Annotated in this window: 105 protein-coding genes, 1 pseudogene and 1 riboswitch (1 of these 107 only partly in view); of the genes and pseudogenes, 57 read left to right on the forward strand and 49 right to left on the reverse strand. The window is 39.5% G+C overall.

Translation table 11 applies throughout. From position 1 onward, the window contains the following. The first annotated feature begins 39 nt into the window (after positions 1 to 39). The 6 genes from F777_RS0104280 (at position 40) to F777_RS0104305 (ending at position 6,271) form a co-directional block, all read left to right on the forward strand. Positions 40 to 765, forward strand: coding sequence for a superoxide dismutase (locus F777_RS0104280; RefSeq protein WP_026750962.1), 726 nt, complete (start codon positions 40 to 42; stop codon positions 763 to 765). A gap of 228 nt (positions 766 to 993) precedes the next feature. Beyond that, on the forward strand, positions 994 to 1,335 hold the full coding sequence (locus F777_RS0104285; protein WP_026750963.1) for a type II toxin-antitoxin system RelE/ParE family toxin: 342 nt from the start codon (positions 994 to 996) through the stop codon (positions 1,333 to 1,335). A gap of 3 nt (positions 1,336 to 1,338) precedes the next feature. Beyond that, positions 1,339 to 1,665: a helix-turn-helix domain-containing protein gene (locus F777_RS0104290; RefSeq protein WP_026750964.1), complete on the forward strand. Its 327-nt coding sequence runs from the start codon at positions 1,339 to 1,341 to the stop codon at positions 1,663 to 1,665. 611 nt (positions 1,666 to 2,276) lie between these two features. Continuing rightward, the gene (gene ltrA / locus F777_RS0104295) at positions 2,277 to 3,617 is read left to right on the forward strand and encodes a group II intron reverse transcriptase/maturase (RefSeq protein WP_071790307.1); all 1,341 of its coding nucleotides are present in this window, start codon (positions 2,277 to 2,279) and stop codon (positions 3,615 to 3,617) included. 714 nt (positions 3,618 to 4,331) lie between these two features. Then, positions 4,332 to 5,630, forward strand: a complete 1,299-nt coding sequence (locus F777_RS0104300; RefSeq protein WP_026750966.1) for an AAA family ATPase — start codon at positions 4,332 to 4,334, stop codon at positions 5,628 to 5,630. Next, on the forward strand, positions 5,627 to 6,271 hold the full coding sequence (locus F777_RS0104305) for an RloB family protein (protein ID WP_026750967.1): 645 nt from the start codon (positions 5,627 to 5,629) through the stop codon (positions 6,269 to 6,271). Before F777_RS0104300 ends, F777_RS0104305 begins: the two co-directional genes overlap by 4 nt. 56 nt (positions 6,272 to 6,327) lie before the next feature. Here the strand turns inward: F777_RS0104305 and F777_RS0104310 are convergent, their stop codons facing one another. After that, positions 6,328 to 7,305: an IS110 family RNA-guided transposase gene (locus tag F777_RS0104310; RefSeq protein WP_026750968.1), complete on the reverse strand. Its 978-nt coding sequence runs from the start codon at positions 7,303 to 7,305 to the stop codon at positions 6,328 to 6,330. Positions 7,306 to 8,216: 911 nt separating this feature from the next. Between F777_RS0104310 and F777_RS0104320 the strand changes: the two genes are divergently transcribed. Beyond that, on the forward strand, positions 8,217 to 8,999 hold the full coding sequence (locus F777_RS0104320; protein WP_081720457.1) for a CPBP family intramembrane glutamic endopeptidase: 783 nt from the start codon (positions 8,217 to 8,219) through the stop codon (positions 8,997 to 8,999). Between the two features lie 280 nt (positions 9,000 to 9,279). Then, positions 9,280 to 9,648 (forward strand): hypothetical protein, encoded by a 369-nt coding sequence (locus F777_RS0104325; protein ID WP_026750971.1) that lies wholly within the window; start codon positions 9,280 to 9,282, stop codon positions 9,646 to 9,648. Positions 9,649 to 10,016: 368 nt separating this feature from the next. Here F777_RS0104325 and F777_RS0104330 read toward each other — a convergent pair whose 3' ends face one another. Next, entirely contained in the window at positions 10,017 to 10,406 is a 390-nt protein-coding gene (locus F777_RS0104330) for a winged helix-turn-helix transcriptional regulator (RefSeq protein ID WP_026750972.1), read from the reverse strand. A 128-nt stretch (positions 10,407 to 10,534) separates the two neighbouring features. On the opposite strand from F777_RS0104330, the gene F777_RS0104335 reads away from it, so the two are divergent. The 17 genes from F777_RS0104335 to F777_RS0104420 all read left to right on the forward strand — a co-directional run bounded on the left by F777_RS0104335 (position 10,535) and on the right by F777_RS0104420 (position 28,033). Then, positions 10,535 to 11,416 carry an SDR family oxidoreductase gene (locus F777_RS0104335; protein ID WP_026750973.1) on the forward strand — a complete coding sequence of 294 codons (882 nt, stop codon included), beginning with the start codon at positions 10,535 to 10,537 and terminating at the stop codon, positions 11,414 to 11,416. 46 nt (positions 11,417 to 11,462) lie between these two features. After that, on the forward strand, positions 11,463 to 11,828 hold the full coding sequence (locus tag F777_RS0104340; RefSeq protein WP_201767567.1) for a DoxX family protein: 366 nt from the start codon (positions 11,463 to 11,465) through the stop codon (positions 11,826 to 11,828). A 6-nt stretch (positions 11,829 to 11,834) separates the two neighbouring features. Next, positions 11,835 to 12,719: a dioxygenase family protein gene (locus F777_RS0104345; RefSeq protein ID WP_026750975.1), complete on the forward strand. Its 885-nt coding sequence runs from the start codon at positions 11,835 to 11,837 to the stop codon at positions 12,717 to 12,719. A 59-nt stretch (positions 12,720 to 12,778) separates the two neighbouring features. Continuing rightward, on the forward strand, positions 12,779 to 13,297 hold the full coding sequence (locus F777_RS0104350) for a luciferase domain-containing protein (RefSeq protein ID WP_201767568.1): 519 nt from the start codon (positions 12,779 to 12,781) through the stop codon (positions 13,295 to 13,297). Between the two features lie 338 nt (positions 13,298 to 13,635). After that, positions 13,636 to 14,343, forward strand: coding sequence for a DsbA family oxidoreductase (locus tag F777_RS0104355; RefSeq protein WP_026750977.1), 708 nt, complete (start codon positions 13,636 to 13,638; stop codon positions 14,341 to 14,343). Between the two features lie 787 nt (positions 14,344 to 15,130). Beyond that, positions 15,131 to 16,471, forward strand: coding sequence for a group II intron reverse transcriptase/maturase (gene ltrA / locus F777_RS0104360; RefSeq protein WP_071790308.1), 1,341 nt, complete (start codon positions 15,131 to 15,133; stop codon positions 16,469 to 16,471). 505 nt (positions 16,472 to 16,976) lie between these two features. After that, positions 16,977 to 17,384 carry a hypothetical protein gene (locus tag F777_RS0104365; RefSeq protein ID WP_026750979.1) on the forward strand — a complete coding sequence of 136 codons (408 nt, stop codon included), beginning with the start codon at positions 16,977 to 16,979 and terminating at the stop codon, positions 17,382 to 17,384. A gap of 9 nt (positions 17,385 to 17,393) precedes the next feature. Further along, the gene (locus F777_RS0104370) at positions 17,394 to 17,876 is read left to right on the forward strand and encodes a Dps family protein (protein WP_026750980.1); all 483 of its coding nucleotides are present in this window, start codon (positions 17,394 to 17,396) and stop codon (positions 17,874 to 17,876) included. Positions 17,877 to 18,024: 148 nt separating this feature from the next. After that, positions 18,025 to 18,615 (forward strand): hypothetical protein, encoded by a 591-nt coding sequence (locus tag F777_RS0104380; RefSeq protein ID WP_026750981.1) that lies wholly within the window; start codon positions 18,025 to 18,027, stop codon positions 18,613 to 18,615. Between the two features lie 11 nt (positions 18,616 to 18,626). Beyond that, positions 18,627 to 19,220: a TetR/AcrR family transcriptional regulator gene (locus F777_RS0104385; RefSeq protein WP_026750982.1), complete on the forward strand. Its 594-nt coding sequence runs from the start codon at positions 18,627 to 18,629 to the stop codon at positions 19,218 to 19,220. Further along, on the forward strand, positions 19,217 to 19,618 hold the full coding sequence (locus F777_RS0104390; RefSeq protein WP_037369124.1) for a hypothetical protein: 402 nt from the start codon (positions 19,217 to 19,219) through the stop codon (positions 19,616 to 19,618). The genes F777_RS0104385 and F777_RS0104390 overlap by 4 nt, the downstream gene beginning before the upstream one ends. Continuing rightward, positions 19,615 to 20,076 (forward strand): hypothetical protein, encoded by a 462-nt coding sequence (locus tag F777_RS0104395; protein WP_026750984.1) that lies wholly within the window; start codon positions 19,615 to 19,617, stop codon positions 20,074 to 20,076. Before F777_RS0104390 ends, F777_RS0104395 begins: the two co-directional genes overlap by 4 nt. Then, positions 20,073 to 20,360 carry a cupin domain-containing protein gene (locus tag F777_RS0104400; protein WP_026750985.1) on the forward strand — a complete coding sequence of 96 codons (288 nt, stop codon included), beginning with the start codon at positions 20,073 to 20,075 and terminating at the stop codon, positions 20,358 to 20,360. The genes F777_RS0104395 and F777_RS0104400 overlap by 4 nt, the downstream gene beginning before the upstream one ends. Positions 20,361 to 20,373: 13 nt before the next feature. Beyond that, complete coding sequence (locus F777_RS0104405) at positions 20,374 to 21,708, forward strand: TolC family protein (RefSeq protein ID WP_026750986.1); 1,335 nt, start codon at positions 20,374 to 20,376, stop codon at positions 21,706 to 21,708. 8 nt (positions 21,709 to 21,716) lie between these two features. After that, positions 21,717 to 22,787 (forward strand): efflux RND transporter periplasmic adaptor subunit, encoded by a 1,071-nt coding sequence (locus tag F777_RS0104410; RefSeq protein WP_026750987.1) that lies wholly within the window; start codon positions 21,717 to 21,719, stop codon positions 22,785 to 22,787. 12 nt (positions 22,788 to 22,799) lie between these two features. After that, the gene (locus F777_RS0104415; RefSeq protein WP_026750988.1) at positions 22,800 to 25,892 is read left to right on the forward strand and encodes an efflux RND transporter permease subunit; all 3,093 of its coding nucleotides are present in this window, start codon (positions 22,800 to 22,802) and stop codon (positions 25,890 to 25,892) included. A gap of 470 nt (positions 25,893 to 26,362) precedes the next feature. Then, complete coding sequence (locus F777_RS0104420) at positions 26,363 to 28,033, forward strand: sodium/sugar symporter (protein ID WP_026750989.1); 1,671 nt, start codon at positions 26,363 to 26,365, stop codon at positions 28,031 to 28,033. Between the two features lie 2 nt (positions 28,034 to 28,035). On the opposite strand, the gene F777_RS0104425 is transcribed toward F777_RS0104420, so the two are convergent. From F777_RS0104425 to F777_RS0104445, 5 genes are all read right to left on the reverse strand, one after another. Next, complete coding sequence (locus F777_RS0104425; protein WP_026750990.1) at positions 28,036 to 28,614, reverse strand: MarC family protein; 579 nt, start codon at positions 28,612 to 28,614, stop codon at positions 28,036 to 28,038. A 25-nt stretch (positions 28,615 to 28,639) separates the two neighbouring features. Next, positions 28,640 to 29,245 (reverse strand): alpha-ribazole phosphatase, encoded by a 606-nt coding sequence (gene cobC, locus F777_RS15685; protein WP_051408424.1) that lies wholly within the window; start codon positions 29,243 to 29,245, stop codon positions 28,640 to 28,642. Continuing rightward, positions 29,230 to 30,072 carry an adenosylcobinamide-GDP ribazoletransferase gene (locus F777_RS0104435; protein ID WP_026750991.1) on the reverse strand — a complete coding sequence of 281 codons (843 nt, stop codon included), beginning with the start codon at positions 30,070 to 30,072 and terminating at the stop codon, positions 29,230 to 29,232. The genes cobC and F777_RS0104435 overlap by 16 nt, the downstream gene beginning before the upstream one ends. A gap of 23 nt (positions 30,073 to 30,095) precedes the next feature. Continuing rightward, a complete protein-coding gene (gene cobT, locus F777_RS0104440) occupies positions 30,096 to 31,121 on the reverse strand; it encodes a nicotinate-nucleotide--dimethylbenzimidazole phosphoribosyltransferase (protein WP_037369125.1) in 1,026 nt (341 codons plus the stop codon). Between the two features lie 82 nt (positions 31,122 to 31,203). Then, positions 31,204 to 33,135: a TonB-dependent receptor plug domain-containing protein gene (locus F777_RS0104445; RefSeq protein ID WP_026750993.1), complete on the reverse strand. Its 1,932-nt coding sequence runs from the start codon at positions 33,133 to 33,135 to the stop codon at positions 31,204 to 31,206. A 113-nt stretch (positions 33,136 to 33,248) separates the two neighbouring features. Next, positions 33,249 to 33,454: riboswitch (cobalamin riboswitch) on the reverse strand. A gap of 13 nt (positions 33,455 to 33,467) precedes the next feature. Between F777_RS0104445 and F777_RS0104455 the strand changes: the two genes are divergently transcribed. From F777_RS0104455 to F777_RS17570, 5 genes are all read left to right on the forward strand, one after another. Next, positions 33,468 to 34,808, forward strand: a complete 1,341-nt coding sequence (locus F777_RS0104455; protein ID WP_026750995.1) for an APC family permease — start codon at positions 33,468 to 33,470, stop codon at positions 34,806 to 34,808. Positions 34,809 to 34,915: 107 nt separating this feature from the next. Continuing rightward, positions 34,916 to 36,376 carry a TolC family protein gene (locus F777_RS0104460; RefSeq protein ID WP_051408425.1) on the forward strand — a complete coding sequence of 487 codons (1,461 nt, stop codon included), beginning with the start codon at positions 34,916 to 34,918 and terminating at the stop codon, positions 36,374 to 36,376. Positions 36,377 to 36,386: 10 nt separating this feature from the next. Continuing rightward, positions 36,387 to 37,766, forward strand: a complete 1,380-nt coding sequence (locus F777_RS0104465; RefSeq protein ID WP_026750997.1) for an efflux RND transporter periplasmic adaptor subunit — start codon at positions 36,387 to 36,389, stop codon at positions 37,764 to 37,766. A 91-nt stretch (positions 37,767 to 37,857) separates the two neighbouring features. Beyond that, entirely contained in the window at positions 37,858 to 38,853 is a 996-nt protein-coding gene (locus F777_RS0104470) for an NAD(P)H-dependent glycerol-3-phosphate dehydrogenase (RefSeq protein ID WP_026750998.1), read from the forward strand. A 53-nt stretch (positions 38,854 to 38,906) separates the two neighbouring features. Continuing rightward, a complete protein-coding gene (locus F777_RS17570) occupies positions 38,907 to 39,278 on the forward strand; it encodes a helix-turn-helix domain-containing protein (RefSeq protein WP_071790309.1) in 372 nt (123 codons plus the stop codon). Here the strand turns inward: F777_RS17570 and hemW are convergent. Further along, the gene (gene hemW, locus F777_RS0104480; protein ID WP_026750999.1) at positions 39,275 to 40,399 is read right to left on the reverse strand and encodes a radical SAM family heme chaperone HemW; all 1,125 of its coding nucleotides are present in this window, start codon (positions 40,397 to 40,399) and stop codon (positions 39,275 to 39,277) included. The two genes, F777_RS17570 and hemW, sit on opposite strands and share 4 nt — an antisense overlap. Positions 40,400 to 40,824: 425 nt before the next feature. Between hemW and F777_RS18560 the strand changes: the two are divergent. The 6 genes and pseudogenes from F777_RS18560 (at position 40,825) to gldN (ending at position 47,431) form a co-directional block, all read left to right on the forward strand. Next, positions 40,825 to 41,423 (forward strand): annotated as a pseudogene (locus F777_RS18560) (DUF4271 domain-containing protein). A gap of 30 nt (positions 41,424 to 41,453) precedes the next feature. Next, on the forward strand, positions 41,454 to 42,395 hold the full coding sequence (locus tag F777_RS15695) for a uroporphyrinogen-III synthase (RefSeq protein ID WP_081720460.1): 942 nt from the start codon (positions 41,454 to 41,456) through the stop codon (positions 42,393 to 42,395). A gap of 271 nt (positions 42,396 to 42,666) precedes the next feature. After that, positions 42,667 to 43,950 carry a T9SS ring complex lipoprotein PorK/GldK gene (locus tag F777_RS0104495; protein WP_026751001.1) on the forward strand — a complete coding sequence of 428 codons (1,284 nt, stop codon included), beginning with the start codon at positions 42,667 to 42,669 and terminating at the stop codon, positions 43,948 to 43,950. A 23-nt stretch (positions 43,951 to 43,973) separates the two neighbouring features. Beyond that, positions 43,974 to 44,717 (forward strand): type IX secretion system motor protein PorL/GldL, encoded by a 744-nt coding sequence (gene gldL, locus F777_RS0104500; RefSeq protein WP_026751002.1) that lies wholly within the window; start codon positions 43,974 to 43,976, stop codon positions 44,715 to 44,717. Between the two features lie 48 nt (positions 44,718 to 44,765). Continuing rightward, positions 44,766 to 46,307 carry a type IX secretion system motor protein PorM/GldM gene (gldM, locus tag F777_RS0104505; RefSeq protein ID WP_026751003.1) on the forward strand — a complete coding sequence of 514 codons (1,542 nt, stop codon included), beginning with the start codon at positions 44,766 to 44,768 and terminating at the stop codon, positions 46,305 to 46,307. Positions 46,308 to 46,315: 8 nt separating this feature from the next. Further along, positions 46,316 to 47,431, forward strand: coding sequence for a type IX secretion system ring subunit PorN/GldN (gene gldN, locus F777_RS17170; RefSeq protein ID WP_051408426.1), 1,116 nt, complete (start codon positions 46,316 to 46,318; stop codon positions 47,429 to 47,431). A 212-nt stretch (positions 47,432 to 47,643) separates the two neighbouring features. Here the strand turns inward: gldN and uvrC are convergent, their stop codons facing one another. The 4 genes from uvrC to F777_RS0104530 are packed head-to-tail and all read right to left on the reverse strand — an operon-like array spanning position 47,644 to position 52,110. Continuing rightward, the gene (gene uvrC / locus F777_RS0104515; protein ID WP_026751004.1) at positions 47,644 to 49,452 is read right to left on the reverse strand and encodes an excinuclease ABC subunit UvrC; all 1,809 of its coding nucleotides are present in this window, start codon (positions 49,450 to 49,452) and stop codon (positions 47,644 to 47,646) included. Between the two features lies 1 nt (position 49,453). Continuing rightward, entirely contained in the window at positions 49,454 to 50,068 is a 615-nt protein-coding gene (locus F777_RS0104520) for a hypothetical protein (RefSeq protein ID WP_026751005.1), read from the reverse strand. 28 nt (positions 50,069 to 50,096) lie between these two features. Then, entirely contained in the window at positions 50,097 to 51,521 is a 1,425-nt protein-coding gene (locus F777_RS0104525) for an outer membrane beta-barrel protein (protein ID WP_037369128.1), read from the reverse strand. Between the two features lie 10 nt (positions 51,522 to 51,531). Next, positions 51,532 to 52,110: an RNA polymerase sigma factor gene (locus F777_RS0104530; RefSeq protein ID WP_026751007.1), complete on the reverse strand. Its 579-nt coding sequence runs from the start codon at positions 52,108 to 52,110 to the stop codon at positions 51,532 to 51,534. Positions 52,111 to 52,203: 93 nt separating this feature from the next. Between F777_RS0104530 and F777_RS15705 the strand changes: the two genes are divergently transcribed. The 3 genes from F777_RS15705 (at position 52,204) to F777_RS0104545 (ending at position 57,898) form a co-directional block, all read left to right on the forward strand. Next, on the forward strand, positions 52,204 to 53,823 hold the full coding sequence (locus F777_RS15705) for a DUF1800 domain-containing protein (protein WP_051408427.1): 1,620 nt from the start codon (positions 52,204 to 52,206) through the stop codon (positions 53,821 to 53,823). Positions 53,824 to 53,833: 10 nt separating this feature from the next. After that, entirely contained in the window at positions 53,834 to 55,408 is a 1,575-nt protein-coding gene (locus F777_RS0104540) for a DUF1501 domain-containing protein (RefSeq protein ID WP_026751008.1), read from the forward strand. Positions 55,409 to 55,504: 96 nt separating this feature from the next. Next, on the forward strand, positions 55,505 to 57,898 hold the full coding sequence (locus tag F777_RS0104545; protein WP_026751009.1) for a TonB-dependent receptor: 2,394 nt from the start codon (positions 55,505 to 55,507) through the stop codon (positions 57,896 to 57,898). 56 nt (positions 57,899 to 57,954) lie between these two features. On the opposite strand, the gene F777_RS0104550 is transcribed toward F777_RS0104545, so the two are convergent. Both F777_RS0104550 and F777_RS0104555 read right to left on the reverse strand, forming a co-directional pair. Continuing rightward, on the reverse strand, positions 57,955 to 61,713 hold the full coding sequence (locus F777_RS0104550; protein WP_026751010.1) for a beta strand repeat-containing protein: 3,759 nt from the start codon (positions 61,711 to 61,713) through the stop codon (positions 57,955 to 57,957). 14 nt (positions 61,714 to 61,727) lie between these two features. Beyond that, positions 61,728 to 62,267 carry a T9SS type A sorting domain-containing protein gene (locus F777_RS0104555; RefSeq protein ID WP_026751011.1) on the reverse strand — a complete coding sequence of 180 codons (540 nt, stop codon included), beginning with the start codon at positions 62,265 to 62,267 and terminating at the stop codon, positions 61,728 to 61,730. A 217-nt stretch (positions 62,268 to 62,484) separates the two neighbouring features. On the opposite strand from F777_RS0104555, the gene F777_RS0104560 reads away from it, so the two are divergent. After that, a complete protein-coding gene (locus F777_RS0104560) occupies positions 62,485 to 62,928 on the forward strand; it encodes a DUF2721 domain-containing protein (protein WP_026751012.1) in 444 nt (147 codons plus the stop codon). Here F777_RS0104560 and F777_RS0104565 read toward each other — a convergent pair. The 4 genes from F777_RS0104565 to F777_RS0104580 all read right to left on the reverse strand — a co-directional run bounded on the left by F777_RS0104565 (position 62,925) and on the right by F777_RS0104580 (position 66,342). Continuing rightward, a complete protein-coding gene (locus F777_RS0104565) occupies positions 62,925 to 63,200 on the reverse strand; it encodes a hypothetical protein (RefSeq protein WP_026751013.1) in 276 nt (91 codons plus the stop codon). The two genes, F777_RS0104560 and F777_RS0104565, sit on opposite strands and share 4 nt — an antisense overlap. A gap of 179 nt (positions 63,201 to 63,379) precedes the next feature. Then, complete coding sequence (locus F777_RS0104570) at positions 63,380 to 63,820, reverse strand: hypothetical protein (RefSeq protein WP_026751014.1); 441 nt, start codon at positions 63,818 to 63,820, stop codon at positions 63,380 to 63,382. Then, positions 63,792 to 64,361 carry a hypothetical protein gene (locus F777_RS0104575; protein ID WP_026751015.1) on the reverse strand — a complete coding sequence of 190 codons (570 nt, stop codon included), beginning with the start codon at positions 64,359 to 64,361 and terminating at the stop codon, positions 63,792 to 63,794. Before F777_RS0104575 ends, F777_RS0104570 begins: the two co-directional genes overlap by 29 nt. A 193-nt stretch (positions 64,362 to 64,554) precedes the next feature. Continuing rightward, complete coding sequence (locus tag F777_RS0104580) at positions 64,555 to 66,342, reverse strand: ABC transporter ATP-binding protein (RefSeq protein WP_026751016.1); 1,788 nt, start codon at positions 66,340 to 66,342, stop codon at positions 64,555 to 64,557. A gap of 110 nt (positions 66,343 to 66,452) precedes the next feature. Here F777_RS0104580 and F777_RS0104590 point away from each other — a divergent pair, with 110 nt between their 5' ends. Continuing rightward, positions 66,453 to 66,926, forward strand: a complete 474-nt coding sequence (locus tag F777_RS0104590) for a ribonuclease H-like YkuK family protein (protein WP_026751017.1) — start codon at positions 66,453 to 66,455, stop codon at positions 66,924 to 66,926. Positions 66,927 to 66,964: 38 nt separating this feature from the next. Here the strand turns inward: F777_RS0104590 and F777_RS15710 are convergent, their stop codons facing one another. The 9 genes from F777_RS15710 to F777_RS18140 form a co-directional block, all read right to left on the reverse strand. Next, positions 66,965 to 67,939 (reverse strand): lytic transglycosylase domain-containing protein, encoded by a 975-nt coding sequence (locus tag F777_RS15710; RefSeq protein WP_051408428.1) that lies wholly within the window; start codon positions 67,937 to 67,939, stop codon positions 66,965 to 66,967. Next, positions 67,936 to 69,435, reverse strand: coding sequence for an Asp-tRNA(Asn)/Glu-tRNA(Gln) amidotransferase subunit GatA (gatA, locus tag F777_RS0104600; RefSeq protein ID WP_026751018.1), 1,500 nt, complete (start codon positions 69,433 to 69,435; stop codon positions 67,936 to 67,938). Before gatA ends, F777_RS15710 begins: the two co-directional genes overlap by 4 nt. Then, entirely contained in the window at positions 69,435 to 69,623 is a 189-nt protein-coding gene (locus F777_RS0104605; RefSeq protein ID WP_026751019.1) for a Sec-independent protein translocase subunit TatA/TatB, read from the reverse strand. Before F777_RS0104605 ends, gatA begins: the two co-directional genes overlap by 1 nt. A gap of 106 nt (positions 69,624 to 69,729) precedes the next feature. Then, positions 69,730 to 70,080: a 50S ribosomal protein L19 gene (gene rplS, locus F777_RS0104610; protein WP_026751020.1), complete on the reverse strand. Its 351-nt coding sequence runs from the start codon at positions 70,078 to 70,080 to the stop codon at positions 69,730 to 69,732. 69 nt (positions 70,081 to 70,149) lie between these two features. After that, positions 70,150 to 71,715 (reverse strand): ribonuclease Y, encoded by a 1,566-nt coding sequence (rny, locus tag F777_RS0104615; protein ID WP_026751021.1) that lies wholly within the window; start codon positions 71,713 to 71,715, stop codon positions 70,150 to 70,152. Positions 71,716 to 71,842: 127 nt separating this feature from the next. Continuing rightward, positions 71,843 to 72,139 carry a cell division protein ZapA gene (locus tag F777_RS0104620; RefSeq protein WP_026751022.1) on the reverse strand — a complete coding sequence of 99 codons (297 nt, stop codon included), beginning with the start codon at positions 72,137 to 72,139 and terminating at the stop codon, positions 71,843 to 71,845. 4 nt (positions 72,140 to 72,143) lie between these two features. Further along, complete coding sequence (locus F777_RS0104625; RefSeq protein WP_026751023.1) at positions 72,144 to 72,431, reverse strand: hypothetical protein; 288 nt, start codon at positions 72,429 to 72,431, stop codon at positions 72,144 to 72,146. A 16-nt stretch (positions 72,432 to 72,447) separates the two neighbouring features. Continuing rightward, the gene (pheT, locus tag F777_RS0104630; protein ID WP_026751024.1) at positions 72,448 to 74,856 is read right to left on the reverse strand and encodes a phenylalanine--tRNA ligase subunit beta; all 2,409 of its coding nucleotides are present in this window, start codon (positions 74,854 to 74,856) and stop codon (positions 72,448 to 72,450) included. A gap of 49 nt (positions 74,857 to 74,905) precedes the next feature. Continuing rightward, positions 74,906 to 75,709 (reverse strand): hemerythrin domain-containing protein, encoded by an 804-nt coding sequence (locus F777_RS18140; RefSeq protein WP_201767569.1) that lies wholly within the window; start codon positions 75,707 to 75,709, stop codon positions 74,906 to 74,908. Between the two features lie 336 nt (positions 75,710 to 76,045). Between F777_RS18140 and dnaB the strand changes: the two genes are divergently transcribed. Genes dnaB through F777_RS18315 form a run of 6 tightly spaced genes read left to right on the forward strand, consistent with a single transcriptional unit; the run spans position 76,046 to position 83,004 of the window. Next, a complete protein-coding gene (dnaB, locus tag F777_RS0104640) occupies positions 76,046 to 77,602 on the forward strand; it encodes a replicative DNA helicase (protein WP_026751026.1) in 1,557 nt (518 codons plus the stop codon). 21 nt (positions 77,603 to 77,623) lie between these two features. Further along, positions 77,624 to 78,325, forward strand: coding sequence for an RsmE family RNA methyltransferase (locus F777_RS0104645; RefSeq protein ID WP_026751027.1), 702 nt, complete (start codon positions 77,624 to 77,626; stop codon positions 78,323 to 78,325). 27 nt (positions 78,326 to 78,352) lie between these two features. After that, on the forward strand, positions 78,353 to 79,954 hold the full coding sequence (locus F777_RS0104650; protein WP_051408429.1) for a L,D-transpeptidase family protein: 1,602 nt from the start codon (positions 78,353 to 78,355) through the stop codon (positions 79,952 to 79,954). Between the two features lie 10 nt (positions 79,955 to 79,964). Next, positions 79,965 to 81,137: a hypothetical protein gene (locus F777_RS0104655; protein WP_026751029.1), complete on the forward strand. Its 1,173-nt coding sequence runs from the start codon at positions 79,965 to 79,967 to the stop codon at positions 81,135 to 81,137. A gap of 20 nt (positions 81,138 to 81,157) precedes the next feature. Next, positions 81,158 to 82,312: a DNA polymerase III subunit gamma/tau gene (gene dnaX / locus F777_RS18310; protein ID WP_051408430.1), complete on the forward strand. Its 1,155-nt coding sequence runs from the start codon at positions 81,158 to 81,160 to the stop codon at positions 82,310 to 82,312. 29 nt (positions 82,313 to 82,341) lie between these two features. Next, positions 82,342 to 83,004: a hypothetical protein gene (locus F777_RS18315; protein ID WP_173399624.1), complete on the forward strand. Its 663-nt coding sequence runs from the start codon at positions 82,342 to 82,344 to the stop codon at positions 83,002 to 83,004. Here F777_RS18315 and F777_RS15720 read toward each other — a convergent pair. Further along, positions 83,001 to 83,441, reverse strand: coding sequence for a metal-dependent transcriptional regulator (locus F777_RS15720; protein WP_081720462.1), 441 nt, complete (start codon positions 83,439 to 83,441; stop codon positions 83,001 to 83,003). The two genes, F777_RS18315 and F777_RS15720, sit on opposite strands and share 4 nt — an antisense overlap. 175 nt (positions 83,442 to 83,616) lie before the next feature. On the opposite strand from F777_RS15720, the gene F777_RS15725 reads away from it, so the two are divergent. From F777_RS15725 to F777_RS0104685, 3 genes are all read left to right on the forward strand, one after another. Continuing rightward, on the forward strand, positions 83,617 to 85,662 hold the full coding sequence (locus tag F777_RS15725; RefSeq protein ID WP_051408431.1) for a TonB-dependent receptor plug domain-containing protein: 2,046 nt from the start codon (positions 83,617 to 83,619) through the stop codon (positions 85,660 to 85,662). Between the two features lie 73 nt (positions 85,663 to 85,735). Further along, complete coding sequence (locus F777_RS15730; RefSeq protein WP_051408432.1) at positions 85,736 to 85,945, forward strand: CDGSH iron-sulfur domain-containing protein; 210 nt, start codon at positions 85,736 to 85,738, stop codon at positions 85,943 to 85,945. Between the two features lie 27 nt (positions 85,946 to 85,972). Next, positions 85,973 to 86,332: a CoA-binding protein gene (locus tag F777_RS0104685; RefSeq protein WP_026751031.1), complete on the forward strand. Its 360-nt coding sequence runs from the start codon at positions 85,973 to 85,975 to the stop codon at positions 86,330 to 86,332. A gap of 40 nt (positions 86,333 to 86,372) precedes the next feature. Here F777_RS0104685 and F777_RS0104690 read toward each other — a convergent pair whose 3' ends face one another. Beyond that, positions 86,373 to 88,220: an outer membrane protein assembly factor BamB family protein gene (locus tag F777_RS0104690; protein WP_026751032.1), complete on the reverse strand. Its 1,848-nt coding sequence runs from the start codon at positions 88,218 to 88,220 to the stop codon at positions 86,373 to 86,375. Between the two features lie 73 nt (positions 88,221 to 88,293). Here F777_RS0104690 and F777_RS0104695 point away from each other — a divergent pair, with 73 nt between their 5' ends. Next, entirely contained in the window at positions 88,294 to 89,844 is a 1,551-nt protein-coding gene (locus tag F777_RS0104695; RefSeq protein ID WP_026751033.1) for a YifB family Mg chelatase-like AAA ATPase, read from the forward strand. A gap of 106 nt (positions 89,845 to 89,950) precedes the next feature. Here F777_RS0104695 and F777_RS0104700 read toward each other — a convergent pair whose 3' ends face one another. The 10 genes from F777_RS0104700 to ubiE form a co-directional block, all read right to left on the reverse strand. Further along, a complete protein-coding gene (locus F777_RS0104700; protein WP_152530856.1) occupies positions 89,951 to 90,529 on the reverse strand; it encodes a hypothetical protein in 579 nt (192 codons plus the stop codon). Positions 90,530 to 90,543: 14 nt separating this feature from the next. Further along, positions 90,544 to 90,783 (reverse strand): hypothetical protein, encoded by a 240-nt coding sequence (locus F777_RS0104705; RefSeq protein WP_026751035.1) that lies wholly within the window; start codon positions 90,781 to 90,783, stop codon positions 90,544 to 90,546. 84 nt (positions 90,784 to 90,867) lie between these two features. Beyond that, the gene (locus F777_RS0104710) at positions 90,868 to 91,047 is read right to left on the reverse strand and encodes a hypothetical protein (protein ID WP_026751036.1); all 180 of its coding nucleotides are present in this window, start codon (positions 91,045 to 91,047) and stop codon (positions 90,868 to 90,870) included. Between the two features lie 337 nt (positions 91,048 to 91,384). Next, positions 91,385 to 92,743 (reverse strand): flavin monoamine oxidase family protein, encoded by a 1,359-nt coding sequence (locus F777_RS0104720; protein ID WP_026751037.1) that lies wholly within the window; start codon positions 92,741 to 92,743, stop codon positions 91,385 to 91,387. A 4-nt stretch (positions 92,744 to 92,747) separates the two neighbouring features. Further along, positions 92,748 to 93,899 carry a carbon-nitrogen hydrolase family protein gene (locus tag F777_RS0104725; RefSeq protein ID WP_026751038.1) on the reverse strand — a complete coding sequence of 384 codons (1,152 nt, stop codon included), beginning with the start codon at positions 93,897 to 93,899 and terminating at the stop codon, positions 92,748 to 92,750. A 24-nt stretch (positions 93,900 to 93,923) separates the two neighbouring features. Then, positions 93,924 to 94,364, reverse strand: a complete 441-nt coding sequence (locus F777_RS18320; protein ID WP_051408433.1) for a MutS-related protein — start codon at positions 94,362 to 94,364, stop codon at positions 93,924 to 93,926. Beyond that, a complete protein-coding gene (locus tag F777_RS15735) occupies positions 94,330 to 95,238 on the reverse strand; it encodes a MutS-related protein (RefSeq protein WP_051408434.1) in 909 nt (302 codons plus the stop codon). The genes F777_RS18320 and F777_RS15735 overlap by 35 nt, the downstream gene beginning before the upstream one ends. Before the next feature lie 25 nt (positions 95,239 to 95,263). Next, a complete protein-coding gene (locus F777_RS0104735; protein WP_026751039.1) occupies positions 95,264 to 96,607 on the reverse strand; it encodes a dihydroorotase in 1,344 nt (447 codons plus the stop codon). A gap of 33 nt (positions 96,608 to 96,640) precedes the next feature. Continuing rightward, positions 96,641 to 97,363 (reverse strand): type IX secretion/gliding motility protein PorT/SprT, encoded by a 723-nt coding sequence (locus F777_RS0104740; RefSeq protein ID WP_037369132.1) that lies wholly within the window; start codon positions 97,361 to 97,363, stop codon positions 96,641 to 96,643. Beyond that, positions 97,336 to 98,079: a bifunctional demethylmenaquinone methyltransferase/2-methoxy-6-polyprenyl-1,4-benzoquinol methylase UbiE gene (ubiE, locus tag F777_RS0104745; protein WP_026751041.1), complete on the reverse strand. Its 744-nt coding sequence runs from the start codon at positions 98,077 to 98,079 to the stop codon at positions 97,336 to 97,338. The genes F777_RS0104740 and ubiE overlap by 28 nt, the downstream gene beginning before the upstream one ends. 112 nt (positions 98,080 to 98,191) lie before the next feature. On the opposite strand from ubiE, the gene rsgA reads away from it, so the two are divergent. Next, a complete protein-coding gene (gene rsgA / locus F777_RS0104750; RefSeq protein WP_026751042.1) occupies positions 98,192 to 99,118 on the forward strand; it encodes a ribosome small subunit-dependent GTPase A in 927 nt (308 codons plus the stop codon). 3 nt (positions 99,119 to 99,121) lie between these two features. On the opposite strand, the gene F777_RS0104755 is transcribed toward rsgA, so the two are convergent. Next, a complete protein-coding gene (locus F777_RS0104755) occupies positions 99,122 to 99,664 on the reverse strand; it encodes a gamma carbonic anhydrase family protein (protein ID WP_026751043.1) in 543 nt (180 codons plus the stop codon). A 59-nt stretch (positions 99,665 to 99,723) separates the two neighbouring features. Here F777_RS0104755 and F777_RS0104760 point away from each other — a divergent pair, with 59 nt between their 5' ends. After that, complete coding sequence (locus F777_RS0104760) at positions 99,724 to 100,908, forward strand: aspartate aminotransferase family protein (protein ID WP_026751044.1); 1,185 nt, start codon at positions 99,724 to 99,726, stop codon at positions 100,906 to 100,908. Positions 100,909 to 100,937: 29 nt separating this feature from the next. Here the strand turns inward: F777_RS0104760 and bshA are convergent, their stop codons facing one another. After that, positions 100,938 to 102,071, reverse strand: coding sequence for an N-acetyl-alpha-D-glucosaminyl L-malate synthase BshA (gene bshA / locus F777_RS0104765; protein ID WP_026751045.1), 1,134 nt, complete (start codon positions 102,069 to 102,071; stop codon positions 100,938 to 100,940). Between the two features lie 50 nt (positions 102,072 to 102,121). Between bshA and F777_RS0104770 the strand changes: the two genes are divergently transcribed. After that, positions 102,122 to 103,492, forward strand: coding sequence for a M20/M25/M40 family metallo-hydrolase (locus F777_RS0104770; protein WP_026751046.1), 1,371 nt, complete (start codon positions 102,122 to 102,124; stop codon positions 103,490 to 103,492). A 1-nt stretch (position 103,493) separates the two neighbouring features. Beyond that, positions 103,494 to 103,892 (forward strand): hypothetical protein, encoded by a 399-nt coding sequence (locus tag F777_RS15740; RefSeq protein ID WP_235785887.1) that lies wholly within the window; start codon positions 103,494 to 103,496, stop codon positions 103,890 to 103,892. Here the strand turns inward: F777_RS15740 and F777_RS0104780 are convergent. The 7 genes from F777_RS0104780 to F777_RS0104810 form a co-directional block, all read right to left on the reverse strand. After that, positions 103,889 to 104,584, reverse strand: a complete 696-nt coding sequence (locus tag F777_RS0104780) for an SAM-dependent methyltransferase (RefSeq protein WP_026751047.1) — start codon at positions 104,582 to 104,584, stop codon at positions 103,889 to 103,891. The two genes, F777_RS15740 and F777_RS0104780, sit on opposite strands and share 4 nt — an antisense overlap. Then, complete coding sequence (locus F777_RS15745; RefSeq protein WP_051408435.1) at positions 104,577 to 105,365, reverse strand: EI24 domain-containing protein; 789 nt, start codon at positions 105,363 to 105,365, stop codon at positions 104,577 to 104,579. The genes F777_RS0104780 and F777_RS15745 overlap by 8 nt, the downstream gene beginning before the upstream one ends. Before the next feature lie 34 nt (positions 105,366 to 105,399). Then, positions 105,400 to 106,404 (reverse strand): PorP/SprF family type IX secretion system membrane protein, encoded by a 1,005-nt coding sequence (locus F777_RS0104790; protein WP_026751048.1) that lies wholly within the window; start codon positions 106,402 to 106,404, stop codon positions 105,400 to 105,402. Positions 106,405 to 106,481: 77 nt separating this feature from the next. Then, positions 106,482 to 107,135 (reverse strand): uracil phosphoribosyltransferase, encoded by a 654-nt coding sequence (upp, locus tag F777_RS0104795; protein WP_026751049.1) that lies wholly within the window; start codon positions 107,133 to 107,135, stop codon positions 106,482 to 106,484. A 46-nt stretch (positions 107,136 to 107,181) separates the two neighbouring features. After that, on the reverse strand, positions 107,182 to 108,927 hold the full coding sequence (locus F777_RS0104800; RefSeq protein WP_026751050.1) for an adenine deaminase: 1,746 nt from the start codon (positions 108,925 to 108,927) through the stop codon (positions 107,182 to 107,184). A 5-nt stretch (positions 108,928 to 108,932) separates the two neighbouring features. Then, entirely contained in the window at positions 108,933 to 109,691 is a 759-nt protein-coding gene (locus tag F777_RS17775) for a PAS domain-containing protein (protein WP_081720463.1), read from the reverse strand. Next, positions 109,619 to 110,272 carry a PAS domain-containing protein gene (locus F777_RS0104810; protein ID WP_026751052.1) on the reverse strand — a complete coding sequence of 218 codons (654 nt, stop codon included), beginning with the start codon at positions 110,270 to 110,272 and terminating at the stop codon, positions 109,619 to 109,621. Before F777_RS0104810 ends, F777_RS17775 begins: the two co-directional genes overlap by 73 nt. Before the next feature lie 59 nt (positions 110,273 to 110,331). Between F777_RS0104810 and F777_RS18150 the strand changes: the two genes are divergently transcribed. Further along, complete coding sequence (locus tag F777_RS18150; protein ID WP_201767571.1) at positions 110,332 to 111,138, forward strand: WD40/YVTN/BNR-like repeat-containing protein; 807 nt, start codon at positions 110,332 to 110,334, stop codon at positions 111,136 to 111,138. Further along, positions 111,111 to 113,471 (forward strand): hypothetical protein, encoded by a 2,361-nt coding sequence (locus F777_RS15750; protein ID WP_201767572.1) that lies wholly within the window; start codon positions 111,111 to 111,113, stop codon positions 113,469 to 113,471. Before F777_RS18150 ends, F777_RS15750 begins: the two co-directional genes overlap by 28 nt. A gap of 48 nt (positions 113,472 to 113,519) precedes the next feature. Here the strand turns inward: F777_RS15750 and F777_RS0104820 are convergent, their stop codons facing one another. Further along, positions 113,520 to 115,343, reverse strand: the 3' portion of a protein-coding gene (locus F777_RS0104820; RefSeq protein WP_026751053.1) for a DUF5916 domain-containing protein. It continues 393 nt past the right edge of the window; the window shows 1,824 of its 2,217 coding nt (coding positions 394–2,217); the start codon falls outside the window, past its right edge; it ends in the stop codon at positions 113,520 to 113,522.

The raw sequence follows: 115,343 nt of genomic DNA on the forward strand, positions 1-115,343 counted from the left end.
AACAGAATTTTGAGTAATTCATAATGACAAACAAATAAGATGGACAGAAAAGAATTTTTAACAAAAGGAGCTTTGGTTGGTGTAGCTTCAATCATTGGGACAAATAATGCTTTTGCCCAAAACTTGACGAGCAACAATATTGACAAATTGGTTGATGCCAACGGAAATTTCATTCATCAACCATTGCCGTATTCGGAGAGTTTTTTAGAGCCGTTTATGGACACGGAAACTTTGCATTTGCACTACACTTTTCATCACGGTGGAGCAGTAAAAGGAGCAAACAAAGACCTTGCAATGATTAAAAAAGCCTTGGACGACAACAATCTTGAAACGGTGGACTTTTGGACAAAGAAATTATCGTTTCATTCGTCATCACATATTTTACACTCTATTTTTTGGACAAACCTAACCAACAAACAGAACCTACCAACAGGCGAACTTCTGAAACGAATTGACAAAAACTTTGGCTCATTTGACAGACTAAAAGCACTTATCGGAGCAACAGCCAAAAATGTGGACGGTAACGGTTGGGGAATTTTAGCATACCAACCTTACAGCGACAGTTTGACAATTTTGCAATGCGAAAACCACGAAAAACTAACACAATGGGGTTGTATTCCACTTTTGGTTATTGACGTTTGGGAACATTCATACTACTTGAAGTATAAAAACAAACGAGCTGACTTTGTAGACGCAATATTTAACATCATCAATTGGGATAACGTGGCACAACGACTAAACGATGCAACAAAATTGACGAAATGAAGAAAGCACAGCAGATAACAAGGTATTGGCAAAAAAGGGGCAGAAGTGTAAGCCTCAACATTTGTAATTCTATTGGTCTTTGGTGCATTAACCAAGCTGACGTTTTTCAAATGCCCCTTCTTCGCCAATACCCAACCCGTTGGGCGTCACTTTTGTGAGTATCTTTTATTTGAAAAATTAGGTTTCTAAATTTGGAAACTATCCTTATCTTTGCTTAAAATATTTCATTTGCAATATTTCCAAACTCGATTTTTAGAAGAAGCTGAAAAATTCATTGCAGGTCTTGATTCCAAGACATCCAGAAAAGTCATTTACAATATCGACCTTGCTGAACAAACCAATGATCCAAAGCTTTTCAAAAAGTTACAAAACGACATTTGGGAGTTTCGCACAAGATATAATGGATTACAAATTAGGCTGCTAGCTTTTTGGGATAAAACCGATGGGGTAGAAACACTAGTTATAGCAACTCATGGATTTATTAAAAAGGTTGACAAAGTACCATCAAATGAAATTGATAGGGCAGTAAAAATTAGGACTAAATATTTTGAAAGTAAACTAAAAAAGTAGGTTATGGCAAAGACAACAATGAAAACATATTCACTCGCCGAAATGAAAGAAAAATATATCGGCAAAGTTGGCACTAAGGAAAGAGATAATTATGAATATGAATTGAATATGGATGTATTAAGCCATATGATCAAAAAAGCAAGACAAGAACGCAATTTGACACAAGAGCAACTCGGGAAACTTATCGGGGTTCAGAAAGCTCAGATTTCAAAATTAGAGAGTAGTGCAAATAGTGCGACAATTGATACTGTTCTTAAAGTATTCAAAGCATTAAAAGCTGACATTCATTTTAACGTAACCATTGAAAAGAAACAACTCCAACTTTCATAGTTACTAATTGCGAACGCCCAACAATAGGCTTTACGCAAGTTGGGCTTTCAGCAATGGCCCATCAGCTTTGTTAGTGCTAATGAACTTCAGTAATTTGGCTTTAGCTAATCGTGGTTTTTAGTGGCCAAGCCAGCTGCAGGAACAACTAATCCCAACCTGCGTAAAGCCTCGAACGTGTGTGACTTGAATTAAACATTATTGAGATTAATGTTTAAATGCTGTAAAACAGATGGAAGAATTTCTCTGATAATAGTGAGAAATGATGGTCTTCCGAAGACGACTTTCTGGAGTAGTTTTCAAACCACTTTATGCTGCAATAATTGGAAACGATTTTGTGGTGAGCGATAAAGAAAAACAGAAACGATGATTTCTGTAGGTGCGTAGTACAAGAGCTGAACGCAAGTGAACCAATGATGAAGCCTCGTAAGGGCAATAGCGATGTCGAAAGTAAGCAGTTACGTTTGTGTTTACGAATAGAGTGTAATGAATACCAGATAATCGGTTACACGGCATCCGGGGTTAAGTTGGCAGGACTGTATTATAGGCTGTTTTATGGAACAAGTGAAGTCATTGTTGTTTTGTAAAATCGAAAGAGGAACAAACGCTTTTGGATGAGGCGAAGCAATGGCGGCAGACTTAATCATAGTAGTGAGGAAGCTTATGAAAATAAGTGGAGCGAAGGATTAAGCTTGTTTAGTTATCAAAACCAATTTACAACCAGTAATGGGATGACAGATTATTTTGAGACAAAATCACAACCAATTACCAAGTTAATGGTGTGGCAGGCTTACAAGAAAGTAAGAGCCAATCAAGGGAGTGCTGGCATAGATGGTATGACATGGGAATATGTAGACAAAAATGCATATAGATTATTGTACAAGCTATGGAACAGACTTTCTTCAGGATCATATTTTCCAGCACCTGTTCGCCAAGTTGCTATTGCAAAGAAAGATGGTGGAATAAGAAGTTTAGGCATTCCGACTATCATGGACCGCATAGCACAACAAGTTGTCAAGCAACATTTAGAAATGCAGGTGGAACCCGTTTTTCATGAGGGGTCATTCGGATATCGACCCAATCGAAGCTGTCACGATGCTGTTGCAAAAGCCAACAGTAATTGTTTTAATCACGATTTTGTGATAGACATCGACATACAAGGCTTCTTCGATACCATTAATCATGAACTATTAATGACTGCGGTTGCACATTACTGCAAAGACAAATGGGTACAATTGTATGTAGAGCGATGGTTAAAAGCGGGGATAATAGAGCAGGATGGCAAAGCCACAAGAACTGTGTTGGGTACACCACAAGGTGGAGTAATTAGTCCGTTATTAGCAAATATTTTTCTACATGTAGTATTTGATGGGTGGATGACAAAGGAACATCCAGAAAAGCCATTTGAACGATATGCAGACGATATAGTAGTTCATTGCAAGACGGAGAAACAAGCAATATATGTGCTTAACAAAATCAAGCAGAGAATGGAGAAGTGTAAACTAACCTTACACCCTACCAAAACAAGAATAGTCAATCTGAGAGGGTATTCAGAAAAGAAATACCCCAAAAGCTTTGACTTTTTAGGATTCACTATACGCCCCAATTGTGTAAAGTTTAAAGAAAAGGTTTTGATTGTTCCAAGCATCTTCATAAGTACTAAATCCAGGACTAGTTTACTGGAAAAGTTTAAAGATTGGAATATACACAAGCGGCGAAAACCACTTGTAACTTTAGCCCAATATTTAACACCACAAATACGGGGAATCATGAATTACTTTCATAAGTTCTCAAGTGGTCATATGAACTATGTCTGGAAACAATTAAATGCGAGACTATTAAAATGGGTTAAATGGGAAAAGGGTTTGGGGGTAAGAGCAGCAATTAAATGGTTGCAAATACAATACAAACTCAACCCTTATTTATTCCCACACTGGCAAGTGGCACATCCGTAAGTTATAATTAACTTGTGATTTATAAACAAGAAGAGCCGTGTGATGGGAGACTATCAAGCACGGTTCCGTGAGAACGTAAGGGTGAAAATCCCTTGCGTGACTCGATTGCGGCGAAATTCGTCAGCTGATTTAAATTTTGTCGATAGGTATTTAAATTTTTGTGTTGAAAAGAGTAGAGTTAAAAGCCTTAATACTGCAAGCCTTAAGACGAAGGCGCCGCAAGCTTGCTAGTGAAGCGCCGTAGGCAAAAGGCTTGCATGAAGCTACACTAATTCAATTCAACTATCTGAATTTTTAGAATGGGTTTATACTTAACATGAGTGTTTTATCACCCAATAATATTCAAAGTAACATCTCTACTAAAGCAACAACATAAATTTCTTTTATGTCATTGCTTTAGTAGTACTATCAAATACAGAATAGTAATTCAGCTGACGAACTCCGGTCGTCAGTTAAGACAACTGAAAGGATATGACCCATACGACCTTCGCCCAACATTGGTATTGACACTATCGGCGAAGCCTAAAGTAATTAATTAACTAATTTTAGCCGACAGCATCAATACCTTAACGTTAGCAGTAAGCCTACCAAAACCCGTACTTTATAGTTTTATGCCTAAATTTGAATCCTATTTACATTATTATGTCTAAAAACTAGTATTTGATTGTTTTTTATTCTTATTTTTGCAGGACAATTACAAATTGACAAGAAAAAATGATAATCAACTTTAGTATACGGAACTTTGGCTCGGTTAAAGACAAACAAACATTAACCTTTGAAGCTGACAAATCTGACCACTTAGAAAACAGTTATGTCATTCACACAAATGGACTAAGATTACTGAAAATTGCTTTAATCTATGGAGCTAATGCCTCAGGAAAGACAACCATTCTTAAAGCTCTTGAATTTCTTAGGGATATAGTTTTAGAGCCTGTAACTAAAAAGACAGATGAGTTAGACTTTCAGCCATTTTTGTTTGATTCTGAAACCCCTAATCAAAACTCTGTAATTAGTATTGAGTTCATAGCAAATGATACAAAATACTTTTATGAAGTAGAGTTTTTTAGAAAAGCGGTGGTTAATGAGACCCTTAACTTTTATAATCCAAATAAAGCTAACGTATATAGGCGAACAACAGATATTAACAATCAATTCACCGAAATTAAATTTGGTAGCAAAATTAAAATCGACAAAACCATTGAAAAAAATCTTGAAGCAAATACGCTTTGGAACAACACGGTTTTAGGCGGATTTCTAAAAACAAACGTTGATGTAAATGAATTAAAAGAAGCTGTAGAATGGTTTAAAAACTACTTGCGACCTTTAATTTTCACAAAAACACAATTGGAAGGATTTGTTACATCAAAAATTGATAAGGGAGAATTATCAAAACTTGACGTAATAAATATCCTTAAAAAAGCTGATTTTCATATTTCTGACATTGTAATTCAGGAAGAAGAAAAGGAAATACCAGATGGCTTCATTGAATTTGTAAAAAAACAACTAAAAGCACCAGACAATGAAGTTAAAAAATTGGAGGAAAAAGGGAAAATAACATCCGTAAATATTGAGTTTGAGCATACAGTAAATCAAACAAAATATACACTCCCTATTGAAATGGAATCACAAGGAACAAGAAGATTCTATGGTTTCGCAGGATTGCTAGCATTATTAATTAAAAATTCAACAGCATTTCCAATTGACGAATTAGAATCATCCCTTCATCCTGACTTGTATACGCATTTCATTCTTTCTTTTTTACTTAATACCGATAAATCTCAAATAATAGCAACAACACACAATAGAGAAATTCTCGACAATAAAGACGTTTTTAGAAACGATGCTATTTGGTTCACAGATAAAAATGAAAAATGCTCTACTGAGTTGTTTTCGTTAGCTGATTTTGATAGTTCAATAGTAAGAAACACAACAAATATTTACAACGCCTATAAAAGCGGGAAGTTAAAAGCGACACCAAATTTGGGCGACAACTTCATTGATTTGAGTATATGAGACAGTCAAGGAAGATAAGAAATCAGGTTGTTCCAACATATTCATTTGTTGTGGACGGGGAAACTGAAATTTGGTATTTGCAAATGTTGAAACGTAATGAACGACAATTGAAAATAAATATTGAGCCAAAACTTCCTCAAAGAAAAAGCATTGACGAGCAGTTTAAACTAGTAACAGATCTTTCAGAACGTGAGTATTCAAAAGTTTTTTGGATAGTTGACTTAGACACAATAATTAAAGAATCAAGAGAAACTCCGAAAGGCAAGAAAACACCTTTGCAGACCTTAATTGAACTAAGAAGTAAACTTCAAAAAGATTATAAAAATGTTACTGTAATCATTAATAATCCTTGTTTAGAATTTTGGTTATTACTTCATTTTGAGAAGACCTCAAAACTTTTTGATACCTGTGCCAAAGCTGAAACTGAATTGAAAAAAAATCTAAAAGATTACGAGAAAACTCAGAAATATTTCACTAAACAAGACAATGATATTTACTTAAAACTTAGACCACTTTTGAAAATAGCTATATCAAACTCATCCAATCTAGGAGAATTCGATTTAGACGAGCAGACAAAAGCAATTTGTGAAATGTTCCTGCTATTTGAAGACGATGAATTAAAAAAATACTATGAAAAGTGACAGAAAGCCTACTGCTAACATGAACTGTGCATAAAAACAAATAAAAAATTACCTTTTTAATGTAAAGTTGAACAGTAGTTAGGTTGGTAAAGTGAATTGTTTTTAACTACAGCAAATACTTGTTTTAATAGTTTGTTCATAACGGCGATTAGTGCTTGTTTCCCAGTTTTTCCCTTAGCTTTAAGTCTGTCAAAAAGTTGTTTACAAGCCTCATTTGTTTGTTTGGCATTCATGGCACACATATATAAAACATCTCGAATTGGTTTGCCACCTTTTTTATAAATTCGGTTACTTCCTTTTATACTGGTTCCACTAGAATATTCTGTTGGACTTAAACCGGCAAAGCTGATTAATTGACGATGATTGGTTGTGTGCTTAAAACCCTGAGTGAAGATGATTAATAAAGCAGTGGCACGTTTACCTAGACCTTTGATGCTATTGATGCTTTTATATTGCTCAGGCTGCCATTTCTTAAGAAGTACTTGAAGCTTAACTTCTAAATGATCTATCTCTTTTTCCAAGTAAGACTTCATTTTTTCAATAGATTTTACGGTTTCTTTACTTGGGAATGGAAGCAATTTTAAACTGTGCAACTGGTTGTTAAATCGCTTTACTTGTTCAGCATATTCTCTGATAGTATTATAAATCTGTTTACACTCAAAATAAGCGCTATCGGGCATTTGCCAGAATGGAGGGCGCTGATCAATAGCATAGTGACAGATCCATCGGCTATCTTTTTTATCAGTTTTATTTCGTTCTAAATGCATTTGAATATACCGTTTAATACTCATTGCATTTACAACACTCAACTTACAACCCAAACTGTCCAAGAAAAAGGCAAGCCTGATATAATAAACACCAGTGGCTTCCATAACGAAGTGACAGTTTTGACCAGTATGTTCAAGCAGTTTTTTAAACCCGGCATTGTTATTTCCAACCTGGAGATAAAAAAGCTCACCGAGGTTATTTTGGTAGGTAACATCTAATGTTAAGTGAGACACATCAATGCCACAACAAGATAATTTGTCTGTCATAATTTGTTTTTTAACCATTTAAAAATTAGATTAGAAGTAAGGAAAAAACAAAGGGAAGAACAATCTTACACTGTGCTATCTATCCTAATTCAAGCATTTTAAATTGCTTAATGAACTGTTCAGCATCTGGTAAGAGAAAGGGCGGTGACTGTCATGTTAGAATGGCTCAAGGCCAACGCGGTTTTACGGTCTTATTCCGCCCCTTGTTCTTTCTGAATTTGTATAAATCCTTTAGTATAAATTTATTGAATTGTAAACATAGGATGGGTTTGGCGTCATGCGGGATGCAGTACATAAATTCAAGTGCAGTTTTTCAAATCAACTTTAGTGCTGGGTTGACAATTTTGTACCCTGAAATCCCGCACGAACGCCAAGCCCCGGCCGTTGCGGCGAAATTCGTCAGCTGATTTAAATTTTGTCGATAGGTATTTAAATTTTTGTGTTGAAAAGAGTAGAGTTAAAAGCCTTAATACTGCAAGCCTTAAGACGAAGGCGCCGCAAGCTTGCTAGTGAAGCGCCGTAGGCAAAAGGCTTGCATGAAGCTAAAGAATAAATTTTCTCAAATCGCTGATGTTGGGTGTCGGAAACTACGTAACATAAATGTTTTATCACCCAATGCTATTCAATGTAACCTATCTACTAAAGCAACAACATAAATTTCTTTTATGTCATTGCTTTAGTAGTACTAGCAGATATAGAACAGTAATTCAGCTGACGAACTCCGGTCGTCAGTTTAGATGGATTAAATTCAAAGACCTGTTAGACCTTCGCCCAACATTGCATTGATACTATCGGCGAAGCCTACAGTAAACAATTAACTAACTTTAGCCGACAGGATCAATGCTTCAACGTTGGTGGCAAGCGTAAATCAGCGTAAGTAAAAGTAATAAAACCAATAATTTAAGACGACGATGACATCACAACATACAACCCAAATTGACAGCCAATATAGCTTGACAAAGATTTTGATTATTTGGGCTTTATCGGCAATACCAATGGGCATCTTAGCATTTGTTATTACTCCCATTATCGTGACTTCTACAAACTGGTCTCCGTTAATTGTATATTGGATAGCAGTTATCATTGGATTGGTGTGGCAATTTATCCTTTCCTTGATTGTTTTAAAAAGAGACGGGCACCAATTGAATTGGCAGACGGTGACAATAAGAATGAAATATCAAAAACCCATACATCCTAAAACTGGCAAGTCAAATTATTGGTTACTCTTGTGGACTATCCCTTTCATTTTAATAAGCACCTTGCTACAGTCAGGTGTAATCAGATTGCCAAATGTGGATGACTGGATGACACCTCTAATTCAGAATTTACCGAAATATGATTTATCCAGTTTGGCTACAAGCGAGCACAAAGGGGCTTGGTGGATTTTAGTACTATTTATACTGACAAGCATATTCAATTACTTTCTTGGCGAGGAGTTTATTTATCGTGGCATACTGCTACCGAGAATGAAGGGAGTTTTTGGGAAATGGGACTGGTTTTTTAACGGTATATTATTTGGGTTTTATCATCTCCATAAACCTCAAGTAATACTGTCGACTGCTCTTTATTTCGGGTTGGTATTTGCTTTGCCGTCAAAGATATTTCAATCAAGTTGGATGGCAGTCATAATTCATGGACTAGAAGGGGTGTTGGGCATTATTGTGATACTGGGAATAATTCTGGGCTTATCATAGATAATCGCAAAGAAAAATTTGGACATTTTGAGCGTGAAAACGCCAGCCACCAACATCGTATTGGCAATAGTGGGGCTGAAAGTGGTAAACTCAACATTTGTAATTCTATTGGACATTTGTGCAAATATTGGACTGACGTTTTTCAAGTACCCCACCATCGCCAATACTTAAAACGTTGTGCACCATAAATATTTAATGAAACTAGAATCTGCACTATTAACAAAGCTGTTGAAAGTTTAGAGAATAAATTGATTAAATTTAAATAATTAAAATTTTAGTTATGCGACTAATACTTTTAGCTATATTTCTATTCCTCGCCTCTAGCAATAGCTTTTCTCAATTATCTGTTTCAAAAGTTCCTAATGATTTTCAGAAGTTTAATAAGGGAACATTTTCTGATACTTTAATTAGAATTAAGCCTAATAATAATTCACTGAAGAAGCCATTTGGTGCTAAACATAAGATGCCTACTTTGATTATAGATAATAGTGGGTTATATGATCGAAATCTTGGCAATGGTTTAGATCTATATTCTATGAATTTGGATAAAATGCCCTGTGTTTCACCAGACTCTACTTTTCAATCAAAAATGGCGATAACTGAATTTTTAAAAAGTAAAGCGAAAAGTTATCAGCCTCCGAAAAATTGATTGTAAGAGATAATTGCAATTAGTCTTTGTAGATCAAGTAATTATACCCTCTCGTTTAGTGAAAATATTATAATTGATATAAGCGAAGAAATAGACGGTGCACAACAAAAGGCTTTACGCGAGTTGGACTTTCAACAATGGCCCACCAGCTTTGGTATTTCAAATGAGCTTCAGTAATTTGGCTTTAACTAATCGCGTCAGTAGTGGCCAAGCCAGCAGTAGGAACACGGATTATCCAACCAGCGTAAAGCCACGTACGTTAGCGGCAATGGTAGGACGAAACCGCAATACCCAACCGACCGACCTCTGACAGACAAATACACGACCTGCCGACACAGTAAAAAATTTAAAAAAAGTCCACCACTTTGTTAAACTCTGACAGTTTCAGCAACCTTCTCCTTTTTTCCGATTACCATTTTGCGGTGTTGCAAGCCCCATCCTATCATAGCATCCAAAACCGTATTGAGCGAATTTCCCGATTTCGTCAATTCATACTCTATAGTAACAGGAGTGGTATTATAAACAGTGCGGGTTACTATGCTATTAACTTCCAGGTCTTTCAGCTCTTTGGAAAGCATACGGGGCGTGATTTTAGGAATTTCCCTTTCCAATTCCTTGAAGCGTTTTTTACCATAGAGCAAAGAACCTATAATGGGCAGTTTCCATTTGCCATTTAAAACGTTCATCGTGTCGTTTACGGCTAAAACAAACTCTCCCGAACATTTCTTTACCTTAACTAATTCTGATATTCTGCTCATTTTATTTTTATTTACTTATGCTATACCAAAGTATAGCGATATATTATGGTATAGTAGTTACTAAAGTATAGCAAAAGTAGTATCTTTGTCCGGTTAAAAAAATGTTTCACTAAAAAAATAAAAAAATTATGAGCAAAGTATTCATCACAGGAGCAACAGGACAATTAGGAAAATCAACTATTAACTTTTTGCTTCAAAAAGGAATTGCAGCAAAACAAATTTCAGCATTGGCAAGAGATGAAGCGAAGGCAGCAGAATTAAAATCTAAAGGTATAGATGTCAAAATAGGCAACTATGATGATTTTGATTCCTTACGCACTGCAATGCAAGGCGTAGAAACTATGCTTCTGATTTCTTCCAGCGAAATGACCAAAAGCAGAGCGTTGCAGCACATCAATGCAATCAAAGCTGCTAAAGAAAATGGTGTGAAGCATATCATCTACACAGGTTTTATGAGAACCCATGAAGACCCAACATCTCCGCTGTGGTTTATAGCCGAAGATCATGTGAAAACAGAAAAATACCTTAAAGAATCCGAAATTACCTATACCATTTTTGCAAACGGTTTTTATATGGATATGTTGATGGATTATGTGGGGGAACAGATATTGGAAACCAAAACCATTTTTGTTCCGGCAGGTGAGGGAAAAATAAATTTTGTATTGCGAAACGAAATTGCAGAAGCGCTTGCTAATGTTTTAACTACAGGCGGACACGAAAATAAAACTTACAACATCGGTATCGAACAACCTGTATCGTTTGGGGAAATTGCGAAGCACATTTCTGAAGTTACCGGAGTTGCGATCAACTATGTTTCTCCCGAACCAGAAGTTTATCAGCAAACCTTAATGCAACATGGGGTTCCGGAGGATTACGCACGTATGTTTACAGCATTTGCAGTTGCTTTTGCAGCCGATACTATGAATATTTCTACCACTGATTTAACACAATTGCTTAGTCGTAAACCAACCACTGTCCAAGAATATCTTTTATCTAAATTCAAAAAGTAAATAAATAGAAAAGAAGAACAATAAAACCCTGAATATTGCCTTGTGGGTGGCACAGGTATTACTGGCAGCCATGTTTTTAATGGCAGGAATCATGAAAGCAACACAACCCATTGAAGAGCTTAGTCAATCAATGACTTGGGTAAATGACTTTTCTGCAGGCATGGTCAGGTTCATTGGTATTTCTGAATTGCTTGGCGGTATCGGGCTTTTACTGCCTGCCTTGTTGCGCATTAAACCAATTTTTACGCCATTGGCAGCTTTGGGTCTTTTTATTATTATGGTATTGGCTTTTATATATCATATATCCAATGCCGAATATCAAGCATTAGGTATTAATTTGATTTTAGGAGCAATCGCAGTTTTCATAGCATGGGGTAGATATAAAAAAGCGCCTATTCAACCCAAAGCATAAATCACTATGGAACGCAAAGAATTTCTTCAATCAATTTTAGCTTTAACCGCAATGGGAACATTAAGCAGTTTTAAAAATTTTACTGACGCACTTCCTTCACAAGGTAAAAAAATGCCTGTGCTGTTTACCTCTCATGGAAACCCAATGGATATTCCAGTTTCAAGAAGTGAACGAGCATTTTGGCAAAAGCTTTATGATTTAGGAATTACCCTGCAAAAGAGTCATGAAGTAAAAGCTGCGTTGGTTGTATCAGCCCATTGGTGCACAAAAGGCACGTTCGTAAACATATCGCCCGAACAAAAACAGATTTACGATTATTATGGTTTTCCCGAAGAATACTACAAGGTATATTACAAAGCCAAAGGCTCGCCTGATATTGCCCGCGAAGTAAAGAAAATCGTTCCTTCCGTTTCGGAAACAACCGATTGGGGATTAGACCACGGTGCATGGCCAATGCTTAAACACATGTTCCCAAAAGCCGATGTGCCTGTGTTTGAAATGAGCATTGATTACTACCAATCTGCACAATACCATTTTGATTTAGCAAAACAACTCAAGCCACTTAGGGATAAAGGAGTTTTAGTAATCGGAAGCGGAGCAGTAGTGCATAATATAAAAGAAGCAGGTAAGCGTTTTTTTAATGGTAATATGACACCCTATGGATGGGATATAGAATTTGACAAATGGATAAAACAACAGTTGGACAAACGGGACGTTCAAAGCATAGTGAATTACGAAAAGCAAAAATTAGGATTAATGGCAGCACCCACCCCCGACCATTATGTGCCTTTGATATACAGTTTAGCCCTGATGGATGAAAACGAAAACATTGAACACACATTTGAAGAACTATTACCCGCATTTAGCAACAGGGGATTTCGTATAGGATAAATATTTTCTTACAACTTATGAAAGTCTTTTGTGTGCTTTTAATAACACTAATTATAACAATGAGTCAAACCTCTAAACAATCTGATAAAATGCCTTTAAACTTAGAATTTGAGCTTCCTTTAAGAATCGGAATCAAACCAATTACGACACCGAGCAACCCACATATGCAATTAGACCAACAACCGACTGATAGAAAACTTGTGAACGAGCTTATGAATTGGGCATTTTCTCTACCGGACATAGCACAAGCAAATAGCAAGATATCGGTACCTGGTGCACAGGCGATGTGTCTGTCAGAAGATAAAATGTGTAACCATTGTAATGCTTTTATGATTGAAAATGAATTTGCTCATTTTCATCCAGTGCCTGATGGCAGTATACATCTTGGTTTACCGTTAAATGATGCAAAATATGTGATTGAAAAAGGTTGGGGAGAGTTGCATCCAATTGCTAAAAGGGGTTATTTGCCATTAAATTTTATCATGGTTTATGCACCAAGAAATGAAGAAGAGGTATTAGTAATAAAAAAAATAATTTTCCGATCATATCAATTTGCTAGAGGTCACTTTAAGGATTAAGAATCTTCCCCCACTCGCTCGGCTGTACCGAGTGAGTAATATGACTAAAGTTTCGGACTTGATAAATATCCACCTCCTTTGCAAGCAGGAAATGAGATAGGGGTTCATTAGCTTCTGGAGACAACCTACTGCACACCCGACAGACCCTGCTATTAATGCCAACCCAGTTGCACTCACATTTGCTTTTGCTCATTTTTATTTTTTGATGGAAGAGCAAAAGCAAAAGAGAGTGCAAGCCACCGCACACACGACAGACCAATCCTTAATGACACGACACAGAAAAAAGAAGGGCAGCCACTAACAGCAAAACAAAAATACTAACAATAACAAGTGCTAAAATGAAAGTAGAAATATGGAGTGATGTAATGTGTCCGTTTTGTTACATCGGCAAACGAAAATTTGAAACGGCATTGGCTCAATTTTCGCATAAGGACAAAGTAGAATTGGTTTGGAAAAGTTTCCAGCTTGCACCTGAAATGAAAACACAACCCGATAAAAACACACATCAGTTTTTGGCAGACCATAAAGGAATGAGCTTAGAGCAAGCCAAAGGAATGAATGACCAAGTAACACAGCTTGCAAAACAAGTGGGGCTGACTTATAATTTTGACAAATCTATTGTTGCTAATTCGTTTAATGCACATCGTTTCACGCATTTTGCAAAACAATACGACAAACAAAATGAAGCGGAAGAAATACTTTTCCGTTCTTATTTTACTGATGGAAAGAACATAGATGATTATCCAACGCTTATTCAGTTAGGTGCAGAAATTGGCTTAGACACAACTGCCCTGAAAACCGCATTGGAAAAAGGAAGTTATGCAGACGAAGTTCGTGCCGATATTTACGAAGCCCAACAAGTTGGCGTTCGTGGTGTTCCGTTTTTTGTGTTTAACAGAAAATACGCTGTATCAGGAGCACAGGAAAGCAAGACATTTCTGGAAACGCTTGAAAAGGCTTTCGATGAATGGAGAAAAAGTAATCCCGAAAATGCGATTGAAGTTATTGAAGGAAAAATATGCACACCCGAAGGAGAGTGTAAATAGTAAAAACACATAAACAAAGACAGCTACTACACAGGGACAAGCACTTATGCAAGTCCCGCAAAAGCCAACCCACAGACCAAAACTTGCAAAAGAGCTTGCCCCTTTTAAACCCGATTAAAAAATTTCCCTTCCCTTCTTTTTTAATTTTTTTCCCCGACCCGCAAGCCGACACAGACAACCATAACCTGACAACGGCTGACCACGAACTACAAAGAACCACATGCCGCTAACAAGGACTTGCCGCAATGCGGGGTGAAGTGCTAAATTGAACAGTAGTGCTTTTTATTTACATTTGTGCTAAGGCGAAAGTTTGTGCTTCTAATCCCCGCACTGACGCCAAGCCCCGAAACGTGTGTGACTTGAATTAAACATTATTGAGATTAATGTTTAAATGCTGTAAAACAGATGGAAGAATTTCTCTGATAATAGTGAGAAATGATGGTCTTCCGAAGACGACTTTCTGGAGTAGTTTTCAAACCACTTTATGCTGCAATAATTGGAAACGATTTTGTGGTGAGCGATAAAGAAAAACAGAAACGATGATTTCTGTAGGTGCGTAGTACAAGAGCTGAACGCAAGTGAACCAATGATGAAGCCTCGTAAGGGCAATAGCGATGTCGAAAGTAAGCAGTTACGTTTGTGTTTACGAATAGAGTGTAATGAATACCAGATAATCGGTTACACGGCATCCGGGGTTAAGTTGGCAGGACTGTATTATAGGCTGTTTTATGGAACAAGTGAAGTCATTGTTGTTTTGTAAAATCGAAAGAGGAACAAACGCTTTTGGATGAGGCGAAGCAATGGCGGCAGACTTAATCATAGTAGTGAGGAAGCTTATGAAAATAAGTGGAGCGAAGGATTAAGCTTGTTTAGTTATCAAAACCAATTTACAACCAGTAATGGGATGACAGATTATTTTGAGACAAAATCACAACCAATTACCAAGTTAATGGTGTGGCAGGCTTACAAGAAAGTAAGAGCCAATCAAGGGAGTGCTGGCATAGATGGTATGACATGGGAATATGTAGACAAAAATGCATATAGATTATTGTACAAGCTATGGAACAGACTTTCTTCAGGATCATATTTTCCAGCACCTGTTCGCCAAGTTGCTATTGCAAAGAAAGATGGTGGAATAAGAAGTTTAGGCATTCCGACTGTCATGGACCGCATAGCACAACAAGTTGTTAAGCAACATTTAGAAATGCAGGTGGAACCCGTTTTTCATGAGGGGTCATACGGATATCGACCAAATCGAAGCTGTCACGATGCTGTTGCAAAAGCCAACAGTAATTGTTTTAATCACGATTTTGTGATAGACATTGACATACAAGGCTTCTTCGATACCATTAACCATGAACTATTAATGAATGCGGTTGCGCATTACTGCAAAGACAAATGGGTACAATTGTATGTAGAGAGATGGTTAAAAGCGGGGATAATAGAGCAGGATGGCAAAGCCACAAGAACTGTGTTAGGTACACCACAAGGTGGAGTAATTAGTCCGTTGTTAGCAAATATTTTTCTACATGTAGTATTTGATGGGTGGATGGCAAAGGAACATCCAGAGAAGCCATTTGAACGATATGCAGACGATATAGTAGTTCATTGCAAGACGGAGAAACAAGCAATATATGTGCTTAACAAAATCAAGCAGAGAATGCAGGAGTGTAAACTAAGATTGCACCCCACAAAAACTAAAATTGTGAATCTGAGAGGGTATTCAGAAAAGAAATACCCCAAAAGCTTTGACTTTTTAGGATTCACTATACGCCCCAATTGTGTAAAGTTTAAAGAAAAGGTTTTGATTGTTCCAAGCATCTTCATAAGTACTAAATCCAGGACTAGTTTACTGGAAAAGTTTAAAGATTGGAATATACACAAGCGGCGAAAACCACTTGCAGTAATAGCCCAATATTTAACACCACAAATACGGGGAATCATGAATTACTTTCATAAGTTCTCAAGTGGTCATATGAACTATGTCTGGAAACAATTAAATGCGAGACTATTAAAATGGGTTAAATGGGAAAAGGGTTTGGGGGTAAGAGCAGCAATTAAATGGTTGCAAATACAATACAAACTCAATCCTCATTTATTCCCACACTGGCAAGTGGCACATCCGTAAGTTATAATTAACTTGTGATTAATGAACAAGAAGAGCCGTGTGATGGGAGACTATCAAGCACGGTTCTGTGAGAACGTAAGGGTGAAAATCCCTTGCGTGACTCGATTATAAGCAAGCATAAAAGACGACCATGCAACAATCAAACGGACACCAAAACGACCAGACTTTTGACTACCAAATAAATTCTCTGGCGACAAAAACTCGTTGACAATTTCGCTGTAACTCGACACCGACCAGGCCATTTTGCCGACACTCACCCCACGCAAGGTTTTAAAAAATTTTCCCACCGCACATTTTAAAAAATAATTTTAGCCAGCCCGCATTGGCACATTTGGGGTTTGCCCCCTCACACAACCCGACACAAGCAAACCCCAAAAGAGCCAATTACCCACCGCACCAATATGATTTTTGTCACATTTTAAAGTTTTCTCAAAAAACTTGCAGGTATAAATAAAATAGAATTATCTTTGTGAGTGAATATTCACTTACTTAAAACATAAACAAGATGAACGGCAAAAACAATATCGCAATTGGGTTCCTGACAATGGGGCTTTTTATGGCTTACGGCTTTCTATTAATTTATCTGCGTGACTTCGCTCCGGGTAAAGAAGAATGGGTAAACTCATACAGTATCGGCAAGCATTTTGAAAGTAGACTGGCTCACGTTCACGGGAACTTGTTCGCCTTTCTAAACATCCTAATTGGTTATTTGCTTCTACATTTCAGAGACAAATTACAAAACGTGAAGGCTATTTCTTGGTTGGCACTTACAGGTTTATTAATGCCAATAGGAATATTAACAGAAGTGTATTTTGGCTTACCTCCTGCTTTAGTATTGATTGGTGCAATTGCAATGACCGCATCTGTAATTTGGTTAGGAGTTGCTTTTTGGCAATTAAAAATAAAAAAATAAAAAATAAATATGAAAACAATTAATGCAATTGGTTTAGACCACGACAAAGCCGAAGAATTGGCAATTAAATTAAACGAGTTACTCGCAAACTATTCAATTTTTTATCAAAACACAAGAGGCTTTCACTGGAACATTAAAGGTGAAAAGTTTTTTGAACTGCATTTGAAATTTGAAGAACTCTACAATGATTTGTTGCTAAAAATTGATGAAGTAGCAGAACGCATATTAACATTGGGGCATACACCCGAGCATAGCTATTCTCAATACACTAAAACATCAACCATAAAAGAAAGCCAGAAAATTTCTGATGGTTTGATTGCAGTTGAACAAATTCTTGAAGCATTTGAAACAGTAATCGTTATGCAAAGAGAAATTCTGGCATTAGCTTCTGATGCAAATGATGAAGGAACAAATGCTTTAATGAGCGATTACATTCGCTTTCAGGAAAAACAAGTATGGATGTATTCATCTTTTTTAACACATAGTAAATAATAAGGCAATGGAAACAAATAACAAAAACTTAGAAACCTTAATTAAGTTGAGACATTTATCAGAAGGTTTAAATTCCAATTGGGAAGCGTTGAACACGGCAAAAGTTAAAGTAGCTCATTTGCTTGATTAGGCAAACAACATTGTAAAAATGTTTGGAAGTGATTTAGGTAAAAGCAAATTTCAGGAAAATGTAAATTTAATTGCTTCTTTGAAAGATAAAATTGAATCTCAATTAGCCTATTTTAAAAATAAGATTGAAAGCCAATCTAGTAATGATAGTTCGGAGATTTATAAAGATTTTCTGTCGAATACGGAATCCGTTTCTTCTATATTTACAAAAATTGGGAAATATCCTGATGACTACTTTTCAGGGATGAACAGTGCGGATTGGTTTGGAGTTTGGGCTGTTATTCAGTCTAATATCTATACTGTTCAGGGCATCGGTCATTCTGCATTTGTTCAACTACAGATGTTTGAAAATTTTAGTAAACAAGAGATTGACGACCTTACAAAAGAGATTATAAAATACATTCCAAAATCTTACCATATTGAAGATGCTATTCAATACAAACAAGAGTATATGACAACTTTAGCTCAAATGGAAGAAGAAGCGAATAAAAAAGATAATCTTTGGGATCGTTTTTTAAATTTATTAGCGGGAAATATCCCATTCAAGCAGACTCCGCAGGAACGTGTAATGATGATGCGATGGGTAAATGGTGAGAAAGGCGAACTTTAAAAAGAGAAAAAATGACAACAGAAACAATTTCTGACAGACAACTTGAAATTATAGAAGCAGCAGGAAAAATATTGACTGCTTCGGGAATAAGCGGTTTAACAATAAAGAACCTTGCTAAGGAAATGAAATTTTCTGAGAGTGCCATTTACAGGCATTTTACAAGCAAGGAAGAAATCATTATTGCCTTACTTGAATATCTTGCTCAAAGTATGGATGAACGCTATACCAATGCAATTTCAAGCGAACATTCACCCGAAGAAAAATTTACAACGCTATTTCAAGATCAATTTTCATTTTTTAATAAGCATCCGCATTTTGTAGTGGCAGTTTTTTCTGACGGATTAATGGAAGAAAGCCAACGCATCAACGAAACCATACTGAAAATAATGGCTGTAAAAATGAAACATTTGATGCCAATTATTTTGGAAGGACAACAAAAGAAGGTATTCACAAATTCAATAACATCCGATGAATTGATACATTTCGTGATGGGAACTTTTCGATTGCAAATGTTTAAATGGCGGGTTGCCAATTTTCAATTTGACATAAACAGAAACGGAGATAATATGATTCAAGCATTATTAACACTTATAAAATCCAAATGAAAAAGTATGTCCTCTCTACATCAGCAGTAATTCTGACTGCCTTTGGCTTGATTACTCTTTTCCTAAGCACATCAGTGATATTTGATTTGTTTGGCATCAGAGCCAAAGAAGGCAATTATGTTCTGTTTGTGGTTTGGTCAAATTTCATAAGTAGCATTCTTTATCTGCTTGCTGCTTATGGGTTTACTAAAAGCAAAAAATGGACGAGTACACTCTTAGGAATTTCAACAATTATACTAATCGCTGCATTTATCGGACTCAAAATACACGCTAATTCGGGTGGTATTTATGAAACGAAAACAATCGGTGCAATGATTTTCAGAATTCCGGTAACGCTTGTATTTGCAATCATTGCATTTTTCACTATCAATAAACAATTAAATAAAACAAGGGAATGAATAAATTAATCCTATCACTGGCTGCTTTTAGCATTATGTTATCTAGCTGTAGCAATTCCACAAACGAGAAATCAAATAATCAAACAGAAATTGCCGAACAAAATAATCATCATCTCGATGATGAAAGCGAAGCGATTGAACTCAACAATGGAGAAAAATGGAAAGTTGATGCCAATATGATAACACATATTCGCAATATGGAAAATGATATTAATCACTTCGCTAATGTTGAGCAAAAAGACTTCAAATCATTAGCTGAAAAACTACAAACCAATATTGATTTACTTACATCTAATTGCACAATGAAAGGCAAAGCACACGATGAACTTCATAAGTGGCTTTTGCCATACATTGATATGGTAAAGGAACTTTCAGAAGCTAAAAACGAAACCGAAGCATCAGAGCAGTTTAAAAACATACAAACTTCATTTTCAACATTTAACCAATATTTCCAATGAAAATAAAAGAATTACATACACAAGAAAAACCAGTTTCAGCAACTTCTCTTTTCAAAAGTGACCTGGGCAATGCAACAGCTATCCAAATTTTGAAAGGCGAGAAATTAAAAGAGCATATCACCAAAACACCAGCACTTTTGATTTGCGTGGAAGGAGAAGTGATTTTTGAAAATGAAAAAGGGATAATGGAAACACTATTGTCAGGTGACTTTATAAATATTGAACCAATGGTAAAACATTGGGTTGTAGGAACAATTGAAAGTCAATTAATACTCATTAAGTAAAAAAATTTGACCAATGAAGTTAGCGAATATTCACAAACATTATTATGTTCTATTATTGATAATAGGAGGCTTTCAATCCGCACAAGCACAAACTTGGACTTTGCAACAATGTATTGATACAGCACAGGTTCACAATAAAAACCTGCAAATGAGCAGAAACAATATGGCCATTGGTGAACAAAGAGAGAAAGAAGCCAAAGCCAATTTAATTCCTAAAGTTACAGCAAATGCAGACTACAGATATTACTATAATTTACCCTATCAACTGCTTCCAATAAATGCTTTTAATCCAGCAGTTCCAGAAGGTCAATATAGAGCAATTCAGTTTGGAGTTCCGCATAACATCAACGCCAATTTGCAACTATCAATGCCTTTGTATAATCCACAAGTTTATGGAGCCATACAAACTACTAAAATTGCTTCGGAATTGACAGACTTGCAGTATCAAAAAACGGAGGAGCAAATCTATTTTGAAATCTCCAATTTGTATTACAATGCCCAAATCTTGCACCACCAATTGGCATTTATTGACAGTAATTTGATTAACGCAGAAAGGCTTCTGAAAAATATGCAATTGCTCAATGAACAATTGCTTGTCAAAGGAACAGATGTAAGCAAGGTAAAATTACAAGTATCACAATTAACCACCCAAAAGGAAACCATCAAAAGCAAATACGAGCAGGTTCTAAATGCCTTGAAATTTGCTATGGGTATTTCTATTGAACAAAATCTGCAAATTGAAGCAAACATTCAATATCAAAACACAAATGAATACACATCTTCATCAACCTTAGATATTCGAATAATAAAAACTCAAAACCGCTTATTGTCGAGTGAACTCAACACACTCAATAAATCAAGGTATTTGCCTTCACTAAATCTTGTTAGTATGTATGGAACAACGGGCTTTGGTTATAACGGACAACCTGCTTCTTTCCTTGATTTTTATCCAATTGGTTTTGCAGGTGTTCAATTATCTTATCCATTATTTAATGGAACAGTTACACTGCGAAAAATAAATCAGAAAACGCTTGAACTTCGAAACAATGAACTTCAATTTGGAATGCTTACTGAGCAAAACAATATGCAGGTTGAAAATGCCAAACTTCAAAGAGAAGTCGCTAAAAGAACGGTAGAAACCACAACAGAACAAATCCAATTGGCACAAACAATCTACGAGCAAACCGTTCTTCAACAGAAACAAGGAACGGCAAGTTTAACAGATGTTTTGCTTGCAGATAATGCTTTGCGTGAAGCACAACAAACTTATTTATCTGCTGTAATTGATTACCTAAAAGCAGATTTGGAACTAAAAAAACTCACAGGAAATATTTCAATAATCAAATAATTATCACAATGAATACAAAATCATCAGTCCTAAAAAAAGCACTCTACGTCATCATACCATTGGCGATAATTGCAATTGTGGTAATTAAGTTGAAAACAAACAAGGAAATTACGCAGAGTAAAGTTTTTCAATACGATAAAGAACAAGCTATAAATGTTCAAGTAGATACATTGCAACTTGAAAATGTGAATGCAGATTTTTCTTATTCAGGCACATTTGAGCCCAACAAGGAAACCAAAATAAGTGCCGAATTACAAGGGAAAATCAACACCATTTTAGTTGATGCTGGAAGCGTTGTAAGTAAAGGTCAAACTTTAATTCAGCTGGACAATTCATTGCTGAAATTGCAACTGCAAACTATTGAAGTGCAAATAGAAGGATTGGAAGCAGATGTAAACCGCTATACCATTTTAGCTAAAGCAGATGCCATTCAAGGAGTTCAATTAGAAAAGGCGGAGTTAGGTTTGAAATCTGCAAAAGTTCAGAAAACAACTTTGTTGGAGCAGATAAACAAAACCACAATCAAAGCACCATTTAACGGAGTTGTTACTGCAAAATTAAGTGAAGAAGGAGCTTTTGCTGCACCGGGCGTTCCATTGCTCCAAATAACGGACATTACAACTTTAAAATTCACCGTAAATGTTCCCGAAAAAGATTTAAGCCAGTTCAAATTAAATCAAAGCTATTCTCTTTCGGCAGATGCTTATTCTGAAATTCTATTGACTGGAAAAACTACTATGATTGGTAGTAAAGCCAATATGGGCAGTAGTTTTCCTGTTCAGTTTACGGTAAATAACACATCGGACTTGAAAATAAAATCAGGAATGTTTGGTAAAGTGTTACTCAAAAGCAAATTGCCTGAAAAGGGAATTATCATACCATCATCAGCTATACAAGGAACTGAAAACCAACCGCAAGTTTACGTAGTGAAAAATGGCAAAGCCCTTTTGCAAAACATCACTATTTCAAATAAGCTACAAAACAAAGCGATTGTTGCAAGTGGATTAAATGAAGGTGATGTGATTGTAACGAATGGCTTCATCAATCTTTTTGATGGGGCAAATGTAACTGTTAAATAAAATCAGCGAAAAATGAACATTACAGAAATTTCAATCAAACGACCTTCGCTGATAATAGTGCTGTTCAGCGTATTTACTTTATTAGGTTTTATAGGGTATAAAAATTTGAGTTATGAATTAATGCCCGACTTTAATCAGCCAGTAGTTGTAATTAAAACTGTTTACCCTGGTGCCGAACCAAACGAAGTAGAAACTTCCGTTTCACGAAAAATCGAAGATGCTTTATCGAATTTAGAAGGTGTAGATTACTTGGTTACAAAGTCATTACCCAATGCTTCTATCATCATCGCCAATCTGAACTATGGAACAGATTTGGACAAATCAATGCAAGACGCACAACGCTATCTTGATAATATTCGACAAGATTTACCGGACGAGATCTTGAGTCCTGTAATGAGCAAAGTTTCGCCCAATGATTTACCGATAATGTCTATTAGTGCAACAAGCGATTTGTCAGCCACCGAGTTTTATCAAAAAATGAAGGATGATTATTTGCCACAAATTCAACAAATAAAAGGTGTTGCAGAGATTACTGTTTTAGGTGGAGAGGTAAGAGAAATACATGTAAAAATAAATCAAGACAAACTGAAATTGTATAAAATTTCAATGGTTCAGGTTGTTGAAGCAATTAATCGTTCTGGCTTAGACTTACCTGCCGGAAAGGTGCAAACCGATAAGGAAAGTAATTCAGTTCGTTTAACGGGAAAATTTGCATCTATTGAGGATATTAAAAATGTCCAAGTTGCTATGCCTGTTTTAGGAAGTCCAGTTTATGTAAAAGACATAGCAGATGTTATAGATGGCGTAAAGGAAACAACTTCTATCAGTCGCTACAATGGTAAAAACGGCATTGGTTTAATGCTGAAAAAACAAGGAGATGCAAATGCAGTAGATGTTTCAAAAGCCGTTCGAGAAAAATTTCAATCCATCGAACAACAAAATGCCAGTTCGGGTGTAAAAATTATAATTGCAGACGATAGCACCGATAACACGATTGCAGCCGTAAACTCCGTTGTTTTCGATTTAATCTTAGCGGTGTTATTGGTTTCGTTGGTAATGCTTTTATTTCTAAGAGGTTTTAGAAATTCCTTAATCGTATTGGTAGCTATTCCAACTTCTTTAGTTACTGCCTTTGCTGTAATGTGGCTTTTGGGTTACACCTTAAACTTAATGACCTTGCTTGCAATGTCTTTAATCATAGGTATTTTGGTAGATGACGCTACCGTAGTTTTAGAAAACATTCAAAAGCATTTAGACAGAGGAAAAGACAAACAAACGGCTGCAATGGATGGCAGAATGGAAATTGGCTTTGCTGCTTTATCCATCACCTTAGTTGACGTTGTAGTTTTCTTGCCCATTCTTTTTCTTCAAGTGTTTGTTGCTGATATGCTCAAGCAATTTTCGGTTGTTGTAGTAACTTCTACTCTCACCAGTTTATTGGTTGGTTTTACTTTAACGCCATGGATGGCTTCTCGTATTGGCAAAAAAGAAGACTTACAACCTACCAATTTTTTCAATCGCTTTTTACTATGGTTCGAAATTCAATTAGAAAACTTTAATGAATGGTATGGTCGCAGATTAGAATGGGTATTGAGCCATAAATTAGCTTTTACAGGTATCGTTATTGTGCTTTTTGTAATGACTTTAGGCATTATGAAACAAGGTATTATTGGTAAAGAATTAATTTCAACAGGCGACCAAGGAAAATTTAGAATGGCATTAGAATTTGATAAATCTACCTCCATTCAACAAAACAACTTAATTGCTCAAAAAATTGAAAAATACATTATTCAACAACCCGAAGTTGCAACGGTATTCAGTAACATTGGCGGACCAAGCACAGGCATTGGAAGTTTGGGTGTTGGTTCTGCAAACAAAACAGAATTTACCATTCAATTAAAATCTAAAAAGGAACTTAAAAATGTGCCGACCGAAACATTTATGAAAAAACTTAGAGAAGACCTAAAGTTAAAATTTCCAAGTATAAATTATTCAATGGCAGCTTTAGGTTTAATACCTCGTTCGGCTCCTATTGAAATTACATTGAGCGGAAGCAATTTAGATTTGGTGATGAAAACGGGTGATGAATTGAAATCGGTAATTGAAAAAATTCCCGGAGCAGATAATGTTCGCTTGTCCGTTGAAGCAGGTAGTCCCGAATACAAAATAATTCCAGACAAAGATAAAATGCAACGATTAGGTTTAACAACCGCTTATGTTGGATTGAACCTAAGAACTGCATTTACAGGTAATGAAGATGCAACGCTTACTGAGAACGGAACAGAATATCCTGTAAGAATTTGGTTAGACGAATTTAACCGACAAAACTTTGAAGATGTTCAACAACTTTCGATCATTAACCCAATGGGAATACCAGTTGAAGTTTCACAGTTTGCAAGCGTAGAGCAAGACAATTCTCCGTCATTGTTAGAACGAAAAGACCGACAACCAGCAGTTACTTTAACAGCAGACGCATTAGGCAGACCATCAGGAACTGTAGCAGACGATGTTGTTGCTTATCTAAAAGAAAATCCATTGCCAAACGGCATACAAATGACTTGGGGTAGCGACATCAAAAGACAGAATGATAGTTTTGGAGCATTGGGTTCCGTTTTACTCATTTCATTTTTGCTGATTTACTTGATTATGGTAGCACTGTATGACAGCTTTGTTTATCCATTTGTGGTATTGTTTTCTATACCAGTTGCAGCAATTGGTGCGTTTTTCGCTTTGAATTTGTCATTAAGTAATTTGAGTTTATTTGCCTTATTGGGTTTAATTATGCTAATGGGTTTAGTGGTAAAAAACGCTATTCTAATTGTGGATTTTACTAATCAATTAAAAGCAGAAGGTAAACATTTCAAAGAAGCCTTAATCATAGCAGGAAAAGGACGTATGCGACCAATCCTAATGACAACTCTTTCAATGGTAGTTGGTATGCTTCCTATTGCAATGGCAACAGGAACAGCAGCAGAATGGAAAAACGGACTTGCTTGGGTTATAATTGGCGGACTTCTTTCATCTTTAATTTTGACTGTGTTTTTAGTGCCTATGGTCTATTATTTAGTTGACACAGCGAAAGAAAAAATAAACAGAAGAAAATAGCCATCGCACAGGTGTAAGCACATTTGCAATTCGCACAAGCCAACGCACAGTCCAAAAATTGCAAAAGAGCTTACACCTTTACCACCCAAAGAAAAATTATTTTTTAAAATTTCCTTCCCTTCTAAAATTTTTAAAACCGCTACCCACAGCCGACACAAACAGACCCATTCGCAACTCGACAATGACAGCGAAACTCACAGCGGACAAGGACTTTACAACCTCGACAGACAGAAGGCCAGCTTATAACATGAACTGTGCAGTACATAAAAATGCACCTATTTTTTGTAACTTGAACATGATTTAACCTACAATCCTGTATATACAGTCCGACAATCCTGGCTTGCTAAGCGAGTCCGACAATCCCGACCCACCCACCCCCCACAATTGAGAAAAAAATCTCTCCCCATCCACACAAACACATTTGATTATTGTATAGCTTAGGTACACCTAAACGATAATAACCAAGCTGTATGAATGCATTGCAAACAACCGATTACCTGGTATTCTTATTTTATTTTATCCTAGTAGCAGGATATGGTATCTGGGTATACCGCAGAAAGAAGGCAAAAGAAGCCAGTTCCAAAGATTATTTTTTAGCAGAAGGGTCTTTAACCTGGTGGGCAATCGGGGCCTCATTAATTGCATCCAATATATCAACAGAGCAATTTATAGGAATGAGTGGTAGCGGTTTTAAAATGGGATTGGCCATTGCTAGTTACGAATGGATGGCGGCAGTAACCTTAATTGTTGTAGCTATTTTCTTTATGCCGGTATATCTGAAAAACAAAATTTTCACGATGCCGCAATTTTTGCAGGTACGATACAACGATACCGTAGCCATGATCATGGCAGTATTCTGGTTATTGCTTTATGTATTTGTAAACCTCACTTCTATTTTATTTTTAGGTGCATTGGCTATCAGCAGTATCTCGGGTATTTCTTTTACAGTATGTATGATTGCACTGGGTTTTTTTGCAGTCCTAATCACGCTGGGAGGGATGAAAGTAATTGGATACACAGATGTCATTCAAGTATTCTTTTTAATCCTTGGTGGATTAGCAGCAACTTATATAGCCTTAAACTTAGTAGCAGAACAAAATGGAACTACTGGATTAATCAACGGTTTTAAAGTATTAACAGATAAGGCAGACGATCATTTTCACATGATTTTAAAACCTGATAACCCAAGCTTCTCAGATCTACCAGGGTTAACGGTTTTAATTGGGGGATTATGGATTGCCAATTTAAATTATTGGGGTTGTAACCAGTACATTACTCAACGGGCACTGGGAGCGGATTTGCCAACTGCCAGAAATGGGTTGCTATTTGCTGGTTTCTTAAAATTAATCATGCCAGTTATTGTAGTGTTGCCAGGTATTGCAGCTTATGTAATGCATCAACAGGGGTATTTTCAAACTGAATTATTGCAAGATGGCGAAGTGAATCCAGACCGTGCTTATCCCGTATTGTTGAATTTATTACCGGTGGGATTAAAAGGGCTCTCTTTTGCAGCCCTCACTGCAGCGGTAGTAGCTTCTCTTGCAGGGAAGGCCAATAGTATTGCAACTATTTTTACTTTAGATATCTACAAAAAGAAAATAAACACTGCTGCAGGTGAGCAACAAATGGTGAACATTGGCAGAATTTCAATTGTTCTTGCCATGCTATTAGCCATGGCGGTTGCACCGTTTATGGGCATTGACAAAAAAGGAGGCTTCCAATACATTCAGGAATATACAGGCTTTGTTTCGCCCGGTGTATTTGCCATGTTCTTCCTTGGCTTCTTCTGGAAAAAAACAACTTCCAATGCAGCACTGTTTGCAACCATCGGTGGATTTGTTTTGTCTATTTTATTCAAGTTCATGCCCGCATATATAGATCTTTCCTGGCTGGCTTCATCTGGTTATGCAGTAGCCAATGCAGAAGGGGTTTTTGAAATTCCTTTCTTAGACAGAATGGGCATTGTATTCCTAATCTGTATTGTTTGTATGTATTTTATTAGCATGTGGGATGCCAAACGGGGTATTCAAACCAATGGCCTGGAGGTAGATCGCAGCATGTTTAAACTGCATCCTTCCTTTGTGGTAGGAGTATTGGTTTTATTCGGAATTATTACCGCTTTGTATACAGTGCTTTGGTAAGCTTACTTACCAAAAGCGGCAATGTTGGTACTAAAGATTTTAACGGCAATAGCAATCAGGATTACACCAAAGAATTTTCTAACGGCTAGTAATCCTGATTCGCCTAAGGCCCTTTCAATTACTTTGAGTAATCGTAAAGTGATATAGACTACCAGAAGGTTTATTAAAATACCAAGTAAAATATAGAGTTCTTCAAAATTCGCTTTCAAAGACATGATGGTGGTAAGGGTTCCGGAGCCTGCAATGATAGGAAAAGCAATGGGTACAACGCTACTACTTTTGGCATTGTTGTCTCCTTTAAAAATTTCATGGCCCAATACCATTTCAAGACCGAGTAAAAAAATCACGATAGAGCCACCCACTGCAAAGGATCGAATATCCAGTCCCAGTATTTTTAAGAAGGGCTTCCCGGCAAATAAAAACAAAATCATCAATGCTCCTGAAATCAGGGTCACCTGAATGGAGCGAATGCCCCCCATTTTTTCTTTTAATGAAATTAATAAAGGGATCGAACCTACAATATCAATTACCGCAAACAATGTAAAAGTTACAGTTAGCAGTTGATCAACCTGAAATTCCATAGACTTGTTTTTTTAAAGATACAATTTATGAAACAGTTGGACGATGCCATTCTTTACCTTGACGTGAATGATTGTATAAAAGCTCATGTTTCAGCCCGTTATCCGTTAAACTGATTTTTACTACACAACCATAATGGAGTGTGAATACATCAAAGGATTCCTTTAAAGGTGTATTCGTGATATGCGAGAGAATACTTCTTAAAACTCCCCCGTGCGCAACAATTACCGCAGGTTCTTTGCGCAATGCTATTTCATTAAAACGATTCACTACTCTTTCATGTAAATCAACATAGCTCTCACCATTGGGTACCCGAATATTTACAAAGTCGTCCATCCAGGGTTGAATCTCTTCTTTTGGAATATCGTCCCAGCGTTGCAATTCCCAGTTTCCACAATTGAGTTCCATCAGGTCTTCGTGCACATCTATTTCCATTCCATCAAAAAGGGCATCAGCCAGTTTTTTACAGCGTTGTAAAGGACTACTATACACTTTTAAGTCCTTCTGCGGCAAGTGGGGTTTAATGGCTTCTACTTCTTCTAAAAATGTTTCCGTTATATCCAGGTCTGCCTGGCCATAGCAAATCCCCTTCTCAATATTGGGAGTAGTATGTCTAATCAAATAAATTTCCATAAGCATAAACATCCTAAATAAAATGCAATTTCACAAACTTGTTGGGTTGCTCCTAAGCAATCTCCTGTATACCCCCCAATCCATTTTTTAAAATACCGAACAGCAAAAAGCTGAACAATAAAGGGGGGCACTTGTACCCAGAATAAAAAAGATAAAAACCAGGAAATAAATGTTATATCAAGGTGAAAATGATTCAACTCGCTAACAGGCGTGTAAAGAATAGTAAAGAATAGGGCAAGGGGAGCAAAACTGCCTAAAGCCAGAACGGCTGTTTCTTTGCTGGTCAGTTTTCTGTCGGCAAGCGGTTTTGATTTACTGGCATCAATATCTTGCACGTATATTAACTTCTGCATCAGGGTAGTTGCCCAGAACCGGCTATTGGCATGCGCTGCAATTATTCCGAATAATATAATGCCAGCAGGAAAATTTTCTGTTAACTCCAGTAACAATAAATACTTGGCAAACAATATTCCAATCAGACCAATTACTCCATAAGTTCCCAGTCTGCTGTCTTTCATGATGGTCAGGATTTTTTCTACTGTCCATCCGCCGCCAAAAGCATCACAACAATCGGCAAAACCATCTTCATGAAAAGCCCCGGTTAATAAGATAGTTGTCAGCATTGAAAACAAAACAGATAAAGCGGGAGAAAATACAAAACTGCTTGCCCATAATACCAATCCACCTGTTAATCCAACGATGATACCTACCCAGCTGAAATATCGTGCAGAGCCCTGTAAATTTTCCTTGCTATAGGGAAGATTACCCACATTAATGCGGGTAAAAAACATAATGGCTGTTTTGAATAAAATCCACTGCTGGCCCATTCCTGAAATTTTGTGGAAGATAATTATTCTGTAGCAGTACTTACACCTGCTTGTTCAAAGGATGCCATCTGGTTGATGAATGCCACTGCGGATTGAATAATGGGGATGGCCAGGGAAGCCCCGGTTCCTTCACCCAATCTTAATCCTAATTGCAGTAATGGTTTTGCCTTCAGGTACTCCAGCATTTTTGTATGCCCCTGTTCCAGGCTATTATGTGCAAAGAGGCAATTCGATAGAATCTCCGGCGATATTTTCGCTGCAATCAATAAAGCAGCTGTTGCAATAAAGCCATCCACCACAATAACCATCTTATTTTCGGCCGCAGATAAATAGGCGCCCACCATCATGGCAATTTCAAAACCACCCACGGCAGCTAATAACTTCAATGGGTCATTGCCTATTTGTGTAACCTGATGCAATGCAGCTACTTTTTCTAAAGTGGCTAATTTAGTTTTGTATTGGTCCTCATTGGTTCCCGTTCCAATACCTACACAGGCACTGAGGGGTAAGTGGGTAATGCCATGCATAATTAAAGCTGCGGCAGAACTATTGCCAATGCCCATTTCTCCAAAGCCAATGCAATTGCACCCTTCAGTAGCAATCTTTACCACCAGTTGTTTGCCAACTGAAATACTTTGCTCAACCTCATTTTGAGTTAGGGCTTCGCCATCTAAATAACTCCGGCTCCCCATACCCTGTTTGGCATGAATAAAATTGTCTTGTTGCAAGTGTCCCAGGTCTGCATTTACGCCAGCATCCACTACAATCAAATCCTGATGATGCAATTGGGTAAAAACATTTATAGCTGCACCACCCTTTAAAAAATTCAAAACCATTTGTGCAGTAACTGCTTGCGGATAAGGGTTTACTAGCCCTGTAGCAGCTATGCCATGATCCCCTGCAAAAACAAGAATCGTTGGTTTTTTTATTGCAGGAGAAGTAGTGGATTGAATTAATCCTACCTGTAATGCAATCTCTTCCAATGTCCCCAAAGCTCCGATAGGTTTGGTTTTACCATTGATTTTATTTTGCAGTTGATCATTTAGCATAGCGTAGTATTTAGATATTTAGTGGGTAATATGCAAGTTGGTATAATGACACGACCTTTAACAAAAACAACCAATTGATTGTCTAAAGTTGAAGTGAAATGCCGCTGTTCACTATAAACGGAATTCCGTTAAAGCCTCTCAAATCGGTAAATCGGTTGTTCGTTATATTTTGTGTATCAATAAAAATTTTCAACTTTTCATTGTGCCTATATTCCGCGTATGCACCCAGCAAAAAATAGGCAGGCAATAATACATCTGCTCTTCTGAAGCCACCAATATCAGATCTGCTTCCTACGTATTTACCGCTGATTGAAACAGACCATTTGGGTTGATTGTATTGTAGCACTACATTGCTCTGGAATCCAGGCCTTCTAAGACCGTATACATAGCCTGTATCTTTAAAGTTAACACGGCTCTGTGTAGAATCGGTCATGCTTAGATAGGTGAAATTCATTTTCAATTGCATGGATTTGCTAAGCTGTACATTGGTTTCATATTCTACCCCCAATGCAACCTGCTTTATAAAGTTGTAGTATTTGTTGCGTACATAATCGTAATCAATGCCATTATTGGTATTTCTGTAAAACCCTACCAAACGACTGCTGAATCCGTTATACTGATGAGACATTCCAATTTCTATACCCGTACTGGTCTCAGCTTTTAGGTCTCTTCTGCCACTGAAAGTATCAAATAGTTGAAACAAAGAGGGAGTTTTAAAAGCGGTTGCCACACTTCCAAAAATGCGCAATTGCTCATTTATTGCATAGGAGGGATTAAAAGTAAATGTGGTGCTGTTGCCGTAAATAGAATGTTTGTTCAATCTAAATCCTGCATCTGCAAAAAATCCCTTTAAGCTACTATACTGAAGAGAACTGTATACTGAAGTTTGATGAGTACTGGTGTCTGCAAAACCGGAATTGAAAGGGCCAAAACTGCTCACCGATCTGAATTGATTATTCATGCTTGCGTAACGGTATTCAACTCCTTGCAGCAAAGACAATTGCTGGTTAATTTTAATATTGGCATAGATTTCTGCAAACTGTGTTTTACCGAAGTATTGATTTCGTTGAAAATAACTGAAGACACGCTTATCTAAACTATCCCTTTCGTATCCTCTGTTGGTTTCGCTGTACTGGTAATTGGCAGTTAACTGTAAGCCCTTCGTTTTATAAACAGCTCCCCATCCGGTATTTAGCAGATTGTTTTTTAACTGATAATGTTTGTCGTCACTGAATACGCCGGCATCAATACCTGCTCGATACTGGCTGTACATGCCATATCCTTTTAGCAATAGTTTTTCTGAAACTGCATACTGAATGGCTGCGGTTGTTGTATTCCCATGGTACCCATCACCATCATAATCACGGTTGCCCGAGGTATCCGTAGCTGTGCTGAATCCATTGGTATTTATGGATGCATTGCGCAAAGTATAGCTGAGTTTTTTCCATTTCCCGTATACCTGCAGATTGCTTTTAAAACTATTCAAATTGCCTCCGGTCAGTGTAGCTTTTACATTGACTGGTTTGTTTACATTCTGCTTGACCGTAATAATATTGATGACGCCGGCAACTGCATCACTTCCGTAAACAGTGCTCTGTGCGCCACGGCACACTTCTATTCTTTCCACATCGTTGATGGAAAATAAATTCAGATCAAATTCATTGCCAATTTGTGACGGGTCGTAAACAGGGATGCCATCCATTAGTATCAGGGTTCGGCCACTATTGGCACCCCGCATGAATACGGTCTGGTTGGTACCTGCATTGTTCAATGCCCCATTGATGGTTAAGCCTACCGTTTCATTTAATACCTGTCCCAATGATTTACCGGCACTTCTAGAGAGCTCAGCAGGTCCAATTACAGTAATTACTTTACCGGTAGTGCTTTGTTTTTGTTCCTGCTTATTGGCAGTTACTACCACTTCGTCCAGCACATTGGTGCGCAGACTGTCTTTTTGTGCATACAGGTTAGCACCTGACAGCAAGGTTAGGAAGAGCGTTAATTTTTTGCTCATTGTCCATTTCATTTAAGGTTAACAATGAACTTCCAGGAAAATAAAAAAACGGCGAAAAATAAACTACTGCTGCAGCAGCACTTTAGATTCCATGCTTTTCACCCGAAAGCCGTGAATACTTGTTTGCTATTGGCAGGTCTTCTGGCTCCCCACCTTTTGAATATCCTTCCCATCCCTATTTTTTGGGACAGTGGTTGCAGTGATTCAAAAGTTAGCCCTGAGGCATGGGTTACAGCTACGGGGATAGCGCCGGATTCGCACCGGACTTCCCTTTTAATCATCTGACTGAGGCAGATGAACCAGTAACGCAGCAAATGTATATATTTATCCTTATGAAAGGGAATCAACAACTAAATGTTTTTAGTTTCACCATGATTGTAGTGGGTCTGGTGATTGGTATGGGAATTTTCAGATCGGCTGCAACCAGTGCACAGCATGCCATTGAGCCTTCCGTTTATTTTGCGGCCTGGCTAATGGGCGGATTTGTGGCTTTATGCGGTGCACTTACTTATGCTGAGATTGGTAGCAGGTTTCCGGCAACTGGAGGCTACTACAAAGTATTTTCTTATGCTTATCATCCCAGCATTGCCTTTGCCATCAACTGTATTATTTTAATCAGCAATGCAGCAAGTTTAAGTGTGGTAGCGATTATTGGAAGCGGATACATCGCCAAACTTTTTCCGGGTACACCATGGACCGATGTAGACAAAGCATTGTTAAGTGCAGGCGCCATCATTTTATTTTATCTGATTAATCTGCGTGGACTAAAAATGAGTTCTCGTGCCCAGAATATTCTGATGATTATTAAAATTGGAATGATTCTGGTTTTGATTGCGGCCTTGTTGTTCCCTTACGATGCTAGTTCGGCCGCAGCCATTGCTGAGTCTGCTACAGTTTCAATCCCCCCAACCCCTGAGATGAGCTGGATACAAAGTCTGGGGTATAGTTTAATTGCTGTGTCTTTTACTTATGGCGGCTATCAGCAAACCATCAATTTTGGTTCTGAAGTTAAAAACCCTGCACGTAATATACCCAGAGGTATTTTCTTTGGAATCACCATTATTATTGTGCTGTATCTGTTGGTGAATTTCAGCTATTACCAGATTGTAGGTTTTGAGCAAATGAAAGGAGAAAGGGAAATTGCCTATGCAGTAATCAATAAAGTTTTCGGACCCAAGGGTGCTGCTGTTTTTTCCTTCTTTTTATTCTTTGGGGTACTGGCTTATGTAAATGCCTTACTAATGAGCAACCCAAGGGTGATGTTTGCCATGAGTGATGAAGGCTCAATCCCTAAAATATTTTCAAAACAAAATGAAAAGAACGGGGTGCTGGTGGTTTCTTTAACCGTTTTTGCAGCCACCTGTCTGATCATTTTATTTTTTGCGCAAACATTTGATGCGATTCTGAATTTTACCATTTTCCTGGACTGCTTTGGAATGGTAGCTTCCAGTGCTACTATTTTCAAATTAAGGAAGCAAACCAAACACCTGGATGGCACGGGGATTTATAAAATGAAATTATTCCCCTTATTGCCGCTGATTTTTATGGCCACTTATTGTTTTGTTGGAGTAAGCATTGCCATTCAGACACCCCAGACAGCACTGGTGGGTACGGGGGTACTAGCTGTTTTTATGGCCATCTACTTCATCAGTCAGCGATTAAAAAAGGGATAAAAAGGGTTTAAACTGCCTTTCATACGAGTTTAAACACAAAACCATCCCTTTCCTTTCCGTCTGTCTAAATTCTGTAAAAGCCTCGCTGAATAACTTATTTTTGTTCTATGAGGAATTTACTTTTAACCGTGTTCGGTTGTTTTACGTTGGGAGGGCAATTAATGGCCCAGCCTTCAACAGACAAATGGAACCTGCAGCGCTGTGTTGAATACGCTGCCAAAAACAATATTTCTGTTAAGCAGGCGGATGTTCAGGCACGTTTGGCAGCATTGGAGGTAGAGCGTACTAAACTGGCCCAATATCCTTCGGCCAGTGCCAATACGAATGTGGGTACTCAATTTGGTAGATCCATTGACCCTACTACCAACTTATTTACCACTACGCAACTATTATTCCAGCAGCTGAACCTGAATGTAAACGCCACCGTTTTTAACTGGGGCGCTTTAAAAGCAGACAAGCAAATTGCCGGATTCAACGCACAGGCGGCTTTAACAGATATCGAGAGAATTACTAACGATGTTTCTTTAAGTATAGCAACGTTTTACTTGCAGGTAGTAGCTGCTAAACAGCAGATTGCGATTGCGGAAGTGCAGGTTGGACAAACAGCTTCTCAGCTGGGCTTTACCCGTAAGCGGGTAGCAGCGGGAACCCTTCCGGAATTAAGTGCAGCAGAAATTGAGGCACAATTAGCGCGCGACAGCAGTACATTGGTGAGTGCAAAAGCTACTTATCAACAGGCGGTGATTCAGCTGAAAGCTGCGATTAATCTGGATATGGCAGTTCCCTTTGACGTGGAAATTCCTGCCGTTAATGCCATACCCCTGCAGCCAATTGGAGAATTGGATCCTGCTATTTTGTATCAGCTGGCATTGAATAATCAGCCCGCACAAAAAGTAAGTGACCTTAGAATTAAGTCGGCCGAAGCTTCTATTAAAAGAGCTAAGTCTGCTTTTTATCCTACTATTTCTGCCTTTGGTGGTATGGGTTCCAACTTTGCCAATGCGGCAACTACCGTAACAGGCGCCAATATCATCGGCGTAAAACCAACTACCAATTTTGTAACCGTGAACAACCAGAACTATCAGGTATTTCAACCGGATATTCAGTTAACATCGAGCAAGCGAAATTTCTTTCAGATGTGGAATGGTTGGGGTGGTCAGATTGAGCAGAACTTCAGACAAAACTTTGGATTTAATATTCAGGTTCCCATTTTTAATGCGGGTTCTGCACGCTTAGGCTATGAACGTTCTAAACTGAATTTACGAACTGCTCAGATCAGCAGACAACAGGCAGATCTTACTTTGCAGCAAAATATTTATCAGGCGCATACCAATGCCACTGCAGCCATGCAACGTTTTCTGGCCAGTGAAAAATCGGTAGAAGCTTCTCAGAAAGCATATGACTATGCAAGTAAACGTTTTGAAGAAGGTTTGTCTACAACGCTTGACTTAATTACCAGTCAAAACAATTTATTGAGAGCAAAGCTTGATCGTTTGAACAACCAGTTCGATTATATTTTTAGAATCAAACTTTTAGAATTTTACAAAGGCCAAGGAATCAAATTATAAAAAGCAATTTATGAGTAAGAAGTTAATCTGGATTATTGTAGGACTGGTGGTAACGATTGGCGTTATCATTGGGCTGAAAAAAGCAGGCGTGATAGGAAAGGAAGAAGGCATCAAAGTAACTGCAGAAGCGGTTCAGCGCAGAACCATTATAGAAACCGTGAATGCCAGCGGAAAAGTATATCCTGAAATTGAAGTAAAAATAAGTCCCGACGTGAGTGGGGAAATTGTGGAATTAGCTGTTGCGGAAGGAGATACGGTAAAACGCGGTCAGGTATTGGCCAGAATTTATGCAGATATCCTGAATTCACAAAGAGACCAGGTAGCTGCGGGTGTAAGTCAGCAAATGGCACAAGTGTCTAATACAACCGCACAGTCTGCCGCTATTAAAGCCACATTGGATCAGGCAGAAATTCAGTACAATCGCCAAAAGAAATTATTGGAAGAAAAAGTAATCAGCCGTCTGGAATTTGAACAGGCTGAGCAGGCTGTAAAATCGGCACGTGCCAATTACAATGCTGCTATGGAAGGCATTAAAAGTGCTAAGGCAGGGGTTCAGAGTGTTCAGGCACAATTGAACAGAGCCAATAAAGATATCGGCAGAACTTTAATTACTTCTCCTATGGATGGAGTCATCAGTTTGCTGGCCATCAAAAAAGGAGAACGCGTTGCAGGTAATAGTTTTAATGTAGGTACTGAAATGATGCGTGTAGCCGATATGCGCAGCTTTGAAGTAAGAGTAGATGTTGGTGAGAACGATATTCCAAAAGTGAAAATCGGGGACACTGCCATTGTTGAAGTAGATGCGTATACATCCAGAAAATTCAAAGGTATTGTTTACAAAATTGCCAATCCAAGTACCGGTAATACTTTAGCAGCGAATGCAACAGCAGAAGTGACCAACTATAAAGTGCATATTCGTTTATTACCAGAAAGCTACAATGACCTGGTAGTTCCGGGTAAATCTTTTCCTTTCCGTCCGGGTATGACAGCCAGTGCAGATATTCAGACCAGAAGCAAATATAATGTATTGTCTGTTCCTTTGAATGCGGTAACAACCAGAGACAGCAAGGAAGATCAGAAAGAAAAGAAAGACGAGAAGAAAACCGACAACAAAGTGGCACAGGTAGAAAAAACAGAACAAAAGTCTGTTTCTTCAGATGATACCATTGAAGAAGTGGTTTTTGTTTTGCAGACGGATAATAAAGTGAAAAAAGTGAAAGTGAAAACAGCTATTCAGGATCTGAATAATATTGAAGTAACAGAGGGATTGAAAGAGGGGGATAAAGTAATTACAGGTCCTTACTCCATTGTGAGTAAAATGCTGAAAGATGGTAATTTGGTAACAATTGTGGAGAAGGATAAACTATTTGAGGAAAAGAAAAAAGACTAACTTCTTTTAATATAGGTATGCAAATGGACGGCTCCTGCCGTCCATTTGTTTTTCTGTATGTTTGCTGAATTAATAGCGATAAATCAGCCATATGCAGTTTGGAATCATAGGAGGGGGTAGCTGGGCAACCGCATTAGCCAAAATCCTCACAGATAACGGTAACACCATTCACTGGTATATCAGAAACGAAGAGAGTATTCAGTCTTTCAAGAAACGAAGACACAATCCTCATTATTTAAGTTCAGCCTATTTTAATCCGGCACAATTACACCTGGATGCAGATATTAACGCTGTGATTGAAGCATCTGAAGTAGTTGTAGTTGCTGTTCCTTCTGCTTATGTAGAAGAAGCTTTGTTGCAGGTATCACCCGAAAAATGGACAGGTAAAAAAATTGTTTCGGCTGTTAAAGGAATAACACCAACAAATAATCAGCTCCTGCATGAGTTTCTAGCAGCGCATTTTCAAATACCCTTAGAGCAGTATTTTACTTTATTAGGTCCCTGTCATGCCGAAGAAGTAGCTGCTGAAAAGCTTTCGTATCTTACTTTTTCCGGGGTTGACGCAGGTCAGACAGAATCAATTGCCAAATACTTTACTACGGATTACATTAATACAGTGGTTAATACTGATGTTGTTGGGGTACAGTATGCTGCCGTAATGAAAAATATTTACGCGTTGGGTGCTGGAATTGCCCATGGCTTGGAATACGGGGATAATTTTCTGAGTGTTTATATAGCCAACTGTGCCAGCGAAATGAGTGGATTTTTAGAAAAAATTGCCCCGGGATCCTGCCAGGAGAAAAACTATACAGCATCCGTGTACTTAGGCGATTTACTGGTAACCTGTTACTCACTTTATAGCAGAAACCGCACTTTCGGGAATATGTTGGGGAAAGGCTATTCGGTTAAGTCTGCTCAGCTGGAACTTAATATGTTACCTGAGGGATATTTTGCCAGTAAATGTATAAATAAGACCAACCAAACGGTTCAAGCAGCCCTTCCAATTGCAGCTGCCATCCATGATATTTTGTGGGAAAATCTGCCTGCCGAAGAGGGTTTTAAACAAATTGAGGGTTTTTTGCAATAATTTTTAAACAAATTGCGGCTTAAATATGTATTAAAAGCCTAAACTGTTTAAAAGTGCCAGAAACCATTATTCGCAAAGTAAGAGAACAAAGAAACTACACACAGGAATTTGTTGCCAAGCAAATGGGAATTTCTCAAAATGCCTATAGCAAAATTGAGAATGGATATACCCAGTTAACCGTAAGGCATATAAAAGATCTTTCCAAAATTCTGGAAGTTTCCATTATGGAGTTATTAAGGGATGATTTTGAAATACACCGCCCGAATCATATTCAGAAAGAAAGCGTGTGTAAAGAAAATCTGTTAATGTCATTAGATAAGATTGCTGGAAAGATCAATACCAAGCACCCTCAGAAACACGATTTTTATCCGATTGTGATGAGTTTGTTGCAGACTATTGATAACACGGTAGACAATATTCACTAATCACGAAATAGTTCAGCGGCAATGCCATCAGCCATGAATTTTCCTGCCGGGGTAATCCGGAGGTGTTCATTGCTGCATTCCATTAAGCCTTGTTGAATAAATTTCTGAGCTTCAGCAACCAGCGGAACGAAAATTTCTTTCTGACCAATAATATTCAACCTCTCAGCAGAAATACCTTCAACTGTTCTTAAAGCAGTCATGATATATTCATTGATTTGCTGAGCAGTGGATAATTCTTCAATTTCAAATGGAATTTCCCCTTTTTTGATGGATTGAATATACAGTGAATTGTTGCTGATATTCCATTGTCTGCTCTTTCCATTGTAGGAATGTGCAGAAGGGCCGAGACCCAGGTAATGGGCGCCGGACCAATAACTTGAATTATGTTTGCTTCTTTTTCCGGGCAAGGCAAAATTAGAAATTTCATATTGTTCATACCCAGCTTCCCCCGTGATAGATTGCAGCATTTCAAACTGTTCTGCCTGATGTTGCGTATCTATTTCAGGCAATTCCCGGCGATTAATTTTCAGCGCCAGAGCTGTCTTCGGCTCAACAGTAAGGGCATAGCAGGACAAATGAGGTACACCCAAATCAATAGCTGTTTTTAGATTCAATTTCCAATTTTCATGAGGTAATGTAGGACCCCCATAAATCAAATCAATGGACAGGTTAGTGATGCCAGCTTCCTGGGCCTGCTGTATGCAATCCCTTGCCTGCAGGGCATTGTGGGCTCTTCCCATCCATTGTAAATCGCTTTCCTGAAAAGACTGAATTCCGACACTGAGCCGGTTAATTCCCAGGTTTTTCCACTCTCTTACTATGTGCGGGTCTATATCATCCGGATTGGCTTCTAGTGTTATTTCAGCATCATTGCTAACTTTAAAATATTGGTGAATAGTGTTGAGCAATAAGCTTATATCGGCAGACTTAAGCAAGGAGGGAGTACCACCGCCAAAGTAAATGGTTTCAACCGTATCGGAAAGGTAATGCTGCTGCAGCTTTATTTCCATTGTCAATGCATACACCAGGTCTTCCATTTTCTGTTGGTTGGTAGAAAAATGAAAGTTGCAGTAATTGCATGCTTTTTTGCAAAAAGGGATATGTAGATATATGCCGGACATGATAAATTAAAAATTAAAATTAGCATTGTTCTGTTAACCTGAACGTTTAATAAACTGCAATCAATATTTTTGTGTGGATGCGCAATCGTTTATTTCTAGTAATGGTCTGTTTTTTAAGCATGCAGTGGAATGCTGCACAGCAGGATTCAAACCGCCGGATTCAGCAGCCCGCTGAAATAATGCAGGACACATTCCGGATTCCCGCGGATAGCGCATCTGTAGCAGATAGTCTGGCGGCCGACAGTATTAACCGGGAGCAGATGGCATTTGAGAAACCAGTTCAATGGATTGATACCAGCACTTACAAAAGAATTGCATATCATCCGTATCTGCCTTTGAATCAAGCTCCGGTTTTTATGATTGTGGATTATAAGGAGAAGCAGTCTAAGGATGCATTGTTCTACACGGTACTTTTTTTAGTATTCATGTTGGGTTTTATAAAAAACGTTTTTCCAAAATATTTTCAGAATCTTTTCCGTTTGTTTTTTCAGACATCTTTAAGACAGAAACAAACCAAGGATCAATTGGAACAGGATGGACAGGCTTCTCTTTTGATTAACCTGTTTTTTCTTTTGTCTGCGGGTTTGTTTATTACTTTAATGATTCAGCACTACCGATGGCTGGATATGCCCTATTGGATACTGTATGCTTATTCAACGGCAGTACTGGCAATTATTTATTTTGGAAAATACCTGTTTGTTTCCTTTGCTGGCTGGGTCTTTAATAATAGTCAGTCGGCATCTTCCTACTTATTTCTTGTGGCTGTGGTCAACCGTATCATGGGGGTGGTCTTGCTCCCCCTTATTGTGGTAATGGCTTTTGCAGAAGCACCCATTGCCGTTATTGCCCTCACCATTTCTTTCGGTGTTGTAACATTGTTATTTTTTACCGTTATATTGTCTCATTTGGTTTGCTTAGGTCTGAGTTACAGGTGAATCCTTTTCATTTTTTCCTTTACCTTTGCGCTGTAGAAATTTTACCAATGGCCTTGATTTATAAGCTGTTGGTTGAAAATTTAGGCTGATATTTTACAATTGCAAAACACAGAGCAAGCATGAGCAAAAACGGGGCTAAGCAAGGCGTAAATGCAAGACCAGCCAGGAAGATTCTGATTTCACAGCCCAAACCTGAGAGTGAGCGTTCGCCTTACTTCGATTTGGAGCGGAAATACAATGTTGAACTGGTATTCCACCCTTTTATTGTACTGGAAGGCATTCCTGCCAGAGAATTCAGGAAACAGAAAATAGACGTGCAGCAATACACGGCCATCATTTTTACCAGTCGAAATGCGATTGACCATTTTTTCAGGATGTCAGAAGAATTAAAGCTAAGTATTGCTCAGGATACCAAATATTTCTGCATTACTGAAGCGGTTGCCTTGTATTTGCAAAAATTCATTTTGTATAGAAAACGCAAGGTTTTCTACGGAGCAGATGGGACTAATAAAAGTATGCTTGATGTAATCAATAAGCATAAGGAAGCTGAAAAATTCCTTTATGTATGCAGTGAGAACCAACAGGATAATGAAATCTGCGGCTGGTTAAAAAACAATCACTGTGATTTTCAGCTGGCTTATATGTACAGAAGCATCAGTAACGATATCAAGCCCGTATTGCAGAAGAACGACTACGATATGATTTGCCTTTTTACACCAAGCGGAGTAAAAAGCCTTTTGGATAATTTCCCTGATTTTAAACAGAATGGAACTGTATTTACAGCATTTGGTAACAACACTTCCAAAGCGGTAGTGGATGCTGGTTTTGAACTTCAGATTCAGGTTCCTAGTCCTCAAAGGCCCAGTATGGTTGCTGCCCTGGACTTATTTTTAGCGAATCCACCTGCAGAAAAAACAGCCCAGAAAGTGCCTGGAATATCATCCGTTAAGTCTTCTTCCAGACCAGCAGGCAAGGCTATAGATAAGCCAGCTGTTAAATCAGCCAAACCCGCTGCCAAAAAGAGTGCAGTGAAAACGCCCCTTAAATCTGTTAAAAAATAAATATATAAAACCCCTCAAATGAGGGGTTTTTTGTTGGTTGTTCAGGCAACATTTCGTCTTTTTTTTCGTTCTAATTTATCTTTAGCAATTATGTAACAACTTTATAAGTAATTTGCCTTTGACAGGCCCTATGAACAAAACCTATTTAGTTGAACTTAATTAGTTATTATTGATTGTAAAATTTACTTAAAAACCATTTGATACAGTACATTTTAATCGTGCTCAGTCATTTGAAACAATATATTTGCTCCTGTCAAAATCAATTGTGGTCATGAATAGACATTTTTATTGGGTTGTAACGGCAATTTGTGCGTTAACGGTCACTTCCTGTAACTTGTTTAAAAGCAAGGGAGGAAAGGGTTTGCCAGACGATGGCCAGCTTCATGGTGTGGCTCCTGCTGCCAAACAAAACATGAATGCACCAAGAAATATGGTGTATATCCAGCCGGGTACTTTTCATATGGGACCCAGCGATGAGGATATCAGCTACCAATATACTACCCGTAACAGACAGGTTTCTATACCTGGATTCTGGATGGATGCCACAGAAATCACGAATGACCAATACCGTCAGTTTGTGAACTGGGTCAGAGATTCACTTTCTTTCAAAATATTATTTGGACAAGGAATCAATAAGGAAGATGATACCATGGCGGTTGATTGGGCAAAAGTTAAAACCATCAAGTGGGACAGAAAAACAGTTGAACAGCTAAATGAACTGAATCTGGCACCAGACAACAGATTATATGGTAAGCCTGAAATTGATCCTGATAAATTGGTTTACCGTGTTGAATATTTTGATTTGGCTGAAGCTGCTAAAAGAGAGAACGCCGGGCAGCCCAGAAAGAACTTTATTGTAAAGAGAAACCAGAAAGTATATCCTGATACCCTGGTTTGGATGAGAGATTTCTCTTATTCATACAATGAACCAATGACCAAGCGTTATTTTTCTCACCCTTCATTTGGGAATTATCCAGTGGTTGGGGTAACCTGGAAACAGGCAATGGCTTTTTGTAGCTGGAGAACGCATTATCAGAATGCTTACCTCGCCAAAAGGAATTTGGCATACGATGGAGACTACCGTTTGCCTTCAGAAGCAGAATGGGAATACGCTGCAAGAGGTGGACGAACCAACTCAATGTTTCCATGGGGTAACTATTATACACGTAATAAGAAAGGCTGTTTGTTAGCCAACTTTAAGCCCGGAAGAGGAAATTATGCAGAAGACGGCGGATTCTACACAGTTAAAGCAGATGCTTACTGGCCCAATGATTATGGCTTATATAATATGAGCGGAAATGTTGCGGAATGGACGGGCTCTTATTTTTATGAAGGGTCTTATAATTTCTTGTCTGATATGAGTCCGGATGTTCGTTATGATGCTAAAGACTCTGATCGCCCCCGTGAAAAGCGTAAGGTTATCAGAGGTGGTTCCTGGAAAGATACACAGTATCAGATTCAGGTTAGCACACGTAACTACGAGTATCAGGATACAGCAAAATCTTATATCGGTTTCCGTTGCGTAATCGATTTGGCTCCTAAAATGAAAAAATAAAATAAACTACAAAAAATACAATTATGGCTTCAGGTGTTTCTCCTACAGTTAATCGCGCGGTAAACGTTGTTGTATCTCTTGGTGCTGCCGTGGTGATTTTTGGTGCAATGGCAAAAATCCTTCACCTTTCTTGGGCCGACTGGGCACTAAAAATTGGTTTAACAACTGAGGCATTGATTTTCATTATCTATGCCATTTTACCTCCTCCGGATATGGGTGCACCAGTAGTAGTTTCAGATTCTGGTAACCCTGCATTAAAAAGCATGGAGAAAATGCTGGCAGAAGCGGATATCACTCCTGCAAATCTTGGAAAATTAAGTGAAGGCTTTAAGAAGCTGGGAACTACCGTAGAGAAAATGGGCGAAATCAGTGATGTAGTAAAGTCTACCGGCGATTTCAGTGCCAATTCAAAAGCAGCCGCAACTGCATTGGGTTCTGTAGCTACCGCTGTAAACGGTGCAGTACATTCCTTGTCTAGTTTTGAAGCTGCTGCAGAAAGCAATAAGCAGTTCCATTTACAGGTTCAGGGATTAACCAAAAATCTTTCTTCCTTAAATACCATTTACGAGTTGGAATTACAGGAAAGCAATAATCATTTAAAGGCGTTGAATCAGTTCTATGGTAAATTATCAGCTGCTTCTGAAGCGATGAACAGCACAGCGGAAGATGCACAGAGAGCCAAGGAACAAATTGCAGCATTGGCTACCAATCTTAGCAAATTAAATCAGGTGTATGGCAATATGCTTACTGCAATGCAAGGCAGATAATTGTTTTGGAATAAAATTGAACAACGCATTTAGATAAATAAAAATAGTATGGCATTACCTAAGGAACCGCGGCAGAAGATGATTAACATGATGTATCTCGTGTTAACAGCTTTGCTTGCACTAAACGTTTCTTCAGAAATATTGAATGCTTTTAAAACCGTAGACAAGAGTCTGATGACGGCGACCGGAGTAGCGGAAAAAAAGAATTCTGAAATTTTTAAATCATTCCAGAAAAAAGTTGAAGATCCTACTACAAGAGAGAAAGCTGAAATCTGGTTACCCAAGGCACAGAAAGCAAAAGCACTATCTGATGAAGTATACAATTACATCGAGGCATTGAAAGCTGAGTTAAAAAAAGAAGCCGGTCTTAAAATGGTAGATGGTAAGGAAGATTTTAAGGAAGATGATCTGGATGCAGCAACCCGTTTGTTTATTTCCGCACCTCCAACCGGAAAGGCAAAAGGAAAAGAATTGTACGACAAGTTGAAGAATTTTAAAGACCAGTTATTGGCTATTGACCCGGAAATGAAAGCAGATATTGCCGCCAATCTTCCCTTGGATTTGCCAGAGGTAAAATCTGAAAAAGATAAGGAAGAATGGGCTTATACCTTCTTTCATATGACACCAACTGTTGCAGCCATTACTATACTAAGTAAGTTTCAGAACGATATTAAAAACAGTGAATCAGAAGCGGTTGAATATTGTCACAAAGAAATCGGAGAAGTTGAATTGGTGTATGACCAGTTTCAGGCGATTGCCAATGCAAATGCCAGTTACATCATGCCGGGAGAAGAAATTATCATTAACGCTGGTGTGGGTGCTTTCAATAGCGCTTCTCAACCCAAGGTTTCTGTAGACGGTGCATCTGCTACTCCTACAGCAGACGGTTCTTTTGAATATAAGTTCAGACCCAATGCTAGTGGCTCAAAGAATGTAACAATTTCCTTTGTGAAGCCAGACGGTACAACCGCATCAGTTACCAAGGAAATTAAATACACCGTAGGTGTTCCTTCGGGATTAGTTGTATCTACTGACAAAACCAGGGTATTCTATCAGGGCTTAGAAAATCCATTGAGTGTTACAGGTGGAAGCGGTGACGAGAAAGTGAGTGTAAATGTGGAAGGAGCCGGCATTAGCTATCGTAAAGCCGGTCCTGGTCAATATATTGTTACTGCCTCAAATTTAGGTTCTGCTACAGTTATTGCTACCGATGGCAAAAACAGCCAGCGCATTGTGATACCTGTTAAGCGTGTTCCGAATCCAATGGCATCCGTTGGTGGTAAATCTGGTGGTCCCATTGCAGCCAATGCATTTAGAGTACAACGTGGGGTAGTTGCTGAATTAAAAGACTTTGTATTTGAAGGAGTAAAATATGAAGTTGTTTCTTTTACCCTTATTTGTACTGGAAGAGGATTTGAAGAAAGCGGATTTGGTATTGCGGAGGTTTCAGGTGCTTATTTTAATGCAGAAGCCAAAGCCTTACTAAACAGATGTCAAGCTGGTTCAACAGTAGTGATTGACGAAATTAAAGTAAGCGGACCCGGTGGTACCCGCTTATTGGATCAAAATATTTCATTTACCTTACAATAAGTGTGTGTATGAAAAAGATGGTATATGCAGGATGGTTAATGGGTTTGGCATTGGTTGTTTCAACTGGTTTAATGGCTCAGTCTAAGTACAAGAAACCTGCCCCTAAAAAACCAGCAACAACAAATAAAACGGCAGCAGCTAAAAATGCGGTTAACCAGGTTAATCCGGCTGCTGATACCACAATAACACCCAATAATAATATTAGTGGTACATCCCGATACAGAAACAGCAACAATACAGCTCTTGGCACAAACAATACAACCGTAACAACCAATAATCCATCTGCACCTGTTACATACAGTTATGACACTACTGTACAGGGTGGGTTTGGTGCTAAACCGGAAGTTTCTTTAAGAAACAACTATGCTATGCTGAGAACACAGGTTAGAGATCGTAAACCATTGGAATACGAAGATCTTCGTGAAGACGATGCTGTATTTAGTCATTTTATCTGGAGAGAGATTGACGCAAGAGAAAAAATGAACCAGTCATTTATGTATCCTGCACAGGATGACAATGGCGACCAGCGATTCTTTTCTTTGTTATTGAGCGCAATTAAGAATGACAGCGTGGTTGCTTTCTCTTCCGATAACGATCGTTTTACCAAGCCATTGACTACCGCACAGGTATTGGCCATGGTGGAAGGAGGGTTGGATACAGTTGATGTAACAGATCCTGCTACCGGTGCAGTTGAAAAAGTAATTACCAAGAAACCCAAATTTAGTCCTGATAGTGTGTACACTTTCAGAATTAAGGAGCAGGTAATCTTCGATAAGGAAGCGAGTCGTATGTTTACTAGAATTCTGGGTATTGCACCAATTGCAAAACAAGTGGTAGCTGGCAAGTCAATGCCAAGGGTTTTATTCTGGGTTTATTATCCGGATATCAGAGCCTCTTTAACCAAATTTGATGTATACAATCCTAAAAATATTGCAGCCAGAATGACTTGGGAGGAACTGTTCGAAAGCCGCTTTTTTAGTAGCTATATCATAAAAAGCACTATTAATAATCCTGGCGACAAGTCTTTAAGTGCATTTATAAAAGATCCATTGTTCAGATTACTGGAGGGTGAGAATATCAAATCAAAAATCATGAATTATGAACAGGACCTTTGGGCTTATTAAGAAAGCAAAAGGCTGATAGTAAAGTAACCGATCTTATATATTGGGGGCCTCAAGCCCCCATTTTTATGCCCTTAACTTTGTGATTTTCTTTATTCACATCTGTAGGATAAAGTTTTTTTTATATTTTCTGAGGGATACTGTAATTTCACTCTGGTTTTTCATAGGATATTGGATTTTAAAAACGGGGCTGGATTTCTATCCTGGCCCTTTTTTTATGCCTTACCTTGAAAATACTTTATCAGTAAAGCTGCCCTGCTTGCACCAATAATAGCTGTTAAAGACTGCTCCGATTGCAACTTAATGTTTTTTACTGATTTAAATGTTCTTAGCAATTCTTCAATCGTTGCCTTGCCTATACCAGGAATTTGCTCCAGTTCATTTTTAAATGTTCCTTTAGATCGCTGATTTCTATGAAAGGTAATTCCAAAACGATGCACTTCGTCCCGAATTCTGCGAACCAGTTTCAATGAATCACTATCCCAGGGAAGTTTAATAGAAGCTTTGTCGCCAGGAAAAAAGATTTCTTCTTCATTTTTAGCCAATCCAACAACTGTTGTAGAACCTATTAAATCCAAAGAACGAAATGCGTCCAATGCAGCACCCAGCTGCCCTTTACCGCCATCAATAATTACCAGCTGAGGAAAGGGATCTTCCGCTTCTTTCAGTCTTTTATATCTTCTGTAAACCACTTCCTTCATGGTGGCAAAATCGTTGATGCCTTCCACTGTTTTTACATTGAAACGACGATAATCATTTTTAGACGGTACTCCGTTCTTAAAACATACCATGGCGCTTACCGGGTAAGCTCCCTGAAAGTTTGAGTTATCAAAACATTCAATATGTAAGGGGGCTTCACTTAATTGTAAATACTGCTGTAATTCGTATAATACTTTTTTCTGTTCCTGCTCTGTCTTTCCCTCTAGGTGTAATAATTTCTTTTTTCTTAGTTCGGCCTGATAATAAGCAATGTTTTTTAAAGAGAGGTCCAAGAGCTTTCTTTTATCACCAGCTTTAGGTACAGTGATAATAAGGGAAGAATCCGGATACTCAATAGGGAAAGGCACAATCACTTCCTTGGCCATGCTGTTGAATGTATTCCTTAACTCACCAATCACCCATACCAGCACTTCTTCTTCCGTTTCCTCCAGTTTTGTTTCAATTGGTACAGAGTGGGTTTGTACAATGGTTCCGTTCTGCACCATCAGATAATTCACATAAGCTTTATTGTCTTCCTTGGCAATACTGAATACATCCAGGTTGGTCAGGTGTTTGCTCACTACAACAGATGAAGCCTGGTAATTTTCAAGATGTTCAATCTTTTTCCGGATCATTTCAGCTTTCTCAAATTCCAGATTCAATGCATGCTGCTGCATTTCCTCTTTGAATTGAGTAATTACTGATCCTAAATTGCCTTTTAAGATATTTCTCATCTGCAAAATTCCATTCTGATAATCTTCCAGACTTTGTAAGCCTTCGCAAGGTCCTTTGCAGTTGCCAAGATGGTATTCCAGACAAACTTTAAATTTTCCAGTAGCAATATTTTCTTTGCTCAGATTAAGCTTGCAGGATCTTAATGGAATATATTGTTTTACAAACTCAATGAGTTCTCTCACTTTTCCTGCAGAAGTAAAAGGGCCAATGTATTCGGAGCCATCATTGATTTTTCTTCTGGTTAAAAAAATCCGGGGGAAGGGTTCCTTTTTTACAATAATATATGGATAGGTTTTGTCATCCTTCAGTTCAATATTGTACTTGGGTTTGTACTCTTTTATCAATGCATTTTCCAATAAAAATGCGTCTTGCTCCGAACCGACAATGGTGAATTCAATATTATGGATTCTTTTTACCAATTCATGTGTTTTATATCCAACAAAGGACTTGCTGAAATAAGAGCTGACTCTTTTTCTCAGGCTTTTTGCTTTACCCACATAAATTAATTCGTGATCCTTGTCAAAATATTTATATACACCAGGGTCCTGCGGTATGGTATGAGCTATTTTCTGAAACGCTTCCTGGGTCATTTTATGGCCTTTTTTTCCATTGAATAGTATGACTGCTTTGCCAAATTAATGTCTTTCCTTTATTGATAGACTTGGCTATGGTTAACTGCTTTCCCGCTGTCCAACTATATTGAACTGTTATGATATTTTCTTCTTCTTTGGATATAACCCTTATGAACAATCTTTTGGGTAGATTGGTTTGTTCATGCAAAAGCAAATTAATGTTTTTAATGTCTGCTTTTTCAGAATGATAGTTGATGGTATAACTTTCTGTACCCAAATCCTGGAAAACAGTCTCTTTGTATAAGTGCTTGTTTTTTGAAAACCAAACAGCTGAATTGTTTATTTCAGTGGCAGCCGATATAAACTCATCTTTTGTTAGCTGTTTAGTACTATTGATATTTTTTGCAAGTACAGTATCTCCGCTTTCTTGCAATTTCGTCTCTGTAATAATAAAATCTCTGAGGTCTACATATTGAATTTCATCTTGAATAAACTTTTCAATTGGATAGAACTTTGCTGTATCTGACAATGCAGTTTTCTTCTCTCTTAAACTGTTGGTCTTGCTTTTACAGGACACTAAACCGATAAACGTAAGTATCACAACCCATCCATAAAATGAAGACAGCAATTTCATGCTGCAAAGCTATCCAAAATCAACTATACTAACGTTGTTTCGTATAAGCCAGGCGAATGCCATAATCCATTAAATATTCTTTAATAGGATAGCGGTTGGTATAGGTAGGTAAGTGCTGATACCTGATTTGTGGACCCAGTTGCCATTGATTAGAGCCCGATTTAAAGTTGATATGAATACCGGCACTGGTATTTACATTCCACCTTCTTACGAAGTCATTTCCGTCTGCGTAGTTTTTATAGTCTGTGGAAAGTAAAAATACGCTGGAGTTAAATGAATAAGTTGGCTGAACAGTTGCTTCTGCGCTGATGCCAAATTGTTTTCCTTTTAGAATATCCCATTGAATACCCAATGGAACTGCTACCTGGTAACTCTTATTATTCAATTGTTCCTGCCTGTAACCGGAGGTATTGTTATAGCTGGAGAACATATTTCTGTTTTCAATGCTACCATTATTCAGCAAGGAAATAGTTGCTATGCCATTGGGACTTCTGAAAGTTTCAATATGGTATTGACGAATATTTAATTGTAATCCTGCTTTGAATTTAAGACGGGAGTTGATATTGTACAAGGCTGCCAGTCCAACTTCAAGCCCCATGGCAGGTCTGTGTCTAACTACTTCATTTACGCCTGCTGTATAACTCAAAGCCAATGGTACATTCTGAGCCGGAGCAATGGCATTGTTATTGGGCTGAACTATTTCTTTTACTTCTGCATCAGATAAAGAACGATAGCTGGTAGACGGTGTGATGTAAAATTGGAACCCAATTCTCCTGTTAGCAATAGGAAACTGTATAGAACGATTAACGGCGGGAGTTAACTTTTCATCTGAAAGGTTTATGTTCAGAGGTGTTTTTTCGGGTACTGATGCCAGCGCAATCTTGGTAATATTACCCGACCATGCTTTTTCTGTCACAGATTCCGGCTCAGATTTCTCAGCAACAATTACTGGTTCCGCTTCTTCCCTGATTGCGGGTTTTAATTGCGATGCTATAATAGTATTTTTCATCGTTACCCCTGCCATCTGCCACTCGTTTTTAATTCCTGTTTCAACCGTAGGAATTGTAGCAGTATTCACAGAAAGACTGGCTTCAGCAACCATGGGCTGTTTAATGGCACGCTGGGTTAAATGCTGTGGCTCAATAGCATGGTAATAAGCTTCCCTTGGACTGGGTGCATGCATCCTTTGCTCTACCATTGATTTCTCAGCTTTTTGGATATTGCTGGTATCAAAATTAAATTGATGAGCAGATGGTGCAATCAGTAAAGTGGAAACCGTTAAACCAACAATGATAAGTAAAGAGATAACCGTTAATGCAGGCCAGGCAGGATTCCCGTGAATTTGGGTACGGATTTTCTTCCATACACTGTCCGCAGGATACATGCGATGGTCCTTCAGCTCCTCCCGCAGGAATTGCTCAAATGAGTTGTCTTGGTTATACTTACGATCCATATCCTATTTGCTACTGCTTAAAAGCAGCTGCCCATGAGAATTTTTCTCTGGGTTGCTCAATAATTCTTTTCTTAACCAAAATAGCTTCCAGCATAGACTTTGCTCTTGTGTACTGACTTCTGCTTGTACTTTCTTCAATGTCTAGCATATCAGCTATTTCTTTGTGACTATACCCTTCCATGGCATATAAATTCAGAACCGTTCTGTAGCCAAGGGGTAAAAGCCTGATGCATTCAATAATTTGTCTGGCCTGCATTACGGAAGGCATTGTTTCTTCCTTCACTTCCAGATAATCGGCCTGTTCCAGGTCAATGCTATTGCTGAACTTTTTATTTTTCTTTAAAAAGTTAATACAGGTATGAACAATGATTCTTCGGATCCATCCTTCAAAAGCTCCTTTGTTCTGGAACGTATGCATTTGTGTAAAGACCTTTATAAATCCTTCCTGCAACATATCTTCTGCATCTTCCCTGCTATTGGCAAAACGATAACACACACTCAGCATCTTGGGACTGTAGCGATTGTACAGTTCCCTTTGTGATGAGGGGTCATTATTTAAACAGCCTGCAAGTATCGATTGCTCTGTCATTAAGGGATTTATTTCCCTAAATATAAGACATTTTTAATGTTAAAAGGCTGCATAATTACCTTACTTAGCGTCATATTAGTACCAATCCTGCACATGGACAACTTTTACAATCCACCGCCATTAACCGGACTTAACCCCTATACCGGGTCTTTTACACAGACTGAATTACAGCATTTATTAAAACGAACTTTGTTTGGAGCAAGCAGGGCAGATCTGAATTATTTTGCGGGCCGAACCCTCCCGGATGTACTTAGTGAGCTACTGAACCCGGCAACTGTAATCCCCCCGCCACCCGTAAAAGAGTATACTACTTCTACCACGGCTACTATCCCGGACACGGGTATTGCTTCTGGCTCAACCTGGGTAGGAGATTTAAACAATGATGGTACGGTACAAAGCCAACGAAGGGCTTCCTTTAAAAAATGGTGGATGGGTTTAATGATTAACCAGGATCGTTCTGTTCTGGAAAAAATGACCTTGTTCTGGCATAATCATTTTGCAACAGAAACCAATGATGTGGGCAATGCACAATATATCTACCGCCATCATCAGTTGTTACGAACACATGCTTTGGGGAACTTTAAAATACTTACCAGAGCGGTTACGATTGATTCGGCTATGTTGGTATATCTCAATGGACAATTGAATACAAGAACAGCACCAGATGAAAACTATGGAAGAGAGTTACAGGAATTATTCTGTTGTGGCAAGGGGCCGGATTCCTTATATACGGAAGCAGATGTAAAAGCTGCAGCAAGAGTATTAACCGGGTGGAGAAATAATAATACCACCATGACTTCTTACTTTGATTCAACCAGACACGATACCAATCCCAAAGTGTTTTCTTCATTCTATAACAATACTGTGATTGCAGGCAGGACGGGTGTTACAGCGGGTGATATTGAATTGGATGAAATGCTTACCATGATTTTTAATGTACAGGAAGTAGCTAAATATATCTGCCGGAGAATCTATCGCTGGTTTGTTTATTATGATATAGATGCAAGCGTAGAATCCAATATTATTACGCCATTGGCCAATATTTTCAGAAGCAATAATTATGAAATAAAACCTGTGTTACAAGCGCTCTTGCAAAGCGAACATTTTTTTGATGTGTTATCAAGAGGATGTCAAATTAAGAGCCCCGTTGATTTGGTAGTGGGCATGTGCAGAGAATTTCCCATGGCGTTTCAGCCCTCCAGTGACTTTATCACCAACTATGCACACTGGAACTATATGGTAACATGGGTAAGCAATATGCAACAAAATATAGGTGATCCGCCGGATGTGAGTGGTTGGAAAGCCTATTACCAGGAGCCGCAGTTTTATCAGATCTGGATTAACAGCGATACTTTACCCAAACGCAATCAGTTTACCGATACCATGATAGTAACGGGGTATAGTGTAAGTGGCAAAAGAATTCAGGTTGATGGATTAGGACTGGTTCAACAGCTCAACACACCTGCTGATCCCAATGCGGTTATTAATCAACTGACCAATTATTTGTACCGGATCGATTTATCGGATGCATCAAAGACACAGCTTAAAAGAGATATTTTATTAAGTGGACAAACCAGTGATCATTACTGGACAGATGCCTGGAACTTATACATCAGTAATCCGGGCAATACAGCCAACACAACCACGGTAAGAAATAAAATCAGGGACCTGCTGAAATATTTACTGAACCTGGCAGAGTACCAACTCGCTTAAAACCCAATCTATGAAAAGAAGAGACTTCTTAAAAAACACAGTGCCAGCAGGTATATTGCTGCCATCATTGGTGAGTGGGTTTTCTTTTAAAGTATTTGGTGCTTCTTCTGTTTTTGCAGCAGCCCTGCAGATGCAGGCAGAAGAGAATGATCATATTCTAGTCATCATTCAGTTGAATGGTGGCAATGATGGATTAAACATGGTTGTGCCTATTGAGAACTTTGCCAATTATGCCAATGCAAGACCTAATATATTTATTCCTGAAAATAAAGTGTTGAAATTAACCGGAGTAGACAAAGCTGGTTTACATCCATCCATGACAGGATTGCAAAGTTTATACAACGAAGGAAAATTAAATATCATTCAATCAGTAGGATATCCGCAACCCAGCTTCTCTCATTTCAGGGCAACCGATATCTGGATGAGTGCAAGTGATTCCAGTACAGTAGTAAACAGTGGATGGGCAGGAAGATATTTGGATTATCAGTATCCCAATTTCCCAACGGGCTATCCCAATGCCAATATGAAAGATCCATTGGCCATACAAATTGGATCGGCCACTTCTTTAACCATGCAGGGACCCTCTGTAAATATGGCCATGAGCATCAGCAATACCAGCAATTTTTATAACCTGATAAATGGGGTACAGGATCCGGCACCTGCTACTCCTGCCGGTAAAGAGCTAACCTATATAAGACAGATCACACAGCAGACACAACAGTACGCCAGCGTAATTAAAGATGCTGCCAGTAAAGTGCCCACGCAATCTACTTATCCAACCAACAATAGTTTGGCTGATCAGTTAAAAATTGTAGCACGCTTAATAAAGGGTGGCTTGCAAACCCGTGTGTACATGGTAAGCACCGGAGGCTTTGATACACATGCATCACAGGTAAACAACGGCGATACAACATCCGGAACCCATGCAACATTGTTGGGAAGAGTGAGTGATGCCATCAAGGCCTTCCAAACCGATTTGGCTTTTTTGGGCGTGGATGATAAAGTAGTGGGAATGACATTCTCAGAATTTGGAAGAAGAATCAGAAGCAATGCAAGCAGTGGTACAGACCATGGTGCAGCTGCGCCTGTATTTGTTTTTGGAAAGCAGGTGATTGGAGGGGTAACCGGTAATACGCCCAACTTTGGTGCCAGTGTAGGAGTGGGAGACAATATTCCTTTTCAATACGATTTTCGTTCTGTGTATTCCACTTTATTAAGTAACTGGTTGTGCGTAGACGACAATGATCTGCAACAAATCATGTTGAAGAATTATCAGAATCTTCCATTGGTAAGCGGCGCCGCATGCAAGCGTCCTCAGCCATTGGCCACTGAACAACTGATCAGTAATTATCCGAATCCATTTACCACCAGCACGGTGATTACTTTCAAAACAGCAGGCGGACATACCCTGATTCAGATTATTGATACCAGTGGCAGAGTATTAGCAGTATTAACGGATAAAGAATATCCGGCCGGCACATATACGGTCACTTTTAACAGTGGATTTTTGCCAACAGGCGTGTATTATGCGCGTTTTCAGAACCTGTCTGTACAGCAGGTGCGCCCCATGCTGAAAGTCCGGTAGCAATCCCCCCGGAAAAATCTTTTGAAAAAATGCAACAATGATGTAAAAATATCATTGACTCCATTATATTTGCAACAAAGTAGCAAAAATAATATTATGAAGTCATTGGTATTGAGTTTGTTTTTATGCGGTTGGATTACAACTGCCGCTTTTGCAAATGGTTCCATCAAGGGGAAAGTAACCGACGCGGAAAGCGGAAAGCCACTAGTAGGAGCTTCCGTTTATATTCATGAGTTAAGAACGGGGGCCATTACAGGCGTAGATGGTTTTTATCAGACTACAGAAATCCCTTCCGGAACTTATTTACTGGAAGTCAGTTTTATGGGCTACAGTGCTTTTTTAAAAACGATTCGTGTGGATAAAACACAGGAATTGAATATTGCGCTAAAACCATCTGTGGTGGAACACGAGGCAGTAACCGTAACGGGGGTTGCATCAGCCATTCGTTTAAGTCAGAATCCACAGGCTATTTCAGTAGTGAAGAAAACCGATTTGCAGAGAAGTAGTGGAACGAATATTATTGATGCATTAAGCAGAATTGTACCGGGTGTTGCTGCGCTAAGCACAGGACCAGCCGTAAGTAAGCCTATCATCAGAGGATTGGGGTATAACAGGGTTATCACTATAAATGATGGTGTACGTCAGGAAGGACAGCAATGGGGAGACGAGCATGGTATTGAGATTGATGAAGCCAGTGTGCAGCGAGTGGAAATTTTAAAAGGACCTGCTTCTTTGTTGTATGGAAGTGATGGTATGGGAGGTGTAGTAAATATTATTTCGAATGTGCCGGTAGAAAGAGGCATAATGAAAGCCAATTACCATGTTGCAACCAACAGCAATAATGGTTTAATCAGTAATCATCTGAACTGGTTCGGACATGCCAATAATGGTTTCAACTGGAATCTGTATGGCTCATTTAAAAATGCCCATGCTTACCAGAATAAATATGATGGCCGTGTATTGGGAAGCCAGTTCAATGAAAGAAATTTCGGAGGATATATTGGTGTAAACAAGAAGTGGGGCTATAGTCATTTACTTGTAAGCAATTTCAACCAGAATTTTGGGATGATTGAAGGAGACAGAGATGATGCCACCGGTAAGTTTGTACTGTTTGCCGGATCCGCATTGGAAAGGATTGCTACAGAAGCGGATTTAAAAGACAGAAAAGCACAAGCCCCCTCACAAGGCATCAATCATTTTAAAATTGCATTGGACAATAATATAGCCTGGGGTTCGGGGAGACTACAATTGAATGTGGGCTTTCAGCGAAATCAAAGAAAGGAATTCGGAGACCCCGAAGCACCCGGAGTTCCTGAATTGTATTTTGATTTAAAGACGGTAAACTATAATGTGCAGTATCATTTTGCAGAGAAGAATGGCTGGAAAACCAGTATGGGCATCAATGGTATGCAACAGCAGAACCAGAACAAAGCAGAGGAAGTATTGATTCCCGAGTATAGATTATTGGATGCAGGAGCGTTCTTTTACACCCGCAAAACATTCAATGATAAATTGACTTTAAGCGGAGGAGTCAGAGCAGATTACAGAAGATTAAACAGTGATGGATTTACAGAAGGAACCGAAGTAAAGTTTGAAGCCTTTAACCGAAACTTCAGTAATATGAGTGGATCAATTGGTTTGAGTTACCAGGCTTCCGACAATGTTACTTTAAAAGCAAATGTATCCAGAGGATACAGAGCGCCTTCTGTAACTGAATTGGCAAGCAATGGCTCACACGAAGGAACCAACAGATATGAATATGGTGACAGAAATTTAAAAAATGAAACTTCTATTCAGGCAGATGCGGGCGTTGAAGTAAGAACACAGCATTTTAATTTTCAGGTAAGTGCCTTCTACAACAGCATCAGTAATTATATTTTCTATTCTAAGTTGAATAGTGTGTTTGGTGGTGATTCATTGGTAAACAAAGATGGAGAAGACTTGATGGCATTCCAGTTTAGACAGAATGCAGCCCGCTTGTATGGATTTGAATCGAAGATTGATATTCATCCGCATCCATTGGATTGGTTGCACCTGGCAAGTAGTTTCTCTGTAGTAGCAGGAAGATTCAAGGAAAGCTATGAAGGAGTGAATCGTTTGCCATTCATTCCACCTGCAAGATGGACCACTGAATTAAGAGGAGATTTTGCAAAAGCAGCCAGTGGATCTTTGAGAAACTTTTATGTGAAACTGGAATTAGACAGAGTGTTTGCGCAGAATAATATTTTCTCAGCTTATAATACCGAAACCGCAACGCCAGGTTTTAGCTTACTGAATTTCGGGATAGGAGCAGACGTGCAGAGCAAGGGAAGAACATTATTTACGATACATGCAGCTGCCAATAATATTGCTGATGTAGCTTATCAGAATCATTTAAGCCGATTAAAATACACTGCTGAAAATATGGTTACAGGCCGTATGGGTGTATTTAATATGGGAAGAAATTTTACCCTCCGAATCCATGTTCCATTGGAATGGAAACTCAAGTAGTTTCATTTGGTTTGTTTAGATTTAGAAGTGCCGCACCCCGAATGGGGTGCGGTTTTTTAATTTTTTGCTTCGATTAGCCAATTTGAACCATCACTAAAAAGTGTTACACTACCATCTGATAATAAACCAAGCCAGCCATTTCCAACAATAGTTTGTGCTCCACTGAAGCTAAAATTATTGAATGACCCACCTGAAGCATTAAAAATTACAAATTTTTGACCAGGTAGGGTAGTAGCATCGGGTAAAGTGATCTGCACATTTGCCGTTACCTTCAAATAATAGTCATTTATTGTTAATGTGGTTGCTGCGTTTGTTGATCTAAAAGCAAATCTAGCACCAGTTCCAGTTATTCTTCCTGTTGCAGTTAATGCACCAGTTGCATTGACTAAAGTATTGGCAGAACCTCCAAGTTGAATTGTATTAGCTGTTGAATTTGTTGCGTCTTTACCAATTGCAACTGCATTGGTTGCACTTGCGTTTGCAGACTGTCCGATAGCTATAGAACTGGTTCCACTTCCAGAAGATAAAGAACCCATTGCAATACTATGCTGAGCAGTTGTTCCTGCATTTGTTCCGATTGCTATGGAATTACCTGAAGAAGCTCCAACTGTTGCTGGTGCTCCAATTGCAATTCCGTTATCTGATCCAATATTTGAATTTATTCCAACTGCAATAGAATTTGAAAAAGTTGCATTAACACCTGCATTATATCCTACACCTACATTTCCATTGTTTGTAGTATTTTTTAGGGCTTCAAAACCTAAGGCGGTATTATTATGTGTGGTTGTATTTGAACTTAAACTGTTTTGTCCAAGTGCAGTATTTGCATTTCCCGTTGTATTAGAAATCAAAGCAAAATGCCCAATTCCAGTATTATTTGAACCTCCATTTGCAAACAATGCAGATTTGCCCACTGCTGTATTATTTGATGTTGTTGTATTTGAATTTAATGCAGCTTGTCCAAGCGCTGTATTGCTAGTTCCTGTGCTATTAAAAGTCAGGGCTCCTTGACCAATTCCAGTATTGTTATCTCCGCTTAAATTTTCCAACAGTGCACCTTGTCCAACTGCAGTATTGTCGTTGCCTGAGTTTGTTTTTGATAATGCGCCTGCACCAAAGCCGGAATTTTGATGACCAACTGTAATTGCTCTGAGTGCTTGTGTGCCAAATGCAGAATTGAAATCTCCTGTTCCATCTGAGTCATTTGAATCAAACCCAAAACTTGTGTTACCAACTGTTAGAGATTTATTTATTTGACCTGCGAATGTATTGTCAACTCTGAATTTCAATGTTCTTGCATCAGTTGTTCCAATAAAGTTGTTTGTTTCACTAGTTCCTGAATTTCCTAGAATATTCCAGCTGGATGTTGATGAAGCAATGCTATTTGCAGAATACCACTGCGTAGAGGAAGTTGCAAAAAATTCTGCATACGAATTGGCTGGAATATTTGAAAATGCTGCATTTGTGCCTAATGAGTTTATTTGAGCACTGGCAGCAGGAAAAACATTTATTGCATTAGCACCTCTATTTACAATTATTATTTGTCTTCCTGCCTGGGCAGTGGGTAAAGTAACAGCAGATGATGCAGCTGCTGTTGTTATGATATTAATGTCATTTGTAAGGGGTAGACTTCCTTGTGTGTTTGCTCCTGCCGTAAGTCCTGTTGGGGTATTAGTATAGTAAATAGCTGGTGTATTTATAGTAGGTGACGATAAGGTAAGTCCTGCAACTGTAGTAGTTGTTCCACCTAAAGAAATACTGGTTGATCCTAAGGTAAAACTACCATTACTAGATAGCTTTGTATTGGTCACTGCGCCATCAGCAATTTTAGCATTAGTGATAGCATTATTTGCTATTGTTGTTGTGTAAGAGCCTGCAATATTTGTAACATCTCCTGTAAGGGCACCAAAGTTTGCAGCTAGTAGGGTGCCGGAAACATCAGTACCAAGTGGTATTTGAGAATTAAAACTAATGGTTGATCCATTCCATTTACCATAACCAGTTCCATTTATTACAGATTGCTTACTATTAAAAGTATTCCAATCTGCACTAGACAATAACCCCCTCGTTGAAGCAGATGCATTGGGAATATTGAATGTATGTGTAGTGCCTGAAGATACAATGTTAAAGTCTGAACCTGTATTTCCACTTACAAAAGTTTGATTATTCGATAATGCTAGTCCATTCAAAGATGTTGAACTGCTAATTCCCCCTAATCCAGCCAATGTGTAATTCGGAATATTCAACACATTCCCACTTAGCGTTGCAGGACCACTTGAACCTGTTGTTGTAACTCCTGTAATTCTGCTGGCAAATGCAGCATTGAAATTAGAAAAATCACCCTGGCTTAATAAACCTCTATTTGTTGCTGAGGCTGTTGGAATATTGAAACTGTGAACAGTTCCTGCAGAACTGATATTAAAGTCTGTTCCGGTATTACCTGTTGCAAAGCTCTGTGATCCCCCTAATGCCAATGGAAGGGTATTCAATGTAACGCTATTATTGGTCAATCCTATATTTCCATTCGCATACGTAATATTTGTTCCGGCACTTAACTGATTTCTCACATCCGTTGTAAAATTCCCCAATGTTAAATCACCGCGAAAGTATTGGGTTGATGTACCTAATGATATTGCGTTTTGTTTGTTGTTAAAAGTATTCCAATCACCTACAGTTAGTAATCCAGTGGTTGTTGCGGTTGCAGTTGCAATTGGATTTGCAATTACATCTGTCACTAGTCCTTTGTTATTAACCGTAATGGATGGAACCATTATATTATTCCCAAAAGTTCCTACAGCACTGTTTACTGTAGCCAGGGTTAAAGGTAAAACAGGAGCTGTTCCGCTACTGGTAGATACACCTGTGGCATCTCCGGTTGCTGTTACAATAATGGGCTGATTGGCAGTTAAATAAGTGTTGTTATCCACTGAACCATCCGCTTTTAAAAACTGTGCAGCTATGCCTCCTGCTTTGATAAAACTGGCGGCGGTTATATTGTTGTTGAAAGTTTTATTCCCTCCAATGGTTTGTGCATTCGGTGTTATTAAACCTCTGTTGGCTATGGACGCATCCGGAAAATTAAAGGTATGCGTTTTGCCTGCAGATATAATATTAACGTCTGTTCCAGTAGTGCCAATTGCAAAATCCTGTGCATCACCTAAATTCAATACCAGTCCGTTTAGTGTAACTCTGCTGTTTACCAGTTTTATATTAGCAATGGTATTATCCTGAATTTTTGGATTGGTAATTGCCTGATCGGCGAGTTTGGCAGTAGTTACATTTAAGTCAGCAATTTTTGGTGTTGTTATAGCCTGGTTGGCAATCTTTCCCGTTGTTACTGCAAGTGGGGCAATGATGGGATTGGGATAGTTGGATCCCAACAGGTCTCCGCCCGCAGGACCAACAGGGTAGGCTGCATTCGCAAAAAGCGCATAGGGCACTGCCTGAAGTTGTGACGTGCCGGCCTGAAAATAATTGTTGCCTCCTTCCGGATCTATTTCAACCTGTAAATATTTGTTCCCGCTGATCCAGTTGATAGAAGCCATGCTACCCAATACATTACTGGCACCCGGACTGCCGATCACAACAGTAAACAGACCAAATTGATTGGTTCTTACATTCCTAGTTTCAGAATAAACAATGGACCCTGTCTGAGATCCATCTCTGATAGAAAGACGTATGCCTACATCTCTGAATGTTAAAGCAACCCCGTTGGCATTTCTGGCGATAGCCTGGTAATTCAGTTGCTGTGCTTCTATACGCATCATTGCACTTACAAAAACAAATATCAAAAGCACCAATAAACGCTTACACATACTCAATATTTTAATTACCGTAGTTTCAACAATTTAAATACACCGTGTTTTTTTAACTGTCCATTGCTATATAAGGAAAGCATTAGATAATAAGGACCTGATGCATATTTACTAAAGTCAATTTTTTGATTTACGGGTAATGTGTTGTATTGGAATTCTCTTACTCCATGTACATTACCTAATAAGTCTAATACCCTAAGCACTACTCTTCCAGTGTCTCTGCTGTATAAATCAAATTGCAATTGTGTGCTGACCGGATTGGGATAGTATTTAACTTCATCCTTGTTCCATCCTTTAATGGGTACGGTTTGTAAATCTTCTGGAATAAAAGGTTGTAATACCCCTTGTGTTAATAGGTACATGCCTCCATTCACAGAGAATGTTTCAATCATGGTAGATTCTCCTACACTCCAGATTAAGCTAAAATTGGGAATGGTTGGGGTGCCTCTAAATACATAATTTCCACCCGTACTGTTGAGGGTGAAAGGCTCAACAATTTGACCGTTAACACTTACTGTTAACAGCAATAAGACAGCTAGTTTAAAACATTTCATAACCGGGGGGGCTAACTATATCAATAAACGAAATTTTATTTCGTTTAGTTTTAGCAAGATAGATTTTATAACACTAATGCAGCTTCTGATTTTTTTGTTGAAATGACGGTTGAGTGTAGTATTCATACTACACTAACAGAATATAAAATCCTTAGTTTATATATGTTAGTTAGAATAACTAAATATGTTTAATTTTTAATTTTGTAACTTGAACAATATGGACATCAGTATCAATACACCTGCGCTATTATTTCCTGCAATAAGCTTAATTATGTTGGCTTATACCAATCGCTTTCTTGCTTTAGCCAACCGTGTCAGAAGTTTACACGACAAATTAGAAAAGACAGACAATAAACCCAATATACATGGTCAAATCAAGAATCTGCGATTCAGAATTAAATTAATTAAGCAAATGCAGGCTTTAGGTGTGATGGCATTCCTAAGCTGCATCATCTGTATGTATTTCATTTATGTTGAATGGATGGTAATGGCACATTGGGTTTTTGCATTTAGCCTTTTAAGCTTTTCGTCTTCTTTAGCCATTTCACTTTGGGAAATACAATTAAGTACAAGAGCATTAGAACTTGAACTAAGCGATATGGAGGGATTGGAAGACCCTACCGTAATAGAGTACATTAAAAGTAAATTCGAAAAGGACTAAGACAAGGTTTTACCTGTCAATACTGTTTCAATGAGCCCAAAATTTTGCTCTTCTACATAGTATTCAAAATAGCGTTTGTCTTCCTGGCTTCTTGTATTGCCAATCAACTGTTTATGGTTAGGGTAAAGAAAGCTGAATTTCTCGTTAATACTATTCATTACTTCACTTCTTACCTTTTTTTGTAGTCCAACATTCTTGTCTTTAATGCCTAACACATAATTTATTTCTGCAATAGTAGTATTTTCCCCCTTCTTACTTTTTTCCAGAAACAACTTGATCAGTTGCTTCTCTGTTTCACTGAAACGGATAGAAGGTGAAATTTTACCATGTCCGTTGGATAGAGAGGGAGATTCCGTTTTTGTAATCGCTTCACTTATTTTTTCTGCTGTTTTTTTCTCCTTGTTTAGCTTTCTTCTTACAACGGCAGCTCCTGCGAGAAGGACTATTGGAACTACAAAAGGAATGGCGCTTCCTTTTTGTTCCAGATTTTCATCCCCGAATTTTTAAAGTTGGATGAAGCAACACTTACAGAGTCGTATTGCCAGTTAAATCCATTTAAATAATAAATATGCTGATGATGGTAATAAGCAAGATGATAACTGTTAATCCTTTCTAAGCTCTGTACAAAGCCCGGATTATCATTAATTTTTATTTCATTTTCTCCATAATGGATTTGATAGGCTTTATGGTTATAGCAAATGATTTGTCCGGAGTCAGTTCCAATAATCCATTTGGCATTTTGAAGCAGATGGTAATAATCATCATTGATATTCCCTAACTCCTCCCATTCTTTGGTTTTTAAATTAAATCGATACGATTCTTTCTTATTTACTTCAAAATCCTGTTCTTTTATTAAACCTTCATTAATAATTGTTTGATAGGGGATATACAATTCTTGCTTTTTTGAGTTGAACCAGGAGAGTTGTCCGGACCCCCCCCAATTTATTGGCATAAGGCAAATGGATTTCTTTATTTACGGGTTCCGCATCCCATTCCAGGTCTTTTGTATTGTATTTTCTAAGAACGCCTGTTGATTGCCAGAATCCATATCCCCCAATATTATAAATATCTTTTTTATACGTAAAAACCAAAGCATCAATATTGTAATTATAGTTTTCAGTATCATCTATTCGTTTGAACTGCAAAAGGTCATCATTGGGATTTTCAAGCTGGTACAGTAAGCCAGAGCCATTAAAATGTAGATATAAATCAGACCCAAGTTTAAAAAATTGGAACTTACGGGTTTTTAACCAGGACGACTGAGGTTTAATAAAGGGATAGTCAGGGGAATTCAAGGGCTGAATTTCACCCTTTTTGGATATCAGATCGGTAAAAAAAGGTGAATTAGGGGTGGTTAGTACACTATCTATTTCCTGGGAATATGCGCATATTGCTACCAAAAAAATAATCAGTGAGCAGATTGGTTTTCGCATCAGAATAGAATGATTTGTAAAATTCTGATGTAAAATATAGGAAATAACCTATTTAATCACCAATCCCTTAACCTTTTTACCTATTCGCCCCCTATTTTCTGCGTTATTTGATTCTAATAAAGGCCAGTCGCCAAGATTTTTAATAACCGGGGGGAATTAACAATCAAAGCGGCTGGTTTTTTATTTGCAGATTTTACTTCCTTTCCCCAATTTGCTGTCTCCACATGGCATAATACAATCCTTTCTCTGCTAAAAGTTCAGCATGGCTTCCTGTTTCCACCACTTTACCCTTTTCTAGTACATAAATACGGTCGGCGTGCATAATGGTGCTTAGGCGGTGGGCAATCATGATGGTAATCTGCTCTTTTAAGGCAGAAATGCTCCGGATGGTATTGGTGATTTCTTCTTCGGTGATGCTATCCAGTGCGGAAGTGGCTTCATCAAAAATCAGCAATTTGGGCTGTCTGATCAGGGCGCGTGCAATGGACAATCGTTGTTTCTCGCCCCCGCTCAGCTTTAATCCCCCCTCTCCAATCATAGAATCAATACCTTTTTGGGCCTTGGCCAATAGGGGAGCACAACTGGCTTTTTCCAGGGCAGCAATCACAGCGGCATCATCCGCCTCAGGGGCAACGAACAATAAGTTTTCCTTGATAGTGCCTGCAAACAATTGGGTGTCCTGTGTTACAAAACCAATCTGATTGCGCAATTCTTCCATATCAATGGCATGACCGTCTACACCATTATAAGTTACTGTTCCTTCCTGGGTATGGTACAATCCTACCAGCAGTTTTACCAATGTACTCTTGCCTGCACCGGAGGGTCCAACAAAGGCAATGGTTTCCCCTTTTTTCACTTCAAATGAAATGCCATCCAAGGCACTGAACTGTGCCGACTGATGTTTAAAACGGATATCATGAAATGCCAGGGTGCTGATATTTCCGATAGGTGTTGGATGTGCTGGTCTGGGTTCCGATGGCTTTTGCATCAGATTATGAAAGTTATTTAAAGAAGCTTCTGCTTCCCGATAGCTTAAAATGATATTTCCAATTTCCTGTAAAGGGCCGAAAATAAAGAAGGAATAAAAAGTTAGGGTCATTACTTCACCGGCTGTTAGTTTTCCCTGAAAAACCAGCCATAAAAGGGTAAACATAATTACCTGACGAAGGAAGTTGACAAAAGTGCCCTGCACAAAACTCAGAGACCGAATGCTTTTTACTTTGCGTAATTCCAGCCCCAGAATCTTGTAGGTATTTTTATTCAATCGGCCTATTTCCTGTTCTGTCAAGCCCAGACTTTTTACCAATTCAATATTGCGTAAACTTTCTGTTGTAGTTCCTGCTAGTGTTGTGGTCTCTTTTACAATGTCTTTCTGTATGGCTTTGATGCGCTTGCTCAAAAAGCTGGTAAGCATTGATAACATTACAATGCCCACAGCATAAATGGGCATGATGCTCCAATGTAAACGAAATGAGTAAACAGAGATAAACACAATACCCACCAAAATACTGAACAGCACATTGATAAAGGCAATGATAAATCGTTCTGTATCCGTTCTTACTTTTGAAAGAATAGAAAGTGTTTCCCCACTTCGCTGGTCTTCAAATTCCTGGTAAGGCAATTGCATGGAATGTTTTAATCCATCTGTAAAAATCTTTGCCCCGAATTTTTGTACGATTACATTGCTGCAATAATCCTGAAATGCTTTGGCAATTCTTGAGACCATTGCCACACTGATAAGGATAGCTAAAAATCCAAGGACTCCCCAGATAAATTCTGATTCAGTTCTGGTGCCTGTAGCTATGAATTGTTTTTGTTCGTTAAAGTATCCCTTTTGCAAAGGATGCATGCCATACTGGTCTAGCAACTTTCCAAAGAAGTAAGGATCTAACATGCTGAAACTCTGATTAATAGCTGCCAGCAAGAGCGCTAAAGCAATTAACCATTTATAGGGCTTTAAATATTGGAGGAGTAATTTCATGGTGGAGCAAAGTTATTGTATGGGGCTTTATCCACCACTGTTAATAATAAGTTCATGCAGAATAGGCTGGATAAGCGGTTTTCCTTGGTAACTTCAGAAAACCCTATTTTATGCATTGGAGAAAATTCAATGGAGAAAACATCCACCTGCCCATTAAAGAGGCAGTTGAAGAAGCCATTAAAAGGGAAACCGAAAATGGCACCAAACTCAAAGTTTGTATTGGCACTGACAGCCAGGTTAAAGGGGATGACACAGAGTTTGCCACCGTCATTGTTTTTTTAAGAGAACACAGTGGTGGCTTTATGTACATCCACAATGAAAAGACCAAGCAAAAATTTCATTTAAAAGAAAGGATGCTGACTGAAGTGGCCAAGAGCATTGAAATTGCCTATGAGCTCTGCCATTTGTTTATTGAGTATCATATTGAAATGGAAGTGCATGCCGATATCAATACCAATCCCATGTTTAAAAGTAACGATGCTTTGCGCGAAGCCATGGGTTATATTTTGGGAATGGGTTTTGCCTTCAAAGCAAAGCCAGAAGCTTTTGCCAGTAGTTGTTGTGCCGATAAGGTTGTGAATTAGAATAGTTGTGCCATCATTTATTTTGTTGGCAGCAACAATTAGTATGCCTGCAGCAAGGCTCTGAGTGAAGCTGCCAGCAATGCCTGCTTCTTAGCTTCAAATGCAGCTACTTTTTCTTTGGGTAATCGCATCTGATAGGTTTTACCCGCTGCTAATGCTTTCTCAAACCCCGGATTCCAGCGGTTGAATTGCTGAATGTCCAGACTCAGTTCATTGGCTATTATCAGCGCCTGATATCTTCCTGTCACTTCCAGTTCCGAGCTGTTATTGATTTCTTCTGCACTTAACTGACGGGTATCTCCATGAAGCATAATATTTTCCTGGTGAACCTTTGTTTCTGCAGCTGTCATGGTTGTCCATCCACCACTGCCTTCCATTACATAATGGGTGGCAATAAATTTCTTTACGTGATTACGGGTTTCTTCGGGCAAGTGATATTGTAATTGCCAGAAATCCCTGCTACCAGTTTTGCGGATGGCCTGTTTAACCCTTCCTGCTCCTCCATTATATCCGGCAACAACCAATAACCAGTCTTTAAATTCTGTATATAATTCCCTCATGATTTTAGCAGCTACATGAGTGCTCTTGTTATAATCCATTCGTTCATCCGGATTGCGCACACTCAAGCCAAATCGTTTGGCTTCAAAATCCATGATCTGCCAGGGACCTGCTGCTCCCGCCCAGGATACTACCCCTGCTCCCAAATTACTTTCAATCACACTCAGGTATTTCATCTCCTTAGGAATACCATATTGTGTAAGTACCCCTTCGTATAAATCAAAATAGGGCTTACCCCATTGTTTCATTTTTTCCAAAGACTTACTATGCCTCTTCATATATTCCTGCACAAAGGAAACCGCTCTGGGATTCAGTTGTACGGCATAGGGTTTAGTGGGGTCAAAACGGGTTTTAAATAGAGATTTGAAGCCAAATTTATCAATAGTACTGTCTTTTTGCGCCTGTAAGCCAGTTGCAAATAATCCTATGAGTATAAAAAAAATAATTTTTCTCATGACTTAAGCTCCATCAATCGGGCACTCAATTGTATAAGACCCATTTCATCAAAAGAACGCGTCATCACTTGTAAACCAAAAGGCATGCCATTGGTATGAGTAAACAAGGGCAATGAGATGGCTGGTATTCCTACCAGATTGGCATATACCGTATAAATATCTCCAAGGAACATTTCAATAGGATCATTTGTTTTTTCACCAATTTTAAATGCGGGTGAAGGAACGGTAGGAGAGAGTATGGCATCAAATTCCTGAAAGATGCTATTGGTCTGTTGCTTCAGCAATTGTCTTACCTGTTGGGCTTTGGTAAAATACGCATCATAAAATCCTTCACTCAATACAAATGTGCCAAGTAAGATTCTTCTTTTCACTTCTTCACCAAAACCTTCCGACCTTGAAGCTTTGTACATTTCTGTTAAATCATTTCCTGTTGCAGCCGTTCTATGTCCGTAGCGAACTCCATCGTATCGGGACAAATTGCTGGAAGCTTCTGCTGTTGTTAAAACATAGTAAGTGGGTACAACATATTCAAGTAAGCTAAAGTCTATAGCTGTTACGGTATGTCCTTCCTGCTTCAATCTTTCAAAATAAGCCAGGGTTTGTTCCTGAATATTTTTATCTAAAGATGGATGTTCAAGGGCTTCCTTAAAATAAGCTAGTTTAAATTTCTTTGCAGCATGAGCTATTTTTTCTTCAGATAACTCATTTGAAATATTGGCGGTTTCAGGTGCTATAGTCCCTTTTAAAATAGCCTTACTGTAAGGCAATACCGCTTCCTGTGCCACCGTGCTATCATATTCGTCCGGTCCTGCAATTACTTCTAAAACAAGGGCCGCATCTTCCAGGCTTGTAGAAAAAATACCAATTTGATCAAAAGAGGATGCATAAGCAATTAACCCATAGCGGGATATCCTGCCATAGCTGGGTTTTAAACCGATAATGCCACAAAAATCTGCAGGCTGTCTTACCGACCCACCTGTATCGCTGCCCAGGCTAACCATGCAGAGACCTGCCTGAACGGCAACTGCTGATCCCCCCGATGAACCTCCGGCAACCCTTGTGTTGTCGGCTGCATTTAAAACAGGACCGAAGGCCGAATTTTCGTTGCTGCTGCCCATGGCAAATTCATCACAGTTCTGACGACCAATAATGATGGCCCCGGCATCTAATAATTTTTGAGTAGCAGTTGCGTTGTATAGAGATTGAAAATTACTGAGCATTTTAGAGCTGGCAGTAAGGGTATGACCCTTATGCGCAATAACGTCCTTTAATCCTACTACAACCCCGTGTAAAGGGCCGGTAAGATTGCCGGAAACGGCTGCTGCATCCAATTCCTTTGCTCTCTGAAGGGCTTCTGTTTCATACAGTTCCAGGAAGGCATTTAAATGCGCCTGCTCCCGGATGGCCTGGGTATAAAAAAGAACGGCCTCCACACACGTGGTTTGGCCGTTTTGCAATGCTGTATGAAATGCTTTGATTGAAGTATAATCAAACATTATGCTGGTGTACTGTCTTTTTCTTTAATGCCTTCTTCTAATTCTTTTTTCACGTTGTTCTTGGCATCATTAAACTCACGGATTCCTTTTCCAAGACCTCTCATGAATTCAGGAATTTTTCTTCCGCCAAACATTACTAGGATTACTACACCAATGATGAGTAATTCCTGAAAACCTAAACTTCCCATAGTATATTTTTTATTGCTGTAAAGTTAAGACAAATGTATACGATTCAGCCAATAAAAAAAGCGCTCCGAGGTTTCGGGGCGCTTTTTTAAGCAATTTATTAGAATACTAAAAACGTTTTTCTTTAATACGTGCGCTCTTACCGCTTCTTTCACGTAGGTAGAAAAGCTTAGCACGACGTACTTTACCTTTCTTGTTCAATACTACAGAATCAATGTTTGGAGACGACATTGGAAACAAACGCTCAACACCAACTCCATCAGAGATTTTACGAACGGTAAATGAAGCAGTAGCTCCTACACCTTGTAATTTAATAACATCTCCGCGGAAAGACTGGATACGCTCTTTTCCACCTTCTACAATCTTATAGTTTACGGTTACATTATCTCCAGCTTTAAAGCTAGGTAACTCTTTCTTAGCGGTTAATTGTTCGTGAACAAACTGTACTGCTGCCTGCATAACATTATTTTTTATCGGACGGCAAAGGTAATGGGAATATTTTAAAAAACGCAAATTTTCCAGAAATTTCTATCTGGCAACGTTTACGGCTCTTTTTTCCCTGATTACAGTTACCTTAATCTGACCCGGATAGGTCATTTCTGTTTGAATTTTCTGTGCAATTTCAAAGCTCAGCTTATCGCTGTCTACATCGGATACCTTATCGGCTTCTACAATCACGCGTAACTCACGTCCGGCTTGAATTGCGTAGGCTTTTTCCACTCCCTGATAAGCAGTGGCAAGGTTCTCCAGATCCTTGATTCTTTGCAGGTATTGCTGCATAATTTCCCTTCTGGCACCAGGTCTTGCACCACTGATGGCGTCGCAGGCCTGAACAATCGGAGAAATCACGTATAACATTTCCATTTCGTCGTGGTGCGCGCCAATCGCATTTACCACCGCAGGGTTTTCCCCGTATTTCTCGGCTAATTTAGCCCCTAAAAGTGCGTGGCTTAGTTCGGTTTCTTCGTCCGGAACCTTACCAATATCGTGCAGTAAACCCGCTCTCTTGGCTAATTTGGGGTTCATGCCTAATTCGGCAGCCATAATCCCACATAAATTGGCTGTTTCACGGCTGTGCATCAACAGGTTCTGGCCGTAGGAAGAACGGAAACGCATTTTACCTACGATTCTGATTAACTCCTTATGTAAGCCATGGATGCCCATTTCAATCACGGTACGCTCCCCAATTTCCATTACCTGCTCTTCTAACTGACGACGGGTTTTTTCTACCACTTCCTCAATACGGGCGGGGTGGATACGACCATCGGATACCAGACGCTGCAAACTCAATCGGGCAATTTCTCTTCTGAGTGGATCAAAACTGCTGAGGATAATGGCTTCCGGCGTATCATCCACAATTAAATCAACTCCGGTTGCAGCTTCAATGGCGCGGATATTACGGCCCTCTCTACCAATAATCTGTCCCTTGATTTCATCGGTTTCAAGGTTAAATACGGTAACGGTATTTTCAATGGTCTGTTCAGCTGCTGTACGCTGAATGGATTGAATAACAATCTTGCGGGCTTCTTTATTGGCTTTCTGCTTGGCGTCTTCAATAATTTCCTGCTGAAGAGCAAGGGCCTGTGTATGGGCTTCCTGCTTCAAGCTCTCAATCAACTGGGTTTTTGCATCTTCTGCGGTTAATCCAGCCACTTTTTCTAAGCGGCGGATATGTTCTTCCTGGTGTTTTTCCAGTTCTGTGCGCTTCTGGTTAACCAATTCAATCTGACGATTCAGGTTTTCCTTAATGGCATCATTCTCCTTCACCTGCTTTTCAAGGCTGGCTTCTTTCTGATTAATGGAGATTTCTTTCTGTTTTATGCGGTTTTCGGCTTCACTGATTTTACGGTTTCTGTCGTTTACTTCGCGCTCATGCTCCGATTTCAACTGTACAAAACGCTCTTTTGCTTCTAATTGCTTCTCCTTTTTAATGGTTTCCGCTCTTAGTTCTGCTTCTTTTAAGATGGTTTGGGCTTGTAATTCGGCTTCTTCTACCTGTTTCTTCGTGTCTTTCGCGAAAATAAATTTACCCGCTATAATGCCCACCACAAGGGCAACTACCGCTGATATAATTACATAAATTATAGGATCCATGTCTTTGGCAAGGGTTTAAAACGTTCACAATTCTATTAATGCAATCAAATCTCATTTTAATATAATAAGTAATTGACTTGCTACGAAGATAACAAGAAGATAGGAGATTTTTGAATAGAAAGCTAAATTATCCGTTCTCTTTCAGTGCATTATCAATCGATTGCACCATTTCTTTCACCTGTTTGGCTGTTTCATCTGCCAGTAAGGCCAACTGAGAATGTTCTTTTTGTTCGGTGGTAAACCATAATAAAACCATAGCCAGGTAATCCTGCATGTCTTTCCCTGCAAAACTGGTTCTGAATTCCAGTATTTTTTCATTGATGGTTTGTGCGGTTTTGCGCACCATTTCCTCGTCTTCCGCCTCAATTTTCAGGCGGTAAGTCCGGTCGGCAACAACAATATTTACGGGGATTAATTCTGACATAGTGTTAAGCGTGCAGCAACGCAAGGCATTTATCTATTTCCTTTAGGTAACTGTCTATTTGTTTTTGCAATTTAAGTTTTTCCTGCGGGTCCCAGGTGCCACTGGTGATTCTTGCCGCAGCCAGTTTTTGTTCCAAAGCCGAAAGTGCATGGGTATTGCTCACCTGTAATTGTCTTAACTCGGTCAGCTCTTTTTCCAGGCGTTGATTTTCCAATACCAACTGACGATAGGCTTTCAGTAAAGTCTGCAGCTTTTCCTGTAGTTCGGCAATATGTTGGTTTAGCAAAGACATGGTAGAAAATTAGGCTTTATTTTCTGATTTCTGCATTGATTTCCTTTTCAAAACCCTTGATGAGCTTGTTCATCATGCTGTCAATCTCTGTATCTGTCAGGGTTTTGCTGTCATCTGAGAACACGAAGTTAATGGCCATTGATTTTTTATCGGCACCTAATTTTTCGCTTTCAAATACGTCAAATAGATTCATCTGTTTCAACTTGGAAATCTTTAATCCCTGAACTGTTTTTTCTATTTGTTCGTATCGGATTTGTTTGTTCACAACCAGTGCAAGATCTCTCTGCACCAATGGGAATTTGTTTACCTCTTTGTATACTACCTTGATTTTCTGAATGGCAGAAAGCAGCATATCAAATGGAAGGTCTATAAAGTAGACGGATTGCTTTAAATCGAATTGACTGAGCTTTGCGGATGGTACATTCTGTAATGTGCCCAACTGTTGTTTGTTGGCAAATATTCGCACAATTGCATCAGCTTCTTCCTCAAAGTAAATATTGCTTAAACCACACCATTGTAAGAGTGCGGTAACCAATCCCTTCATTCTGTAAAAGTCAACCGGTACAGCCTGATTTCTCCATCCCTGATCCATATGGTTACCTGTTGCAAATAAGCAGAAGTGTTCCGTTTCTTTAAAGCCTTCTCCGTCTACCGCATAGGTCTTTCCAAATTCGAACATTTGCAGATTGCTGTTTTTACGGTTTACGTTATAGGCAATGGTTTCAAGGCCGCTCTCCAGCATGGAAGGACGCAGTACATCCAGCTCTGCACTTAAGTTATTGATCATTTTAACTGTATGAGCAGATACCTTCTCATCAAAATATTTACTGTTGGTTATAGAGTTGGTCAGAATTTCAGTGAATCCCTTTCCTACCAGGAAGCCAGAGATTTTTTCTTTAAGGTTTTCTTTAATTCCCAGTTTTTCTACAGATGGGCTAATGCTGATCATAGTTGGTATTTCAACATTGTCGAGACCATCAATTCGCAAAATCTCTTCCACTATATCTGCGGGAATGCTGATATCCGGTTTGCTGTATGGCACTTCCACCATTAACTCATCCAGGCTTTCCTTGGCAATCTCAAATCCCAATGCAGTAAGAATTCTTTTTACTTTATCTGCGTGGTAATTTTTACCACTTAGTTTTTTCAGGTAATGATTTTTAATCGTAACCGTTGTTTTTGGCTTTGGATCAGGATATATATCAATCAAATCACAGGAAATAGATCCCCCTGCCACTTCTTTAATTAACAAAGCCGCACGCTTTAGTACGTTAACGGTATTGGATATATCAATTCCTTTTTCGAAACGGGTAGCTGCATCGGTTCTTAAACCATGACGCATAGAAGTCTTGCGGATAGTGGTAGCGTGGAAACAGGCACTTTCAAGGAAAATGGCAGTGGTTTCATTGGTCACACCACTTTTGCTCCCTCCGAAAACACCTGCAATGCACATGCTTTCCGAAGCATTGCAAATCATGAGATCCTCTGCATGTAAACTTCTTTCTTTATCGTCCAGGGTTATGAATTTTGTACCCGTTGGTTGGTTTTTAACGATGATTTCATTTCCGGTAACTGCTTTCAGGTCAAATGCATGCAGCGGTTGTCCGGTTTCGTGTAATATATAATTTGTAACGTCTACGATATTATTAATACTTCTTACACCAATAGCAGTCAATTTATTCACCAGCCATTCAGGGGATGGTGCAACCCTGACTCCCGTGATGGTAATGCCTGCATAGCGAAGACAATCTTCGGTGTTTTCAATGCTTACTTTTACAGGAGCATCCTGATTATCTGCCTTGAACCCATTACTGTAAGGTTGTTTAACACGGGTCTCTTTCTGGTGATGGGTTAAATAAGCGGCCACATCTCTGGCAACGCCCAAATGGCTCATAGCGTCCATTCGGTTGGGGGTTAAACCAATTTCGAATATATAGTCACTATAAGGCTTAAAGTATTCAGCGGCAGGAGTGCCGGGAACGCATTCTTCTGGTAAAACCATAATCCCGTCATGACTGTAACCCAGTCCCAGTTCATCTTCCGCACAAATCATTCCCTGGCTTTCTTCCCCTCTTATTTTGGCAGCTTTCATGGTCATTGGCTCACCGTTCATGGGATAGATGGTAGCACCAATGGTTGCTACGGCCACTTTCTGACCAGCCGCCACATTCGATGCCCCGCATACTACTTTTAAAGGAGTATCTGTACCAATATTGATGGTAGTTAATTTCAGCTTGTCAGCATTGGGATGTTGCTCACAGGTTAAAACTTCTCCAATAACAACCCCTTGCAATCCCCCTTTCACTTTTTCGTAGCGTTCAAGGCTTTCTACTTCTAAACCAATGGAAGTTAATATTTTAGATAATTGAGCAGGTTCTATTGCTTCTGGTAAATATTCGCAAAGCCAGTTATAACTGATGGTCATGGTATCAACGATAATTAAAACGCGAAATTAAGGTATTCAGCGTTACCCCTCAGGTCCAAAATAGATCCTTGTTATTTTCAACAAAAGGCTTGCTATTATGGTGTTGATTCATTTGTTCTACCTGTTCTTCCGTTGCAGCTTCCTGAATTTGATTAAAAAGGACTCTTTCTTCAAATCTTATATGACTGTCTAAGTCAAGCATAATTTGTTTCAGCGACTTTTCCAGTTCGTTCTCTTCTTTAAACAGGTTTCTCAGTGTCTGGTGCTCCTCCATTGCTTTTATAATTAATGGATGTTGCATGCCCAATATGGGAAAGATGTATTCTTCTTCTATTTGAAAATGAATTGAGAGGTAAGCGTCATAAAACCAATTTGCATAAGATTTTATTCTTTCAAACGGGATTTTTTTGGATAACCCACTCTTTATTTTCCAGCAAAGCAGTAATCCCTGATGGTGTTCACGGCTTATTTCTTTCAAGTATTCAGCTCTTTTGATGGGTTGAACCAGTGCCACGCTTTTCTTTAGTTTTTCTGCAATTCTTGAAGTAGTTGAATCCGCATAAATGCCATAGGCATTCAGTAATACTCCTTTGATTGCATGCTTGGAAGAAGCAATGGCATACAAAATCATTTCGTCTGCAGGATCTGTTTCACCTTCGAACCTGTAAACTTCTGTAATTTCAAATTCATCGGGCGATAACTGAGTCATGGTGTTATTGCATATTAAACAATGCTGTTCTTCATGAATATTGAAATCATGGGTATAGCCCCGTTTGGCAAGGTCATTGATGGCTTCGCTTACCGTATCATAGGAATAGGATTGTTTCATTTTAAATGGTGCTGGTGATTCCATTAAAGTTAGAATAAGTTTTACCCAAATGCAATTGGTACTTAGTTCATTTGATTGAAATTGACCTGATTTCCGCCAAATTTCTTTGTTAACGGGGTTCTGTTAATTTCTTCAAATAAACGAGGAAAACTTTTGAAAATGGGGGATAACCATAGTAATTTGTGTGAATAGCCCTGGTTAAGCTGTGGATAAGCTGAGGATACGCTGTGGAATAAAGAGAAGCGGAAAAAATTTTTAACAGATAGCGCTTAGCCATATATTCGCTCCCCCTTCTTACTTAGTTAACCATTCGTTAACATAGAAGGAAGCATTGGATTGATTAAAGTTTAAGAAAGTATCATGGAGATTACCGGTTTAAATAAAGACAGAAAAAGGAGAAAGCCCGCTATTGATTTAAGTACCATGGTGTATGGTAAAGTGCCGCCTCAGGCAAAGGAACTGGAAGAAGCCATTCTGGGGGCATTGATGCTGGAAAAAAGTGCGTTCGACACCGTTTCGGAAATTATTAAACCGGAATGTTTTTATGTAGATGCACACCAGTACATTTTTCTTGCCATGCAAAGCCTGCAGCAAAAATCGGTTCCGATTGATATTCTGACAGTGGTTGAAGAATTGAAAATGCAGGGCAAGCTGGATTTGGTAGGGGGGCCTTATTATGTTACCAAACTAACCAACTCTGTGGTATCAACCGCAAATATTGATGCCCACGCCAGAATTGTTTTACAGAAATTCATTCAGCGAGAGCTAATCAAAATCAGTGGCGAAATTATCGGAGATGCCTATGAAGAAGGAACGGATGTTTTTGATTTGCTTGATGAGTCTGAAACCAAAATGTTCAATATCACCAACAATTATTTAAAGAAAAACTTTGAAGACATTGGAGGGGTATTAATTGAAGCCATTACCCGTATTGATGAACTCAGAACCAAGACTGATGAAATTTCAGGCGTGCCCAGTGGATTCACTTCTCTGGACAGAATTACTTATGGATGGCAACCCACCGATTTAATCATCTTGGCTGCACGTCCTTCCGTGGGTAAAACTGCATTTGCCCTGAACCTTGCCCGTAACGCAGCCTTGCATCCAACAAAGCCAATTGGTGTTGGATTCTTTTCACTGGAAATGAGTGCTGCACAATTGGTTCAGCGTATTCTAAGTGCTGAAAGTGAAATTAAAATGGAGAAAATCAGCAGGGGTAAACTGGAGGATCATGAATACCAGCAATTACATAGCAAGGGCATAAAGAAATTAGAGAACGCACCTTTGTATATTGACGATACCGCAGCCCTGAATATTTTTGAATTCAGAGCCAAAGCCCGAAGAATGGTTAATAAACATCAGGTAGGTATTATCATTATAGACTATCTGCAGTTAATGAGTGGAAGTAACGATAAAGGCGGTAACAGAGAACAGGAAATCAGCAGTATTTCCAGAAACTTGAAATCACTGGCTAAAGAATTGAGGGTTCCTATTATTGCCTTAAGCCAGTTGAGTCGTGCAGTTGAGACTCGTAAAGAAAGTAAAATGCCACAGTTGAGTGACCTTCGTGAATCGGGTGCTATTGAACAGGATGCGGACATGGTAATGTTTATTTATCGTCCGGAGTATTATGAAAATATGACCAATGAAATGGGGGAATCTACTAATGGTGAAACCCATATCCGAATAGCCAAACACAGAAACGGTTCACTGGAAACCATTAAGCTGAGAGCTAAATTGGAAATTCAGAAATTTGAAGAAATGGATGCAGAACCTGGCCCTGGTAACTGGAAGCCCATTCAGCCCGGATCTATGAGTCAGGGTAATGGTGAGACCGCCTTTTTTATTCAAAAGGGAAGTAAAATGAATCAATCCAGTGATTTTGATGAAGGGTTTGATGATGGTGCTCCTTTTTAATGATTTCTTCTGATAATTTTTATGGACATTCCTTTTTTTTACGAAGCCGATTTGCCTGTAACTCCCGGACTATTTACACTATCGGAAGAGTCCAGTAAGCATTGCAGTGTGGTTTTGCGTATGCAACCTGGTGAATCCATCTCTTTAACAAATGGACTTGGTTTGTCCTGTATCGGCAAACTGGTTTCTGCGGATAAAAAAAAGACGGTTGTTCAGTTGTTTGATCATAAACAGGAGAGCAGAACTAATCCACAAAATAGTATTGCTATATCTTTTGTTAAGAATGCGGCCCGAATGGAGTGGTTTCTGGAAAAAGCAACAGAAATCGGGATTGACGCATTTTACCCCCTGATTGCAGAAAGAACGGAAAGAACACATTTTAAAAAAGAACGCTGGGAGCATATTCTGGTTTCAGCTATGCTGCAAAGTAAGCAGGTATTCAAGCCTGTTTTACATGAACCTGTTGAATTTAAAATACTGATTCAACAACCTTTAGAGGGTCATCTTTTAATGGCTCACTGTGAAAATGGTCCAAAGCAGCTGATTCAATCAATTGATAAAAGCAAACCAGCTTTATTGTTAATTGGACCAGAAGGTGATTTTTCACCTGCCGAAATTTTAATGGCTGAAAAAGCAGGTGCCACAATGATTAATCTGGGTGTAACACGTTTGAGAACAGAAACTGCAGGAATCGCAGCAGCTGTGCTTTTGCAGCATCGCTAATCTTGTTACATATTGTATCTTAGCAGCATGCGTACGTCTTTTTTTTCATTATTGGGATTACTGATTTTTCTGGGCTTTTCCTGTGGTTGGAACAATGCTTCTGAAAAAGAAATCATCAGAGACAGTTCAATTACCATTACTACTTCTTATAATCCCCTTTTTTTGGATAGCGCAGCCATGCAGTTATTTTTTAAAGAAAATGATTGGGTAAAGCCATTCAGCAAACAAATAACAGACTTTTATACAGATCGCAATTTTGAATTTGCCTGGTTTGATTCTACGGGTTTATCCGAACAGGCACATCACTTTTTCAATTTACAAAACGACTACATAAGTAGATTGTCCGATAGTTCATTATTTAACCAGCAGTTTCAGAATTTATATACTGCATATGCAAATAAAACAGCCAGGCAAATTGTGGCGAATAGAGAGGTGGTGAATACCGAATTGTTGTTCACTGCACAGTTTTTTGTGTATGCTGAGAAAATGTATAAAGGGTCGAATATTCAGCTGGCTGATCTGGGCTGGTATATACCCAGAAAAAAAGTAAATCTTCACGCATTGCTCGATTCTGTGATTGAGAATAAAGCGACGGAGCTGGTTAATTATGCACCAGTAAGTTTGCAATATCCCAGAATGGAAAAATGGTTGTTTCGTTTGGCTGAAATGCAAAAAACTGAACAGCCCGATTCTTTGCCCCGGGTAAAAAAATCGCTCAGAAGCGGAGATTCCAGCACGCTAATTCTTAGAATTAAAAAGCGCTTGCATTTTTTGCAGGGGGATGACATGACTAATAATAATTTTTTCGACACAAGTCTTGTGTTGGCTGTTAAAAAATTTCAGGAAAGACATGGCATAGAAGTAGATGGTATTATTGGCAATAAAGTGATAGAAGACCTGAACGTACCCATCCGGAAAAGAATGGAGCAGTTGCTCATCAATATGGAGAGAGCCAGATGGATGCCATCCATGCAAGACAGTACCTATGTGTTGGTAAACATTCCGGAATTCAGGCTGCGTGTTTTTGAAGAAGGAAAAAATATACTGCAGATGAATGTAATTGTAGGTTCCGAAGCTAACAATACTGTAATATTCAATGGCAATCTTCAGTTTGTGGTATTTAGTCCTTACTGGAATGTGCCAGAGAGTATTGTTAGAAAAGAGCTCCTGCCTGCCATCAGCAGAAACAAAAATTATATTGCCAGGCACAATATGGAAGTTACTGGTTATGTAAAAGGGCTTCCACAAATAAGACAAAAGCCTGGAGCAAACAATGCATTGGGAAGAGTAAAATTTTTATTCCCCAATAACTATAATATTTATTTGCACGATACGCCCAACCGAAATCTTTTTTCACAAACCAACAGGGGATTAAGCCACGGTTGTATTCGGATTGCAGAGCCCAAAAAATTTGCTGAGTTTCTCTTGCGCGATCAACCCAGCTATACCAGCTCGGCCATTGATAGTCTGATGTATCTCGAAAAGGAAAAATGGGTAACCTTGAAAAAGAAAATTCCCGTATTTCTGGTGTATTTTACTTCCTGGGTAGATGCCTCGGGAGAATTGCATTTCAGAAGAGATATCTATAAGCACGATCAGAAGATGGCTATAAAATTATTTCAACCTTAAACTATTCATTATGCAAGTAGCAGAAGTAAAGGATGCACAATTAGCATGGGACTTTCTTGAAGTGAATGCCATGATGAATGCAGGGAATGCCAACTATATCCGTGCTTTAAACAACGAAGTAAATGAAGTATTTGATCCTTCCAAAAACAAAAACTTCAAATGGGGAAAGGCAAAACGCTGGGTTGCTTTTGCAGATAATGGCGAACCTATTGGCAGAATTGCTGCATTCACCAATGAAAAATATATTAATAAGGGAACAGATTTTAAAACCGGTGGCATTGGTTTTTTCGATTGTATCAACGATCAGGCAACAGCAAATGTATTGTTTGACACTGCAAAGCAATGGTTGATTTCTGAAGGAATGGAAGCCATGGATGGCCCCATTAATTTTGGAGACAGAGACAAATGGTGGGGATTAATGGTGGATGGATTTGAACAGGAACCCATGTATGGCATGTCTTATAATCCCTCTTATTACAAGGAATTGTTTGAGGGATATGGGTTTCAGAACTATTACAATCAGTATTATTACTACATGAATGTAGACGATCCGCTTCCAGAGAAATTTCCGGAACGGTATGAAAAGTTCAATGCAAAACCCGGGTATTCGGTTAAACATGTAAAGCTTCGTCATTTAGAAAAATATGCAGAAGATTTTGCAACGGTGTACAATGCAGCCTGGGCACAGCATGGGGAGGCCAAAGAAATCACGAAAGAGCAGGTGGTGAAACTCTTCAAAAAAATGAAACCTATCATGGATGAAAGAGTCGTCTGGTTTGCTTATTACAAAGAGGACCCGATTGCCATGTTCATTAATATTCCTGATCTGAACCAGTATTTCAAACATTTTAATGGAGAGTTCGGACTCCTCCAAAAGCTGCAGTTGTTATGGATGAAATGGAGAGGAACCAATAAGCGATTAACTGGTTTGGCTTTTGGCGTAGTACCCAAATACCAGGCACTGGGAGTAGACAGTTATCTGATTTATGCTGCTGGTCTTCAATTACAGGGAAAAGGGTGGTATCACCAGTACGAAATGGGGTGGGCAGGTGACTGGAACCCTAAAATGGTGAATATTTACAAAAGTTTGGGCGGAAAACAAAGCAGACAGATGGTGACTTTCCGATATATTTTCGATGAAAAATATCCTTTTGAAAGGCATCCTGAGATGGACTATAAATAAGTTATATTGCACCAATTTCTATGGAGAATTTTGTAGTATCAGCCCGTAAATACCGTCCTCAGAACTTTAATACAGTTGTGGGGCAGCAACATATTACCACCACACTAAAGAATGCCATTCGCAATCAGCAACTGGCACATGCTTTTTTGTTTTGTGGTCCAAGAGGAGTGGGTAAAACCACCTGTGCCAGAATCCTGGCCAAGACCATCAACTGTACCAACCCAACAGCTGAGGGCGAAGCTTGTAATACCTGCTCCAGCTGTGTTTCCTTTGATGCGGGTACTTCCATGAATATCCACGAACTGGATGCGGCAAGTAATAACTCGGTAGACGATATCCGGGCCCTGGTAGAACAGGTTCGTTTTGCTCCCCAGGCTGGTAAATACAAAGTATATATTGTGGACGAGGTACATATGTTAAGTTCCAGTGCCTTCAATGCATTTTTGAAAACCCTGGAAGAACCTCCTCCCTTTGCCATTTTTATTTTAGCAACTACGGAAAAGCATAAAATTCTGCCAACTATTTTAAGCCGTTGTCAGATTTTTGATTTTAAAAGAATTACCAACAACGACACAGTAGAACACTTACAGGAAATTGCTACCAAGGAAAATATCAATGCAGAAAAAGCAGCATTGCAGGTAATAGCACAGAAGAGTGAGGGTTGTATGCGTGATTCGTTGAGTATACTGGATAAAATTGTCAGCTTTACCAACGGAACGGTGACCTATCAGAATACACTGGAGCACCTGAATATTTTAGACGAAGATTATTTCTTTCAGTTGTTGGAGTGTATGCAAAAACAGGATATGGCGGGAGCCATGCTGCTGTATGATCAGATCAACCGAAAAGGATTCGAAGGGGATCTGGTATTGAACGGCTTTGCTGAGTTCATCCGAAATCTACTGGTTTGCAAAGACGCTAAGTCTGCCTCTCTACTGGAAGTGGTGGAAGGAATGCAACAAAAATACGAGCAGGTAGCTGCACAAACTTCTTTGAGTTATCTGGTAAGTGCGTTGAACATACTGAACGATACCGAAGTGAATTATAAGATGGCCCGAAATAAAAGATTGCATGTAGAGCTGGCATTGATCAAGCTTAGCTTCTTGCAACAAGCCATTGAATTGACCCAGGACAAATCGGGGGTATCAAAAAAAAACGGGTTGATGGTCCCATAGCTTTCAAGGCAAGACCTATTCAATCATTGGTGCCACCGGTTCCGGCCGGCCCAGCTTCTGCAGCAAATATTTCTACTGCCGTTACACCTTCAACACAACAAACGGGTATGGGCAAACAGGCTCCTGCTGCTAAACTCTATGTTGAACAGCATCCAGCGCAGCCTAACGGAGCTGGTAATAAGCCACAGGCACCGGCACAAGAAGTAGCCCCAGCACCCGGCACTTTAAAATCAGGGCCTAAGAAATCTTTACTGGAAGCCTTAAAGGAAAAAGCGGGAGCTGCTTATCAAATTGAAGAAGTAAAAGAAGCACAACCACTTACTGAAGAAACACTAAGAGCATTCTGGGACTCCTATATCAAACAACTGGAACAGCAGTTGAAACATTCGGCGGTAGGTACTTTCAAGATTGCCAGTTTAGAAATTGACAATGATATTCATTTTACGGTTCGGGTATCAGCAGTTACTGCACAAAAATTTATTGAGTCTGAGAAAATGGTTTTACTGGAACAGTTGCATGCCCGGTTTAACAATCGTGCTATCAATTTTACTATACTTGTAGAAGAAGGAGAAAAGGAAGATGTGCCATTGTACATGCGTTTAAACAGTAAACAAAGATTCGAACGCATTGCAGAACAGTATCCCCTGGTAAAAGAATTAAGGGATCGCCTGAAGTTGGAAATAGATTATTAAGCCTTGGGTGGCCATTCTCCCTTAGCATTGGGGATAGGATCTCCGTGTGGATCAATAGATGGATATTCCAAAAACTGATCCAGTTTGTCAATTAGTTTTTTGCTCTGGATATGTTCCAGCTGTTCTGCCACTTCATGCACTTCATCCCAATTAAAAGCCAGCTTTTCGTGTAGGAAAGTTTCCCAAAGACGGTGTTTTCTTACAATTTCAATGGCTCTTTTTTTGCCCTCTTTGGTTAAGGAAGACTTGCCGTATCGTTCGTATTGAATCAGCTTTTTGTCTTTTAACTTTTTCAGCATATCGTTTACAGAAGCGGGTTTCACTCCCAGATGGGCAGCAATTTCATTGGTGCCAGCTTCTTCCTTTTCTCCAACTTCAATGGTTAGTTTAAAGAGCCCTTTTAAATAATTTTCTTCTGTATACGATAACACTTGCATGGGTTAAAAATACACTAAAATCAAAATAAATATTTGTTAGGCTCGTCTAACATTTATAGTTTTACTCCGAAATTCACCAAATACAATCCAGGCAATGCCTTTTCTGCAAGTAATACAAACAGTGATGCTAAGATGCTTTTGCGCTGCAAATGCTTTGTTTTTGCCACTGCTGACTATGCCTGTTTGTCTTAGTGCACAAGCCGCCGATACTTCCCGTTTATTAAAACCCATGAGCCGTGACCTGGAAGAAGTAGTAGTAACAGGCACCATGAAAGAGGTAAAACGAGTAGAAAGCCCTGTTCCGGTTGAAGTGTACAGTGCAGCATTTCTAAAAAAGAATCCTGCTTTTCATGTATTCGAAGGATTGTTGCATGTAAACGGAGTAAGGCCTCAGAGCAATTGTAATATTTGCAATACGGGGGAAATAAAAATCAATGGATTGCCCGGTGCTTATACCATGGTATTGATTGATGGTATGCCCATTGTAAGTGCGCTTTCAACGGTATACGGATTGTCGGGTATTCCTGCTTCCATGATAGAAAGAATTGAAATTGTAAAAGGCCCAGCTTCTTCTTTGTATGGCAGTGAAGCCATTGGAGGCCTGATCAATATTATTACGAAAAAGGTAAGCGAAAAGCAAAGCGTGGGTATAGATCTTATGACCACTACCTGGGGAGAAACCAATGCTGACCTGGCTTTTACCAATAAAGTAGGAACTAAAGCAAATGTGCTAACCGGGATTAACTACTTTAATTATTCCAACCCGGTTGATCAGAACAATGATGGATTTACGGATCTGAGTTTACAGCAACGCATCAGTATTTTTCAGAAATGGTCCATTCAGCAAAAACAAAATCGCCAATTTAATCTGGCTGCCCGTTATTTATACGAAGACCGATGGGGAGGTCAGATGAACTGGAATAAAAATTACAGAGGTACTGATCTAATTTATGGTGAGAGCATTTATACCAATCGGGTAGAACTGATGGGGAATTATCAGCTTCCGGTGAGAGAAAAAATGAACCTTGCTTTTTCGCTCAATCATCATCACCAGAATAGCATGTATGGAAATACTTTGTACATGGGGAAACAGCAGGTAGCGTTTGCTCAAATTACCTGGGATAAAAAAATAAACAACCACGACTGGTTGTTTGGTGCTGCAACAAGGTATACCTATTATAACGACAATACACCAGGAACATCGGCTCCACATCCCAGTACCTGGGGAACAGAACCACAAAAAGTGGTATTACCTGGTTTGTTTGTACAGGATGAAATTGCGCTAAACGAACAACACAAAATATTGCTGGGTCTTCGTTACGATTATCACTCCACACATGGAAATATTCTAACACCAAGGTTTGCTTACAAGTACACAATTAATCCGCAACAATTCCTTCGATTGAATATGGGGACAGGTTTCAGAGTGGTAAACTTATTTACGGAAGATCATGCAGCATTAACTGGTGCCAGAAAAGTGGAGATTTCGGAAAAGTTGAAGCCAGAGCAATCCTTTAATGTAAACCTGAACTATATCCACAAACTATACGGTAGAAATAATAATGCAACCACATTGGATATTTCTGCCTTTTATACTTATTTCAATAACCGGATTGTGGGTGATTTTGAAACCGATCCCAACAAAATTATTTACACCAACTTGCAAGGACATGCAGTGAGTAAAGGGGTTTCAGTTGGAGCAGACATTGCTTTGTTTAACCGATTAAAATTAAATATAGGTGGAACCTATATGGATGTGGCTTTGTATCAGAATGGGCAAAAAGAACAACAAATCCTAACAGAGCGTTTCTCTGGAACCTGGACATTGTCTTATAAGTTTCCGGCGATTCACCTGGATTTAGATTACACGGGCAATGTATACAGTCCCATGCGTTTGCCTTTGCTGGGACCACTCGATCCCCGACAGCCTTACTCCCCCTGGTATAGCTTACAGAATATTCAATTCAGTTTTCATTACTTTAAAGGAATGGAGCTTTACGGAGGAATCAAAAACCTGCTCAATTTTTTGCCTACCCGATATGTCCCTTTCATGATTGCACGTGCCAATGATCCTTTCGATAAAAATGTACAGTTTCAACCTAATGGTCAGGTTCAGGCTACGCCAGATAACCCCTATGCATTAAGCTTTGATCCAACCTATATGTTTGCTCCCAATCAGGGAATCCGGGGCTTTTTGGGTATTCGTTATACTTTTAAATAATCATTTATCCTCATAAATTGTTTGTTACACCCATGCTTCTTTACATCCGCAAAAGCATTCGTATCTTTGCAGCATGGAACAAGAACAAAAAACAGCTCAAGACGCTATTGATATTATTGTAAAGCCCTTCGGACAAATTGTTGTAACGGCTAAAATGAATATTCACAAACCCGATGGTACGGTGGATGTAAAAGAAAAAGTTTCTTTTTGTGGTTGCGGCTTGTCTAAAAACAAACCCTATTGTGATGCTTCTCACAAAGAGTTGTTGAAAGACAAAGAGTAACTCGTCAAAGGAAGTAAAGTATTTCTAATGAAAAAAACAGTAGTGCTGGGTGCTTCTGATAATCCGGCCCGTTATAGTTATGAAGCGGTTTCGCGTTTGCGAAGATACGGCCATGAAGTTGTAGCGGTGGGAAGGAAAGCGGCTGAAGTAGCTGACGTATCGATAGTTACGGAACCTCCTGCAGAAGATAACGTGGATACAGTTACACTCTATTTGAATCCGGCTGCACAGGAAAGCTTTTACGATTATATTTTGTCTTTACATCCCAAGCGCATCATTTTTAATCCGGGTACGGAAAATGATGCATTGGTTGAACTGGCTAAGCAAAATGGAATTGAACCCATTGAAGCCTGTACACTGGTGATGCTGAGCACGGGTCAGTATTAATCAGAGACGGGTCAGTATTAATCAAAGAGAATTCCAGCGATTAATATTGCAAATCCAGGAACGCAATTTTCCCATCCATCGTGGAAGCGACCAGCTCGTTGGTGTTGCCAAAGTTTACGGTATTCACCATGGAGTTGTCTATTTTATAGCGCCACAATTTTTCTCTGGTATAAGGATCAATAGCGTAAATAATACCATTCTTCGTGCCAAAATATACTTTGCCTTCTTTCTCTACAGGCATAGAGGGAACATGCTCGTAGCCAATGCCAAAATCTTTTTTCCAGGCAAGACTCTGCGGACTTCTTCCGGTTGGGAATACTGCAAAACCATCGGTCATGGTTTTGGTATAAAGCCATTTGCCGTCGGCAGAAATGCCAATGGATTCACGCACGGTAGCTTCTTTGGTTCTCCATAGCGTAGTACCTGTTTGCATATCAATGGCAGATAAATAGCGGTCTGGTGCAACGATGTAAACAATATCATCCTGCACTACAGGAATACAGGATGCCGGTGCAAAATTCCTAACCATGGATCCATTGTTCCATTTCCACGAAAGGGCTCCGCTGAAAGCATCCAATGCATACAGGTGTCTGTCCCAGGATCCGAAAATGATTTTACCATTACTAAATACAGGCGAACTTACCACAGGCCCTTCCAATCCGCTAAAGCTCCATTTCTGTTTTCCTGTAGCCAGGTCCAGACAACGGAAATGATGATCACTACCTCCGATATAAACTTTGTTGTCATAAATCAGCGGGGATCCCAACACAGCAGCATCCGCCTTGAATTGCCAGATGAGTTTTCCGTTTGTGTGATTCAGGCAATAGATGGTTCCGTCACCGGAAGCAACCACTACTTTGTTCTGATGGATGGCAGGGCTTGAATAAACAGAACCCTTGGTTTGGTACTTCCATTTTCTTTTGCCTGAAGTTTTATCAATGGCTTCAATGGTTCCTAAACTGTTGCCCACAATTACCAGTTGTTGTGTGATTGCTGGTGTTGAAATGATATTGGCTTCTGAAGCATATACCCATCTTTGTTTTACAGAAGGAAAACTATCATTCATGGTATAGATGGGTCGCGGATATTTTTTATTGCTGAATTTTTTTTCTGATAGGTCAACACCTGTCCAAGGTTTTTTGGTTTCAATGCCGGGTGTTCTTTCTGCAAAAATCATGGAGTCGGATCTTACTTCTACAATATTGTATCCTCCGTAAGCCGCTTTGGCCCTGAGATTGGAACGACCCACTACGGCCGGAATTTCCTCGTAATCCAGTCTTCTGTTCGTATGCCAGTGACCACTTAATACGGCCAGTGTTCTGTGCTGTTTTAAACGATCTACTGCTTCATACCAGTTGTCTAAATCCTTGTCTAAGGGGTAATGATTTAAAAATACTATGGGTTGTTTGGGATCCAGTTTTTTCAATTCCTTGTCTAACCAGTTCACTGCATCTCTGGGAATATGTCCATCACTCATTCTTACATAAGGTCCGGAAGCGCAACCTAAAAACTGAATACCATTAAAATTGAAACTGAATTTATCGTAGCCAAATATTTTACCGAAACTAACACCGCCGCTTTCACTCCATCCTGTATCATGATTGCCAGCCAGAATATAATAGGGGACTTTTAGTTCAGATAAAATTTCCTTTGCTAATTTAATTTCTTTATCTGTTCCGAGTTCAGTGATATCACCGGTTAATACCACAAAAGCAATTTCCGGCATGCTGTTGATATCGGCCACGGTTCTTCGTAAGTCTTCTTCCGCACTGCCATTGGGAGAACCAATATGCGTATCAGAAATAAAGGCGAATCGAAAGGGAGACCACTGCGCCTGTGTAAGGTTTACAACACAAATGAATAGCAGGAAAAGCAACCGTTTTTTCATGGCGGAAAGTTAGGTATAAACACGTGGATTTTTCTTCATGCAATTGCTGATTTTGTGATAGTAAATCGCGTCTATGTTTGTAAAAGCATTTGGCAGTTCTGTACACGGAATTGAAGCCATTACCATCCGTATTGAAGTAAACGTAAGTATGGGGCAGGGCTATGCGGTAGTGGGTTTGCCGGACAGTGCTGTAAGAGAGAGTTTGCATAGAACGGAGAGTGCCATTAAAAATATGGGCTATCATATGCCACGAACCAAAATAATTGTAAATCTGGCACCAGCCGATTTGCGAAAAACAGGTTCAGGCCTGGACCTGCCCATTGCGCTGGGTATATTAGGAGCCAGTGAACAACTGAACCATGCACAGAAACTCAGTGAATTTGTTGTCATGGGAGAATTAAGTTTAGATGGGAAAGTGAATGCCATCAAAGGCATTTTACCCATAGCTATTCAAGCAAAGCGAGAAGGTTTCAGGGGATTGATTGTGCCAAGAGTCAATGTACGGGAAGCCAGTCTGGTAGAAGGGTTACAAATATGGGGTGTAGCATCCTTGCAGGAGCTGGTTCGTTTTTTTGAGGATGAAAATTCCTTATCGCCTGTTGTTGCAACCGGACAGGCAGTGCTGTTGCAGGAATCGTTTCACTATGAGAATGACTTCAATGAAGTGAAAGGCCAATTCAGTGTTAAGCGAGCGATGGAAGTGGCTGCTGCAGGTGGACATAATATAATTCTGGTAGGTCCGCCTGGTGCAGGCAAAACCATGCTGGCGAAAAGGCTTCCGGGTATTCTGCCGCCATTGAATATGGCGGAAGCGCTGGAGACCACTAAGATTTATAGTGTTGCGGGTAAGTTGTCGGGTCAGCAGGGTTTGATACAGCAACGACCTTTTCGTTCCCCGCATCATACGCTTTCGCAGATTGCCATGGTAGGGGGTGGATCGAATCCGCTGCCAGGCGAAATCTCTCTGGCACATCACGGAGTATTGTTTCTGGATGAATTGCCGGAATTCAGCAGAACGGTTTTAGAAGTGTTGAGGCAACCTTTGGAAGAACGCATGATCAGCATTGCTAGGAACCGGATTTCACTGGCCTTCCCGGCCAGTTTTATGTTAGTGGCTGCAATGAATCCCTGCCCCTGTGGTTATTATAATCACAAAGAGAAAGAGTGTACCTGCGAATCAGGTCAGGTAAACCGTTACCTGAATAAAGTATCGGGTCCTTTACTGGATCGCATCGATTTACATATACAGGTGAATGCCATGCAATTTGATGAAATGAGCAAGGATACCAGGGAAGAAGATTCTTCAGTGATTCGCAGCAGAGTGATCAAAGCCAGGACTATACAAACGGAGCGGTATCGAAACCATAAAACCGTTCACACCAATGCACAAATGACCACAGCACAAATGCGTAAATATATTGTGTTGGAAAAAGAAGTTACAGATCTGTTGGCTCAAGCTATGAAAATGCAAAACCTGAGTGCAAGGGCATATGACCGCATTTTAAAAATCAGCAGAACCATTGCCGATCTGGCGGGAAGCCATCAGGTGCAAAAGCAACATATTGTTGAAGCGATTGGCTACAGGTCTTTAGATAAATCCAGTTGGGGTCAGCGTTTTAAATAGAGATATGTATACTTTTATTTAAGGCGATAATTAGTTTAATTGTAACAATTAAAAATAACTGGCGGATGTAAAATGCAATTTTATTTCTTATTCCTTTTGTTATATCTCATTCAACTCTTAGAAGACTTGAATCTACCTCAATTACTTTTTTTGAGAGTAGTGAAATAGTCCAAATTATATTTCCTTGCCCTTCAATTGGACTTAATGCTTCCTTTACACCTTTAATAGGAAGATATCCTAGTCCGTTATCAAACACATCAAAAAATCCTTCGCCTTTGAACTTTGGAATCTTTGTTGAAGAATCAAGAATGAGGGAAATGTTTTCTGCACCACCAATATTTGTAATAAGATAATCTCCAACAAATCCATTAATAGAGTCTTTTTTCTGTTTTATAGTAACAGGATTTCTAGAATTAGTCATGCCTGTAGTATAAACGTTCCCATTTATATTTTTCACTTTAACTGTTTGTTGTTTAAAATCAGCAAGACTAGCTCTTGATGAATCATTTTCAATGAAAGAAAAAATCTTATCACTCGTAATCAAATACTTCCGTAAAGTATTATGTATTCCATCTTTATCTCGAACACTAATTTTATACATGCATTCAAGTGCAGGTATTTTCTGACTGTACAAAAATGTTGAAAATGGTAAAAACAAAACTAGAAAAATGTAATATATGCGCATACAAATAACTTATTTTATTGAGCACAAGCACCACCTGCCATGCTTGCAAGACCTGATTGATAAGCAGCATCTTGTAAAGCCATCTGATTAGATGTTTCTAGTGAAAGTGCATTTGTATAATAATTATCTTGAAATGAAATAGCATACATTGACATATCAATCATGGTTGTACAATCAAAGTGAAAAAAAGGTCCAATAGTATTACTTCTGATAGAATTTGAAAAAAAAGTGTGATAAGGATTGCTTTTATTCATTCTGGCATCATTCCAATATTTAAGACTATTTCTGCTTATCTCTAAAGTGCCAGCAAGTAAGAGCTTCTCAGGTTGACCTAAGTCTTAATCATTAAAAATAGCTTCTAATTTAGAATCAATTTTCAAAAGTGTACTCTGAGAAAATCCTTCTTTTGCAATCAAGAAAATTTCTACTAAATATTTTTTTGTATGCTCATCTATTTTTTTAAAATGTTTTTGAACATAATTTTCTGGTTCAAATAATCCATATTTATCATATATCACTTTACTCTCAGGAACAGTAGCTGAAAAGTTTGAAAGCTTAATAGAAAGGATTGCCTTTCGGTACTCTTATGAATTCACTCCTTGAACATCAAAGGAACGAGCGGCAGAATCAACTAAAGTATTATGCGCTTCCCCGGTTGCACTTGCAAGTGTTCGAATAGCATCATTTGTTAATGATTCCATTTCAAGTGAACTTGTCTTCTCGCATGAAAAAAAGAGATGACAATTAGAGCAAGAACTAAAAACGACTTGTTTAAATAATACATAGTAAGAGAAATTTTATTCTTACAAGGTTAAGTTTTCTTAAGAAAGAAAATCACCGTGTTTTCACGGTATTTTATTTTTCAAAAGCAAGAATTTCCTTTACCGCCCTCTCCCCACTTCTGACCGCGCCTTCCATATAACCATTGAATTGTGTGCTGGTTTCGGTCCCGGCCCAGTGGATGTGTTGAAATGGAGTAGCCAATGAAGCATTGTATTTTGTTAGCATGCCCGGAGGAAACATGCCTGCATAACATCCTTTGGTAAAAGGTTCTTCCGTAAAACTTTTATCAGTATAGTATTCTAACTCAGCAGCAGCGGGTCCAAACATCCGAACGAATCCTGCTTTTACTATTTCTTTTCTTTCGGCAATATCGTGTTGCATCAGCAGCTTTGCTTTTTCAGCCAGACTGAATCCCATCAGAATACCCTTGCTTCCATTCCAGGGAGAATTGTCAAATACCACAGAAGTGATTTCATCCGGTGCAGCTACCAATCCATTTTTAAATTCCTTTCTCCAGAATGGGGTTGCGTATACTGCATAGCATTTTACCACGCTTCCCATAAAACTGGATTGCATCAGATTCCATTGTTCAGTAGAAACAGCAGGCGTAAAAGCAATATCGGTTGCGGCAACTGGTGGAATAGCTACAATACAATGCGCAGCGGTACATTCAAATCCTTCTCCTGAAATCCTTACTCCGTCTTCATCCTGGCTAATCTGTGTTACCACTTTTTCATATTGAATGGCATTGCCCAATGCTTCTGCCATTTTAATACAAATGCTTTGTGCGCCCCCTTTAATGCGATCCTGCTGCGCCCCTTTGTGAATATTCATCAGGTAGTCTAAGTTGCCGCTACTCTTGATGTAAAACAGCGCGTGCAAAAAAGAAAGGGTGGATGCGTCTGTAGCAAAAACGGCTTCAGCAGCAATTGCAAACATTTTTCTGGCTGTTTCATTTTTCATCTGCTGTTGCATCCAGTCTGCCAAACTCATGGAATCCCATTCCAATGCACGCGGAGACGCAAAAGGTTTTTCCAGATCAATCGTTTTTGCCAGCTTATTGATTTTTCGAATAGCGCGGTCTACACTTAATAAGGCAAACAAGGGAAGGGGTGGAATAATGCCTTTATACAATTTGAGTTTTCCATTCAACAACAAACTGCTTTTTCCTGCATCGTATGTATGAAAAGTATCAATGCCAAATTCCTTAGCCAATGCATACATGCGTTCATGGCCGGGTCCAATCCATTGGCCACCTAAATCGGTGTACTGATCTGCAGTAAAATATTCAGTTAGAATTCTGCCTCCGCATCGATTGCGGGCTTCCAGCAGAATAAATTTTTTACCTGCTTTTTGTAATGCAAGGCCAGCTGCTAGTCCGGCATAGCCAGCGCCAATAATAATTACATCGTAAGATGAATTCGTTTGCATGCAACTAATATAACCACTGGTTCACAATCCTTCCTGTATCAGTGGTAGGTGGTAATACATGCAGTGCATCACGGGATAAAACCAATACCCTGCCTTCTGCTTTCTTTCCCCACATATTACCCGTGAAGAATACATTCATGCCAAAAGGAATATGGGCTTTACCTGCTCGGGGCCCCATGGAATATTTTTGCCAGGCTTCTCCTTCTGTAATTTTATGGTAATCGGATGTATCTACATCGTTGGGTGCTTTGAAGCCATTGTATCCATTCCAGGGTGCATTCCACACTGAGTCTACCGCTCCCAAAGAAGGCACGGCAATCATTTTTACATCATCGGTTAGTTTTGAATACGCTTCCGGATACCAGCTATCTGCACAAACCAACACGGCCAGTTTTCCTGCAGGGGTATTGAAAACAGGAACCTGATTTTTATCTCCGGGAGTAGTAAATCCGGCTTCTTCATCAATAGGGAAAATCTTCTTCACTAAAGGGCCCTGTATTTTTCCTTCGGGATTGTAAACCACGCTGGTATTGTACAATTTTCCTCTTGCAATTTTTAATTTACCGGCTTCATCCAGTGAGGGCTCAGGCAAAACAATCGATCCGGCTACAATGGTTGCTTTGAACTCTTTGGCCAATTCACTGAATATTTCATCATAGGTTTGGGCAATCGGTTTTGCTTTCATGGCAAAAGCAGCATATTTATCCTTGGCCTTGGTTCCTGAAGGAGCTGTAAAGTAGGCTACGCCAAATTTGAATAGGTTGGCAGTAATAACAGCTGTCATGGCATCGTTCAGATTCTCTTTATCATACACACTGCTTTTTTGCTCCATTGCAACCAACCAGCTTCCTATGTATTCAGGAAAAACAATTACTGTTTTGCTATTGATCAGCCCACGGGCATTTGCTGCCTGCATATAACTGCGAAGATTGTCTTTCAGCGTTTCTTTATTGGCATAATGAATAGGAGCTAAGGCAGGTTGAATTCCGAGAAGATTCCCCTGACCTGCATCATTACCCATACTTACAATTGCACCCGAGTCTACTTTGGTAGTTGCCAATACCTTGAATGTTGGCGGTACATCAATGACTACCCACAGATTATAGAGGGCAACAATAATCATGGAAATACCTACAAAACGTACAAGGAATTTCATGCTGTATAAATTTATAGTAAGGTACTATAAATTTTCTAACATTTGAACCACGCCTTCCCTTTTTAGGATGAGGAATCCCAAACGATCATTGCTGATTCCTTCCTTCAGCTGGTAGCTGAATAATAACTGATCATCCTGAATAGCAGTTTCAAAATAACGGAATTGAATATTGGGGTAATGCTTTAACTGGTGACCGATTTCATATAAATGCGTAGACAAAATAAATAAGGCATTGGGTAATTTTCTGAGTCCTTCAATAACGACCGTGCTGCATTTTACCGCATCTTCCTGATTGGTTCCTTTAAAGAGTTCATCAATCAGGATCAGCCATTTTTTTCCGTCTCTGATTCGTTCAATGGTTTTTTTGATTCGCTGCACTTCGTTGAAGAAGAAACTTTCTCCCTTCATGATATTGTCTGTTACCTGAATATTACTCAGGATACCATCGAGGCTGCTGATTTTCATTTTTTTTAGCCGGCACCCCCATTCCTATATGCGCCATGTAGGCCGCTAATCCTGCTGCTTTGATGAAAGTACTTTTACCCGCCATATTGGCCCCCGTTAAAAAAATAAAGTTTTCAGACTGATTTAGTTTTACTTCATATGCCACTGGCACTTCCAGTAAAAAATGATACAGGCCTTCTGCTTCAATGCAAGGTTCCTGCGTCTCCACTACTTCCGGATAGGTAAAATGAAATTTTTTGGCTGCTTTCGCTAAACTTAAATAAGCATCCAGCTTACTGTGAATTTCTATCAGTTCCTCTGTTGCGTTTTTAAATCTTGTTCGTAGAAACTGAGCAAATTTTAAAATGGATGTGGGCGTTAAACTTTTCTTATTGGCCTGCAACATGTCGTGCACCATTTCCTTATTCAGTAATTGAAGAATGCGTTCCGCAGTCTGGTTAAGCCAGACAGATCCATTTTCCAGGGTGATCAGACCCGCTATTTTTTCCATACCCTGCACAAAGTCCAGCGCATGTTCTACGGTAAACTTGGAGAGGGAATAATCGGCCAGGTTTAAAAATTTGTATAATAATGCACTGACCACTCCAATATCAGAAGGATAATTGTTGATGGGTGATTCAAAAAATTTTTCCATCACCAGTACGGTACCATTGGACGGACTTACCGGATATTGATCCATGATGGTTCCCAACTGCTGGATGGTTAGCTGTGTCTGCTCAATGGCTTTAACCGTATCCAGGGGATGGGCCAGCAAGTAGCGCAAATATTCTCTGCCCCCGTTGGTCAGGGTCAGGTTGATATGATGGAAGACAGACTGAAATTCTTCTGAGTGAAAAACAGAAAGGTCCTGTAAAGTGACTTTGTCTACTTGCATTGGCAGTTATTGGGTTGGGTTTAGGCTAATCTCTGCTGAATTTCAATCTTGCGCCCCATTGAGATTCATCAAACACCCCATTTCCATAAACCATATGCCCGTTTACAAAAGTATTTTCAATAGTAGCCGGGAAAGTCATTCCTTCCATAGGGCTCCATCCGCATTTGTAAAGTATATTCTGTTTATTAACGGTGTAGGGTTTGTTCAAATTCACCATCACCAGATCTGCCATATATCCTTCGCGGATATAGCCTCTGTCCTGAATCTGAAAACAATCTGCCACTGCATGACTCATTTTCTCCACTACTTTGGGTAAACTGATTCGGCCCTCTTTTACATAATGCAACATCAATTGTAAAGAATGCTGAACCAGTGGAAGGCCCGCGTGTGCATGTTCATAGTCTTCCTGTTTTTCTTCCCAGGTATGCGGTGCATGGTCGGTTGCAATGATATCCAATCTGTCATCCAGCAATGCTTTCCATAAAGCTTCTTTATTATGCGGAGCTTTAATGGCAGGATTACATTTAATCTGATTCCCTAAACGATCGTAATCATCAGCAGTAAAGTGCAGATGATGCACACATACTTCTGCAGTGATTCGCTTTTCTTTTAAAGGAATCATATTGGTAAACAACTGCAATTCTCTTTCTGTACTAATGTGCAGGATATGCAGGCGGCTGTTGTTTCTTTTGGCAAACTGGATGGCTTTGAAGGAAGATTCAAAACAAACTTCGTCGTTGCGAATGATTGGATGGTCGGCAGCCGTTAACTTTTTACCGGTTGCCTTTAACTGTTTTAAATTTTCGGTAAAAATGGTTTCTTCTTCGCAATGTGTTGCAATCAGCAACTCTGATCCCCCAAATACTTTTTCTAATTGCAATGTATTGTTCACCAGTAAATTGCCGGTGGAAGATCCCATGAAAATTTTAACGCCACATACTTCATGCTTTTTCTTGTTCACTTTTAAAATCTCTTCCAGGTTGTCGTTGGAAGTACCCATGAAGAAGGAATAGTTGGCCAGTGAACATTCAGCAGCCCTGCTGTATTTCTGCTCCAGTAAATCAACCGTAATAGCAGCAGGAGAAGTATTGGGCATTTCCATATAGGACGTGGTGCCACCGGCAACAGCAGCCTTAGCTTCTGTGTATAAATTTGCTTTATGGGTAAGGCCAGGTTCTCTGAAATGTACCTGATCGTCAATAACACCAGGTAGTACATGCATGCCCGTGCCGTCAATTTCTTCGGCCCTGGCTTTGATGCTGATATCGCCACCTATTTTTTCAATTCTGTCTTTGCTTATGAGAAGGTCACCTTCAATGATTTTACCTTCATTTACGATGCTCGCGTTTTTAATGATAATATGTTCCATACTGCAATTTATTCAATTGGCAGCATTTATGCTTTAGTCTTCTAGATGAATTGAGAATACTACCATTCTGGATTGAATTTTGTCTAACACATTGGAGTATTTGAGGGCGACATCGGTCTGGTGCATATTAGACAGTCCGTAACTGATTTTGATTTCCGGAGAGACGGTTACAAAGGGCAAATAGAAATTGAAACCAATACCTGCTTCCAGTCCAAAATCGTTTCTTCTTAATTTGATTAAATCATCCGCATTTCTGGCAGTGGAATTAGAGGATAGATCAATATCGTAGCGAAATCCGCCAATTAAATAGGTTCTGAAATTGCCGATTCTGTCCGAGCTGAATTTTAAATGGAATGGGAAACTGACCAATGTAGAGGGAAGGCTTTGAATCTGCGTACTTCCTTCTCCCGGCCGGGTACTACCCAATTGGTAACGAATACTTCTGGCGCCTCCGATAATCAGTTGGGGATTGGCACGAATCTGAAAATGTTCTCCCAATCTGCCGGTTGTCATTAAGCCCATATTGATACCGCCGCTGGAACCAGGTTCTACTACCAGTATGCTATCGCTTTGGGTAAACTGATTGGATTTGTTTACCTGTAAATACGAACTGTTGTATCCCAGCGTGATGCCAAAATAATACAACTGGTCCTCCCGGTTCAACCGGTGTAATTGTTTTTGAGCAAAGCCATACTGAACAAGACCCAACAGGCCCCATACCAGCAGTACTATTTGCTTCCGCAATAAATAGTGCATATGCCGAAACTTAGTTTCTTCAAATAGGTTTGGGTAAAGCCTGCTTCATTCAGAATATTTAAGAATTGATTTCCCTCGGGGAAAGCCTGAACACTATCGTTCAGATATTGGTACGCGTCTTTGTTTTTAGAAAACACCTTGCCGATAGAAGGCGTAATATAATTCATGTAAAATTGATACAGCTGTTTGAATCCTGCCGAGCTGGGTTTGGAAAATTCCAAAATCACTGCTTTACCACCGGGTTTTAATACCCGATACATTTCTTTTAAACCCTTGCTCAGGTCCTGAAAATTTCTAACGCCAAAAGCTACCGTAATCGCATCAAAATAATTGTTATCAAAACGGATATTTTCACTGTCTCCGGTGTGCAACTGAATAATGTTTTCCAGCCCCCTGGCTTTTATTTTTTCTCTTCCGAAATTCAGCATCCCTTCTGAAATATCAATCCCGATAATCTGTTCAGGGTGCAATATTTCCTGGGTAAGCAAGGCAACATCCGCGGTTCCGGTTGCAACATCCAGTATAGTTTTAGGAGACAAGTTTTTTAACTCTTTGATAGCAGTTTTCCTCCAGCCCACATCGATACCCACACTCAGAAAACGATTCAGAAAATCGTAACGGTGTGCGATATTATTGAACATATCTGCTACCTGCTCTTTTTTCTCCAGCTCACTGTCTTTAAAAGGCACTATCTCATCGTGCGCAAATTTCGCCATGGCTCAAAGATATTCATTTTAAGCCCTGTAAACCCTTCTGTTCAGTTCGGAGCGGCTTTATTTGGGTTAATATTTCGCAAAAATTGCGCAGACTGCCTTTATCTTCGTTACTGTGAAGGCCAAAGTATACAAATCAACTGGTAGCTGGTACCAGGTAAAAGCAGAAAATGGACAGTTTTACAATGCCCGTGCCAAAGGGGTATTTAAAATTGAAGGGCATACTTCTACCAATCCCATTGCAGTAGGCGATGAGGTGGTCATTGAAATAGAAGCTGTGCAGGAAGAGTCTGCCATTATTCAAACCATTCACGACAGAAGAAACTATGTGGCAAGGGTGTCTCCGCATAACAAAAGGATGCACCATATCATTGCTTCCAATATGGATCAGAGTTTGCTTTTCGCTACTTTAAAAGAGCCTAAAACATCTACCGGATTTATAGACCGCTTTCTCATTTCCTGTGAAGCCTATCATATTCCTGCCATATTGGTTTTTAATAAGGCCGATTTATATAAGGCAAAGGAATTGGAGCGATTTGAATTCCTGAAAGAGAACTATACCAAAGCAGGATACAGGGTTAAATTAATCAGTGTAGAAACAGGGATGGGACTGGAGGAACTGAAAGCCGAACTGATGAACAAAACCACTTTACTAAGCGGACACAGTGGAGTGGGCAAATCAACTTTTATCAATCATTTGTTTCCGCAGTTCAATTTAAGAACCCAGGAAGTCAGCAACTGGAGCGGGAAGGGATTACACACGACTACTTTTGCAGAAATGTTCGATATCAATGATCAAACCCATATTATCGATACCCCGGGGGTAAGGGAATTGGGGATTGTAGACATCGCCAAATCGGAACTCTCTCATTATTTTCCGGAAATGCGGGCATTGCTGGGCGATTGCCAGTTTAACAATTGCATGCATATTAATGAACCAGGCTGTGCTGTAAAACAACAGGTAGGCATTGGATCGGTATCCGAAGAACGATACGTGAGTTACCTTACCATATTGGATACAATGGAAGACAAAAAATACTAAGCCTTACTGCTTTAAAAAATTATTGTGATTGTAGTCTGCAAACCAGGAAGCATACTGCACATAATTATTGGATATTCTTTCTATTTCTGCATGCACCATATCAGGTGATAAGTCTTTTACTTTTTTAGCGGGAACGCCGGCATAAATGGTTCCGGATTCTACTACAGTACCTTCCAGTAAAACCGCACCAGCTGCAATAATGGAATTGGAATGAATTACGCAGCGGTCCATAACAATGGCACCCATGCCAATTAGAACATCGTCGTGTACGGTGCATCCGTGCACCAGTGCATTGTGACCAATGGAAACACGGTCTCCAATGATTGTTGGGTTTTTCTGGTAAGTGCAATGAATAACAGCACCGTCCTGGATATTTACTTTGTTCCCGATTTTAATGTAGTGCACATCTCCTCTTACCACGGTATTGAACCAAACACTGCATTCATCGCCCATTACCACATCTCCTACAATGGTAGCGTTGGGAGCTACAAAACAATCTGCACCCATTTGCGGATGCTTGCCAAGAACAGGTAAAATCGTTGCCATAGTAATATTTGTGATGAAGATATAAATTATCGGCAATCTTATTATAAGTTTGAACCCAAATGAATCAACGTCAATTATTTTTAGACCATGTAGCCCAGACTTCTCCCAAACCCATCGGGATTGAAATGGCAGCTGCACAAGGGGTCTGGCTGACCGATACCCAGGGTAAAAAATACATTGACGGCATTTCCGGCTTCAGTGTGGCCAATATTGGTCACGGAAATCCTGCCGTTATTAAAGCGGTTCAGGAACAGGCCGCTGCTTATATGCACGTGATTGTATATGGTGAATTCATTGAAACGCCCCAGGTGCAATACGCCAAAAAACTAACCGAACATCTTCCTCCTTCATTAAACTGTGTCTATTTTACCAATAGTGGGGCAGAAGCCACAGAAGGAGCCATGAAACTGGCGAAGCGGGTGACCAACCGATCTAAAATCATTGGCGCAAAAAATGCCTATCATGGAAGCACACAGGGCGCATTGAGTATGATGGGGGATGAATATTTTAAACAGGCATTCCGTCCTTTGTTACCAGATGTGTATCATTATGATTACGGTTCGGCCGAGTTGATTGAAGCCATTGATAGTGAAACAGCATGTGTGATACTGGAAACGGTGCAGGCAGAAAGCGGCGTAACTGCTCCCCCTGCAACATGGTTACAAGCGGTAAGGGAAAAATGCAATCAACATTGCGTGTTATTGATCCTGGATGAAATACAGGCAGGATTTGGAAGAACAGGTTCTTTATGGGCTTTTGAACAATTCGGTATTGTGCCCGATATCTTATTGCTGGGGAAAGCACTGGGTGGCGGTATGCCATTGGGTGCTTTTATTGCAGACCAACGACTCATGAATACCTTGACCTATGCGCCTGTACTGGGCCATATTACTACCTTTGGCGGCCATCCGGTTTCCTGTGCCGCGGGCAAAGCCGCTTTTGAAGAATTGATGGCACACCCCGAATGGATTCAGGAAGTACCAAAGAAAAATGCACTTTTAAAATCCCGTCTGCAGCATCCCAAAATACTATCGGTAAAGGATTGTGGACTGTGGATGAGTTTGCAATTTGCAACTCCTGAAATTACCCAGGCCGTTGCACACGCCTGTATTCAAAACGGATTGGTAACCGATTGGTTTTTGTTTGCACCCGACCGAATCAGAATTGCGCCGCCCTTGATTATTGCTGAGGAAGAATTGGGGATGCTTTGTGAGATTGTTTTGAAGAGTGTAAACAGTTTGTAATTGTTTATTGATTCTGCTGTTGAAAAACGCTACAAACTCATCCTGCAAAAACGACCGTACAAGGCCTCGTAAATCGGAATGATTTTTTTGATATCGAATTGGGCTGCCTGTTCATAAGCCGCTTCCTTCATAGTTGCCAGTTTTTGCTCATCGCTTAGTAATTCAATCGCATATTTGCTCATTGATTCTACATCGCCTACATTGGCCATGTATCCGGTTTGTCCCTGAATATTGATTTCTCCCAAACCACCTGCATTGGTACTGATGACAACAGTTCTGGCCGCCATGGCTTCTAATGCAGCCAAACCGAAACTCTCGTATTCGGAAGGCAATAAGAATACATCGCTCACTGCAAGAATGTCTTCAATTTGTTCCTGCTTACCTAAGAAACGTACATCGTGTTCAACGCCTAACTCCCTGGCGAGTTCTTCGCAGGCTGGTCTTTCAGGACCATCACCTACCATCAGTAATTTTGAAGCAACTGCTTTTTGTGTATCTGCAAACACTTTAATTACATCAGTAACCCTTTTTACTTTCCTGAAGTTACTGGCGTGCATGATGATTTTTTCTCCGTTGGGTGCAATCACTTTTCGGAATGCATCAATGGGTTTTTTATTGAACCTGCTTACATCCACAAAATTGTAAATGACTTCAATTTCCTTTTCAATCGCAAAGGAATGATAGGTTTCGTCTCTCAGGTTTTTAGATACAGCGGTAATGGCATCACTTTCATTGATAGAGAAAGTAACAACCGGCTCGTAGGTTTTGTCGCGGCCTACCAGGGTAATATCGGTTCCGTGTAAAGTGGTAATGAAAGGGACATGTCTGCCGGTTTTCTTCTGTACAATCTGACGAGCCATATAAGCTGCAGAAGCGTGCGGTATGGCATAGTGTACATGCAGAAGATCTAAATCATAATTCATGATCACATCTACCATGGTACTGGCCAATGCCACTTCATAGGGAGGATAATCGAATAGCGGATAAGTGGGTACCCTTACTTCATGGTAAAATATATTGGTATTGAATACATTTAGCCTAACCGGTTGCTGGTAGGTAATAAAATGTACCTGGTGGCCTTCATCGGCAAGGGCTTTGCCTAACTCGGTAGCCAGCACACCCGATCCACCAAAAGTGGGGTAACATACAATACCTATTCTCATTGCAATTGAATTATTCACTGTAAAGAACGGATATTTTTTAACTTTAGCCAATGAAGAAATTATTAACCCTGGCAGCATGTATTCCTATGCTGCTTTCTGCACAAAGCAATGCAGACTCGGCGTATATCAAAAAAATTAGTGATGAAATCATGCGCAATGGTAAAGCCCACGATTTGTTGCGCGAATTAACCAAGGGTATTGGCGGCAGATTAGCCGGCTCTGAGCAATACAACAAAGCAGTTGCCTGGGGTGAAGCATCCTTGAAAAAGCTGGGTGCCGATAAGGTTTTTTTACAGGCCTGTATGATGCCCAACTGGAAAAGAGGAGGTAAGGACCTGGCTGCAGTTGTAGGCCAGAACGGCAAGAAAACCAATCGTACACTGGATGTGCTGGCATTGGGTAATTCAATTGGTACAGGCGGAAAGCCATTGGTTGCAGAAGTAGTGGCTGTTCAGGATTTTGATGAAATGGAAGCAAAGAAAGACCAGCTGAAAGGCAAGATTGTGTATTTCAACAACAAATTCAATCCCACCAATATTCAGACTTTCAAGTCTTATGGTGAAGCCGGTCAGTACAGAAGATCAGGCCCCAGCAGAGCAGCCAGGTACGGTGCAGTGGGCGTGATGATTCGTTCTTTAACGGAAGCCACTGATAACAATCCTCACACCGGTACAACAGGCTACGATGAAGCTTATCCTAAAATACCTGCGATTGCGCTGGGCAATTATGATGCAGACTATATCTGGGAGACCACCAGAAAGAATACCATCAAGGTTTCTATGACAACCAACGGATCATTTGGTCCGGAAGTGGAAGGGCATTCAGTGGTAGCTGAATTAACCGGTACTGAATTCCCCAATGAATACATTACTGTGGGAGGTCATTTGGATAGCTGGGATGTGAACGAAGGAGCCCATGATGATGGAGCAGGCATTGTACAAACCATCGAAATCATGAGAGCCCTGAAAACACTGGGGTATCAACCCAAGCGAACTTTGCGTTTTGTATTGTTTGCCAATGAAGAGAATGGAATGAGAGGCGGTAATAAATACGCAGAGGAGGCAAAGAAGAACAATGAGAAACATGTATTTGCTTTAGAGTCTGATGCAGGTGGATTTACACCAAGAGGATTTGGCTTTACTGCCAGTGCAGAACAATTAGCTAAGATTCAGCAGTGGTTGCCCTTGTTAAAACCTTATGGAACCGATTTCTTACAAGCCGGTGGCGGTGGAGCAGATATTGGTCCATTGAATAAAACTTTTGGTACGCCCATAGCCGGATTGATGCCGGATAGCCAGCGTTACTTTGATATTCACCATGCCCGCTCCGATGTTTTTGAAAACGTAAACAAGCGAGAATTGAATCTGGGAGCAGTGAATATGGCAGCGTTGATTTATTTAGTTGATAAATACGGACTGTAATATGACAATGAAAAAATTTGCCTGGAGCGCAACCACCATCATCCTTCTAGTGCTAGCTGGTTTTATTTACTGGCGTTACTATTTTGTGTATTCTGAAGGAACGAAAGCAGGTATTCTGAATACTTTTCAGCAAAAGGGTTTTGTATTTAAAACCTATGAAGGCAATTTGATTCAAAGTGGATTTAAAGCCAATGTGCAGAGCAATGAATTTGTGTTCAGTGTGGTGGATGAAAAAGTGGCGCAAGTGCTCAATCAAAATTCAGGCAGAGAAATCAATGTACATTACAAAAGATATTTAGGTGCATTGCCCTGGCGCGGAGCAGAAAAATACATTGTGGACAGTATTTTAGAAGTGAGGGGGCTGGGGAATGAAACCATCATTGCACCTAAACAGCATTAGGCCTGCAATAAAAAGATTACCGGAATTTTATGAAGTTCCGGTATTTTTTTACCCCATTCTTTTACGGAAAGGGTTACGATGCTTTCATCGGGGGCAGTAATATTCTTGCCCACACAGATGCGGGTCTCCGGCTTACAGGCACTCAATAAATCTTTCATCATCTGGTTGTTCCGGTAGGGCGTTTCAATAAATATATGCGTACACTGATTGCGAAGTGAATCTTCTTCCAGCAACCTGATTTTCTTTTTTCTTTCTGAAGGATCTATGGGCAGGTATCCGTTGAATTGAAAACATTGTCCGTTCATGCCGCTTGCCATTAAAGCCAGCAGGATAGAACTGGGTCCTACTAAGGGTTTTACAGGGTATCCATTTTGTTGTGCTGCTTCTACCAGCACTTGTCCCGGATCAGCAATGCCCGGACAACCCGCTTCACTCACAATACCAATGGTATGTCCTTCCTTTAACGCTTTTAAAAACTGCTGAACAACCGAAGCTTCTGCTTTGTGAATGGCCTGCCACTGATAATTATCAATGACCATTTCTTTCCAGATTTTTTTAAAGAAACGGCGGGTTGTTTTTTCATTCTCTACAAAGAAGTAGGTGCACTGTTGTACTCCTTCCTTAACATAGGCAGGAAGGGTTTCCAATGCATCTTCGTACAGAACCGTCGGTATTAATAATACTTTACCCATTGTTGTTTTGGATTTTCTCCAATGCTTCTTTTTTAAGCGGGTATATACTTAATGTAGCCGCCACCACTGCATAGGCAGGTGCTAAAATCCACCCGATAATGGGTAATAAATGAAACAGATAAAATACAACTCCGTTTCCAATGGCCAGGCCTTTGTGCGCTGCAACAAAAGCAATACTCTCTGAAGCAGACTTCTTATGTCTTTCCATACTGTAATCCAGCATAGAAAAACCATAGTAATAACATTCAACAATCATAGCCAAAAATGGAGTAAGCCATCCGAGCAGCGGAATCAGACTTAAAAAAATGATGCTTAGTACATAAACGGTTTGCCACAAACTGTTTCTTATGGCCAGTTGGACACCTCTGATAATATCTTTTACGAATTGCTGGGTATTGAAAGGGAAATCCTTGTTCTCTAAAATCGCTTCTGTTTTCTCGCTTAAATAAGCAAACAAGGGAGAGCCGATAATCAGAAAAAGAAATTTGAATAAAGAGAAATAGAAAAGCATTAGCAAAATCCAGAGCAACATGCTGCCCATGGTAAAAATAAATCCGAGGAAGCCATTGTCTAATGTGTCAAGCCATCTTTTCAATCCTGTATTCAGTGCAATCCATTCAATAGCATTGTTAACGCTCTGACTAAAAAAATACATTCCTGTTACAAAAAGCAACATGTATAGAAATCCTGGAACAATAATCCATTTCCAAAGTTTATGTGCTTTTATGAAACGGTGTGCTGCTCCGTATGCCTGTATTGATATGATTATTTCTTTTAGCAACCGGGGGTTTTTGCCAAAGATAGCAAATAGGATTTTAAAACTTGGGACAGTTCACAGGACGGTCTGTATTGGGTCTTCTGACATAAATCAGAGAAACTTCAATACCGCCTCTGTTCATGGAAGCTGTTCTTAAAGAAGAAGTATTGTAATCGTAGGTAGCACCTATCCGAATATTGTTAAACTCAATACCAATATAGGGGATGATGGCATCTTTCATTCTCATCCACGCACCAATATACAAGCTGGTTGGATTGAGCTGATCAGGTGTTGCATTCAGCTGAATGGCACCACCAATAATGGTTTGCGATGCCTGTGCCTGAAAACTCTGAGATCCACTCAGGTGCAATGTGGTTGAAGGACTCAAAGGAAAATAAGCACCCGCATGTATATTGGTTCTGGGTTTCAAAGCATATTCAGCACCAGTGAAAGACTGTCTTGGTCTGTTGATATGGTACATGCTGATACCGAAATAAAAATTGTTATAATCGTTGGTACTACCATTGTACAACAAACCCGCATTCAAATCGAGGTATCTGGATTTGAGTGTGGTATTGTTGAATATTTCAGAACTTACTCTGGTAAAGCCCGCAGTGGTTAACTGGTCTTCAAAATTGAGATTGGTGGTATTGATAAACATATTGGCATAGGTCCCCTGAAAGCCCAGCCCAATTTGATGCATGCCGTCTTCATCTAAACTCTTGTGATACGCGGTTGAAAAACTTCCGTAATTAAACTGAACAGCACCGTTGCTGCTATTATCATTGAATCCCATGAACCCTACGCCCCAGGTATCGCCTCTTTGCATTTTGTTTTGCATAATCTGAAAATCAATGGAAGCGGTTGCCGTAGTAAATGCATTGTTGATGCCCGGCCATTGATTGCGATAATTGCCTGCTATGCGATAGGTACCAAAAAATTTACCTGTGAAAGCAGGGTTTAAAGTGAGCGGAGAGGAAAAAAACTGCGAAAAATGCGGATCCTGTGCCTGCACCACCAAAGACAAAAAAGCCCCACATCCCCAAAGCAGAAGTTTACGCATACTAATTAGTTCATCCTAAAGATACAATTTAATTGAGGCATGCAGCCTCCAGGGTGGTGGATCCGGCCAGGGGTATTCTATGACTGCAATTTGGAGCCAAATGCCAGATCACCTGCATCTCCTAAACCCGGAACGATATAGGACTTGGCTGTCAGCTCTTCGTCAATATCGCCACACCAGATGGTTATATCAGTTCCGCATTCTCTTTCCAGAAACTCAATACCAACCGTGCAGGCAATAGCTACAACCACATGGAAGCTGGATGGATTCCATTCTGCTTTCATATGCTGAATGGTTTTTACCAGTGATGCGCCGGTGGCCAGCATGGGGTCTGAAATAATCACTGTGCGGTTGCTCAGGTCGGGACAGCTCATGTATTCCATGCTGATTTCAAAACTCCCATCTCTGTGGTGTTTGCGATAGGCTGATACAAAAGCATTGTCTGCTTTGTCAAAATAGTTCAGCATGCCATTGTGCATGGGCAAGCCTGCTCTTAAAATGGTGGCTAAAACGGGTTGGTCTTTTAGTAGTTTACTTTCGTGTGTTCCCAGAGGAGTTGCAATTTCTACCGTTTCCCAGGGAAGTTCCTTGCTGATTTCATAAGCAGCTACTTCTGCAATACGCTCCAGGTTTCTTCTGAAACGCATACGGTCGCCTTGTACATTGACATTTCTTAACTCAGCTACCCAGTTGCTTAGCAGGCTATGCTGTTTACTTAAATTGATCACCATGGTGAAAGATTGAGCAGCGAAAATACGGTTTTTACCGCGGGTCAGTTCAGGATAAAAAAGAAAAACTGTCCCCGTCAAATAACCCCTTGTCGCTCAATTTTAAATGAGGAATCACCAGTAATGCCATAAAACTGAGTGTCATGAAAGGTGCACCCAGCTGGCTTCCCAGGCTTTTGGCCATGGCATCAATGGCTGTGTATTGCTGCGCAATTTCAAAACCATCTCCTGTGCTCATGAGTCCGGCAACCGGTAAGGGCAATACTTTTTGTTCCGATCCTTTTATACAACTGATTCCACCTTCTGCCGCTATAACTGCATTGATGGCTGCCACCAGATCTTCATCCGTTGCGCCCACTGCTACAATATTGTGGCTATCGTGGGCTACCGTGGAGGCGATGGCGCCGGTACTGAAACCAAAATTTTTGATGAAAGCTTTTGCAACCGGCGCCATATGGTACCTGTTCACTACTACCATTTTTAAACAATCCGCTTCCGGATTACTGATCCATTCTCCGTTGTTTTCCAGGCCCTTTAGCATGATCCGATTCGTTATCAATTGCCCATCCAAAGCTTCTATTACAGGGATCATACCCCCTTCCTGCGGATAATCCGAAATACGAATACGCAGGTCTTCTGCTGTTACGGGTTTGCAGGAAAAGCGATTGATGGGGGTGGCGGAAACGGAAGGGATGATGGATTTGAATGGAGTAGCCGTTTGTTGAACGGCGGATTTAAATTCATCCTTTTCTTGAGATTCGTTTTCGTTCTTTGGCAAGACTAATGCAGGATTTTCTGCCAGGTTGTTTGACAGAAGCGCCTGCCCGTCAATATAGGTTTGACGAACTTTAAAATGGGTCAGGTCTTCTACTACAACAAAGTCGGCAGGGTCTCCCACACGAAGGGTTCCTACATTCAGTTTGTAATGATGCACCGGATTAATGCAGGCTACTTTTAAAATATTGAAAAGGTCTAACCCCTTGGCAACAGCTCTTGCGCACAATTGATTGATATGTCCTTCCACCAGACTGTCCGGATGTTTATCGTCGCTGCAGAACATCACACTGTTCGGATGATCATCAATCAGTTCGGCCAGTGCTTCAAAGTTTTTGGCGGCACTTCCTTCGCGAATAATAATCTTCATGCCATAGGATAATTTGTCTACGGCTTCTTCCATGGTAAAGCATTCATGATCGGTGGAAATACCTGCTTCTATATACAGTTTGGCCAATGCTCCGGTAAGGCCGGGGGCGTGTCCATCCACGGGCTTACCGGCCCGGTGTGCTGCTGCAATTTTTTTCATGACTTCGGGATCATTGTGCAGCACGCCGGGGAAATTCATCATTTCACTTAAGTACTTAATATCATCGGATGCTAAAAGCGCAGCCACTTGATTGCTGTCCAGTGATGCACCTGCAGTTTCAAAAATGGTTGCAGGCACACAGCTGGGTGCACCAAAATTGAATTTGAAAGGAACTTTTTTCCCATTCTCAATCATAAATTGAACACCAGCTATTCCGCAAACATTGGCAATTTCATGTGGGTCACTTACCGTGGCAACTGTGCCATGCAACACAGCAATTCTGGCAAATTCACTCGGTATCAGCATACTGCTCTCTATATGCACATGACTGTCTATAAAGCCCGGCATGATAAATCCTGAAGTATCAAATTCATTTTCTTCCACAGCTATTATGGAAGTTATTTTTTGATTGGCGATAGTAACTCTTGCAGGATAAATCTTTTTGTTATATATGTCCACCAGCTTGGCTGTAACGCTAAATTCATTATTCATCTCTATTAATTCTTGTCTTGAGTTTCGTCTACAATTTCATGTATGGCTTTATCTAAGCCATGCGCTGCAATTTCCAGTTGGCTTAGCAACATATTCTTTTCTTCTGAAGAAATTTTCATTTTCATCAGATTGATAATACCCAGGATATCTGTCAGTGGGCCTCTTACCTGATGACTTTGGCTCCAGGCAATTTTTCTTAATTTTTCAATGGTGGCTTTACGAGTTGTAATATCTGTTTTAATACTTAAAAACCTTTTGATATTTCCATTGGCATCTTTAACCGGAGATATAATGGCTTCTTCCCAGAATAAGTCTCCATTTTTCTTTTTATTTAAAAACTCACCTTTCCATGAAGAGCCAGATTTAATTGTATTCCACATTTCTTCATAGATAGAAAGATTGGTTTTGCCGGATTGAATAAATCGTAAGTTTTGACCAATGCTATCCTCTTTAGTATAGCCGGTATGTTGATAAAAGTAACTGTTGGCATATTGTAAATTACCATCAATATCTGTAATTAATATGCTAGTTGAGCTTTGCTCAACGGCCAGCGAAAGTTGCTGGATTCTTTCTTCTTTTGACTTTCGGTCTGTAATATTGGTAGATACAACAATATATTTTTGAAAATCTGCAGATTCATCCTCAATGGGCGCTACTGATAGTTCAAACCAAAAATCGCCAATGGGTAAGTTCAGTTGATACTGCTGCCCTGAAGAAAATCCTTTTTCTTTGTTTCCATTAAGGCTGAATCCATGACCGCGGATGCTTCACCTGGAATGATATCCGAATATTTTTTACCTATGAATACTTCAGGTGGTGCGGCTAGTAATTCTTTTACACTTAAATGATATTCGTAAATAACCTTGTCTTCCCCAATAACAAAAATTAAATCGGGAATGGCTTTTAAAATGGCATCTTGTTTTTTAGAAAGAGCAGTAATTTTTTCGAGTGCCAGTTTTTGCTCAGTCATATCTCTGCTGAAACCATACCAGGTAATGGAACCATCCTCTAGTTTTTCAGGGGTTGATCTGGTATAAATCCATTGAATGGGTCTCCCCGGAATTAAAATTCTCGCTTCCATTGCAAAATCTGTCAGCTCGTTAGCGGACTTTTCAATGGCTTCCAGAACTTTTTGTTGATCTTCCGGATGCATTACTTTCACAATCGGCTCAAAACTTTCCTTTACATCTTCCGGTTTGCAGCCGAAAATATTTTCAATGCCCTTGGAAGCAATGGGAACATGATAAGTTCCATCCGGCCTTCTGGTAAACTGAAAGATAAGGTCAGGCAAATGGTAAGAGAGTTTTCTGAACTCTTCTTCGTTCCTATTTTCAGAAGATATCATGAATTCGGATTCAATTGTATTATGAAATTACAGTAATTTAACTGTCTTAATCTAATGCAATGAGAAAAATCCTATCGATTCTTGTTTTATCTATTTGCTGTTTGCAAGTGCAAGCTCAAAAAAAGGAAAGAGTAAAACAAGTAGCCATCCCCAAAGACGATGTTTCAGATCAGTTATTGTCTAAAGTAAAATATCGTTCTATTGGACCATACCGCGGAGGCAGAAGTGCCGCAGTAGCAGGCAGTTATAAAAACAGAACTACTTTTTATTTTGGTGCAACCGGAGGGGGTGTATGGAAAACTACCGACGGAGGAAGTAACTGGAAAAATATTTCCGATAAATATTTCGGTGGTACCATCGGAGCTGTGGCGGTAGCACCCAGTGATGAATCTGTTGTGTATGTAGGTGAGGGCGAAAATACTATGCGGGGTAACGTTGCTGAAGGATTGGGTGGCGTTTGGCGCAGTGCAGATGCCGGAAGAACCTGGAAAAATATCGGATTAAATGATGGCAGACATATTATTCGTTTGATTGTACACCCCAGAGATCCGAATACTGTTTGGGCGGCTGTGATGGGCCATCTTTTTGGACCCAACGAGGAAAGAGGAGTTTACAAAACAACCGATGGTGGAAAAACCTGGAAAAGAACCTTATACATCAACAATCAGACAGGTGCATCAGATTTAGTAATGGAGCCTGGCAATCCCGATGTATTTTATGCGGGTATGTGGAGAGTCATCAGAACCCCGCATAGTATGGAAAGTGGAGGTGAAGGAAGTGGTTTGTATAAGAGTACCGATGGAGGTGAAACCTGGGAGCCCTTGATCAATAAAAAGGATTGCCTAAAGGCTTATGGGGAATTGTAGGTGTTGCAGTTGCTCCATCTAATCCGGAGAAAGTATATGCCATCATTGAGAATGCGAATGGCGGATTGTTTAAAAGTGAAGATGCCGGCGAAACCTGGACCTTAACCAGTAATGATAATAATATTCGTCAGCGTGCCTGGTATTATACCAAAGTATACGTAGATCCTAAAAATGAAAATCTGGTGTATTGCCCAAATGTAAACTTTATGAAGAGTACAGATGGTGGCAGAACTTTCCAGTCTGTCAATACTCCTCATGGCGATCACCACGATTTATGGATTGATCCGGAAGATGGCAGAAGAATGATTGTAGCAGATGATGGGGGAGCACAGGTAAGTTTTGATGGTGGTAATAACTGGAGTACCATGGACAATCAACCTACTGGTCAATTTTATCGGGTAACAACAGATAATGCTGTTCCTTACAGAATTTTAGGTGCGCAGCAGGATAATTCAACGGTTCGTATAAAGAGCAGAACCAGCGGTTCTGGCATTACTGCCAGAGACTGGGATATTACAGCGGGTTCTGAAAGCGGACATGTGGTGGCAGACCCATTAAATCCTGAAATTGTTTACGGAGGTAACTATGGTGGATACTTAGCAAGGCTCGATCACAGAACAGGTGAGAACAGAGCCATCAATGTATGGCCGGATAATCCAATGGGTGCAGGTGCCGATGTATTGAAGTATCGCTTCCAGTGGAACTTCCCTATCTTTTTCTCGCCACACAATCCCAAGCGATTGTATACCGCGGGTAATCATTTATTTGTAACAGAGAATGAAGGACAAAGCTGGGAAATGATTAGTCCTGATTTAACAACCAATGATAAAACCAAACAGGGACCCAGCGGCGGACCCATTACCAAAGACAATACTTCAGTAGAATATTATTCTACCATTTTTGCTGCTACTGAATCTGGTTTGGAAAAAGATGTTTTGTGGACGGGAAGCGATGATGGTTTGATTCATGTTAGCAGGGACGGAGGTAAGTCATGGAATAATGTAACGCCTCCGGATGCAGGCAAGTGGATGATGTGGAACTGTATTGAAACAGATCCTTTCAGAAAAGGGACTGCTTTTTTTGCAGGGACAAAATACAAACTGGACGATTATACTCCGTATTTATACAAAACAACCGACTACGGTAAAACATGGGCCCGCATCACAACCGGTATAAACAATATGCATTTTACAAGAGCCATCAGAGCAGATAGAAAAGTTCAGGGTCTTTTGTATGCAGGTACAGAATTTGGCATGTATATAAGTTACAACGATGGCGCCAGCTGGAAACCATTTCAGTTGAATTTACCTGTAGTGCCAATTACAGATATTGCTTTAAAAGACAATGATTTGATTGTAGCTACTCAGGGTCGTTCTTTCTGGGTAATTGATGATCTTACGATTGTGCAGCAAAAAAATCCATCGATTCTCGATAAGAAATTACATGTGTTTTCTGTAAATGATAGTTACAGAACAGAAGGTGGCGGCAGAAGAAGAAGAGGAACTATTACAGCTGAACCAAATGCAGGAGCCAATCCTCCGCAGGGGACTGTAATCAACTTTTATGCAAAGGGAATTACAGATAGTTCAAAAGTATCCATTACTATTAACGATAAGCAAGGAAAGCCCATTAAAACTTTCAGTAGTTATACCAAAGTTGCCGAAGATCAACTGGAAGTAGCAGAAGGAATGAATCAGTTTGTATGGGATCAGAACTATCCACCAGCCGAAAGAGCAGATGGTATGATCTTATGGAATGGAGGTATTGGTTCTGCCAAAGCAGCGCCAGGTAGATACACAGGTAAAATTAAATACGGAAACGACTCTGCTGATTTTAGTTTTGTGATTAAACCCAATCCTGCTTATGCAGCATCAGAAGCAGATTATGATGCACAGGTTGGCTTCCTTTTGTCTGTTCGTGATAAATTCAATGAAGTGCAGAAAGCCATCAGAAATATCCGCATGGTGAGATCTCAGATTATGGAACTCAATGCAAAGATTGATGCCAAATCACATAAAGAGATTAAGGAATTGGCAGATAGCATTAACAAACAAATCACAGCAGTTGAAGAAGCCTTGTATCAGACCAAAGCGAAGAGTGGTCAGGACGTGTTGAACTTCCCTATTCGCCTGAACGATAAGATTGCAGGTTTGTATGGAGTTGCATCCAGTGGACAAAATGCACCCAGCAGACAGGTACGTGAAGTGTTTGCAGATTTAAGTGCTCAAGCCAATTTACAATTATCCAAATTGAAACAGGTAATGGACACTGATGTTAAACAACTGAATAAATTAATCAACGACAAACAGGTTCCTGTTATCGGAATTAAATAGCATTCATGATTGATTGAACTGCCACAGCATTTTGTTGTGGCAGTTTTTTTATAAGTTTAACCAGTAGTTCAATTTAAATACGAGCGCTCTGTTGCTGTTTTTCATTAAAGGCGATGTAAAATAATTGTCAGTGTAAACCAGGAACAGATCGCTCATTGGCTTAAATCTGTATTGTAATCTGCTGTTGATATTGATATTGTTTCTTTGTGTATTATACTGGAAAAAAGTAGTCCAGAATAATTTGGTAGAGAAGTTGATTTCTGTTCTCTGTGAAATCAAAAAGAGTTCAGTTGAACCATATGTGCCGGGGAATTCCAGTTTATTATACTGAAAGTTCAGGTTCAGGGTGGTGTTAGGTAATTTTCTGAAAGTAATTCCAGCTCTTAATGTTTTGTTGGTGCCATTATAAAATCCACCTGTTGCAGCACTGACATTGAAACTGAATGGTCTTCTGAAATCTGAACTATACCGGATTCCGATATCCCTGTATTTGTATTTGGCAACAGGAAGTGGTGTAGCCCCGGTAAAGGAAATGGGGAATAATAAATCTACTTCATAGTCTGATGTGCTGTAACTGATTCTGGATGTATTTCTAAATTCCACATTCCCGTTTAAAGTAGTGTTTCTCTCATTGAAACTATTGTCTGGATTAAAAACAATATAGTTTTCCGCTTCAAAACTAATTCCGATCAATTTGCCTTTTGAAGGAATGATTTTATATTCAGCGCTGGTGTAAGAGTGTTTAAATCCAACACGGATAGCCGTATCCCTTGCTGCATCATAGTTTTCAATTCTTTCAATGAATCCCATGTCTGCATAGTAATTAGTGCCTAGACTGGTCAGGTCTTGAACGAAACCAAAATTTCTGCTGTTATAGGAAAATCCAACATTGTAAAATGCATTGTCCTTCTTAATGCCTGGCTTAAAGGAATGATGGTAAGTAGCCCAGGCCCCCCATTTCCCTTCCAGATCAGAATAGTTGTATTCTATTCCCGCATTGCGGCTGAATACATCCAGCGGATTGGCATTTTTTTCGGCATCCGTCATAAAGCTGCTTCTGTTTAAAAAGTATCCTTTTATTACAGAACGGTTGAATACTCTTTGATCCACAGATAAGGCAGTATAGTTTTCCGGCGCATAATCGCCCTGTCTTCCGGTTTGCATATTCATGAAACCAATCCTGGTTTTCTTGGCAATATTTCCGGTAATTCTGGCACCAAATAGTATGGGAATTTTGTTGCCGTTTTTATCCAGTCCGATTCTTCTCGAGTAAAAGGGTCGTATTGGATCAATGCCATATCCCGAAAACAAATCGGCATTCTCTAAAAAAAATGTTCTTCTTTCAGGGAAGAATATATTGAAACGGGTCAGGTTGGTTACTTGTCTGTCTACTTCAAGCTGAGAGAAATCAGGATTGACAGTCAGATCTAAATTCAGCGAGGATGTTAAACCAACTTTTGCATCAAAGCCGGCATTGGGTTTGGCACTAATAGGTTCATTGCCAGCCCTGTTTTCTGTTACTTCTGTTGTTACATAAGGAACAAATACTGAATTGCTGCCAGGTTTGGGCGGAGCGTCTTCCCATATTAATGCGCCCGTGTAACCTACATCGTGAGTGGAAAAGTTGACCGGAACATTGGTCCAGGTAGAATATTCATTGGTCTTGGTATCTACCCTTACAAAATTGATTCCCCATGTTTTTTTATCTGCCGGATATCGGATTGATTTAAAGGGAATAGCCATTTCAACAGTCCAGCGATCTCCATATCTTTTGGTTTCAGAATACCAGGTCTGGTCCCAGCTGAAAGAAACACCATCGCCTGCAGAGGTAAGCTGGTCTTCACTTTGGGCATTGTAAGCATTCACCACAAA

It is taken from the genome of Sediminibacterium sp. C3, from assembly GCF_000508085.1.
GTDB lineage: Bacteria > Bacteroidota > Bacteroidia > Chitinophagales > Chitinophagaceae > Sediminibacterium.

Excerpts from the sequence above, each read along its gene's own strand:
- F777_RS0104280 (WP_026750962.1), top strand. The coding sequence starts at position 40 with ATGGACAGAAAAGAATTTTTAACAAAAGGAGCTTTGGTTGGTGTAGCT.
- F777_RS0104290 (WP_026750964.1), top strand. The coding sequence starts at position 1,339 with ATGGCAAAGACAACAATGAAAACATATTCACTCGCCGAAATGAAAGAA.
- ltrA (WP_071790307.1), top strand. The coding sequence starts at position 2,277 with ATGAGGCGAAGCAATGGCGGCAGACTTAATCATAGTAGTGAGGAAGCT.
- F777_RS0104300 (WP_026750966.1), top strand. The coding sequence starts at position 4,332 with ATGATAATCAACTTTAGTATACGGAACTTTGGCTCGGTTAAAGACAAA.
- F777_RS0104305 (WP_026750967.1), top strand. The coding sequence starts at position 5,627 with ATGAGACAGTCAAGGAAGATAAGAAATCAGGTTGTTCCAACATATTCA.
- F777_RS0104310 (WP_026750968.1), bottom strand. The coding sequence starts at position 7,305 with ATGACAGACAAATTATCTTGTTGTGGCATTGATGTGTCTCACTTAACA.
- F777_RS0104320 (WP_081720457.1), top strand. The coding sequence starts at position 8,217 with ATGACATCACAACATACAACCCAAATTGACAGCCAATATAGCTTGACA.
- F777_RS0104325 (WP_026750971.1), top strand. The coding sequence starts at position 9,280 with ATGCGACTAATACTTTTAGCTATATTTCTATTCCTCGCCTCTAGCAAT.
- F777_RS0104330 (WP_026750972.1), bottom strand. The coding sequence starts at position 10,406 with ATGAGCAGAATATCAGAATTAGTTAAGGTAAAGAAATGTTCGGGAGAG.
- F777_RS0104335 (WP_026750973.1), top strand. The coding sequence starts at position 10,535 with ATGAGCAAAGTATTCATCACAGGAGCAACAGGACAATTAGGAAAATCA.
- F777_RS0104345 (WP_026750975.1), top strand. The coding sequence starts at position 11,835 with ATGGAACGCAAAGAATTTCTTCAATCAATTTTAGCTTTAACCGCAATG.
- F777_RS0104350 (WP_201767568.1), top strand. The coding sequence starts at position 12,779 with ATGAGTCAAACCTCTAAACAATCTGATAAAATGCCTTTAAACTTAGAA.
- F777_RS0104355 (WP_026750977.1), top strand. The coding sequence starts at position 13,636 with ATGAAAGTAGAAATATGGAGTGATGTAATGTGTCCGTTTTGTTACATC.
- ltrA (WP_071790308.1), top strand. The coding sequence starts at position 15,131 with ATGAGGCGAAGCAATGGCGGCAGACTTAATCATAGTAGTGAGGAAGCT.
- F777_RS0104365 (WP_026750979.1), top strand. The coding sequence starts at position 16,977 with ATGAACGGCAAAAACAATATCGCAATTGGGTTCCTGACAATGGGGCTT.
- F777_RS0104370 (WP_026750980.1), top strand. The coding sequence starts at position 17,394 with ATGAAAACAATTAATGCAATTGGTTTAGACCACGACAAAGCCGAAGAA.
- F777_RS0104380 (WP_026750981.1), top strand. The coding sequence starts at position 18,025 with ATGTTTGGAAGTGATTTAGGTAAAAGCAAATTTCAGGAAAATGTAAAT.
- F777_RS0104385 (WP_026750982.1), top strand. The coding sequence starts at position 18,627 with ATGACAACAGAAACAATTTCTGACAGACAACTTGAAATTATAGAAGCA.
- F777_RS0104390 (WP_037369124.1), top strand. The coding sequence starts at position 19,217 with ATGAAAAAGTATGTCCTCTCTACATCAGCAGTAATTCTGACTGCCTTT.
- F777_RS0104395 (WP_026750984.1), top strand. The coding sequence starts at position 19,615 with ATGAATAAATTAATCCTATCACTGGCTGCTTTTAGCATTATGTTATCT.
- F777_RS0104400 (WP_026750985.1), top strand. The coding sequence starts at position 20,073 with ATGAAAATAAAAGAATTACATACACAAGAAAAACCAGTTTCAGCAACT.
- F777_RS0104405 (WP_026750986.1), top strand. The coding sequence starts at position 20,374 with ATGAAGTTAGCGAATATTCACAAACATTATTATGTTCTATTATTGATA.
- F777_RS0104410 (WP_026750987.1), top strand. The coding sequence starts at position 21,717 with ATGAATACAAAATCATCAGTCCTAAAAAAAGCACTCTACGTCATCATA.
- F777_RS0104415 (WP_026750988.1), top strand. The coding sequence starts at position 22,800 with ATGAACATTACAGAAATTTCAATCAAACGACCTTCGCTGATAATAGTG.
- F777_RS0104420 (WP_026750989.1), top strand. The coding sequence starts at position 26,363 with ATGAATGCATTGCAAACAACCGATTACCTGGTATTCTTATTTTATTTT.
- F777_RS0104425 (WP_026750990.1), bottom strand. The coding sequence starts at position 28,614 with ATGGAATTTCAGGTTGATCAACTGCTAACTGTAACTTTTACATTGTTT.
- cobC (WP_051408424.1), bottom strand. The coding sequence starts at position 29,245 with ATGGAAATTTATTTGATTAGACATACTACTCCCAATATTGAGAAGGGG.
- F777_RS0104435 (WP_026750991.1), bottom strand. The coding sequence starts at position 30,072 with ATGGGCCAGCAGTGGATTTTATTCAAAACAGCCATTATGTTTTTTACC.
- cobT (WP_037369125.1), bottom strand. The coding sequence starts at position 31,121 with ATGCTAAATGATCAACTGCAAAATAAAATCAATGGTAAAACCAAACCT.
- F777_RS0104445 (WP_026750993.1), bottom strand. The coding sequence starts at position 33,135 with ATGAGCAAAAAATTAACGCTCTTCCTAACCTTGCTGTCAGGTGCTAAC.
- F777_RS0104455 (WP_026750995.1), top strand. The coding sequence starts at position 33,468 with ATGAAAGGGAATCAACAACTAAATGTTTTTAGTTTCACCATGATTGTA.
- F777_RS0104460 (WP_051408425.1), top strand. The coding sequence starts at position 34,916 with ATGAGGAATTTACTTTTAACCGTGTTCGGTTGTTTTACGTTGGGAGGG.
- F777_RS0104465 (WP_026750997.1), top strand. The coding sequence starts at position 36,387 with ATGAGTAAGAAGTTAATCTGGATTATTGTAGGACTGGTGGTAACGATT.
- F777_RS0104470 (WP_026750998.1), top strand. The coding sequence starts at position 37,858 with ATGCAGTTTGGAATCATAGGAGGGGGTAGCTGGGCAACCGCATTAGCC.
- hemW (WP_026750999.1), bottom strand. The coding sequence starts at position 40,399 with ATGTCCGGCATATATCTACATATCCCTTTTTGCAAAAAAGCATGCAAT.
- F777_RS15695 (WP_081720460.1), top strand. The coding sequence starts at position 41,454 with ATGAGCAAAAACGGGGCTAAGCAAGGCGTAAATGCAAGACCAGCCAGG.
- F777_RS0104495 (WP_026751001.1), top strand. The coding sequence starts at position 42,667 with ATGAATAGACATTTTTATTGGGTTGTAACGGCAATTTGTGCGTTAACG.
- gldL (WP_026751002.1), top strand. The coding sequence starts at position 43,974 with ATGGCTTCAGGTGTTTCTCCTACAGTTAATCGCGCGGTAAACGTTGTT.
- gldM (WP_026751003.1), top strand. The coding sequence starts at position 44,766 with ATGGCATTACCTAAGGAACCGCGGCAGAAGATGATTAACATGATGTAT.
- gldN (WP_051408426.1), top strand. The coding sequence starts at position 46,316 with ATGAAAAAGATGGTATATGCAGGATGGTTAATGGGTTTGGCATTGGTT.
- uvrC (WP_026751004.1), bottom strand. The coding sequence starts at position 49,452 with ATGACCCAGGAAGCGTTTCAGAAAATAGCTCATACCATACCGCAGGAC.
- F777_RS0104520 (WP_026751005.1), bottom strand. The coding sequence starts at position 50,068 with ATGAAATTGCTGTCTTCATTTTATGGATGGGTTGTGATACTTACGTTT.
- F777_RS0104525 (WP_037369128.1), bottom strand. The coding sequence starts at position 51,521 with ATGGATCGTAAGTATAACCAAGACAACTCATTTGAGCAATTCCTGCGG.
- F777_RS0104530 (WP_026751007.1), bottom strand. The coding sequence starts at position 52,110 with ATGACAGAGCAATCGATACTTGCAGGCTGTTTAAATAATGACCCCTCA.
- F777_RS15705 (WP_051408427.1), top strand. The coding sequence starts at position 52,204 with ATGGACAACTTTTACAATCCACCGCCATTAACCGGACTTAACCCCTAT.
- F777_RS0104540 (WP_026751008.1), top strand. The coding sequence starts at position 53,834 with ATGAAAAGAAGAGACTTCTTAAAAAACACAGTGCCAGCAGGTATATTG.
- F777_RS0104545 (WP_026751009.1), top strand. The coding sequence starts at position 55,505 with ATGAAGTCATTGGTATTGAGTTTGTTTTTATGCGGTTGGATTACAACT.
- F777_RS0104550 (WP_026751010.1), bottom strand. The coding sequence starts at position 61,713 with ATGTGTAAGCGTTTATTGGTGCTTTTGATATTTGTTTTTGTAAGTGCA.
- F777_RS0104555 (WP_026751011.1), bottom strand. The coding sequence starts at position 62,267 with ATGAAATGTTTTAAACTAGCTGTCTTATTGCTGTTAACAGTAAGTGTT.
- F777_RS0104560 (WP_026751012.1), top strand. The coding sequence starts at position 62,485 with ATGGACATCAGTATCAATACACCTGCGCTATTATTTCCTGCAATAAGC.
- F777_RS0104575 (WP_026751015.1), bottom strand. The coding sequence starts at position 64,361 with ATGCGAAAACCAATCTGCTCACTGATTATTTTTTTGGTAGCAATATGC.
- F777_RS0104580 (WP_026751016.1), bottom strand. The coding sequence starts at position 66,342 with ATGAAATTACTCCTCCAATATTTAAAGCCCTATAAATGGTTAATTGCT.
- F777_RS0104590 (WP_026751017.1), top strand. The coding sequence starts at position 66,453 with ATGCATTGGAGAAAATTCAATGGAGAAAACATCCACCTGCCCATTAAA.
- F777_RS15710 (WP_051408428.1), bottom strand. The coding sequence starts at position 67,939 with ATGAGAAAAATTATTTTTTTTATACTCATAGGATTATTTGCAACTGGC.
- gatA (WP_026751018.1), bottom strand. The coding sequence starts at position 69,435 with ATGTTTGATTATACTTCAATCAAAGCATTTCATACAGCATTGCAAAAC.
- F777_RS0104605 (WP_026751019.1), bottom strand. The coding sequence starts at position 69,623 with ATGGGAAGTTTAGGTTTTCAGGAATTACTCATCATTGGTGTAGTAATC.
- rplS (WP_026751020.1), bottom strand. The coding sequence starts at position 70,080 with ATGCAGGCAGCAGTACAGTTTGTTCACGAACAATTAACCGCTAAGAAA.
- rny (WP_026751021.1), bottom strand. The coding sequence starts at position 71,715 with ATGGATCCTATAATTTATGTAATTATATCAGCGGTAGTTGCCCTTGTG.
- F777_RS0104620 (WP_026751022.1), bottom strand. The coding sequence starts at position 72,139 with ATGTCAGAATTAATCCCCGTAAATATTGTTGTTGCCGACCGGACTTAC.
- F777_RS0104625 (WP_026751023.1), bottom strand. The coding sequence starts at position 72,431 with ATGTCTTTGCTAAACCAACATATTGCCGAACTACAGGAAAAGCTGCAG.
- pheT (WP_026751024.1), bottom strand. The coding sequence starts at position 74,856 with ATGACCATCAGTTATAACTGGCTTTGCGAATATTTACCAGAAGCAATA.
- F777_RS18140 (WP_201767569.1), bottom strand. The coding sequence starts at position 75,709 with ATGGAATCACCAGCACCATTTAAAATGAAACAATCCTATTCCTATGAT.
- dnaB (WP_026751026.1), top strand. The coding sequence starts at position 76,046 with ATGGAGATTACCGGTTTAAATAAAGACAGAAAAAGGAGAAAGCCCGCT.
- F777_RS0104645 (WP_026751027.1), top strand. The coding sequence starts at position 77,624 with ATGGACATTCCTTTTTTTTACGAAGCCGATTTGCCTGTAACTCCCGGA.
- F777_RS0104650 (WP_051408429.1), top strand. The coding sequence starts at position 78,353 with ATGCGTACGTCTTTTTTTTCATTATTGGGATTACTGATTTTTCTGGGC.
- F777_RS0104655 (WP_026751029.1), top strand. The coding sequence starts at position 79,965 with ATGCAAGTAGCAGAAGTAAAGGATGCACAATTAGCATGGGACTTTCTT.
- dnaX (WP_051408430.1), top strand. The coding sequence starts at position 81,158 with ATGGAGAATTTTGTAGTATCAGCCCGTAAATACCGTCCTCAGAACTTT.
- F777_RS15720 (WP_081720462.1), bottom strand. The coding sequence starts at position 83,441 with ATGCAAGTGTTATCGTATACAGAAGAAAATTATTTAAAAGGGCTCTTT.
- F777_RS15725 (WP_051408431.1), top strand. The coding sequence starts at position 83,617 with ATGCCTGTTTGTCTTAGTGCACAAGCCGCCGATACTTCCCGTTTATTA.
- F777_RS15730 (WP_051408432.1), top strand. The coding sequence starts at position 85,736 with ATGGAACAAGAACAAAAAACAGCTCAAGACGCTATTGATATTATTGTA.
- F777_RS0104685 (WP_026751031.1), top strand. The coding sequence starts at position 85,973 with ATGAAAAAAACAGTAGTGCTGGGTGCTTCTGATAATCCGGCCCGTTAT.
- F777_RS0104690 (WP_026751032.1), bottom strand. The coding sequence starts at position 88,220 with ATGAAAAAACGGTTGCTTTTCCTGCTATTCATTTGTGTTGTAAACCTT.
- F777_RS0104695 (WP_026751033.1), top strand. The coding sequence starts at position 88,294 with ATGTTTGTAAAAGCATTTGGCAGTTCTGTACACGGAATTGAAGCCATT.
- F777_RS0104700 (WP_152530856.1), bottom strand. The coding sequence starts at position 90,529 with ATGCGCATATATTACATTTTTCTAGTTTTGTTTTTACCATTTTCAACA.
- F777_RS0104705 (WP_026751035.1), bottom strand. The coding sequence starts at position 90,783 with ATGAATAAAAGCAATCCTTATCACACTTTTTTTTCAAATTCTATCAGA.
- F777_RS0104720 (WP_026751037.1), bottom strand. The coding sequence starts at position 92,743 with ATGCAAACGAATTCATCTTACGATGTAATTATTATTGGCGCTGGCTAT.
- F777_RS0104725 (WP_026751038.1), bottom strand. The coding sequence starts at position 93,899 with ATGAAATTCCTTGTACGTTTTGTAGGTATTTCCATGATTATTGTTGCC.
- F777_RS18320 (WP_051408433.1), bottom strand. The coding sequence starts at position 94,364 with ATGAAAATCAGCAGCCTCGATGGTATCCTGAGTAATATTCAGGTAACA.
- F777_RS15735 (WP_051408434.1), bottom strand. The coding sequence starts at position 95,238 with ATGCAAGTAGACAAAGTCACTTTACAGGACCTTTCTGTTTTTCACTCA.
- F777_RS0104735 (WP_026751039.1), bottom strand. The coding sequence starts at position 96,607 with ATGGAACATATTATCATTAAAAACGCGAGCATCGTAAATGAAGGTAAA.
- F777_RS0104740 (WP_037369132.1), bottom strand. The coding sequence starts at position 97,363 with ATGCACTATTTATTGCGGAAGCAAATAGTACTGCTGGTATGGGGCCTG.
- ubiE (WP_026751041.1), bottom strand. The coding sequence starts at position 98,079 with ATGGCGAAATTTGCGCACGATGAGATAGTGCCTTTTAAAGACAGTGAG.
- F777_RS0104755 (WP_026751043.1), bottom strand. The coding sequence starts at position 99,664 with ATGGCAACGATTTTACCTGTTCTTGGCAAGCATCCGCAAATGGGTGCA.
- F777_RS0104760 (WP_026751044.1), top strand. The coding sequence starts at position 99,724 with ATGAATCAACGTCAATTATTTTTAGACCATGTAGCCCAGACTTCTCCC.
- bshA (WP_026751045.1), bottom strand. The coding sequence starts at position 102,071 with ATGAGAATAGGTATTGTATGTTACCCCACTTTTGGTGGATCGGGTGTG.
- F777_RS0104770 (WP_026751046.1), top strand. The coding sequence starts at position 102,122 with ATGAAGAAATTATTAACCCTGGCAGCATGTATTCCTATGCTGCTTTCT.
- F777_RS15740 (WP_235785887.1), top strand. The coding sequence starts at position 103,494 with ATGACAATGAAAAAATTTGCCTGGAGCGCAACCACCATCATCCTTCTA.
- F777_RS0104780 (WP_026751047.1), bottom strand. The coding sequence starts at position 104,584 with ATGGGTAAAGTATTATTAATACCGACGGTTCTGTACGAAGATGCATTG.
- F777_RS0104790 (WP_026751048.1), bottom strand. The coding sequence starts at position 106,404 with ATGCGTAAACTTCTGCTTTGGGGATGTGGGGCTTTTTTGTCTTTGGTG.
- upp (WP_026751049.1), bottom strand. The coding sequence starts at position 107,135 with ATGGTGATCAATTTAAGTAAACAGCATAGCCTGCTAAGCAACTGGGTA.
- F777_RS0104800 (WP_026751050.1), bottom strand. The coding sequence starts at position 108,927 with ATGAATAATGAATTTAGCGTTACAGCCAAGCTGGTGGACATATATAAC.
- F777_RS0104810 (WP_026751052.1), bottom strand. The coding sequence starts at position 110,272 with ATGATATCTTCTGAAAATAGGAACGAAGAAGAGTTCAGAAAACTCTCT.
- F777_RS18150 (WP_201767571.1), top strand. The coding sequence starts at position 110,332 with ATGAGAAAAATCCTATCGATTCTTGTTTTATCTATTTGCTGTTTGCAA.